Below are 115,343 nucleotides of genomic sequence, written 5' to 3' on the forward strand. Positions count from 1 at the left end.
AAGCTGTCCCAGGCCGCCCAGCAGATGGCAGACACGCCCTCGGCCCTGCAACTGCGGCTGCTGCAGACGGTGATGGCCGTCGCGGCGGAGAAGAACTCCACGCTGGTGCTGCCCATCCCGGTGGAGCTGCTGAGGTTCCTCGAGAGGGGCGGCCATGAGGGTGGTTCGCAGGCGGCCGTGGAGGACACCCTCGACCGCGCCGAGCAGGCCGGTCAGGCCCTGGAGGAGCTGCGGCGCTCCGTCGAGGGGTGACCCGCCCGGCCCGCGTGGTTCCCGCCGCCCGCACCAGGTGGTAGACACAGCGGGATCACAGTTCCTGTCCGCCAGCAGGAAGGTTTTCCCATGACCGAAACCGGTCGTTCCGCCACACGACGTCAGGTGCTCGCCGGGACGGGGGCCCTGGGTGTCGGGATCGCGTTCTCCGGCGCCCTCTCCGAACTCTTCGCCGGTACCGCCGCCGCCCAGACCCTCGGCCGCACCGGCTACGGCCCGCTCGTCCCCGACCCGAAGGACGTCCTCGATCTGCCGGAAGGTTTCCGCTACCGGATCCTCTCCCGCGAGGGGGACCGGCTCCGCTCCGGCGAGGGCGAGGTGCCCTCCAACCACGACGGCATGTCGGCCTTCGCCGGCCGGGGCGGCCGGGTCCACCTCGTCCGCAACCACGAGAACCGCGCCAACGGCAAGATCCCCGTCCCGACGGTCGAGGGCCTCACCTACGACCCGGCGGGCAAGGGCGGATGCACCGCGCTGACGCTGGACTCCCGCAACCACGTCCTGTCGGAGCGCGTCGCGATCGCCGGCACGGCCGTGAACTGCGCGGGCGGCCCCACCCCCTGGGACACCTGGCTGACCTGCGAGGAGACCGAGGACAAGGCCGGCACCAACGGCTACACCAAGGACCACGGCTTCATCTTCGAGGTCGACCCGGTCGATCCGCACCGCACCGGGGCCGTGCCGCTGACGGCGATGGGCCGCTTCCAGCACGAGGCGATCGCCGTCGACCCGCGCCGGGGCGTGGTCTACGAGACGGAGGACGCCTTCGAGAAGCCCTTCGGCCTCTTCTACCGCTTCCTGCCGAGAAAGCCGCTGGGCGGCCGCGGTTCGCTGCGCGCGGGCGGCCGGCTCCAGGCGATGCGGGTGCCGGGCGTGCCCGACCTGTCGACCGTCCAGGAGATCGGCGCCGAGTTCGACGGCATCGAGTGGGTGGACGTACCCGACCCGCTGGCCGCGCAGACGCCCATCCGGTTCCAGGACTTCGGCCGCGGGGGCATCACGCACGCGCAGAAGCTGGAGGGCTGCTACTGGGGCGGCCGGTCGGTGTACTTCGTGTCGTCCTTCGCGCACCGGTCGGACGGTTCGGCGGCCGACCACTACGGGCAGGTCTGGCGCTACGACCCGGAGCGCCGCCGGCTGACCCTGGTGATCGTCTTCGGCCCGGACACCGACGTGCAGATGCCGGGCGAGTCACCGGACAACATCTGTCTCGCGCCCAGCGGCGGCCTGATGGTCTGCGAGGACGGTGACGGCGCCCAGCACGTCTTCGGCGTGACCCGGCGCGGCCAGGTCTACCCGATGGCCCGCAACCGGCAGAACATCGGCACGCCCGGGGAGCCGGAGTGGGGGGAGTTCGCCGGTGTGACCTTCTCCCCCGACGGCGAGACGATGTACGTCAACTGCTACACGCCGGGAACGACGTTCGCGGTGACGGGGCCCTGGCGCCGCTGACCGGGGACCGCTTCGGTACGAGGGGCGCCGGGTGCCCGGCCCGGTGCCCCTCGTCCCGTCCGGGCGGCACTGACGCGGGCCGACCGGGGTACTCGATGGTCCATGAGCGAGAAGCAGCAGGTCAGGGGCTCGTACTGGCTCGAGACAGCACCGGAGGGTCACCACCCGGCGCTGGCGGAGGACCTCGACGTCGACGTGGCGGTGATCGGCGCCGGGATCGCGGGGCTGTGCACCGCGTGGGAACTGGCGCGGGCCGGGCGCAGCGTCGCGGTCCTGGAGGCCGGCCGGGTCGCCGCCGGGGTCACCGGGCACACCACCGCCAAGGTCACCGCCCAGCACTCGCTGGTCTACGACAGGCTGCGCCGCACCCGCGGCCCCGAGGGGGCGCGCCTGTACGCCCGCTCCCAGTCCGAGGCGATCGAGCACGCGGCCCGCGTGGCCGCCGAGTTGGGTGTCGACTGCGACTGGGAGACCCGCAGCGCCTACACCTACGCCAGTGACCCGCGCCGGGTGGAGGAGCTGCGGGCCGAGGCGCGCGCCGCGGCCGAGGCGGGGCTGCCGGCCTCGTTCGTCACGGAGACCGGGCTGCCCTTCGAGGTGGCCGGCGCGGTCCGGGTCACCGGGCAGGCGCAGTTCCATCCGCGCAAGTACCTCCTGGCCCTCGCCGCCGATCTCGCCGGGCACGGCGGGCGGATCTTCGAGGACACCACCGTCCTCGGCATGGAGGAGGGCGAACCGTGCCGGCTGTCGACCTCGACGGGGGCGGCCGTGCGCGCCCGGGACGTCGTCGTCGCGACGCACTACCCGATCTTCGACCGGGCGCTGCTGTTCACCCGGCTCACCCCGAAGCGGGAGCTGGTCGTCGCCGGGCCCCTCCCCGCCGGGCAGGACCCCGACGGCATGTACATCACCCCCGACGAGAACACCCGCTCGGTCCGCACGGCGCCGTACGACGGGGACGGGGACCGGCGGCTGCTCATCGTCACCGGGGAGCACTTCACGCCGGGCACGGGAGACACCCGGGACCGTTTCGAGCGCCTCACCTCCTGGGCCACCGGCCACTTCCCCGGCCTGCGGGTCACGCACCGCTGGGCGACGCAGGACAACACCCCGACCGACACCGTGCCGATGGTCGGCCCGCTGCACCCGGGCGCCCGGCACTCCTACGTGGCCACCGGCTTCGGCGGCTGGGGCATGACCGGCGGCATCATGGCGGGACGCCTGCTCGCCGCGCAGATCACCGGCGAGGAGTGCGAATGGAGCGGGCTGTACGACCCGCGCCGGGTGAAGCCGGCCGTGCGGGAGGCGCCGTCCTTCCTGAAGACCCAGGCCAAGGTGGCCGGGCACTTCGTGGGCGACCGGCTGCGGCCGTCGCCGCCGGTGGAGTCCCTGCCGCCCGGCGAGGGGGCCGTGGTCCGCGCGGGCGGTCACCGGGTCGCGGTCTACCGGGACGACGACGGAGCCCTGCACGCGGTGTCCGCGCGCTGCACCCACCTGGGCTGCCTGGTGGACTTCAACGCCGCCGAACGGGCCTGGGAGTGCCCCTGCCACGGCTCGCGCTTCGACACCGACGGCAAGGTGATCCAGGGCCCGGCGACCAAGCCGCTGGACAAGCGCGACATCTGACGGCCGGGTGACACCGGCGGCAGGCACGCATGGCGGGGCGCTCCCGGTCACATCTTCATACGGTGAGCGTCCCCCTGTGCCGCCCGGCTCTGCGCCGGGCCGCCGCCCTCTGCGCCCTGACCGCGACCCTCGCCGCCTGCGGAGCCGAGCGGCCACCGCGTCCCGCCTCCACCGCCGTGCAGGTCCCGGCCCCGGCGGCGAAGCCGCCGACCCTCGCGCCCGGCCCCGCGGGCCTGACCCCCGTCTTCGAGCACGGGCCCCGCACCGGCGGCGCGACGGTGGCGCTCACCTTCGACGCCGACATGACCGCCGGCCAGGGGCAGCGGGCGGCGGCGGGCGAGCGCTTCGACCATCCCCGGCTCATCGCGACCCTGCGGGCGCTGAGGGTCCCGGCCACCGTCTTCATGACGGGGCGGTGGGCCGAGGAGTACACCGGCCAGGCCCGCTCCATCGGCCGGGACCCGCTGTTCGAGGTCGCCAACCACTCCTACAGCCACCACGCCTTCACCGGCGACTGCTACGGACTGCCCGAGGTGGCGGCCTCGCGCATGCGGCCGGACGTGGAGCGCGCGTACGCCGCGTTCCGCACGGCGGGCGTGCCCGATGCGATGCCGTACTTCCGCTTCCCCGGCGGCTGCTACGACCGGCGGGCCCTGAAGGCGCTGGCCCCGGCCGGGGTGACCGCCGTGCAGTGGGACGTCGTCGGCGGCGACGCGTTCGAGACCGACCCGGAGGTGGTGGTCCGGCAGGTCCTGGACGGGGTGCGGCCGGGGTCCGTGGTGGTGCTGCACTGCACCCGCAGCGCCGCCCCGGCCACCGAGCGGGCGGTGCGCACGATCGTGCCCGAGCTGCGCCGCCGCGGCTACCGGTTCGTGAAGGTGTCCGATCTGATCCGGACCGCGGGTGCCCGCCGCTGACCGTCCTACGCTGGAGGCATGAGCGAGGAGAACGACTACTGCCTGATCGACGCGACCAGGCCGCCCCGGGCGGACGGGCCGCCGTACGCGATGGGGGTCCCCCCGCGCGAGCGCAGCCGAGAGCGGGGGAGTGTGCTGTGCCGGGAGCCGACGGAGTACCCGGAGTCGTACAAGGGCATCACGTACTGCCCCACCTGCGAGTGGCGCGAGGCCGAACGCACGTCCTGCTCGGGCTGAGCGCGCGTTCGTACGATCTTCCGGCTGGCAGACTGGGGGCGTGAGCGCAGATCCGACGCCCGTGAGCGACAGTCCCTTCCGGTCCGACCCCTCCGCGCGCGACGCGGCGCCGCAGTTCGTGCTGCCGCTGGTCGTGCGGATCGAGCGGGCGGACCCGCCGGCGCGCACCGACGCGCTGGAGACGGCCGCCCGGGCCGTGCTGACGATCCTGGCCGACGAGCGGTCGGAGGGCGACGGCGCCTGGGCCCGGGCCGTGCGCGACTGGCAGGACGCCCGGATCCGCAAGGTCGTGCGCCGGGCGCGGGGCGCCGAGTGGCGCCGGGCCGCGGCCCTGCCCGGGATCACGGTGACCGGCACGTCCGCCGAGGTGCGGGTCTTCCCGCCGGTCCCCCTGGACGGCTGGCCGAAGGACCTCGCGCGGCTCCAGGTCTCCGGCACCGACCTGGACGATCCGCAGGAGCCGGCCGGTGCCGACCCGGACGCCGTCGTGCTGTGGCTGAACCCGGAGCTCGGCATGTCGGCCGGCAAGGCGATGGCGCAGGCCGGCCACGGCGCGCAGCTGGCCTGGTGGGAGCTGTCCGGCCCCGAGCGGGCCGCGTGGCGGGACGCCGGCTTCCCGCTGGCCGTGCGCACGGCCGACCCCGCCCGCTGGTCCGCCCTGACCACCGCGGGGCTGCCCCTGGTCCGGGACGCCGGGTTCACGGAGATCGCTCCCGGCTCGTGCACGGTCGTCGCCGACCACCCGGCGCTGCGCCGGTAGCGGCACGCGGCGCGGCCGGCGGTCACCACCCGTTCGGAGCAGTCGCGGGAGCGCCGGACGCGGCCGGGTGCTCCAGTGGGGTTACGGACAACCCCGACCCAGGAGGCTGCCATGACCAGCGCCGCGCCCCCTCCCCCCGCCCCTCCCGCCGACGACCGGAAGCCGGGCGGCTCCGGCGGCTCCGGCGACCCGTGGGCGGCCGGCGGTCTCGCCCTCGGCGCCACCCTGATGATCGTCTACGGGTTCTTCGCGATCTTCCAGGGCATCGCGGCGATCGCCAACGACGAGGTGTACACGAGCTTCGGCGACTACGTCTTCGAGTTCGACCTCACCGCGTGGGGCTGGATCCACCTGATCGTCGGCCTGCTCGTGATGATCGCCGGGTTCGGCCTGTTCACCGGCGCGACCTGGGCGCGGGCCGTGAGCGCGGTCGTGGTCGGCCTGGCGCTGATCGCGAACTTCCTGTGGCTGCCGTACCAGCCGTTCTGGTCGATCATCATGATCGTGACCGGCCTGTTCGTCCTGTGGTCGGTGTTCAACTACCACTCCTCGCACCGGGTGTAGCCCCCCGCCGGGTCAGGGGGACGGTGGCCGCCGGGCGCGTCCGGCGGCCACCGCGTGCGCCGAACCTCAAATGTTGCTCTGAAGCCGCACCGGGGAGGGTTCGGGCGCGGGCGGCTGGGCCATACCCCCGTCACGTCCGGGGATCGGCCGGGTGGAGGAGGGGGAACGATGGAGCGACTGGGGACGGGCATCGGGTGGCGGCCGGAGATCGCGGACGCCGTGGAACGCATGCCGGGCATCGACTGGGTCGAGGCCGTGGCCGAGAACGTGTGCCCCGGGCATCTGCCCGAGTCGCTGCTGCGGCTGCGCGAGCGCGGCGTCACCGTGGTACCGCACGGTGTCTCGCTGGGCCTCGGGGGCGCCGACCGGCCCGACCCCGGCCGGCTGGCCGCGCTCGCCGAACGGGCCCACGTCCTGCGGTCCCCGCTGGTCACCGAGCACATCGCGTTCGTCCGGGCCGGCGGAGCGCTGACGGCGACGCCGCATCTGGAGGCCGGTCACCTGCTGCCCGTGCCGCGCACCCGTGACGCGCTGGACGCGCTGTGCGAGAACGTGCGGATCGCGCAGGACGCCCTGCCGGTGCCGCTGGCCGTCGAGAACATCGCCGCGCTGCTGGCCTGGCCGGGCGAGGAGATGACGGAGGGCCAGTTCCTGTACGAGCTCGCGGACCGTACGGGCGTGCGGCTCCTCATCGACGTGGCCAACCTGCACACCAACCACGTCAACCGCGGCGAGGACCCGGCCGAGGCCCTCGCCGAACTGCCCCTGGAGGCCATCGCCTACGTGCATGTCGCCGGCGGCTTCGAACGCGACGGCGTCTGGCACGACAGCCACGCCCACCCCGTCCCGCGGCCGGTCCTGGACATCCTGACCGACCTGGCCCGCCGGGTCCGTCCGCCGGGTGTCCTGCTGGAGCGCGACGAGAACTTCCCCGCCCCGGCGGAGCTGGAGGGCGAACTGGCCGCCGTCCGCCGGGCCGTGGAGGCGGGAGCGGTGCAGCGGGTGCCGGCCGGGGTGTGCGCCACGGCCGACGCGCCCGCCGTACCCGGCCCCGGCGAGTCGTCCCTGCCGTTGGGCGGCCGGGCCGGGGGGCGTCCGGCCGGGGCGTCGGGGGGCGCCTCCGGTCCGGGGGCCGCAGGCGAGGCGGACGAGGCGCGTGAGCGGCTCGGGCTCGCGCAGGCCGCGCTGCTGTCGGCGCTGGTCGCGGGGACGCCCGTGCCCGAGGGGTTCGACCGGGTGCGGATCGGTGTGCAGGCCCGGGCGCTCGCCGCGAAGCGGGCGGACGTCGTCGCGAAGGTCGCGCCCGAACTGCCGGAGATCCTCGGCCCGCGGTACCGCCCGGCGTTCCTCGGCTACGCGCAGGCCCGGCCGATGACCGGCGGCTACCGGCGCGACGCCCTGTCCTTCGCCGCGCACCTGCTCTCCGCCGGGCTGCCGGAGGACGGCGCGGCCCGGCGGGAGCTGCGCGCGTGGTGGCTGGACCGGTCGGGGCCGAAGCCGCGTTCGCGCCGCCCGGCGCACCGGCTGGCCCGCGCCACGCGCAGGGTGCTGCTGCGGCGCTAACGCCCGGCCTTCCGGCTCTCCCCGGGCACCGCGTCACCCGCGGGCGCGTCGCTGCGGCCGTAGTGGTGCGTGGTGAACATGTACAGCAGCCCCGTGCCCAGCACGACCGCGCCGCACAGCAGGACGATCCAGTTCTCCCACCACGGCTTCTCCGGGGTGCGGGCCCAGCAGATGTTGACGATGGCGAAGATGCCGTAGGCCAGCGCGCCGACGTTCACGGCCGTGCCCCAGCGGCCCAGGGTGAACTCCCCCGCCGGGCGCCAGCCCTTGAGCCGGGCGCGCAGGGCGGCCAGGACGACCATCTGGAACGAGGCGTAGATGCCGAGGATCGCGAAGGAGACGATGTTGGTCAGCGCGTCCTCGGACAGCAGTGAGGCGAACGCGATCAGCAGCGGGACGGCCGCGGACACCAGCAGCGCGTAGCCGGGCACCGCCCGGGCGTGGTCGAACCGGCGCAGCAGCCGGTGCCCGACGACCATCTCGTCGCGTGCGTACGAGTAGATGAGGCGCCCGGCGGCGGCCTGCAGGCTGATGGTGCAGGACAGGAAGGAGATCAGTACGACGGCCATGACGAGCCGCGCCCCGGTCTCGCCCATCGCGTCGTACAGCACGTCCACCACCGGGTCGGCCTGCTCGCCCGAGATGACCGCGTCGTAGTCGGTGACCGACAGCAGCAGCGACATGCAGGTGAACGTGGCCGCGGCCCCGCCGATGTAGATGGTGCGGCGCATCGCCTTGGGGATGACGCGGCCGGGGTGCTCGACCTCCTCGGCGGTGTCGCCGCACGCCTCGAAGCCGTAGTACTGGTAGAAGCCGATGATCGCGGCCGCCAGGAACACCGGGAGGTATGAGCCGTCGCCCTCGGTGCCGTAGGTGTCGAAGATGACGCCGAGGTTGTGGTGCCGGTGGGTGGCGAGCAGGTAGATGCCGACGACGAGGGCGCCGATGAGCTCACCGGCGAAGCCGATGACGGCGGCCGCCGACAGGGCCCTGGTGCCCAGGTAGTTGACGGCGATGGCCACGACGATGAGCACGGCCGTGCACAGCACGGTGGTGTGCACCGTCGGATCGAAGCCGAAGAGGATGGCGATGTAGGGCCCGGCGCCGTAGGCGACGGACGTGATGGTGACCAGCAGCGCCCACATGTAGACCCAGCCGGTCATCCATGCCCAGCGTGTGCCCCACAGCCGCCGCGCCCACGGGTAGACACCGCCCGCGATCGGGTACTGGGCGACGACCTCGCCGAAGACCAGCGCGACGAGGAACTGGCCGGCACCGGCCATGACGAAGGCCCAGATCATCGGCGGCCCGCCCTCGGCGAGCGCGGTGCCGAAGAGGGTGTAGGTGCTCACCACCGGGGAGAGGTACGTGAAGCCGAGGGCGAAGTTCGCCCAGGGGCCCATGTCCTTGCGGAACTCCGAGCCCCGCTCGCCCTCCGGGGCCGGTCCGGGGGCGGCGGCAGAAGGCTGTGTCACCGCGAGGCTCCCTGCTCGGCCGGGCCCGGGCGGCCGGTGACGAGGTCGGCGGCCCGTTCGGCGGCCAGCAGGACGGTCACCATGGGGTTGATGGTGGGCATCGTCGGGAACACCGACGCGTCGACGATCCGCACGCCCTCCGCGCCCAGCAGCCTCAGGTCGGGGTCGCAGACGGCCATCGGGTCGTCCGGCGAGCCCATGCGGCAGGTGCCGGCCGGGTGGTAGACGGTGTGCGCGGCGCGGCGGCCGTACTCGGACAGGTCGGCGTCCGAGACGACGTCCGGGCCGGGAGCGACCTCGCGGACCAGCCAGTCGCGCAGCGGGGCGGTCGCGGCCACCTCGCGGGCCACCTTCAGCCCGTCCACGATGGTGCGCTCGTCGTGGCCCTCCGGATCGGTGAAGTAGCGGAAGTCCAGCGCCGGATGCTCGGCGGGGTTGCTGCTGCGCAGCCACATCCGCCCGGTGGAGCGGGCGCGCGGCACGTTCGGCGTCATGCACACCCCGTACGGCGGCACGGGGTAGCCGAGGCGTTCGGTGTTGACGGTGAACGGCACCTGGTAGAAGTGGAACATCAGGTCGGGGCGCGGCTGCGCCGTGTCGCGGCGCAGGAACAGGCCCGCGTCGGAGTCCATCGCGGAGTTGGGCGGCAGCGGACCGTCGGTCTCCCAGACGATGACGGACTCGGGGTGGTCCAGCAGGTTCTCGCCGACGCCGGGCAGGTCCACGCGGACCTCGATGCCGAGCGCGCGCAGGTCGTCGGCCGGGCCGATGCCGGAGAGCATCAGCAGGCGCGGGGTGTCGATGGCGCCCGCGCACAGCAGCAGTTCGCGTTCGGCGCGCACGGTGGCGGGTTCGCCGTCGGCGCCCCGGACCGCGACGCGGGTCAGCCGTCCCGACGCGTCGGGGACGATGCGGTGGGCCCAGGTCTCCAGCAGCAGCGTGAGGTTGGGCCGGTGCAGCACCGGGTGCAGGTAGGCGACGGACGCGGAGGAGCGCAGGTTGCCCTCCGGCTGGTAGGCCAGGGAGAAGAAGCCGGCGCCGTCGGCGAAGGGTTCGGCGTTGAAGTCGTCGACGACGGGCACGCCGAGGGCGCGGGAGGCGGCGGTGACGAAGTCGGCGGCGATGGGATTGCGGTCGGCCTCGGCCACCGGGACGATCTCGGTCAGCAGCCGCTCCCGGTAGGGCAGGATCGTGGCCGGGTCCCAGCCGGCGCATCCGCGGCTCACCCAGTCGTCCAGGTCCTGCGGCAGCGGCAGGAAGCTGATCAGGGTGTTGTGCGAGGAGCAACCGCCGAGGACGCGGGCCCGGGAGTGCAGGATGTGGGAGTTGCCGCGGGGCTGCTCCACGGTGGTGTAGCCGTAGTCGAACTCCGAGCCGAGCAGGTTGATCCAGTTGCGCAGGCGCAGGATGCGCTCGTCGCCGACGTCGCTGGGGCCGCCCTCGATGACGCAGACGCGGCAGTCGGGGTCCTCGCTGAGCCGGGCGGCGAGCACACAGCCTGCGGTGCCGCCGCCGACGATGACGTAGTCGTAGGCGGACTCGGCGCCGTGCGCGGGAGGGGTGGCCATGCGGTGCCTTTCTCGGGGTGCGGTGCGTGGTGGCGGTGCCGGACGCGGGTCAGCCCTTGAACCAGCCGGAGGGTGCGGGGGCGAGGTTCTGGTAGATGTGCTTGGCCTCCTGGTACTCGCGCAGTCCCGTGGGGCCCAGTTCGCGCCCGACGCCGGAGCGGCCGAAGCCGCCCCACTCGGCCTGCGGCACGTACGGGTGGAAGTCGTTGATCCACACGGTGCCGTGGCGCAGCCGCTGGGCGACGCGCTGGGCGCGGCTCGCGTCGGAGGTCCACACGCCGCCGGCCAGTCCGTAGCGGGTGTCGTTGGCCAGACCGATCGCCTCGTCCTCGGTGGCGAAGCGCTCCACGGTGACGACCGGGCCGAAGACCTCCTCCTGGACGATCCGCATGGAGCGGTGGCAGTCGGCGAAGATCGTCGGCAGCAGGAAGAAGCCGCGGCTGAGGGCGGGGTCCTTCGGCCGGGTGCCCCCGGTCACCAGGCGGGCGCCCTCCTCCCGGCCGAGTGCGATGTAGCCCTCGACCTTCTCGCGGTGCTCGGCGGAGCTGAGCGGGCCGCTCTCGGTGCCGTCCTCCATGCCGTCGCCCAGGCGGATGGCCTGGGCGCGGCGGGCGAGGGCGTCGACGAACCGGTCGTGCAGCTCGTCCTGGACCAGCAGCCGGGAACCGGCGGAGCAGACCTGTCCGGAGTGCAGGAACGCGGCGTCGAGCGCGTAGTCGACGGCGGCGTCGAAGTCGGCGTCCGCGAACACGACGTTGGGGTTCTTGCCGCCCAGTTCCAGGGCGATGTTCTTCGGGCCGCCGGCGGCCGCGGCCATGATCCGGCGGCCGGTGGCGAGGCCGCCGGTGAAGGACACCAGGTCCACGTCGGGGTGGTCGGTCAGGGCGGCGCCGACGGTCGCGCCCGAGCCCAGCACGAGGTTGGCGACGCCGGCCGGGGCACCGGCCTCCTCGATGAGGCGCATCATCATGACCGTGGTCAGGGGGGTGGTCTCGCTGGGCTTGAGGACGAAGGTGTTGCCCGCGGCGAGCGCCGGTGCGACCTTCCAGGAGGCCTGGAGCAGCGGGTAGTTCCAGGGGGCGATGAGCGCGCACACGCCGACGGGCTGGTAGACGACGCGGCTGAGGACGCCCGGGCCGACGTCGACGACCCGGCCGCCGTCCTTCCCGGCGAGTTCGGCGAAGTAGCGGAAGGCGTTGGCCACGTCCTCGACGTCGATCCGCGCCTCGGTCAGCGTCTTGCCGGTGTCGAGGGTCTCGGTGCGGGCGATGTCCTCGCGGTCGCGCAGGAGCAGGTCGTGCACGCGCAGCAGCAGATCGGCCCGCCGGCGGGAGGGGGCCTCCGCCCAGTCGCCCTGGTCGAAGGCCCTGCGGGCGGCGGTCACGGCCCGGTCGACGTCGGTGGCGTCCGCCTCGTCGACGGTGGTGACGACGGAGGCGTCGTAGGGGTTGATCACGTCGCGGCGGCCGCCGGCCGCCGCCCGGGTCCACTCGCCGCCGATGTACAGCTCACCCACCGCGGGGCCTCCTTCGCTCTCGGCCATGAGCCGTTCGGCTCGACCGTCAGCAACATGGCCCATGGGAGGGGCGGCGGCCACGGGACGCACCGCCGCGGCGGGGCGCGGACGGCGGCAAAGGACCCGGGTGGGCTAGTGGCCGAACACCCCGTGCGGGCGCCCCGACCGGTACACGACGTCACATCCCGGCAACACTGCGTCCGTATCGTGGACGAGGCATGGTGTTCTCGCGACGGTGTCACATACAAACGACATATGCTCTGGGTCCTTCTCCTCCTGGCGGCCTGGGCCGTGGCCGGCACGGCGTGCACCCGCCTGTGCCTGGCGGCCGTGCGGGCCGCGGCCGGTGGCTCCGACACCGGCCGGGACCGTGAACTCACCTTGTACGAGGCGGCGTTCCTCTCCGGGGGACCCCGGCGGGTCGCCGACGTGACGCTGGTGGCGATGGCCCGGCAGCGCCGGCTGCTGCTGGCCCACACCGGCTGGGCCACGGTCGTCGACCCGCGTGGGCGGGACGACATGGAGCGCTCGGTGATAGGGGCCATCGGCCCCGAGGGGCAGTGCCGCATCGCGCCGGTGCGCACCACGGCCGCCGCGGCGGAAGCGGTGCGGGGCATCGCCGACGGGCTGGTCCGCGCGGGCCTCGCGGTGCCCGACAGCGCGCGTACGACGGTGGCTTCGGCGGTCCGTCAGGTGCGCCGGGCCGCCCTCGCCGTCCTCGGTCTCGGGCTCCTCGCGCTGCTGGTGCCCGTCCCGCCGGAGCTGCCGCGGCACCTGGTGGCGCTGTGGTTCGCGCTGCCGCTGGCCCTCGCCCTGAGCTGCCTGGCCCTCGCCCGGATCGAGGTGCACCCGTACGCGCGCTGGGCCTCCCCGGCCGGTCAGCGGCTGCTGGGCGCGCTGACCCGCACCGCGGACGGCGCCGCCGACGACCGTGCGTACCTCACGTCGGTGGCCGTGCGCGGCGTCCAGGCCGTCGGAGAACCGGAGTTGCGCGCGGCCTTCGCGCAGCGGCAGGCACGCGGCTGACGCGCCGGGCCCCGACGAGCCGCCCTCCTCCGCTCGGCAAGGACGGCTGCCGGGGCTGCGCGCCGCGTGCGCGGCCGGCCCCGGACGGCCCGGGACCGCCGCGCGGGCGGGCCGGTCAGGCCAGGCCGGCGACCAGGTCGGCGATGTCCTTGCGGCGGCCCGTGTAGAAGGGCACCTCCTCGCGGACGTGGCGGCGGGCCTCCGAGCCGCGCAGATGGCGCATGAGGTCGACGATGCGGTACAGCTCGTCGGCCTCGAAGGCGAGGATCCACTCGTAGTCGCCCAGGGAGAACGAGGCGACGGTGTTGGCGCGCACGTCCGGGTAGCCGCGGGCCATCTTGCCGTGGTCGGCGAGCATGCGGCGGCGGTCCTCGTCGGCCAGCAGGTACCACTCGTAGGAGCGCACGAAGGGGTAGACGCTGACGTAGTCGCGGGGCGTCTCGTCGGCGAGGAACGCCGGGATGTGCGAGCGGTTGAACTCGGCGGGGCGGTGCAGCGCCATGTTCGACCAGACGGGCTCCAGGGCGCGGCCCAGCTTCGTGCGGCGGAAGAGGTTGTACGCCTCCTGCAGGGCGTCGCTGGTCTCCGCGTGCCACCAGATCATGACGTCGGCGTCGGCGCGCAGGCCGGACACGTCGTAGGTGCCGCGGATCGTCACGTCCTTCGCGGCGAGCTGGTCGAACAGCTCCCGGACCTCGTCGGCGTACCCGGCGCGGTCCTCGGGCAGGACGTCCTTCAGCTTGAAGACGGACCAGAGCGTGTAGCGGATGACCTCGTTGAGGTCCTTGGCCAGCTTGCCCTTGTTCGGGATCCTGCCGGGTTCGGTGGTGGAGGCGTCGTCACTCATGTCCCTCATTCTCCCGCTCCGCCGTGCAGGCTCTGCACCGGGTGCGCGGTGAGCTGCTGCACACCGCTCAGGTCGCCGTGGACCTGGTCCACGGCGGCACTGGCGCTCGCGATGCAGGCCGGGATGCCCACGCCGTCGTACGGGGCGCCGCACACCGCGAGGCCGGGCAGTGCGGCGACGTGCTCGCGGATGCGCGCCACGCGCGCGTGGTGCCCGACCGGGTACTGGGGCAGACCGCCGTCCCACCGGGTGACCCGGGTGGCGACGGGCGCGGCGTCCAGCCCGGTCGCCTCCTTCAGGTCCCGGCGGGAGACCTCGACCAGCTCGGCGTCGTCGCGCTCGAGGATCTCCGTCTCGCCGTGGCGTCCGACGGAGGTGCGCACCAGGAGCAGGCCGGGGTTCTCCTCGGCGATCCAGCCCCACTTGTGCGAGGCGAAGGTGGACGCCTTGATGGTGCGTCCGTCCACCGGCGGCACCAGGAAGCCGCTGCCCTCGGGCAGGGCCGCCTCCTCGCGGCGGTAGGCCAGGGTGACCAGGGCCATGGAGGCGTACTCGACGGCGTCGAGCTCGGCGGCGGCCGCGGGGCTCTCCGCGCGCAGCAGCCGCGCCGCGGCCGGGGCGGGGACGGCGACGATCACGGCGTCCGCCCGCCAGGTGCGCTCGCCGGAGGCCACCTCCCAGTCGCCCTCGGTGGTGCGGCGCAACCGCGTCGCCGGCGTGCCGGTGAGGATCTCGCCCCCGCGGGCGCGGACGGACTCGGCGACCGCGAGCGGCAGGGTGCCCACACCGCCGCGCAGCCCGGTGAACACCGGGCCGGTCTGCCGGGCGGCGGCCGCCCGCTGCTGGATCTCCCGCACACCCTCCGTCAGGGAGGTGTGGGTCCGGGCGACCTGGAAGAGCTGGGGGACGGCCGAGCGCAGGGAGATGCGGTACGCGTCCCCCGCGTAGACACCGCCCAGCAGCGGTTCCACCAGCCGGTCCACGACCTCGCGTCCGAGGCGGGCCGCCACGTACGCGCCGACCGCGACGTCGTCGCCGACCTCGGTGCGGGGCAGTTCGGCGTCGCGTCCGATGCGGGCCAGCCCCTCCTCGGACAGCACGCCGGACAGGGCGGCGGCGGTGCCGGGAACGCCCATCACATGGCCCTTCGGCATGGGCCGCAGCGCGCCCCGGGTCCACAGGGCGGCCGTCGCGGTGGCGGGCGGCTGGAGGTGGTCCGTGAGCCCGACCTCACGGGCGAGCTCCACCGCCTCGGGGCGGCGGGCCAGCAGCGACTCGGCGCCGAGGTCCACGCGCGCGCCGGCGACCTCGCCGGGCAGCAGCTTGCCGCCGACCCGGCCGGAGGCCTCCAGCACCGTCACCCGCGCCCCGCGTTGCAGCAGCCGGTGCGCGGCGGCCAGCCCCGCGATGCCCGCCCCGACCACGACGACCCGATCCGTGCCCTCGCGGGCTTGCACTTCGCGCATGCCCCCAGCCTCTCAGACCCCGCCGGGTGTGCCGCCGCGCCCCGGTGTCCGTCCCGAGTCCCGGTCGTGACCGCATCGGAACCGTCCCGGGCCGAACGCCGGCCCCCGCCCGGGCGTCGAAGAGGCGTCAGGCGAATCGACCCCGGGGGCTGCCCGCATGCGCACACGACGACCCGTACGACACACCGTCCCGCCGCTGGCCGCCGTGCTGCTGGCCGCGGCCCTGGCACTCACCGGGTGCAGCGGCTCCGCCGACGACTCCGGCGGCAAGTCGGCCGCCGACCGCCCGGCCGCCGGGTCCCAGGCCGACGACAAGGCCTTCGGTGACGGGGCCGCCGGCGCCGAGGCCGGGGCGGGCGGCGCCGCGAGCGGTGCCCGGGCGACCGCTCCGCCGAAGCTCACCGGCAGCGCCGTCATCCGCACCGCCGAACTGACCGTGCGGGTCGAGGACGTCCCGAAGGCCCTGGACCGGGCACGCGCCCGCGTCGAGGAGGCGGGCGGCTACGTCGGCAACGAGACCACCACCCGCGACGGAAAGGGCCGTGAGCGCACCCGTGTGGTGCTGCGCGTGCCGGTGGAGGAGTACGAGGAGGTCCTCACCGACCTGGAGGGCTCGGGCAGACTCCTGGAGCGCAGGGCCAAGGCGCAGGACGTCACCGACCAGGTGGTGGACGTGGAGAGCCGCATCAGGACGCAGCGGGCGAGCGTGGCGCGCATCCGGGAGCTGATGGACCGGGCGACCAAGCTCAGCGACGTGGTCACCCTGGAGGGCGAACTGAGCACCCGCCAGGCCGACCTGGAGGCGCTGCTCGCCCGGCAGGCGTCCCTGAAGGACCGCACCAGCCTGGCCACCGTCACCCTGTCCCTGTCCCGCGCCCCGGTGGCGGAGGCGGCCGGGGACGACGACCCCGGCTTCCTCGACGCGCTCGCGGGCGGCTGGCACGCGTTCCTGACCGTGCTGCGCTGGCTGGCCGTCGCCCTCGGCGCGGTCCTGCCGTTCGCCGCGGCCGCGGCGGCCCTGCTGCTGCTGTGGCTGCGGGTCGTCCGCCCGCGCCTGCCGCGCCGCCCCGGGCCCGCTCCGGCGACGGGCACCCCGGGGGCGCTGCCCACGGCCCGCCCGGTGCCCGCGTCCGAGTCACGGCAGCCGGGTGGGCGGGACTGAAATGCCCTGCTCCCGTAGCGTGTTCGCATGAGCATGAGCCGTACGCGCAGGGAGCGACTGGTCGTCGTCGGGGGCGACGCCGCGGGCATGTCCGCGGCGTCGCAGGCCCGCCGTCTGAAGGGCCCCGACGAGCTGGAGATCGTGGCGTTCGAACGAGGGCACTTCACCTCGTACTCGGCGTGCGGCATCCCCTACTGGGTGGGCGGCGCCGTCACCGGCCGGGACCGGCTCATCGCCCGCACCCCCGAGGAGCACCGCGCCCGCGACATCGACCTGCGGCTGCGCACCGAGGTCACCGCCCTGGACGTCGAGGGCCGGCGGGTGCGCGCCCGCGACCTCGACTCGGGCGAGGAGACCTGGACGGCGTACGACCGGCTCGTGATCGCGACCGGCGCCCGCCCGATCCGGCCCGAGATGCCGGGGGCCGACGCGGAGGGCGTGCACGGCGTGCAGACGCTCGACGACGGCCAGGCCCTGATCGACACGCTGGAGCGCACCCCCGGGCGGCGGGCGGTGGTCGTCGGGGCCGGTTACATCGGCGTGGAGATGGCCGAGGCGCTCATCAACCGCGGTTACGAGGTGACGGTCGTCAACCGCGGCGCCGAGCCCATGTCGACCCTCGACCCGGACATGGGCCGCCTGGTGCACGAGGCGATGGTGGGCCTCGGCATCACGATGGTCGGCGACGCCGAGGTGACGAAGATCCTCACCCGTGAGGACGGCAGGGTGCGGGCGGTCACCACCCAGGACGCGGAGTTCCCCGCGGACGTCGTCGTGCTCGGCATCGGCGTGCGTCCGGAGACGTCCCTGGCCCGGCGGGCCGGGCTCCCGCTCGGCGCGCACGGCGGACTGCTCACGGACCGTTCGATGCGGGTGCGCGGTCACGAGGACGTCTGGGCGGGCGGCGACTGCGTGGAGGTGTTCGACCTGGTCTCCGGCCAGGAGCGGTACATCCCGCTCGGCACCCACGCCAACAAGCACGGCCAGATCATCGGCACCAACGCCGGCGGCGGCTACGCCACGTTCCCGGGCGTGGTCGGCACGGCGGTGAGCAAGGTGTGCGACCTGGAGATCGCGCGCACGGGCCTGCGCGAGAAGGACGCCCACCGGGCCGGGTTGCGCTTCGAGGCGGTGACCGTCGAGTCGACCAGCCGCGCCGGCTACTACCCCGGCGCCTCCCCCATGACCGTCAAGATGCTGGCGGAGGTGCGCACCGGCCGCCTCCTCGGGGTGCAGATCGTCGGCCGGGAGGGCGCGGGCAAGCGCGTCGACGTGGCCGCGGTGGCCCTGACCGCCGGGATGACGGTCGAGCAGATGACCGCCCTGGACCTCGGCTACGCTCCACCGTTCTCCCCCGTCTGGGACCCGGTCCTGGTGGCAGCCCGCAAGGCGTCCTCAAAAATCCACACCCCGTCCTGACACCGCCCCCGGGGGGCGCGGGGCGGTGCCAGGGGCGCGGGGAACTGCGCGAACAGCCCCCACGCGCCCGCACCCGGCAACGGACACACAGCTCCACGGCGAAGCCCTTACGGCGAAGCCCAACGGCGAAGCCCAACGGCGAAGCCCTACGCCGTGCCCGCCGTCCCGTTGATCCGGTCGATGGCCTGCCGCGCCTGCTCCGCCGGCGGCCGGGCCGGCAGGGAGGACACCGACCCCGACGAGGCCGACCCCGACGAGGCCATCACCGCCGCCGGCTGCTCCCCCGCCGGCTTCGCGTGCGCAGCCACCCGCGTCGAGCGCAACCGGTGGCTCACCGCCTCGTCCAGCGTCACGGGCCGCCGCATCTGGGTCGCCAGCCGCCCGGCCTCCTGGCCGAGCCGGGCCACGTCCTCCCAGGGCAGCCGCACCACCAGTGTCAGTTCCGCCTCGCCGTCGGGCAGGGCGTGCATCGGAGGAGTACCTCGGTCGTTCATCGCCTGTTCCTCACGTCGGCCCCGCGATGCGCCTTCCCCGCGCCGCGGGCGGTTGACGCTTCATACGCACGCCCGTGCGGCCGCGTTCACCGGACCGGCCGATCGACACCGACCCGCGCGCCGACCCCGCGCGCCGACCCCGCGCGTGACCCCGCGCGGACTCAGCGCGCGGTGTGCGTGTGCACGTGCTCCACCAGGCGCGTCAGGGCGTCCGGGTCGGTGGACGGCATGACCCCGTGGCCGAGGTTGAACACATGGCCCTCCAGGCCCTCGGCCGACTCCAAAACCTCGCGCGTCTTGGCCTCGACGGCCTCCGTGGGGGCGAACAGCACCGTCGGGTCGAGGTTGCCCTGGAGCGCCTTGCCGGGGCCGACGCGGCGGGCGGCCTCGTCGAGCGGGACGCGCCAGTCGACGCCGACGACGTCCGCGCCCGCCTCACCCATGAGGCCGAGCAGTTCGCCGGTGCCGACGCCGAAGTGGATGCGCGGCACGCCGTAGCCGGCGACCGCCTCGAACACCTTCGCCGACGCGGGCAGCACGGAACGCCGGTAGTCGACGGGGGCCAGGGCGCCCGCCCAGGAGTCGAAGAGCTGCACCGCCGAGGCGCCCGCCTCGATCTGCACCTTCAGGAACGCGGCGGTGATGTCCGCGAGGCGGTCCAGCAGGTCGGCCCACAGCTCCGGGTCGCCGTACATCATCGCCTTGGCGTTCTCGTACGTGCGGGACGGGCCGCCCTCGACCAGGTAGCTGGCGAGGGTGAAGGGGGCCCCGGCGAAGCCGATCAGGGGCGTGGCGCCGAGCTCCCGGGTCAGCAGGCCGATGGCCTCGGTGACGTAGGAGACGTCCTCGGGGGTCAGGTCGCGCAGCTGCGCGAGGTCGGCGCGGGTGCGGATCGGCCGCTCGACGACGGGGCCGACGCCGGGCTTGATGTCCAGGTCGATGCCGATGGCCTTCAGCGGGACGACGATGTCGCTGAAGTAGATCGCCGCGTCCACGCCGTGCCGGCGCACCGGCTGGAGCGTGATCTCGGTGACCAGCTCGGGCCGCATGCAGGACTCGAGCATCGGCACGCCCTCGCGGACCTTGCGGTACTCCGGCAGTGAGCGCCCGGCCTGCCGCATGAACCACACCGGGGTGTGGGGTACGGGCTCGCGCCGGCAGGCCTTGAGGAAGGCGGAGTCGTACGTGGCGGACGGCTGCGGGGCCCGGGGGGCGTCGTTGGCACTCACGGGGCAAGTTTCGCACGCGGCCGGACGGCGTGATCCAGCCCCTGGACGGGCGCGGGGTGTCTAGCCCCGCGCGGGGCTCCGGTCCCCGTAACCTTCCCGCATGGCTGCGGCTCAGGGACCCATGTCGGACGGCGCTGGCGGTATGGACGAAGCGAAGGACACCGGGAACGACCGGCGGGAGGCGGACTCCGCCCCGCTGCCCTTCCGGGCCGCCGTCGAGGCGCTGCGGGCGGCGCGCCTGCGGCCCCAGATCGAGGTGGAGCCGACGCCCGCCCCCAAGCGTCTCGCGCCCTGGGCCCACGCGCTGGAGGCCGCCGTCGTCGACGGCGACCAGGACCTGGCGGACGGCCGGCTGGTGCTGCTGCACGACCCGGCGGGGCACGACGCCTGGCGCGGCACGTTCCGCCTGGTGACGCTGGTGCGCGCGGAGCTGGAGCCGGAGATGGCGGCGGACCCGCTGCTGCCGGAGGTGTGCTGGTCCTGGCTGACCGGCGCGCTGCAGGCCCGCGGGCTGACCTGCGGGGAGCCGAGCGGCACGGTCACGCGTGCGAGCTCCCACTACTTCGGCGGGATGTCCGCCCGTCCCGCCGCCTCGCAGATCGAGATCCGCGCGTCGTGGACGCCGCGCGAGGGCCTGGGCGGCGTGCCGGACACGGCCGCGCACCTGGCCGCCTGGTGCGACCTGCTCGCCCAGGTCGGAGGGCTGCCGCCGGCCGTGCCCGGCGACGCCTCGGTGGTGACGCTGCCCCAGCGGCGCGGCCCCCGCTCGCACTGACCGAGCCGCACGGATCCCCTTCACCGACCCCGTACTGATCGAACCTGTACGGGGCGGTCAACCATGCCCTGCCGACGATCACACCTGAGTCCCCCTCTTGGCCGAATCACTTTGTCGATACGGCCACTTTCGACCGCGTACCGACGCAGACCGAAACCGTCCGGCCTTCGAATGATCGACCGCGTGTCCGAATTGCACGGATTGTTATCACTGGATCGTGATCTTTCTCTAAAGGCGGACGGGGTCGGTGCCGAAGACGACTGTGACCTTGAAAGCACGGTTCGTCCCGGCTTCACCCCCCACGAGCCGGCCCCGTCCCGCACCCCAGGAGGCCTGGTGTCCGTTCTCCTCGAGCAGCCCGCAAGCCTGGTCGCCTACCGCCCGAACAAGCCGACCGCCATGGTGGTCGTGGCCGACCCGCGCGTCCGCTCCACCGTCACCCGCCACCTGTGGGCGCTCGGTGTGCGCGATGTCATCGAGGCCTCGTCCATCGCGGAGGCTCGTCCCCGCATCGGCAACCCCCGCGACATCTGCGTCGCCGACGTCCACCTGCCGGATGGTTCCGGCCTCACCCTGCTCTCCGAGACCCGCGCCGCGGGCTGGCCCAACGGGCTCGCCCTGTCGGCGGCCGACGACATCGGCGCCGTGCGCAACGCGCTCGCCGGCGGTGTGAAGGGGTACGTCGTCACCGGCACCCGCACCAACGTCGGGCTCCCCACCCGTCCGGGCGCCGCCCCCATCGGCGCCGCCGCCGCCCGCCTGCACCGCCGCCCCCCGGGTGCCCCGAGCCACCCGGGCGGCTACCGCGAGCTCTCCGGCCGCGAGGTCGAGGTGCTGCGCCTGGTCGCCGAAGGCCAGTCGAACAAGGCGATCGGCGTCTCGATGGGCCTGTCCGCCCTGACCGTCAAGAGCCACCTCGCCCGTATCGCCCGCAAGCTCGGCACGGGCGACCGCGCCGGAATGGTCGCGGTGGCCCTGCGGACCGGGATCATCCACTGACCCCGGTCGCGTCACACACGGTTCGCGAACCCGCCTCTTCCCCGGCATGACTGGTTTGCGACCCCCGGGCGCCCGCCGACGGAACGTTCCGTCGGCGGGCGCTCTCCATCCATGGATACCCTTGACAGGTGACCGACGCCCACGACACCGCAGCAGACAGCTCACTGCGAACCACCGGAGGCGCTCCTCCGGACGACGGCGGATCTTCTGCTACGGAGGCGCCGATCCCCCTGCTGGAACCGCGTGAGGGCATCCCGCCCGTCGTCGCGGACGAGACCGCCCTGGCCCGGGTGGTCGCCGCCTTCGCCGCCGGCTCCGGGCCCGTCGCCGTCGACGCCGAACGGGCCTCCGGCTACCGCTACGGCCAGCGCGCCTACCTCGTGCAGCTGCGCCGCGAGGGCGCCGGGACGGCCCTGATCGACCCCGTGGCCTGCCCCGACCTCTCCGGCCTGGGCGAGGCCCTGTCCGGCGTCGAGTGGGTGCTGCACGCCGCCACCCAGGACCTGCCCTGCCTGCGCGAGATAGGCATGGTGCCCACCCGCCTGTTCGACACGGAGCTGGCCGGCCGGCTCGCCGGATTCCCTCGCGTCGGCCTCGGCGCGATGGTCGAGGGCGTCCTGGGCTTCGTGCTGGAGAAGGGCCACTCCGCCGTCGACTGGTCGACCCGGCCGCTGCCCGAGCCGTGGCTGCGCTACGCGGCGCTGGACGTCGAGCTGCTCGTCGACCTGCGGGACGCGCTGGAGAAGGAGCTGGACCGGCAGGGGAAGCTGGAGTGGGCCCGGCAGGAGTTCGACGCGATCGCCTCGGCGCCGCCGCCCGAGCCCCGCAAGGACCCCTGGCGGCGCACCTCGGGGATGCACAAGGTGCGCCGGCGGCGGCAGCTGGCCGTCGTGCGGGAGCTGTGGCAGACCCGGGACCGGATCGCGCAGCGGCGGGACGTCTCCCCCGGCAAGGTGCTCGGGGACGCGGCGATCGTCGAGGCGGCCCTGGCCCTGCCCGCCGACGTGCGCGCCCTGGCGGCGCTCCCCGGCTTCGGGCACCGGATGGGCAAGCGCCAGCTGGAGCAGTGGCAGGCGGCCGTGGACCGGGCGAAGGCGCTGAGCGAGGCCCAGCTCCCCCAGCCGGGGCAGCCCGTGGCCGGGCCCCCGCCGCCGCGCGCCTGGGCCGACAAGGACCCCGCCGCCGCGGCCCGGCTGTCCGCGGCCCGGGCGGGGGTGTCGGCGCTGGCCGAGCGGCTCACCATGCCCCAGGAGAACGTGATCACCCCGGACACCGTCCGGCGGGTGTGCTGGGAGCCGCCGAAGGAGGTCACCGCCGAGTCGGTCGCCCAGGCGCTGGCGGGACACGGCGCGCGCCCCTGGCAGGTCGAGCAGGTGACACCGGTGCTGGTGGAGGCGCTGTCCGCGCAGTCGCCGTGACGAGTGCTCCCGTCCGGGGTGGAGGCGGCGTCGAGATCACGCCAAGATCCTCGATGTCGCCGTCCCGCCTCCCCGCACGGTCCGCACCGCCAATGGTGTGACCTTCACCGCTCCGCCTGTCAGGGGTGTGCAGCTACGTTACTCATAAGTAGCATGGGGACTGAGCGCGCGCTCAGCGCACCGCAGCAGCACTGCAATCCTGACCCTGGAGGAGAGCCATCGTGCCTCGTACCGTCAGGGACGTCGTCTTCGTCGACGGCGTCCGCACCCCGTTCGGCAAGGCGGGCCCGAAGGGCATCTACCACGAGACCCGCGCCGACGACCTCGTCGTGAAGGCGATCCGGGAGCTGCTGCGCCGCAACCCCGGCCTCGACCCGAAGAAGATCGACGAGGTCGCCATCGCCGCGACCACGCAGATCGGTGACCAGGGCCTGACCATCGGCCGCACCGCGGGCATCCTGGCCGGCCTGCCGCAGTCCGTGCCCGGCTACTCCATCGACCGCATGTGCGCCGGCGCGCTGACCGCCGTCACCACGGTCGCCGGCTCCGTGGCCTTCGGCGCCTACGACATCGCCATCGCCGGCGGCGTCGAGCACATGGGCCGCCACCCCATGGGCGAGGGTGTCGACCCGAACCCGCGGTTCGTCTCCGAGAAGCTGGTCGACGAGTCGGCCCTGTTCATGGGCATGACCGCGGAGAACCTGCACGACCGCTACCCGCAGATCACCAAGCTGCGCGCCGACGAGTACGCCGTGCGCTCCCAGGAGAAGGCCGCCAAGGCGTACGCCAACGGCAAGATCCAGGCCGACCTGGTGCCGATCTCGGTCCGCCGCACCTCGCCCGAGGCCGGTGAGACGGGCTGGGGCCTGGTCACCGCCGACGAGCCGATGCGCCCGGGCACGACCCTGGACAACCTCCAGGGCCTGAAGACCCCGTTCCGTGTCCACGGCCGGGTCACCGCGGGCAACGCCGCCGGTCTGAACGACGGCGCCACCGCCTCCCTCATCGCCTCCGAGGACTTCGCCCGGGAGCACGACCTCCCGGTGAAGATGCGCCTGGTCTCCTACTCCTTCGCGGGCGTCGAGCCGGAGGTCATGGGCTACGGCCCGATCCCGGCCACGGAGAAGGCGCTGGCCCAGGCCGGTCTGTCGATCTCCGACATCGGCCTGTTCGAGATCAACGAGGCCTTCGCCGTCCAGGTCCTGGCCTTCCTCGACCACTACGGCATCGCCGACGACGACGAGCGCGTCAACCAGTACGGCGGCGCCATCGCGTTCGGCCACCCGCTGGCCTCCTCCGGCGTCCGCCTGATGACGCAGCTGGCCCGCCAGTTCGAGGAGCAGCCGCACGTCCGCTACGGCCTGACCACCATGTGCGTCGGCTTCGGCATGGGCGCGACGGTCATCTGGGAGAACCCGCACTTCGAGGGGGACAAGTGAGCACCACCGCCGAGCTTCTGAAGCAGGCTTCCGAGCTGTTCCCGGACGAGGTCGTCACGAGTGCGCACGTACGCCACTTCGACCTCCCCCTGGGTGCCGGGCGCTTCGCCCTGATCACCCTGGACAACGGCCACGACCACACCAAGCCGACCACCTTCGGCCCGGCCTCGCTGGCGAACCTGAACGCCGCGATCGACCAGGTCGAGAAGGAGGCGGCGGACGGCGGGATCGTCGGCGTCGGCATCACCGGCAAGCCGTTCATCTTCGCGGTCGGCGCCGACCTCAAGGGCGTGGAGATCCTCAAGGAGCACGAGCACGCGCTCGCCATCGGCAAGGGCGGCCACGAGGTCTTCAAGCGGCTCTCCGGGCTGGCCGTGCCGACCTTCGCCTACTACAACGGCGCCGCGATGGGCGGCGGTGTCGAGGTCGGTCTGCACTGCACCTACCGGACCGTCTCCGCGGCCGTGCCGGCGTTCTCCCTGCCCGAGGTCTTCCTGGGCCTCGTCCCGGGCTGGGGCGGCTGCACGATCCTGCCGAACCTGATCGGCCCCGAGAAGGCCGTCTCGGTGATCATCGAGAACAGCCTCAACCAGAACAAGCAGCTCAAGGGCAAGCAGGTCTACGAGCTCGGGATCGCCGACGCGATCTTCGAGGGCGCGGACTTCCTGGAGCAGTCGCTGATCTGGACCGCGTCCGTCCTCAAGGGCGAGCTGAAGATCGAGCGCCCGGTGATCGACCGCGGCGAGGGCTGGGACCAGGCCGTCGCCAAGGGCCGCTTCATCGCGGACTCCAAGGTGCACGGCGCCGCCCCGGCCGCCTACCGCGCCCTGGACATCATCGACGCCGCCAGGAACGGCGACCTCCAGCAGGGCTACGACGCCGAGGACCAGGCCCTCGCCGACCTCATCATGGGCGGTGAACTGCGCGCCGGCATCTACGCCTTCAACCTGGTGCAGAAGCGCGGCAAGCGCCCGGCCGGCGCCCCGGACAAGAACCTGGCCCGCCCGGTCACCAAGGTCGGCGTCGTCGGCGCCGGTCTGATGGCCAGCCAGCTCGCGCTGCTGTTCCTGCGCCGCCTCGAGGTGCCGGTCGTGCTGACCGACATCGACCAGGAGCGCGTCGACAAGGGCGTGGGCTACGTCCACGGCGAGATCGACAAGCTGCTCGGCAAGGGCCGCATCAACCAGGACAAGGCCAACCGCCTCAAGGCGCTGGTGTCCGGTGTGCTGGACAAGGCCGAGGGCTTCTCGGACGCCGACTTCATCATCGAAGCGGTCTTCGAGGAGATGGGCGTCAAGCAGAAGGTGTTCGCGGAGGTCGAGGCGGTCGCCCCGGCGCACGCGGTCCTCGCCACCAACACCTCCTCGCTGTCGGTGTCGGAGATGGCCTCGAAGCTCAAGCACCCCGAGCGGGTCGTGGGCTTCCACTTCTTCAACCCGGTCGCCGTGCTGCCGCTGCTGGAGATCGTCCGCGGCGAGCAGACCGACGACGCCTCCCTGGCCACCGCGTTCGGTGTCGCCAAGAAGCTGAAGAAGACCGCGGTGCTCACCAAGGACGCCCCGGCGTTCGTCGTGAACCGCATCCTGACCCGCTTCATGGGCGAGATCCAGAACGTCATCGACGAGGGCACCCCCGTCGAGGTCGCCGAGAAGGCCGTCGAGCCGCTCGGTCTGCCGATGTCGCCGCTGGTCCTCCTGGAGCTCGTCGGCCCGGCCATCGGTCTGCACGTCTCCGAGACGCTCAACCGGGCCTTCCCGGACCGCTTCACGGTCTCCCCGAACCTCAAGGCGGTCGTCGAGGCGGGCAAGCGCGGCTTCTACGTCTACGACTCCGGCAAGCCGGAGCTGGACCCCGAGGTCGCCGCGCTGCTGAAGCAGGGCGACACCGTCCTGACGGAGGAGCAGGTCCGCGACCGCGTGCTCGACGCGGTGGCGCAGGAGATCGGCATCATGCTCGACGAGGGCGTGGTCGCCGAGGCGCAGGACATCGACCTCTGCCTCATCACCGGCGCCGGCTGGCCCTTCCACCTGGGCGGCATCACGCCGTACCTGGACCGTGAGGGCGTCTCCGAGCGGGTGAACGGCAAGCGGTTCCTGGCGCAGGGCGTCGCGTCCGTCCCGGCGTGAACCGTGCGCTGAACTGACCGTCAGGAGGGCCTCTCGCGCCATGCGGAGGCCCTCCTGTCATGCCCGGGTGCCCTCCCGTGCGCCCGCGGGCGGGTGGCTCACAGTTCGCGCCAGGCGGTGAGCGCCAGGCCCGGCTCGTCCTTGCGGCGGGCGAGGAGGAGCGTGCCCATGGAGGGCGAGAACGTGGCGGCGACGACTTCCTCGTGCTCGTCCAGCGCCAGCGCCACCAGGGCGTCCGACGGCAGCTGCGGACCCGACTCGGTCCACCAGGCCCCGGCGGGCTCCTGCTCGGTCGGATAGGCGGCGAAGGCGACCCGGCCGCTCGCCGACCGCTGGGCGAGCACCGTGCAGTCGTGCCCTTCGATGACGCACCGCACGGCGCTGACCGGCCCGGGCCCCGCGGCCGCGACAAGGCTCACCGGCTTCCCACCGGGGCGCCAGGCGCACAGGTCCCCGGACCCGTCCGTGAAGAAGACACTGGTGTGCTCGGCCGAGGTGGCGAGCGCGCGCAGGGTTCCCGGCCGGACGTCGACCTCCACCGTGTCGGCCAGCACCGGCTTCTTCCCGTCGCCCTCCTGCACCCAGTGCAGGATCATTCCGGGCGCCGAGGCGTACAGCTCCATCCGGCCCGACTCCCCCGCCACGGGCGCCAGTTGCTCGCCGACGTCCTCGCCCCCGAGGTCGTGCCAGCCGCCCCAGCCGCCCCTGACCTTCTGGTTGCGCAGGCCCACCCCGCCGCGGGCGTTCCGCACGAAGACGTAGCCGCGCCCGGGGCCGTCGACGGCGACGGCCGGCGGGCCCGTGCGCTCACCCTGCTTGTCCGGGTGCCCGATCGGCACCCAGTCCAGGGGCGCCAGGCGGGGCCGGAAGTGCGTGGTGTGCACGAGGCCGGACTCCCCCGGCACGGTGGGCCGCCAGGCCGCCAGGTGGGCGTAGCGGTCGGCGCCCTGTCCGACGGCCCCGCCCGGGTGCAGCTTCTGGCTGCCGCCGACGGTGCGCGGGACGTCCTCCCAGGGGCCACCGGGGCCGCGCTCCGCGCGGCACAGGACGGCTTCGCCGGAGGGCAGGTAGACGGTGAGGCGGCCGTCGCGGCCGCGGATGAACCAGTCGCCGTTCACCCGTTCACCTTATGCGGGTCCGGTGACCCGGTGCGCGGCCCACCCCCGGTTACGGTGCCCGGCGCCGTGCGATCCTGGCCGGATGAACGCGCCCGAGCCGGTCCTCGTCGTCGTCGACGCCGCCAACGTCGTCGGATCCGTGCCGGACGGGTGGTGGCGGGACCGCAAGGGGGCGGCGGAGCGGCTGCGGGACCGGCTCGCGTCGGACGGGATCGCCGGGGTGCCCGGGCCCGTGGAGATCGTGCTCGTGGTGGAGGGGGCGGCGCGGGGAGTCGAGTCGGTGCCCGGGGTGCGGGTGTCGCCGGCACGGGGCAGCGGCGACGACCACATCGTGGAGGTGGTCGCGTCGGCGGGCGACCGCCGGGTCCTCGTGGTCACGGCGGACCGGGAGCTGCGCGCCCGGGTCGGTGCACTGGGGGCGGACGTGGCGGGCCCCCGGACGGCCCGTCCGTAGAGCGCCCCCGGCCACGGCGGGGCCGCGGCCGGGGCGCTGCTCACCGCGGGCTACCGCAGGTCCACCGGCTCCGCCGGCTCCTCCCCCTTGGCCAGGCGGCTGTGCGAACGGCCGTACAGGAAGTACACCAGGAACCCGGCGGCCATCCAGATGCCGAACCGGACCCACGTCTCGGCGGGCAGGTTGATCATCAGCCACAGCGAGGCGCACACCGACAGGATCGGGATGACCGGCACCCACGGGGTGCGGAAGGAGCGGGGCAGGTCCGGGCGCGTCCGGCGCAGGATGATCACGCCGATCGCCACGACCACGAAGGCGAACAGCGTGCCGATGTTCACCAGGGCCGCCAGCTCGGTCAGCGGCGTGAAGCCGGCCAGGACCGCGATGATCACGCCCAGCAGGATCGTCGGCCGGTGCGGGGTCTTGAAGCGCGGGTGCACGTGCGAGAAGAAGCGCGGCAGCAGCCCGTCCCGGCTCATCGCGAAGAACACCCGCGTCTGCCCGAGCAGCAGGATCATGCACACCGTCGTGAGGCCGACCGCGGCGCCGAAGCTGATGAAGCCCGCGAACCACGGGTGCCCGGTGGCCTTGAACGCGTCGGCGAGCGGCGCGTCGATGGACAGCTTGGTGTAGTTCTGCATACCGGTGACGACGATCGACACCAGGACGTAGAGCGTGGTGCAGATGATCAGGGAGCCGATGATGCCGCGCGGCATGTCCCGCTGCGGGTTGCGCGTCTCCTCGGCCGCCGTGGCCACGACGTCGAAGCCGATGAACGCGAAGAACACCACCGAGGCGGCGGTGAAGATGCCCATCACGCCGAAGTTGGAGGGCGCCCAGCCGAACATCAGCTGGATCAGCGGCGAGTCGAGACTGGACCCGGCGTCCACCGGCTTGGACTTCGGGACGAACGGGTCGTAGTTGTCGCCCTTGATGAGGAACGCGCCCGCGATGATCACGACCATGACGACCGTCACCTTGATGGCGACGACGACCGAGGTGACGCGCGCCGACAGCTTCATGCCGAGCACGAGGATGCCGGTGAGGACGAGGACGAGCGCGGCGGCGAGGATGTCGAAGCCGAACACGTCGGCGCCCTCGCGGCTGCCCAGGGCCGCGGGCATCGTCCAGCCCGCGTTCTCCATGAGCGACTGGATGTAGCCCGACCAGCCGACGGCCACCACCGCCGTCCCGAGCGCGAACTCCAGGACGAGGTCCCAGCCGATGATCCAGGCGGGCAGTTCGCCGAGCGACGCGTACGAGAACGTGTAGGCGGACCCGGCGACCGGAACGGTGGAGGCGAACTCGGCGTAGCAGAGCGCGGCGAGCGCGCACGCGATGCCGGCCGCGACGAACGCCAGGGCCACCGCGGGCCCGGCGTTGTTCTTGGCGACTGTGCCGGTGAGTACGAAGATGCCGGTACCGATGATCACACCGACGCCGAAGACGGTCAGATCCAGCGCGGACAAGGACTTCTTGAGCGCGTGCTCCGGCTCCTCGGTGTCACGGATGGACTGCTCGACCTTCTTCGTCCGGAAGAGGGTACTGCTCACGGGGTACCTCCCACGCTTGTCGTCCTCGACATGATCGAGAGGTGGCACCCTCCGTATGCCCCGGCACGGGCGCATTCACGCCAATGGGCCGGTTACACCACCCTCACGGTGGGGTAACCGACCCATTCCGGTCTGCCCGGTTGCGTCCGTCGTCGCGGGCGCCCTGCGGCGGTCAGTCGCGCGCGGACTCCACGGTCTCCGCGGCGCCGCGCTCGTACCGGCCGTCCAGCTTGGCGACCAGCCCGGTCACCTGGCGGGCGATGTCCGGCGCGGTCAGCCCGATCTCGGCCATGACCTCGGCGCGGGAGGCGTGGTCGAGGAAGCGCGGCGGGATGCCGAAGTCCCGCAGCGGCACGTCGACACCCGCGTCGCGCAGCGCCTGGGCGATCGCCGAGCCGACACCGCCTACCCGGCTGTTGTCCTCGACGGTGACGACCACCCGGTGCTGCTCGGCGAGCGGGGCCAGGGCCTCGTCGACGGGCTTGACCCAGCGCGGGTCGACGACGGTCGTGGAGATGCCCTGCCTGTCGAGCAGCCCGGCGATCTCCAGGCACATCGGCGCGAGCGCGCCGACGGAGACCAGGAGCACGTCCGGCCGGTCCGTGCCCGGCTCGCGCAGCACGTCCATGCCGCCCACGCGGCTCACGGCCGGCACGGCGGGGCCGACGGCGCCCTTGGAGAAGCGGACCACCGTCGGCGCGTCCTCCACGGCGACGGCCTCGCGCAGCTGGGCGCGCACCTGGTCGGCGTCGCGCGGGGCGGCCAGCCGCAGGCCGGGCACGACCTGGAGGATCGACATGTCCCACATGCCGTTGTGGGAGGCGCCGTCGGTGCCGGTGACCCCGGCGCGGTCGAGCACGAAGGTGACGCCGCACTTGTGCAGGGCCACGTCCATCAGCACCTGGTCGAAGGCGCGGTTGAGGAAGGTGGCGTACACGGCGAACACCGGGTGGACGCCGCCGGTGGCGAGACCGGCCGCGGAGACGGCGCCGTGCTGCTCGGCGATGCCGACGTCGTAGACCCGCTCGGGGAAGCGCTTGGCGAACTTGTCGAGGCCGACCGGCTGGAGCATGGCGGCCGTGATGGCGACGATGTCCTCGCGCTCCTCGCCGAGCTTGACCATCTCCTCGCCGAACACGGAGGTCCAGTCGGCGCCGGAGCTGGCGATCGGCAGGCCCGTGTCGGGGTGGATCTTGCCGACGGCGTGGAAGCGGTCGGCCTCGTCCTGGAGGGCGGGCTGGTAGCCGCGGCCCTTCTCGGTGAGGCAGTGCACGATGACCGGCCCGCCGAACCGCTTGGCCTTGGCGAGCGCCGACTCCAGGGCCTCGACGTCGTGCCCGTCGATGGGGCCGACGTACTTCAGGCCCAGGTCCTCGAACATGCCCTGGGGGGCGATGAAGTCCTTCAGGCCCTTCTTGGCGCCGTGCAGGGTGTCGAACAGCGGCTTCCCGACGACCGGGGTGCGGTCCAGGATGTCCTTGGTGCGGGCGAGGAAGCGCTCGTAGCCGTCGGTGGTGCGCAGCGTGGCCAGGTGGTTGGCGAGGCCGCCGATGGTGGGCGCGTAGGAGCGCTCGTTGTCGTTGACCACGATGACCAGCGGGCGGTCCTTGGCCTCGGCGATGTTGTTGAGCGCCTCCCAGGCCATGCCGCCGGTGAGGGCGCCGTCGCCGATGACGGCCACGACGTGGCTGTCGCGCCGGTGCAGCTCGTTGGCCTTGGCGATGCCGTCGGCCCAGCCGAGGACGGTCGAGGCGTGCGAGTTCTCGATGACGTCGTGCTCGGACTCCGCCTGCGAGGGGTAGCCGGACAGGCCGCCCTTCATCTTCAGCTTCGAGAAGTCCTGGCGGCCGGTGAGCAGCTTGTGCACGTAGGACTGGTGGCCGGTGTCCCAGAGCACCTTGTCCTTGGGCGAGTCGAAGACCCGGTGCAGGGCGATGGTGAGCTCCACCACGCCGAGGTTGGGGCCGAGGTGACCGCCGGTCTTGGAGACGGCTTCGACAAGGAAGGTCCGGATCTCCTCCGCCAGCTGGTTCAGCTCCTCCAGGTTGAGCCGGTCCAGATCGCGCGGTCCCCTGATACGGGTCAGCAGCGGCACCCGTGCCTCCTTGCAGTAGAGCTGTTGCCGGGCTTGTCGAGTCTAATGTTCCGCCCGGGCGGGCGGCGCCGTGGCTCCGGGCCGTACGTCACGCGTTCGGCTCTACCCATGATGCGCCCCGCCCACGACACACGAGTGCCCGGTACCGGGTGGTACCGGGCACAGGTGTGCGGTTCGGGGTTACGCGCGACCCGCGGTCTTCTGCGTCTTGCGCGTCACGGCGTCGATGACGACGGTGGCCAGGAGCACGCCACCGGTGATCATGTACTGGACCGGGGAGGCGATGCCCTCCAGGGCCAGCCCGTACTGGATCGACACGATGACCAGCACACCGAGCAGCGCGTTCCAGGTGCGTCCGCGGCCGCCGAAGAGCGACGTACCGCCGATCACCGCCGCGGCGATCGCGTTCATCAGCAGGTCACCGCCGCCGGCGCCCTGGTTGGCCGCGGCGATCTTGGAGGCGATGAACAGACCGCCCACCGCGGCGAAGGTGCCGGAGATCGCGAACACGGAGATGCGGACCATCTCCACGTTGATGCCGGCGCGGCGCGAGGCCTCGACGCTGCCGCCGAGGGCGAACACCTTGCGGCCGTACGCGGTCCGGCGCAGGACGAAGTCCGTCACCAGCAGCACCGCGATGAAGATCACCACGGCCAGCGGCAGGCCCTTGTACTGGTTGAAGACGATCGCCACGGCGAACGCCAGGACCGCCAGCAGCACGGTCCGCACGATGGTCTCGCTCAGCGGCCGGGACGGCACACCCGCGGCCTCGCGGCGGCGGTTGCCCAGGAAGGAGCTGAGGAAGTACCCGGCGGTCACCACCGCGGCCAGCGCGTACGCGGCGGCCACGTCGGAGAAGTAGTAGCTGGTCAGCTGGGCCACGACCCCGTCCGGGTCGAGGTTGATGGTGCCGTTGTCGCCCAGGATCTGGAGCATGAAGCCGTTCCAGAACAGCAGACCGGCCAGGGTGACGGCGAAGGCGGGGACGCCGATCTTCGCGAAGAAGAAGCCGTGCAGCACGCCGGCGACCGTGCCGGTGAGGATGGCCAGCACGAAGGCGAGCCACTCGTTCATGCCGTTGGTGACGTTCAGCACCGCGAAGCTGGCGCCGGCGACACCGGACACGGAGCCGACCGACAGGTCGATCTCGCCGAGCAGCAGCACGAACACGATGCCGACGGCGATCATGCCGGTGCCGACCATCGCGACGGACATGTCGGAGAGGTTGCCGGCGGTGAGGAAGTTGGAGTTCAGGCTCGCGAAGATGATCCAGATGATCGCCAGGCCGATGACGACCGGGAGGGACCCCAGGTCACCGGACTTCATCTTGCGCTTGAACTCGCTGACGTAGCCCTTGAGTCCCTGCTCGCGCACCAGCAGCCGGGGGTCGACCACCGTGACGGCGGCCTTGGCCGCCTCGGGGTTCTCCACGACGTGGTCTTCCGGAGCCGCGGAGGTCTTGTCGATGCTCACTTGGATACCTCCCCGTTCGTGCGCGCCGCACGGCGGGTCACGGCGTTGTCGGTGGCGCCGGTGATGGCGGAGATGATCTCCTCCTGCGAGGTCGACTTGACCTCGAAGACGCCGTTGTTGCGGCCCAGGCGCAGCACGGCGACCTTGTCCGCGACGGCCTTCACGTCGGCCATGTTGTGGCTGATGAGGATGACGGCGTGGCCGCGCTCGCGCAGCCGCTCGACGAGGTCGAGGACCTGCGCGGTCTGCTCCACGCCGAGGGCGGCGGTGGGCTCGTCGAGGATGACCAGCTTCGGCTCGCCGAGCATGGACCGGGCGATGGCCACGGTCTGGCGCTGACCGCCGGACAGCGAGGCGATCGGGATGCGCACGCTGGGAATGCGGATCGACAGCGTGTCGAGCAGCTCGCGGGAGCGGCGCTCCATCTCCACCTCGTCCAGGACGCCGCGCTTGCGGATCTCCCGGCCCAGGTAGAGGTTGCCGACGACGTCGATGTTGTCGCAGAGCGCGAGGTCCTGGTAGACGGTCGCGATGCCCAGGTTCTGGGCGTCGTGCGGCTTGGTGATCTGGACGGGCCTGCCGTCCCACTCGATGACGCCTTCATCGATGGGGTGCACGCCGGCGATCGTCTTGACCAGCGTGGACTTTCCGGCGCCGTTGTCGCCGACCAGGGCGACCACCTCACCGGCGTGGATCTCGAGCTCTACGTCGGTGAGCGCCTGGACGGCACCGAATCGCTTGGAGACCCCGCGCAACGCCAGCACGGGCGTAGCGGACACGTGAACCATCTCCTTCGCCGCCTGACCCGGCGGGAGGTTGTGCAGAAGTGTGGGAGGAGTGATCACTCCGGCGCCCCGCATAGCTTGCGGGGCTGGTGTGGCGGGGCGCCGGAGGAACTCGGGGCAGCCGGTCCCCTGGTGGGCGCGGGAGTCCGGGGGCGGACTCCCGTGTCCCGGGGACGGGAGGGCTGCTTACTTGAGACCGATCTTGTCGCAGGCGGCCTTGTACTTGCCCGTGCAGATGTCGTTCACGGTGTAGATGCCGTCCTTGATGACGGTGTCCTTGATGTTGTCCTGGGTCAGGGAGACGACCGGGACCAGGACGGACGGGACGGCCTTGGTGGTCGGGCTGTCGACCTTGTCCTTGGCGACCGAGTCGAGCGACTTGCCCTGGGCGAGGGCGACGGCCATCTCGGCCGCGACGTCCGCCTCCTGCGGGTAGGGCTTGTAGACGCTCATGTACTGCTCACCGGTGACGATGCGCTGCACACCGGCGAGTTCGGCGTCCTGGCCGGTGACCGGGATGTCGTCGATGCCGGCGGCCTTCAGGGCCGTGATGATGCCGCCCGCCATGCCGTCGTTGGCGGAGTAGACGCCGACGATCTTGTTCTTGCCGAGGGCGGAGATGGCGCCCTCCATGTTGGCGTTGGCGTTCTCCGGCTTCCACTCCTTGGTGTCGTACTCGCGGCCGATCTTGACCTTGCCGTCGAGCACGGAGTGCGCGCCCTTCTTGAACTGGGCGGCGTTGGGGTCGGTGGAGGAGCCGTTCATCATGACGATCTGGCCGTCCTTGGCCTTGTCGCCCAGCGCCTTCAGCAGGGCCTCGCCCTGGGTCTTGCCGACCGTCTCGTTGTCGAACGAGGTGTAGGCGTCGATCGGGCCCTCGGCCAGGCGGTCGTAGGCGACGACGGGGATGCCCGCGTCCTTGGCCTTCTTCACCGAGCCGGCGATCGCCTTGGAGTCCACCGCGTCCACGATCAGCACGTCGACCTTGTTGGTCACCATCGTGTCGACCTGCTGGTTCTGCGTGCTGGCGTCCTGCTTGGCGTTGGCGTAGACGACCTCGCCCTTGCCGTTGGTGAGCTCCTTGACCTTCTTCTCGATGAGCGGACGGTCGAACTTCTCGTAACGGGCGGTCGCGTTCTCGGGAAGGAGCAGACCGACCTTGATGTCGTCGCCCTTCTTGGCGGACCCGGAGGAGTCGGCCTTGTCACCGGACTCCTTGGCGCTGCCACAAGCGGCGAGCGAAACAGCCATGGCACCGGCGGCAATCGCAACGGCGGCGCGACGCATACGCGTGTTCACTTCAGAAACCTCCCTGACGAGGCCGCGACATTGCGGCCGAGGTGGCTGGAAGTCAACTCGGCCGCGCGTGCGACGTCAAGAAGTAAATCCTTAACGAGATGGCAACGGTGCCATCCGTTCTCTAAGTGAAGGCAGGGGTGACCGCCTGCCGGGGTGCCCCGGCAGTCCCGTCCAGAAGGGTCGAATCGCCCATTTCACTGAGGGCCAGAGCGAGGGCCCCGAGCACCTCCGCGCGGCCCCCGAGGGCGCCGGGAAGGACGGTCAACTGCCGTGCGGCGCTGGGGATCGCGTAGCGTCCGACGGACTCCCGTATGGGCCCGAGCACCAGCTCGCCGGCCTCGGCGAGATCACCGCCGAGCACCACGCGGCTCGGGTTCAGCAGGTTGCACAGGTTGGCCACTCCGCTGCCGATGTGGCGGCCGACGTCGGCGATCACCCGACGGCAGCCCGGGTCTCCGTCCCGCGCCAGCCGCACGACGCCCTCCATGGTCAAGTCGGTGCCGTGGCTGGACTGGAGGAGCGGGAGCACGTAGCGCGCGGCCGTGAAGGTCTCCAGGCAGCCGCGGTTGCCGCAGCGGCAGACGGGGCCTGATTCGTCGAGTGTAATATGCCCGATTTCTCCGGCTGTGCCGCCGGGACCGCGGTAGATCTTCCCGCTGATCACGAGCCCGGCGCCGACACCACTGGCGACCTTGATGTACGCCAGGTCGCGCACGCCCCGGCCGCTGCCCCAGACCATCTCGCCCAGGGCGCCGAGGTTGGCGTCGTTGTCCACGTGGACGGGGACCCCGAGGCGGCCGTGGAGCTCCTCGGCGGGGTTGGTGCCGGTCCAGCCCGGGAGGATGGCGGTGGAGCCGAGGGTGCCGGACTCCACGTCGATGGGGCCGGGGACGCCGAGACCGATGCCGGCGATCTTGGAGCGGTCGACGCCGGTCGCCTTGATCAGGCGACTGACCAGCTGTTCCGCGCGGTCGAAGCCCTGGGCGGACGAGGCGTCGACGTCCAGCGGCTCGGACTCCTCCGCCAGCACCTGGTGGGCGAGGTTGCCGACGGCGACGCGCAGGTGGGTGTGGCCGAAGTCGACGCCGATGACGATGCCGGCGTCGCCGCTGAGGGACACGCTGCGCGCCCTGCGGCCGCCGGCGGAGGTCGGGGTGACCTCGACGGTGCCGCCGTCCTTCAACTCCCGGACGATGTTGGAGACCGTCGCCGCGGACAGACCCGTCGTCCGGGCGATCTCGGCCTGGGTGAGGGAGCCCGCCAGGCGCACGGCTCGTACGACACGCTCCAGGTTGGCTCGGTGCAGCGACGACTGCGACCCCGGAGTCTCCACGACGACCTCCTGCGCACGGGGCCGCATCGGTGAGGCCCCGTCTATGTCCAACTAGTGAACTCTAAGCTGAGCCGTTCGGGTCGCCTCCCGTCAAGAGGTTGAACCGATTCCAGGGTGTGTGCGTCTCGTCGCGGACGGCTATGCGGGGGTACGCGCTTTCCGCCTGCGGCGGCCTGTGCGGGTGCTCGGGGGTGTGCGTTTCGCCTGCCGGCGGGTGGGGGGTCGGGGCCGCGCCGTGTGGTGTCCGTCCTCGGAACGGCGCGATCGACGTGCGTGCCGACTGACTGTCCGTTGACGCGCCAACCAGCTGCGGGCGGACACCCCCCGGCACGACCCCTTCTCGCCGTACGCGGGTGCGGACCGCCCCAACTGCGGGCATGCGTGCCGCTAGGGGCGGCACGGGTGGGCGCAGCGGCACCCCGCCACGCCGGGTTGCGGAGCCACCCGCGCCTCAGCGGCACCGCCGAGCATCTAGGAGCGCCCTCGGGGGTGAACCCCCGGTTCCTACTTCAGCGCACCCGCCGTCAGCCCCTGGACCACCTGCCGCTGGAAGACGATGTACGCGGCCAGGACCGGCAGCATCGCCATCACCAGGCCCGCGAAGAGGCCCGACCAGTCGCCCTTGTAGCCCTGGCTGACCGCCAGCTGGACCAGGCCCTGGGTGAGGACCCTCTTGTCGGGGTCGGTGTTGAGGACCGTGGGAAGCATGTACTGGTTCCACTGGCCCAGGAAGTTGAAGATGCCCACGCTGATCAGGCCCGGCTTGGCCATGGGCAGCATGATCTGGAAGAACGTGCGGCTGTGTGAGGCGCCGTCGACGAAGGCCGCTTCGGCGATCGACGTCGGGAGGGTACGGAAGAACGCCGTGAGGAAGAACACCGTGAACGGCAGCGAGTAGGCGATGTAGACCAGGATCAGGCCGTGGATGGTGTTCAGCAGCCCCATGTTGTTCACGACGTAGAACAGCGGGACCAGGGCCAGCATGATCGGGAAGCTCATGCCGCCGATGAACAGGAAGTAGATGAAGCGGTTGCCCGGGAAGTCGAAGCGGGCCAGGACGTAGGCCGCCATGGAGCCCAGGACCAGGGTGCCGATGAGCGATCCGCCGACCACGAGGACCGTGTTCAGGAAGTAGTCGCTCATGTTGGCCTCGGTCCACGCCCGCGACCAGTTGTCGAAGTGCAGCGAGTCCGGGAGGGACCAGGGCGAGCTGAAGATGGAGCGGTCGTCCTTGAAGGACGTCATGACCGCCCAGAGCAGCGGCATGACCACCATGATCGCCCAGATGACCAGCACGCCGTGCGAGAAGACGTTGAGGACCGTGCCCTCTTTCCTCGCCCTGGGCGGTGCGGCCGGCGGCAGGTCCTCCTTGGTGAGGACGGCACCGGACTCGGCCGGGAGCGGAGCGGGGGTTTCGGTGGTCTTCATCAGTACTCCAGCCGCTCGCGGCGGCCCAGCCGCATCACGACGGCGGCGAAGGCCAGCGTGACGACGAGCAGGGCGACACCGATGGTCGTGGCGTAGGCGGCCTGCCCGTCCCGGAACGCCTTCTGGTACACGTACAGGACCATGACGGTGGTCGAGTAGTCGGGACCGCCCGGCCCGGTCGTCATGATCTGCACGACCGCGAACGACTCGGCGCCCAGGGCGAGGATGCCCATGTAGACCCAGCCGGACTGCACCGTGTCCCACAGGAGGGGCAGAGTGATCCGGAAGAACGTGGTGACGCGGTTCGCGCCGTCCAGCAGGGCCGCCTCGTACATGTCCGAGGGGATGGAGGCCATGCCCGCGGAGAAGAGGACCACGAAGAAGCCGACCGTGGACCAGACGAGGACCCCCATCACCGCCCAGAGGGCCAGATCGGGGTCGCCCAGCCAGAGGGGCTGGACGTCGTCCAGGCCGATGCCGCGCAGGAGCGAGTTGATCGCGCCGCTGTCCGGGTTGTACGCGAACGCGAACAGCAGCGCGACGATGGCGATCGAGAGGACCTGCGGGAAGAAGTAGACGATCTTGTAGAAGGAGGAACCGCGGACGCCGGTGACCACCGGGCCGTTCCTCCTCTTCCGGCCGCCCACGTTGATCATGAAGGCGAAGAACAGCGCGAGGCCGATCGTCACCACCGGCAGCAGGAGGGCGAACAGCAGGCTGTGCTGCAACGACTTCCAGAAGATGTCGTCGTCGAGCATCCGGCTGTAGTTGTCGAAACCGACCATCTTGAATTCGGGGCTCAGGCCGGTCCAGTCCGTGAACGAGTAGTAGATGGACTGGATGAACGGCCATACCACGAAGAGGGCGTACAGTCCCAGGGGCAGCGCGAGGAAGCCCACGATGAACCGGTACTTGCCGTGCTGCATCGCCACTCCGGTGCCGTTGCGGAAATTGGTTTTCCGGTGCCGTTACTGGTGCTTGTAGTGCTTGATGGAGTCGTCCTTGGCGGCCTCGTCGGCGAAGCCCTGGATCTTCTTGATGGCTTCGGCCGGGGTGAGGCGGCCGGCCATCATCTCGCCGAGGCCGGACACCCCGATCTTCTCCTTCTGCAACTGCACGTACCAGTCCTGCAGACGGGGATTCACCACGTTCTCGCCCGCCTTGTCCAGCGCAGCGACGCCGGACTTGAGGCCGGGGGTGAGGGGGATGCCGTCGGTGCCGCCGTTGTAGGCGGTCAGCGACTTCACCTTGCCGGTGAAGTTCTTCGACGACGCCTCGCTGAGCATGATGCGCAGCTGCTCCATGCCGCCGGCGGCGTTCTTCGCCTTGGCCGGGACGATGAAGGGCTCGCCGCCGGAGGCCCAGATGGTGCCGAACGGCATCTTGTCGGAGGAGTCGAGGCCGGTGGGCGCGGAGACCGCGAGGTCGAAGTCCTCCGGGATGACGTTCGCCGACTCGTTCTCCACCCAGGAGCCGTTCGGGAGGAACAGCGCCTTGCCCTCGGCCCACGCCGTCTGCGACTGGATGTGGTCCAGACCCGGGGTGCCCTTGAGGACGTATCCCTTCTTGTAGAGCTCGTAGTAGGCCTCGAAGCAGGCCTTGACGGCCGGGTGCTTCCAGGCGTTCGGCTCCAGGTTGTCGATGGCGTCGAGGACTTCGCGGCCGCCGACCTTGCCGATCATCGGGTAGAGCGAGAAGGGGATGTAGTAGGGGTACTTGCCCGCGTACGTCCAGCCCGCCATGCCCTTCTTCTTGGCCTTGGCGCAGACCGCGAGCATCTGGTCCCAGGTCTCCGGGTACTGCTCGTCGAGCGAGTCCAGGGCCTTCTGCGAGTACCACACGCCGTAGACGGTGTAGGCGTAGTACAGGATCCAGACCTTCTCGCCGTCGAACTGGCCCATCTCCACGATGCCGGGGCGCAGCGTGTCGCGGACCTTCTTGGCCGGGTCGTCGTAGGAGGGCGCGTCCAGCAGCGGGGTGAGGTCGGTGAGCTGGTTCTTGCCGACGAGGACGCCCATGTCCATCTGCTCGGCGCCGGAGTTGTCGATGAGGTCCGGCGGGGTGCCCTGGTTGAAGCGGGGCTGGAGCGTGGACTGGATCTTCTGGGTGGCGGAGAACTTCACCGACGCCTTGGGGAAGTTCTTCTCGTAGATCTTCACGGCGTCCTCGGCGTACTCCTTGCCGAAACCACCGTCGAACAGGACGAATTCCATGCCCGCCGTGTCATTGACGGCGAGCGGGTTCTTCGCGGTCTTCTTGCCGGCCTTGGCCTTGTCCCCGCTGTCGTCCCCGCCGCTGCTCGCGCAGGCGGACAGGAAACTCATGGTGGGGACGGAGATCAGCCCGAGCGCGGCGGACCTTTTGATCAGATCACGGCGGCCGACACCCTCGGTGCCGTGGTGCTCGGCGGAAGTGGATCCCATGCTCAAGTCCTCGCCTTCTCCAGGACTCAGGCGGTGAACCGGATCCTTGCCGGCACCGCGATCGGGTCAAGCTGGGTCGTGCAGGAAAGTGCGGTTGGTGACGTGCGGATCGTGTGAATCGCCCGACAGGTATAGTCCACTTCCCGCCAACGGATCAAGATCGAACACAAGGTTCCTCGCGGGTCTTATCCGAGTTGAGACCTCGCGGAAGTATGAGCGGCCTGTACGTTTCCCGGTGGAAAAATCCCGGTCGCGGCCCTCGAATGCCACAGACAACACCCTTGACACATCGCGGCACTTGGGCAACTACTGGTCCTTGCGCATTGAAGCTGACAACGTTGTCCACTGCGCAGGGAGGGTACCCGTTGATGCAGCGGAAAGCTCGGCACAGATGGGGTTCGGCGGTCGTGTCGGCGACCGCCTTCGCCATGGCCTTGGGTTCGCAGGGAGTTGCGGTCGCACTGCCCCAGGCCCCGGCGAAACCCGATCGGGGATTCGCGTCCTCCTTCGAGGCGGACGACCCGCTTCCGGACTGGACGAACACGGTCGACACCGGCCCCGGCGGCGCCAAGCGCGCCTCGGGCGTCGACGGCGGATACAGCAGCGGCATACCGGGCAACGTGACCGAGCGGGTCACCGACGTCCGGGCGAGCGCCGAGAACACCGGCGGCGGCGAGGTGAAGGAGAACCTCGTCGACGGCGAGCCGAGCACGAAGTGGCTGGCCTTCGAGCCCACCGGCTGGGTGGAGTTCGACCTGGACAAACCGGTCGAGCTCAAGCGTTACGCGCTGACGTCCGCCAACGACGCCGAGGGGCGCGACCCGCAGGACTGGACCCTGAAGGGCTCCACCGACGGCAAGGAGTGGACGACGCTCGACACCCGCTCCGGGCAGTCCTTCGCGGAGCGGTTCCAGACCAGGACGTACGACCTGGCCGAGCCCGGCACCTACGCGCACTTCCGGCTGGAGGTGACGCGGAACAACGGCGCCGACATCCTTCAGCTCGCCGACCTCCAGCTCTCCACGGGCGGCAGCGACGACCCGATCCCGAAGGACATGCTCTCGCTGGTCGACCGGGGTCCGAGCGGCTCCCCCACCGCCAAGGCCGGTGCCGGGTTCACCGGCAAGCGGGCGCTGCGCTACGCCGGCCGGCACACCGCCGAGGGCCGGGCGTACTCGTACAACAAGGTCTTCGACGTGAACGTGGCCGTCGGCCGGAACACGCAGCTGTCGTACCGGATCTTCCCGTCCATGGCGGACGGCGACCTCGACTACGACGCCACGAACGTCTCGGTCGACCTGGCCTTCACCGACGGCACCCATCTGAGCGAGCTGCGCGCCACGGACCAGCACGGCTTCCCGCTGACCCCGCAGGGGCAGGGCGCGTCGAAGGTCCTCTACGTCAACCAGTGGAACAACGTGGCCGCGCGGATCGGCTCGGTCGCGGCCGGGAAGACCGTGGACCGGATCCTGGTGGCGTACGACTCCCCCAAGGGTCCCGCCAAGTTCCGCGGCTGGGTGGACGACGTGAGCATCGCCTCCGTCACGCCCGAGCGGCCGAAGGCGCACCTGTCGGACTACGCGGTGACCACCCGCGGCACCAACTCCAGCGGCGGCTTCTCCCGGGGCAACAACTTCCCGGCGACGGCCGTCCCGCACGGCTTCAACTTCTGGACGCCGGTGACCAACGCCGGTTCGCTGAGCTGGCTGTACGACTACGCGCGATCGAACAACGCGGACAACCTGCCCACCATCCAGGCGTTCAGCGCGAGCCACGAGCCGAGCCCCTGGATGGGCGACCGGCAGACGTTCCAGGTGATGCCGTCCGTCGCGTCCGGCGCCCCCGAACTGGGCCGCGAGGCACGGGAGCTGGCCTTCCGGCACGAGAACGAGACGGCGCGACCGTACTACTACGGCGTGCGGTTCGAGAACGGGCTGAAGGCCGAGATGGCGCCGACCGACCACGCGGCGGCCCTGCGCTTCACCTACCCGGGCGACGACGCGAGCGTCGTGTTCGACAACGTGACCGACCAGGCCGGTCTGACCCTCGACAAGGACAACGGCGTCGTCACCGGCTACTCGGACGTCAAGTCCGGGCTGTCGACGGGCGCGACACGGCTGTTCGTCTACGGCGAGTTCGACCAGCCGGTGACCGGGGGCGACTCCAGCGGCGTCAAGGGTTACCTGCGCTTCGACGCCGACGACCGGACGGTCACCCTGCGCCTGGCGACCTCGCTCATCAGCATCGACCAGGCGAAGGACAACCTGCGCCAGGAGATCCCGCGGGACCGGTCCTTCGAAGCGGTGAAGAAGAGTGCCCAGCGGCAGTGGGACCGGCTGCTCGGCAAGGTCGAGGTCGAGGGCGCGACCCCCGACCAGCTGACGACCCTGTACTCCAGCCTGTACCGGCTGTACCTGTACCCGAACTCCGGGCACGAGAAGGTCGATGGCGAGTACAAGTACGCCTCGCCGTTCTCCCGCATGCCGGAGCCGGACTCCCCGACGGACACCGGCGCCAAGATCGTCGACGGCAAGGTGTACGTCAACAACGGCTTCTGGGACACCTACCGCACGACCTGGCCCGCCTACTCGTTCCTGACCCCGTCCCAGGCCGGTGAGCTGGTCGACGGGTTCGTGCAGCACTACAAGGACGGCGGCTGGACCTCCCGCTGGTCCTCGCCCGGCTACGCGGACCTGATGACGGGCACCTCCTCGGACGTGGCGTTCGCGGACGCCTACGTCAAGGGTGTGGACTTCGACGCGAAGGCGGCGTACGACGCGGCCGTGAAGAACGCGACGGTCGTGCCGCCGAGTCCGGGCGTCGGCCGCAAGGGCATGGCCACCTCCCCGTTCCTCGGCTACACGAGCACCGAGACCCACGAGGGCCTGTCCTGGGCGCTGGAGGGCTACCTCAACGACTACGGCATCTCCCGCATGGGCCGCAGGCTCTACGAGGAGACCGGCGAGAAGCGCTACCAGGAGGAGTCGGAGTACTTCCTGAACCGCGCGCAGGACTACGTGAAGCTCTTCGACGGCAAGGCCGGGTTCTTCCAGGGCCGTGACGCGAAGGGCGACTGGCGGGTCGAGTCCTCGGCGTACGACCCGCGGGTGTGGGGCCACGACTACACCGAGACCAACGGGTGGGGTTACGCCTTCACCGCCCCGCAGGACAGCCGGGGTCTGGCCAACCTGTACGGCGGGCGCAAGGGCCTCGCCGACAAGCTGGACGAGTACCTCTCCACCCCCGAGACGGCCTCCCCCGAGTTCGTCGGCTCCTACGGCGGTGTCATCCACGAGATGACCGAGGCACGGGACGTGCGGATGGGCATGTACGGCCACTCCAACCAGGTGGCCCACCACGCCCTGTACATGTACGACGCGGCCGGGCAGCCCTGGAAGACGCAGAAGAACGTCCGCGAGGTGCTGTCCCGCCTGTACACGGGCAGCGAGATCGGCCAGGGCTACCACGGGGACGAGGACAACGGCGAGCAGTCGGCCTGGTACCTGTTCTCCGCGCTCGGCTTCTACCCGCTGGTGATGGGCAGCGGCGAGTACGCGATCGGCTCGCCCCTGTTCGAGAAGGCGACCGTGCACCTGGAGAACGGGCGCGAGCTGGTGGTGAAGGCGCCGCGCAACAGCGCGAGGAACGTCTACGTGCAGGGGCTGAAGGTCAACGGCCGTACCTGGTCGAAGACGTCCCTGCCGCACTCGGTGGTCGCCCGGGGCGGTGTCCTGGAGTTCGACATGGGGCCGCGGCCGTCGTCCTGGGGCACCGGCAAGGACGCGGCGCCGGTGTCGATCACCGAGGACGACGAGGTGCCGGAGCCCCGGGTGGACGCGCTGAAGGGCGACGGCGCCCTGTTCGACGACACCTCGGCGACGGATGCCCAGGTGACGTCCGTGGACCTGCCGGCCGCAGCGGGCACCGAGGCCGTGCAGTACACGCTGACGTCGTCGAAGGACCGCACGAAGGCACCGGCCGCGTGGACCCTCCAGGGCTCCGCGGACGGTGAGACCTGGCGGACGCTGGACCGGCGCTCCGGGGAGTCCTTCGCCTGGGACCGGCAGACCCGGGCGTTCTCGGTGAAGTCGCCGGGCGCGTACGCGAAGTACCGCCTGGTCCTCGACGGCGAGGCGACGCTGGCGGAGGTGGAACTGCTGGGCTGAACCGACGACGTCGAGGGCGTCGACCGGCCGCAATCGGGCCGGGTCGCGCGGAACCGCCGGACGGCGGCGCGCGGCCCGGCCCTGCCGCCTTCGGCGGCTCCGAGCAGCGCCGCGGCGGACCGGCGGCGGCCGGGGAGGTGCTTCATCCCGCGCGAACGCGGAACCCGGGTGGTGTCAGGCCGCAGGCGCCGCCGGCGAGCTCGAACGCGGGGAAGGACCACATGAGCACGCATCCCGAAGCCCGTTCCGTCCGGGGAACGGCCGTCGTGACCGGGGCTTCCTCCGGTATCGGGGCGGCCTACGCGCGCCGGCTCGCCGCCGGGGGGCACGGGCTGGTGCTGGTGGCGCGTCGCGCGGAGCGCCTGCGCGCGCTGGCCGAGGAGCTGACCGGGCGGCACGGCGTACCGGTGGAGACCGTCGTCGCCGATCTGGGGGACGCCCGCGACCTGGACCGGGTCGCGCGGCGGACCGCCGGGGACGACGTCGAGCTGCTGGTGAACAACGCGGGCATCAACGGCTACGGCGCCTTCGCCGAGACCGACGCGGCGCTGCTGGAGAAGGTGCTGGCCGTGAACGTGGTGGCTCTCACGCGCCTCGCTCGCGCGGCCGTGCCGGGCATGCTGGCACGGGGGCGCGGTGCCGTGGTGAACGTGGCGTCCACCCTCGCCTTCGCCGGTTCGCTCCCGCCGGACCCGCTGCCGTCGCGGGCGGTGTACGGCGGCACCAAGGGGTACGTCGTCACCTTCAGCCGGACCCTCGCCGCGGAGCTCGAGGGAGCGCCGGTTCGTGTGCAGGTGCTGTGCCCCGGACTGACCGCCACCGAGTTCCACCTCACGCAGGGGAAGGACTCCGTGGCCGGTGACGCGCCCCGTGTGCACGACGACGGGGGCATGCCAGCCGACGACGTGGTGACCGCCTCTCTCTGGGCCCTGGAGACCGGCGAGGTCGTGTGCGTGCCCGGGCTGGTCGACGGCGAGGCGGTGGACCGCATCGTCGCGGCGGAGCTCGGCCTCCGCTCCTCGGCGACCGGCACACTCGCGCCCCGCTACCAGGGCCCCGCCCGGCACTGAGCCCCGGCCGGCACCGAGCCCCGGCCGGCGCGTAGTCCCGCCCGGCGCTGAGTCCCGGCCACGCCGCGATGAGCCACCTCGCCCCATATGTCGGTGTTCTTCAGGTATGCGATTCTGAGGTGTGGGTGCCCTGCCGCTCATGCGCGGCGTGGATCCGTCGTGGGAGGCGCGGTCCGGCGCCGCCGGTCCCGGTCCCGTGTCGCGTCCGCGTCGGCTCCGCCGGAGTCCCGGGACTCCCACCCGCCGGTGGCCGCGGCACGGACGGGAGGTGGCGGCGCACATGCCCCAGGACGGCGACGCCCGCTCCGCGCACCCCGGCGGACAGCCGCCGGGCGACGGCGGGACCGGCACGCCCCGCCCCTCGGCAGACGGTGGCGGCGGCCCGTCCGGCCACCCCCGCCCGTCCGGTCCGGCATGCGGGTCGGCCGCCGGAGGACGGGTCCGGGCGTTCGCCGGAGTGACCCTGACGGCCGTGTTCGTGCGCACGGGGAGCGGGGCCGGGCTCCGGGCGGTGGAGTGGGCCGGGGGTGAGCCGGACCGGTACGGGATCGCGCGTGACGTGCGGCTTCCCGATCAGCCGCGGGGGTCGCCCGGCGGGGGCCGGGGCGGGGCGAGCGGGCCGGGGGCGCGTGCGCCGGAAGCCCTGGTCGTCGACGCCTGTCTGCGCGGGCGGCCCCTGTGGCGTGAGGGGGCGGGGGGCGTGGAGGAGGGCGGAGGCCCCTCCCCGCCCCTCGGGGCGCTGCCGCTGGGGGCGGCGGGCGGGGGGCTGGGGTGTCTGCTGCTGGTGGGTGAGACCGGGGAGGGGTTCGGGGCCGAGCAGCGCGAGTTCCTGGAGCGGTACGCCGAGGCGGTCGCCGGGCGGTTGCGGGGCGAGGCCGACCGGTCGGCGCCCAGCCCCCTGCTGGACTCGGCGCTGCGTGCGATGGGCGTGGGGTCGTTCGCGCTGACGCCCGGCACGGGGCTGGTCGAGACGGACCCGGCCCTGCTCGAACTGCTCGGCATCCCGGACGGCGCGTTCGACGGCAAGAGCGACACCCTGCTCGCGTGCAGCGTCCCGGAGGACGTCCCCGCCCTGCTGTCGGTCATCGAACCGTCGGCGCAGGCGCCGGGCCGCCGTGAGCTGGAGTTCCGTATCCGCCGGCCCACCGGCGAACTGTGCTGGCTGCGGCTGGAGTGCCGGGTGCGCAAGGGGGCCGAGGGCGTCCCGGAGCGGGTGCTGGGGGTGGTGAGCGCGGCGCCCGTGCTGCGTCGGGGCGCCGGCGACGTGGCCCGGCTCCAGTGGCTGACGGCCGCGCTCGACGACGCGACGACCGTGCGGGACGTCAGCCGTGTCGTCGTCGCCGCGCTGCGCGAGCCGCTGGGCGCCGATCGCATCGCGCTCGCCGAGCTGCTGGAGGACCGGCTCGCCGTCACCGTCCTCGATCCGCCGGGGCCCGCTGCCTGGCCGCAGCTGTGGCGCACCGAGTGGCGCTCGGAGTGGCCGGACGCGCCCGTCGGTGCCCTGCCCACGCTCCAGGCGGCGCTGCGCGACGGGCGGATGAGCCTGTGGCCGGCCGGCGCGGCGCTGGAACCGGGGCTCACGGGCATCGGCCCGGGCGGTCTCGCGGTGCTGCCGCTGCCGGCCCGCAACCGGGTGGCGGGTGTGTGCCTCGTCGGCTGGGACGCACCGCACGAGTTCGCCCCCGACGAGCGGGCCCTGCTCACCGCCACGGCGGGGCTGGTCGGGCAGGCCCTGAAACGCGCCCACGCCTACGACGCCGAGCAGGAGCTGGCGACGATGCTCCAGCGCAGCCTGCTGCCCCGCCGCCTCCCCCGGCTGCCCGGCGGCGTCGCCGTGGCCCGCTACCTGCCCGCCCGGCGGGGGTTGCAGGTGGGCGGCGACTGGTACGACGTGATCGCCCTGTCGGAGGCGAAGGTGGCCCTGGTCATCGGAGACGTGCAGGGCCACAGCGCCGCGGCCGCGACCATCATGGGCCAGATGCGCACCGCGGTCCGCGCCTACGCCGTCGAGGGCCATCCGCCGGACGTGGTCGTCGCGCACGCGAACCGGCTGCTCGTCGGCATGGAGACCGACCTGTTCGCCACGTGCTGCTACGTCGAGCTGGATCTGGAGGAGGGCGACGCGCTGTTCGTGCGGGCCGGGCACCTGGCCCCCCTCGTGCGGCATCCCGACGGCGGCACCGAGGAGATCGCGGTCGAGGGCGGGCTCCCGCTGGGCGTCCTCGCCGACGCGGACTTCCCGCTCACCGCGCGGGCGCTGGCCCCGGGGTCGGTGCTCGCGCTGGTGACGGACGGCCTGGTGGAGTCGGCCGACCTCCAGGTGGACGAGGGCATGCGGCTCGTGCGCGAGACGCTCGCCGCGGCCGATCCGGGCGACCCGGGGCGGATGGCCGACGAACTGCTCGGTGAGGAGGGCCGCCGCGAGGACGACGTGGCGTTGCTGCTCCTGCGCTACGACGGCATGCGCGTGCGCCCGGTGCGGGCGGGGTGGGTGGTGTGGCGGCTGCCGGACGCGGTGATGCACGCCCGCCGGTTCAGCGCGCGCACCCTGCGCTCGTGGGGCGTGGTCGAGGAGGCCGACACCGTGCTGCTGGTGGTGTCGGAACTGGTGACCAACGCGCTGGTGCACACGCAGGGCGCCGTCCGCGTGGACCTGACCCTGGCGGCGGACCGGCTGCGGGTGACGGTGAGCGACTCCTCGCCGCGCGCACCGGCCAAGCCGGTCGTCGTGGACTGGGAGTCGACGGGCGGCCGGGGCCTGTTCCTCGTCGAGGCAGTGTCGGCGGCCTGGGGCTCGGTGCCGGTCGGCGGCGGCAAGCAGGTGTGGAGCGAGCTGGTGGTCGACCGGGCCGAGCCGGATCCGGAACCCGGTGCGGACGAGGAGCCGGAGGCCGGGCCGCGGGAGGGGGCGGACGGGGGCCGCGGGCGGGGCTGGGGCATGGGCCGCGCCCGGAACCGGGGGCGGGGCCGGGACGCCGGGCGGGCGCGGCTGCGCAGGCCGGGGCGGGAGGAGCGGGGGCCCGGTGAGGCGGGCCCGTGGTGAGGGGGCGTGCGTGGCGTGCGGCCGTCGCCCTGCTGGCGGCGCTGCTGGCGGTGTCCCTCGCCGGGTGCTCGGAGAACGGGGGCGGCGGCGAGGGACTCTCCGTCGGGGTGCTGCTGCCGAGCCGGGCGGTGCCGCGCTGGGAGCACGCCGACAAGCCGTTGCTCGAGAAGCGGCTCAAGGAGCTGTGCCCCGACTGCACGGTGATGCACGCCAACGCCGAGAACGACGCGGCCAGGCAGCGGCAGCAGATGGCCGCCATGCTCACTCGGGGTGTCTCGGTGCTGATCCTGGACGTCGTCGACCCGGGCGCCCTGCGCTCGTCGGTCCGTCAGGCGCGGCGCGAGGGCGTCCCCGTGGTCGCCTACGACCGGCTCGCGGAGGGCCCCGTTTCCGGCTTCGTCAGCTTCGACGGCGGCACGGTCGGCCGGCTCCAGGGCGAGGCGCTGTTGCAGGGCATGGGCGCACGGGGCGTCGGCGGCGGTGTCGTGATGATGAACGGCGATCCCTCCAGCCCCAACGCCGCCTGGTACGAGGCGGGCGCCTCGGCCGTGCTGCGGGACCGGGTCCGCGTCCTCGGGTCGTACGACATCCTGGGCTGGCGTGCGGAGAACGCGCACGACCGGATGTCGGCCGCCGTCAGTGCCCTGGGCCCGGACCGGATCGACGGGGTGCTCGCGGCCAACGACTCCATCGCCGCCGGTGTCGTCTCCGCTCTCAAGAGCGCCCGCGTCACACCGCTGCCGCCGGTCACCGGCCAGGACGCCGACCTGGACGCGGTGCGGCGCATCGTGCGGGGTGAGCAGTACATGACCGTCTACAAGCCGTTCCGCAAGGAGACCGAGGCGGCCGCCGCCATGGCCGTGGCCCTGGCACGCGGCAACGACCTGGACGCCCTCGTGAGGACGAGCGTGGACAGTCCCACGACGAAGGACGTCCCGGCCCTGCTGCTCCGGCCGGTGCCGGTGACGCGGGAGAACATCGGCCGGACCCTCGTCCGGGACGGTGTGTACACCGTCGACCAGGTCTGCACCGCGGAACTCCGGTCCGCCTGTGCCCGGATCGGGCTCACCGAGTGAGGGAGGTGGTCCCCGTGGCTCGTCCCCCGGTGCTGGTGCTGCGCGGCGTCTGCAAGCGGTTCGGCGGCGTGCAGGCGCTGGTGGACGTGGACCTCAGGGTCCGGGCCGGCGAGGTCGTGGCGCTCGCGGGCGACAACGGCGCGGGCAAGTCCACGCTGGTCAAGGTGGTCTCCGGGGTCGGTCCGGCCGACCGGGGCGTGATCGAGTGGGAGGGGCGCCCGGTGCAGATCAGACGCCCCCACGACGCCCACGCCCTGGGCATCGCGACCGTCTACCAGGACCTGGCCATGTGCGACAACCTGGACGTGGTGGGCAATCTCTTCCTCGGCCGGGAGATCTCCCGGGCGGGCATCCTCGACGAGGTGGAGATGGAGCGCCGGGCCCGTGATCTGATGCGCGCGCTGTCGATCCGCGTCCCCGACGTACGGGCGCCCGTGGCGACGCTGTCGGCCGGGCAGCGCCAGGCGGTCGCGATCTCCCGCTCGCTCATGGGCTCGCCCAGGGTGCTGCTGCTCGACGAGCCGACCGCGGCGCTCGGGATGGAGCAGACGAGCCATCTGCTGGACCTCGTCGAGGAGGTCCGGGACCGCGGGCTCGGGATCATCCTGATCAGTCACAACATGGGCGACATCAAGGCCGTCGCCGACCGCGTGGCGGTGCTCCGGCTGGGCCGCAACAACGGCCTGTTCGACGTGAGCACCGTGACGCAGGAGCAGATCATCTCCTCGGTGACCGGCGCCGCGGACAACGCCGTCGCCCACCGTGCGAAGGGCGGCGGGGAGGCGTGGCCGTGAGCCGGGACGGCCCGTCCCCGGGGCCGGTCACCACCGGTCCGCGGCCGGCGGCGCGCGCCCGGCGGGACGGTCTGCGGGCGTACGCCGCCCGGGTGCTGGGCGGTGTGCGGGACGGCGAGCGGGGGCCGCTGCTGGTCGTCGCCGGGCTGATCGTGATCTGTACCGTGTTCCAGGCGCTGGACGACAAGTTCCTCTCGCCGCGCAACCTGTCCAACATCGGCGTGGACGTCGTCGGGACGGGTCTGGTGGCCGTGGGCATCGTGTTCGTGCTGCTGATCCGCGAGATCGATCTGTCGGTGGGGTCGGTCAGCGGGCTGGCGGGGGCCGCGTTCGCCGTGCTGAACGTGAACCAGGGTGTGCCGGAGTGGCTGGCCGTGGTGGTGGCGGTGGCCGTGGGCACGGCCGTGGGTGCCTTCCACGGCGCGTTCTTCGCCTGGGTCGGCGTGCCCGCGTTCGTGGTGACGCTGGCGGGGCTGCTGGTGTGGAACGGGCTCACGCTGTACCTGCTGGGCGCGAGCGGCACGATCACCATCGACGAGGAAGGGCTGGTCGCCTCGCTGACCGGCAGGCACTTCGGCAACGACCTGGCGGCGTACGCGGTCGCGGCGCTCGGCACGGCCGGGTACCTGCTGGCCGCGGGCCGCAGGCGCAGCCGGCACCGGGCCGCCGGGATGCCGTACCGGCCGTGGGGCGGTGTCTGGCTGCGGACGGCGCTGCTGGCCGTGGTGTCCTTCGCCGCGGCCCACACGCTCAACCGCTTCCAGGGGCTGCCGCTGGCGCTGCTGATCTTCCTGGTGGTCCTGGTGGTGTCGGACTACGTGCTGCGCCGCACCCGCTGGGGACGCCGGGTGTACGCGCTGGGGGGCGGTGTGGAGGCGGCGCGCCGGGCGGGCGTCGGGGTGGACCGGGTGCGGATCGCGATGTTCATGGTGTCGGGAACGCTGGCCGCGGTGGGCGGGCTGTTCGTGGCGTCGGGCCTGACCTCGGCGAGTCCGACGACCGCGCGTGCCGCCGGTTCCGGGGTGCTGCTGGTCAACGCGATCGCGGCGGCCGTGATCGGTGGGACCAGCCTGTTCGGCGGGCGGGGATCGCCCTGGTCGGTGCTGCTGGGCGTCCTGGTCATCCAGTCCCTCGCCTCGGGGATGGCGCTGCTGGGGGTCGAGGACGCGGTGCAGTTCATGATCACGGGCGGGGTGCTGCTGGCCGCCGTGGCGGTGGACGCCCTGTCCCGGCGCTCCCGGGCCCGGGACCATCCCTGACCGTCCGCGGCGCACCCCGTGACTTTCCGGCGCCGCACCCCGGGTAACGGCGAGGGCCGCGCCCCCGGTCACCCGGGGACGCGGCCCTGCGCCGCACTGCGGTGCGGCCTACTTGCGGATCAGGCTGCGCAGCACGTACTGCATGATGCCGCCGTTGCGGTAGTAGTCCGCCTCACCCGGGGTGTCGATGCGGACGACCGCGTCGAACTCGACGCCGGTGTCGGTGGTGACCTTCACCGTGCGCGGGGTGGTGCCGTCGTTCAGCTCGGTGACGCCGGTGATGGAGAAGGTCTCCTCGCCGGTCAGGCCGAGGGACTCGGCGGTCTGCCCCTCGGGGAACTGCAGCGGCAGCACGCCCATGCCGATGAGGTTCGAGCGGTGGATGCGCTCGTACGACTCGGCGATGACGGCCTTGACGCCGAGGAGCGCGGTGCCCTTGGCCGCCCAGTCGCGGGACGAGCCGGAGCCGTACTCCTTGCCGGCCAGGACGACCAGCGGGATGCCGGCGGCCTGGTAGTTCTGCGAGGCGTCGTAGATGAACGACACCGGCGCGTCGGCCTGCGTGAAGTCGCGGGTGTAGCCGCCCTCGGTGCCCGGCGCGATCTGGTTGCGCAGGCGGATGTTGGCGAACGTGCCGCGGATCATGACCTCGTGGTTGCCGCGGCGCGAGCCGTAGCTGTTGAAGTCGCGGCGCTCGACGCCGTGCTCCGTGAGGTACTTGCCGGCCGGGGTGTCGGCCTTGATGGCACCGGCCGGGGAGATGTGGTCGGTGGTGACCGAGTCGCCCAGCTTGGCGAGCACCCGGGCGCCGGAGATGTCGGAGACCGGGGTGGTCTCCATCGTCATGCCCTCGAAGTACGGGGGCTTGCGCACGTAGGTGGACTCGCCGTCCCACTCGAAGGTGTCGCCGGTCGGGATCGGCAGCGCCTGCCACTGGGCGTCGCCCGCGAAGACGTCCGCGTAGGACTTGGCGAACATGTCCTCGCCGATGGCGTTGGCGACGACGTCGTTCACCTCGGCCTCGGAGGGCCAGATGTCCTTCAGGAAGACCGGGTTGCCGTCCTGGTCGGTGCCCAGGGCGTCCTTGGTGATGTCCACCTTCATGGAGCCGGCGAGCGCGTAGGCGACGACCAGCGGCGGGGACGCCAGGTAGTTCATCTTGACGTCGGGGTTGATGCGGCCCTCGAAGTTCCGGTTGCCGGAGAGGACCGAGGTGACGGCGAGGTCGTTGTCGTTGACGGCCTTGGAGACCTCCTCCGGCAGCGGGCCGGAGTTGCCGATGCAGGTGGTGCAGCCGTAGCCGACGAGGTTGAAGCCGACCTTGTCGAGGTAGGGGGTCAGGCCCGCCTTCTCGAAGTAGTCGGTGACGACCTTGGAGCCCGGGGCGAGGGTGGTCTTGACCCAGGGCTTGCGGGTCAGGCCCTTCTCCACCGCCTTCTTGGCCACCAGAGCGGCGGCGACCATGACGTACGGGTTGGAGGTGTTGGTGCAGGAGGTGATGGCCGCGACCGTCACCGCGCCGTGGTCCAGCTCGTAGGAGGAGCCGTCGGGGGCCGTGACGCGCACCGGGTTGGACGGGCCGGAGTCGGCGACGACGGCGGAGTGCTGCGGGGCACCGGCGCCGTTGTCGTCGCTGCCGTAGGCCGGGGCGTCGGAGGCCGGGAAGGACTCGGCGGACGCCTCGTCGACCGGGGACTGCACGCCGTGCGGCTGCTCCTGCTGCGGGACGCCCGCCTTGCGGTCGTCGCCGCCCGTGACGCCGGCGTCGACGTAGTTGAGCACGTCGGCGCCGAACTGCTCGGCCGCGCGGGACAGCTCGATGCGGTCCTGCGGGCGCTTGGGGCCGGCGATGGAGGGGACGACCGTGGACAGGTCGAGCTCCAGCTTCTCGGAGAAGTCCGGCTCGGCCTTCGGGTCCAGCCAGAGGCCCTGCTCCTTGGCGTACGCCTCGACGAGCGCGACCTGCTGCTCGGAACGGCCGGTGAGCTTCAGGTAGTTCAGGGTCTCGTCGTCGATCGGGAAGATCGCGGCGGTGGAGCCGAACTCCGGCGACATGTTGCCGATGGTGGCGCGGTTGGCCAGGGAGGTCGCGGCCACGCCCTCGCCGTAGAACTCGACGAACTTGCCGACCACGCCGTGCTTGCGCAGCATCTCGGTGATGGTGAGCACCAGGTCGGTGGCGGTGGTGCCGGGCTGGAGCTCACCGGTGAGCTTGAAGCCGACGACGCGCGGGATGAGCATGGAGACCGGCTGGCCGAGCATGGCGGCCTCGGCCTCGATGCCGCCGACGCCCCAGCCGAGCACGCCGAGGCCGTTGACCATGGTGGTGTGCGAGTCGGTGCCGACCAGGGTGTCCGGGTAGGCCTTGCCGTCGCGGACCATCACGACGCGGGCCAGGTGCTCGATGTTCACCTGGTGCACGATGCCGGTGCCCGGCGGGACGACCTTGAACTCGTCGAAGGCGGTCTGGCCCCAGCGCAGGAACTGGTAGCGCTCCTTGTTGCGGCCGTACTCCAGGTCGACGTTCACCTTGAACGCGTCGTTGGTGCCGAACTTGTCGGCGATGACGGAGTGGTCGATGACCAGCTCGGCCGGGGCCAGCGGGTTGATCTTCGCCGGGTCGCCGCCCAGCTCCTTGACGGCCTCACGCATGGTGGCGAGGTCAACGACACAGGGCACGCCGGTGAAGTCCTGCATGATCACGCGGGCCGGCGTGAACTGGATCTCCTGGCTGGGCTGGGCCTGCGAGTCCCATCCGCCGAGAGCGCGGATGTGGTCGGCGGTGATGTTCGCGCCGTCCTCGGTGCGGAGCAGGTTCTCCAGCAGGACCTTGAGGCTGTAGGGAAGGCGGGCCGAGCCCTCCACCTTGTCCAGCCGGAAGATCTCGTACGACTCGTCGCCCACCTGCAGCGTGCTGCGGGCGTCGAAGCTGTTCGCCGACACGACAGTCTCCTTCATTGATGTGCGCGTACCACCACGATCCTGCCGCCACGGCATCTCGACCGATCCGCTAAGGTAAGGCTAAGTTAGGTAACCCTTACCGAGTGGCGGCGTGCGGTGCTTCTCGGCAGATATCTCGATGTCGAGATAACTCTAGTACACGAGGGCCGGAGCGTCATGCCCGGACTCCATGAGATGTGCCGCGGACTCCATGCGATGCGCGGCGGACTCCATGCGATGTGCGGCGAGGTCCGATCCCGCCTGCCATCCATCCGGGAACCCGGGGTAAGCGAACGGAACCGGGAAGGGCCCGGTGAACACCGGAAGGAGGCCCTGAATGCCCCTCACGTTCCGCAAGAGTTTCCGGATTCTTCCGGGGGTGCGGCTGAACATCAACAAGCGCTCCTGGTCCATCACCACCGGCGGCGGCAAGAACGGCCCGCGCTACACCCGCAGCAGCACGGGACGCCGCACGACGTCGATGGATCTGCCCGGACCCTTCGGATGGCGGCGCACCACCCGCACGTCGCGACGCTGAGGCTGCCGGGCGGGGTTGACGGTTCATCACCCGAACGGCCCCCCGGGCGGGCGCCATCTCATATCTGAGATAACCTCAACCCCATGGCAGACGACTACCTCGTACGCATCGGCAAGCTCATCCGTGACGCCCGGCAGCACCGGGGCTGGACCCAGTCGCAGCTGGCGGAGGCGCTCGGCACCAGCCAGAGCGCGGTCAACCGGATCGAGCGCGGCAATCAGAACATCAGCCTTGAGATGATCGCGCGGATCGGGGAAGCCCTCGACAGCGAGATCGTGTCCCTCGGCTACGCCGGTCCGATGCATCTGCGGGTCGTCGGCGGGCGGCGCCTGTCCGGTGCCATCGACGTGAAGACGAGCAAGAACGCGTGCGTGGCGCTGTTGTGCGCCTCCCTGCTCAACCAGGGGCGCACGGTGCTGCGCCGCGTCGCCCGCATCGAGGAGGTCTACCGCCTGCTGGAGGTGCTGGCGTCCATCGGCGTGCGCGCCCGCTGGATCAACGACGGCGTCGACCTGGAGATCGTGCCGCCGGCCGAGCTGAACCTCGCGTCGATCGACGCGGACGCCGCCCGCCGCACGCGCTCGATCATCATGTTCCTCGGCCCGCTGCTGCACCGCGCGGACCACTTCAAGCTGCCCTACGCCGGCGGCTGCGACCTCGGCACCCGCACGATCGAGCCGCACATGATCGCACTGCGCCGCTTCGGCCTGGACATCGCCGCGACCGAGGGGCAGTACCACGCGCAGGTGGACCGCTCGACCGTCCCGGACCGGCCCATCGTGCTGACCGAGCGCGGCGACACGGTGACCGAGAACGCGCTGCTGGCGGCCGCCCGGCACGACGGCACCACCGTCATCCGCAACGCCTCCTCCAACTACATGGTCCAGGACCTGTGCTTCTTCCTGGAGGCGCTGGGCGTCAAGGTCGACGGCATCGGCACCACCACGCTCACCGTGCACGGCGTGCCCACCATCGACGTCGACGTGGACTACTCCCCCTCCGAGGACCCGGTCGAGGCGATGAGCCTGGTGGCCGCGGCCGTCGTGACGGAGTCGGAGCTGACGGTGCGCCGCGTGCCCATCGAGTTCCTGGAGATCGAGCTGGCGGTCCTGGAGGAAATGGGGCTCGACCACGACCGCACGCCGGAGTACTTCGCCGACAACGGCCGCACCCGGCTGGTGGACCTCACCGTCCGGCCCTCCAAGCTGGAGGCGCCGATCGACAAGATCCACCCCATGCCGTTCCCCGGCCTGAACATCGACAACGTCCCGTTCTTCGCGGCCATCGCCGCGGTCGCCCAGGGCAAGACCCTCATCCACGACTGGGTCTACGACAACCGCGCGATCTACCTCACCGACCTGAACCGCCTCGGCGGCCGGCTGCAGCTGCTGGACCCCCACCGTGTCCTGGTCGAGGGCCCGACCCGCTGGCGCGCCGCCGAGATGATGTGCCCGCCGGCCCTGCGCCCCGCAGTGGTCGTCCTGCTGGCGATGATGGCGGCCGAGGGCACGTCGGTGCTGCGCAACGTGTACGTCATCAACCGGGGGTACGAGGACCTGGCGGAGCGGCTGAACTCGATCGGGGCGCAGATCGAGACGTTCCGGGACATCTGACCGGACAGAACCGCGGCACCTTCTCGCACCCTGCGCGCACGCCCGCGGGCAGGGGGCGAGAAGCGGTGCTTTCAGACATCCGCGGCACCTCCGACCGGACGGCGGACGCTCACCCGGAACCGCACCCCCCTCCCACCGCACCACCGGTGCCTCCCACCGCGCCACCGGTGTCACGGACTGCGCGAACGACTTCGGTGGTCCAGCGAATTCAGCCACCGAGCGCAGCACCCGGGGCACGTCCCGCCTTCCTCAGGACATTGCCGACCGCCATCCGCAACCCCTGTCGAGCAATTGACCGAAAGGCATCGGACAGCCCTCTGCCTGGCGACGTGATCGCGCCATCCGGCAGAGAGGGAAACGGAAGCGGAACTTCGCCACCGAACAGTTACGGAACACTGTCGGCAAAGCGAATATCTCCCGTCGCCAACCGACTGTTCCAGCAGGTGGGAGGCCTGTACTGGTCGGCCGTCGGCGGATCCCACCAGAACCCCTGGGTCGGCCGACGGGCCTGTGCTAACCTCGCCGACGGCTAGTGGGAAGAACGATCTGAAACGGGGGATGATCGTGACACGGGGGCGTGTGCTGGTCATTGGGGACAGCATCCGATTAGTGTCAAAGGCGAAGTCTGCGGGCGTGGATGTCGCCTATCTGCAAAAGCCTTCACAATTCGACCCGGAACTGATTCCGCACTGCGAGCAGCTCGCCCTGGTGGATTACCAGGACGTGCCCAGCGCCGTCGCGATGGCCACCGCGCTGCACCGGATCGCGCCGATCACACGGATCATCACGCAGACCGAGGCGGCCCAGCTGGTCGCCGGTCATCTCACCGACACCCTGGGCATCGCGGGCACTTCGGAACGATGTGCGCGGCTGCTGCACGACAAGGCCGCGATGCGGGCGCTGCTGAACGAGCGGGGCATCGGTCCCGTTCCCTACGCGGTCGATCCCACGCAGGCGGAACTCCGGGCGTTCGTCGCCTCCCACGGGGCGTCCATCGTCAAGCCGACCAAGGGTTCGGGCAGCCTCGGAGTGCGCCGGATCGAGACCGCCGAGGACGTCGACGCGGTGTGGGCCTGGTGCCAGGAGTTCGAACTCGGCGAGTTCCAGGTCGAGAAACTTCTGGTCGGGCCCGAACTGAGCGTGGAGGCCTTCTCCGAGGCGGGGCGGCACACGATCATCGCGGTGACCGCCAAGGAGACCGACAGCGGCACGGTGGAGCTGGGACACGTCACCCCGGCGCCCCTGGAGGGGGATCAGCTCGACCGGATCCGCGAGCTGACGGTACGGCTCCTCGACGCCGTCGGCCTGGAGGACGGCCCGTCGCACACGGAGATCATCCTCACCGACGAGGGGCCGCGGATCGTCGAGTCCCACACCCGTCGTGGAGGGGACCGGATCAACGACCTCGTCAGGATGGTGTACGGGGTCGACATGGAGGAGGCGACCTACCGCCTCGTCGGCGACGGTGCGCCCCTGGACGGTCGGCTGCACCCCGCGCGCGGCGCGGCCGCCATCCGTTTCCTCACCGCGACCCCGGGGGTCGTCACCTCCGTCACCGGCCTGGAGGCGGCGCGCGCCGTCGACGGGGTGGTCGAGGTGTCCGTGAGCGTGGAGACCGGCGACACCGTGCCCGAACTCCGCTGGTCGGACGATCGTTGCGGGCACGTCGTCGTCCATGCCGACGACGCCGGCGCCGCCGTGCGTCTGGCGCGCACGGCCGCCGCACACATCTCGATCGAGACCGAGCCCTTCAAGGGCGACTGTCCGGGCTCCGACGCGCCGGACACGCTCAGCTCGATCCTGCGTCCCTACGACGAGGTCTTCGACCCGTTCCACAAGGGCGTCACCGCATCCTGACCGCGCGGTCCGGGATCCGGCCCTCCGGCCGGGTCCCGCCGCAGCGGCCCCGCTGCGCCGGTCAGGCCGGCCCGGTCGTCGTGCCCGGACACGGACGGCGGCACTCCGCCCGTCCCCCGGACGGCACCGCACCGAGCACGCGTCCGGAACGCAGCGCGCCGGGCCCCGTGCGGCAGGGAGCGGATCCCTTGCATCCACATCACTCGTCACGTCGACGAGCCCACCATCGTTCTGAGTTTGGAGTGCGGTATGGCCGGGGAACCGGACACAGGCACAAGCATGCTCTCGTACACCCAGGAAAGCCTCTGGCTCTTTCAGCAGCTCGCCGGCTCCGACGAGCCCGCGTACAACGAGTCGGTGGCCTTCGAGACGTCCGGTGACCTCGATCCGGACGCGTTCTGCCGCGCGGTCCACGCCACCGTCCTGCGGCACGACGCCCTCCGTACGTCGTTCCACGAGACCCCCGGCGGGCCGCGGGCCCGCGTCCACCTCGCCGACGGGAACGCCCCGGCGGACACCACGGCCGTGGTCGACCTGCGGGACCTGTCCGGCGCCGAGGCCCGGTCCCGGGCGGAGGAGCTCCTCGCCGAGCACCACCGGCGGCCGTTCGACCTGGGCTCGGCACCCCTGCTGCGGGCGGTCGTGGTGGCGCTGCCGGGCAGCACCTGGCTGCTCGGCCTGACGGCCCATCACATCGTCGTCGACGACTGGAGCATCCGCCTGGTCCTCGACGAGATCGCGGAGAACTACCGGGCCCTGGTGGACGACGGACGCCTGCCCCGACGGCCCGTGTCCGGTGCCGCGTTCCGCGCCTTCGTCGCGGAGAGCCGGTCGGCGGACGCGGACGGGGGGCGGTCCGCCGCGGTCGAGCGCTGGCGCCGGTCGCTGGCCGACGCCCCGGACCTGCTCGGCATGCCGCTGGATCGTCCGCGCCCGGCCAGGCAGACGTTCCGCGGCGACAGCCTGACCCTCCGCATGCCCGGTGCGGACGTCGAACCGCTGCTGAAGGAGTGCGCCCGCACCTGCCGCAGCACCGCCTTCCCGGTGTTTCTCGCCGCGTACGCGCTGCTGCTGCACCGCTACACCCGGCAGGAAGGCTTCGCCATCGGCACCACGGTGCTGAACAGGCCGAACCCCGAGGACCTGGAACAGGTCGGGTGCTACGTCAACACCCTGCCCCTGTACGTGCCGGTGGACCCGGACGACACCTTCCGCACCCTGCTGTCCCACGCCCGGGAAGCCGCCGAGCGGCTGCTGGACGACGGCGACGCGCCCCTGCCGAAGGTGCTCGACGCGCTCGGTGCCCAGCGGGCCCGCAACCACAACCCCGTCTTCCAGACCATGCTCACGCTGCTCGACGGCCGTCCCTCCCTCGACCTCGGCCCCGGGTCGGCCTCCGTCCACCACCCCGTACGCCGCACCGCCGCCAAGTTCGACCTGATGCTGTACGTCAGCCGGGCGGACGACGCGTACGAGTTCGAGCTCGAGTTCAACACGGACCTGTTCACGCGGGACACCGCCGAGCGGCTCCTGCGCAACTACCTCCGGCTGCTGACCTCGCTGGCCGACGCCGGCGTCGACGCGCCGGTGGGCACCGTGTCGATGACGCGCGACGAAGAACGCGACCTGATTCTCGGCGACTGGAACGACACCCGCGTCGCCCACCCGCAGGGCACGGTCGCCGACGTCATCGAGGAACAGGTCCGGCGGAGTCCCGGCAGCCTGGCCGTCGAGTTCGACGGCGAGAGGTACACGTACGAGGAGCTGAACCGGCGGGCCAACCAGGTGGCGCACCGCATCCGCAGCACCCTCGGCACGACCGGGTCCGGCCCCTTCGTCGGGGTCTTCATGGAGCGCTCGGCGGAGATGGTCGTCGCGCTGCTCGCGATCGTCAAGGCGGGCTGCGCGTACGTCCCCATCGACCCCGAATACCCGGCCGCCCGCATCGAGTTCATGATCCAGGACGCCGGCGTCCCGCTGATCCTCACCCAGGAGCGCCACCGCGCCGCGCTCGGCGGCGCCGCCGCCCGGGTCCTCGTCCTGCCGGACGCGTCCCTGGACGGAGAGGACGACACCGATCCCGTCCGGGACCTCGGCCCCGACTCGCCCGTGTACATGATCTACACCTCGGGCTCCACCGGGCAGCCCAAGGGTGTGATCAACCGCCATGAGGCGCTGGCCAACCGGCTCCACTGGATGCAGTCGGCCTTCCCCTTGGCCGGCGGCGCCGCGGCGGACCGGGTGCTGCAGAAGACCCCGTACAGCTTCGACGTCTCGGTGTGGGAGTTCTTCTGGCCGCTGATGACCGGGGCCGCCATCGTCGTGGCCCGGCCCGGCGGGCACCGCGACCCCGACTACCTCAAGGAACTCATCCGGTCCCGGGGCGTGACGACCGTGCACTTCGTCCCCTCGATGCTGAACGTGTTCCTCGAGGCGGAGGAACTGGCCCGGTACTGCGGTCCGCTCAAGCGGGTCGTCTGCAGCGGCGAGGCGCTCCCGCGCAAGACCATCGAGGTCTTCGCCGCCACGCTCCCCTCCTGCGAACTGCACAACCTCTACGGCCCGACCGAGGCCGCGATCGACGTCTCGCACTGGCCCTGCCGGACCGACTACCCGGGAGAGCTCGTCCCGATCGGCAAGCCCATCGACAACGTGCGGCTCTACGTCCTGGACCGGGATCTGCGGCTCCAGCCGATCGGTGTTCCGGGCGAGCTGTGCATCGGCGGTGTCGCCGTGGCGACCGGGTACCACCGGCGCGACGACCTCAACGCGCGGATGTTCGTCCCCGACCCCTACGGAACGGAACCGGGCGCCCGCCTCTACCGCACCGGCGACCTGGCCCGGTTCCTGCCGGACGGTCAGATCCAGTACCTGGGACGCATCGACAACCAGGTCAAGCTGCGCGGTCTGCGGGTCGAGCCGGACGAGATCGCCGCGGTCATGCGCGACCTGCCCGCCGTCCAGGACGCGGCCGTGATCGTGGACACCTCGGGTCCCACGCAGGCACTGGCGGCCTACGTCGTGAGCTCCGCGTTCGACCCCGAGGACCTGCGGGCCCGGCTGCGCACGCTGCTGCCCGAGTTCCTCGTGCCGCACTACCTCGTCGAGGTCCCGCGGCTGCCCACCACACCCAACGGCAAGCTGGACCGGCGTGCGCTGCCGGCGCCGACGGCCCACCCGGCACCGGCCGGCCAGGCCGTGCGGCCGCTCACCACCACCGCCGAACAGGACGTGGCCCGAGCCTGGACGGAGGTCCTCGGACTACGGGCACCGGTCGGCGCGGACAGCAACTTCTTCGCCCTCGGCGGAGACTCGATCACGGCCTTGCGCGTCAGTTCCCGGCTGCGTGCGGCAGGGTACGAGGTCAACCTGCGCGAGGTGTTCGCGCACACCACGATCGCGGAACTCGCCGCCTCGCTGCCCCGCCGGGACCCGGCGTCACCGGAACCGGCGGTCACCGAGGCGTTCGGGCTGCTGTCGGAGGACGACAGGCGGGCGCTCCCGGCGGCGGTGGAGGACGCCTGGCCGCTGACGAAGCTCCAGTCGGGCATGATCTACCACTCGCTGCTCGACGAGACCTCGCCCGTCTACCACGACATCTTCGACTACGAGTTGGCCGGCGTGGCCGATCCGGCCGGACTGACCCGTGCCGTGCGGGAGACCGTGGCCCGCCATCCCCAACTGCGGTCGCTCTTCGATCTGGAGCACTACGACGAACCGCTCCAGGTGGTGCTCCGCCCGGACGCGGCCGTGGCCGTACCGTCCGTGGAGGTCGTGGATCTCACCGGACTGCCCGTCACCGCGCAGGACGGGGTGATCGAGGGGTGGATCGAGGACGAGAAGCACCGCCCGCTGGACCTCGGCAGGCCGCCCCTGCGCTTCCGCGTCCACCTGCGGGGAGAGGGCCGGGTCAATCTGGCCTTCTCGTTCCACCACCTGATCCTGGACGGGTGGAGCGTCGCCCTCGTCGTCGAGGAGATCCGGCGCCGCTGCGCCGGGCTCCCCGCAGGCCCGGCGGCCGGGGACACCCCGGATCCCGGCTACGGCACCTACGTGGCGCTGGAGCGTGCGAGCGCACGGCGTCCGGCGGACCGGGACGCCTGGCACGGCATGCTCGACGGCTTCTCCGCCACCCTGCTGGCCGGCGACCTCGGCTCCGCGGCGCCGTCGGCGATCGAGACGGCCGTGCTGGAGCGGGCCGTTCCCTCCGAGCTGGAGGAGCGGCTGCGCGGGAGCGCCGCGGCCCGCGGTCTGCCGCTCAAGTCGCTGTACCTGGCAGCGCACTGCGCCGCTCTGGCGAGTCTGACCGGCCGTTCGCGCCTGATCACCGGGCTGGTCGGCAACGGTCGTCCGGAGGTGCCCGGCGGTAGCGAGATGGTCGGCCTGTTCCTCAACACCCTTCCGCTGCCCGTCGAGGTGGGCGAGCCGGACGACGCGGGCCTGCCGGCCTCGGTCTTCGAGCGGGAGCGGGCGCTCGTCCCGCTCCAGCGGTTCCCCCTCGCCGACATCGAGCGGCAGCACGGGGGAGCGCTCTTCGACGTGGTCTTCAACTACACCGACTTCCGCTCCTACGCGCCGGCCGGCGACCAGGGGGAGGCGGTGTCGATCGAGAGCGCCCGGTACTTCGAGCTCACCAGCTTCCCGATGACGGTCCATGTGCACCGCGACCACTTCGCCGGAGGGACGGAGCTGGCCGTGTCCCACGACGCGGCGCGGATCAAGACCTCGACGGCGGAGCAGTACGCAGGCGAGTTCCTCGCCGCTCTGGAACGGTACGCGGGGCAGGAGCCGGCCGACGGTGCCGCGCTCGCCGCGGAGCGTGCCGTCTGCGCGATCATCGCGAAGGTGGTCGGCAGCGAGACGATCGGGGTGGAGGAGAACTACCTCGACGCGGGAGTGGACTCGATCAGCTCCATCCGCATCCTCGCCAAGCTGCGCCGGAGCCACCCCGGTGCCGAACTGCGGGACGTCATGGAGGCGCGCACGGTACGGGCCCTCGTCCGCAGGCTGGCGGCGTCCGGGCCCGGGACCACGGGGACGGCGGGCGGCACCCAGGACACCTCGGGCGCGTCGCGGGACGGGCTCGCCCCGGGAGTGGTCGACGCCTATCCGCTCACCACCACCCAGCTGCGGATGATCAGGGCGACGCGGCGGGATCCCGCGCAGTCCGCCTACCACGACGTGTTCGCCTACTCCGTGGCGCTGCCCCTGGACGCCGGGCTGCTGCGGGCCGGGTTGCGGCGGATGATGGAGTCCTGCGAGACCCTGCGAGCCGCCGTCGACCTGGCGGCGCCCGTTCCCCGGCAGCTCGTGTACGCCTCGGTCGAACCCGATCTCACCGTGGTCGACGCCGTGGACGACCCCTCGGCGCCCGACGAGTGGTTCGCGAGGGAACGCGGTTCGGGCTTCCAGTGGGAGCGTCCCGGTCTCATACGTTTCGCGGCACACCGCACGGCGCCGGACGGCTTCGTGCTGTCGATGAGCTTCCACCACGCGGTCGTCGACGGCTGGAGCCTCTCCCTGCTCGTGCGGGACCTCCTTCTCTCCTACGCCTCCCGGGCCGGGGGCGCCGGAGCGGTGTCCGGGGACGGGCCCGTCCGGTCCGGCGGAGCGGCCGGCTCGTTCCGCGCCTACGCCCTGGCCGAGGCCGCGGCCCGCACCTCCGCCGAGTCGCGCGCGTTCTGGCGCGACGTGCTCGCGGGCCACCCGGGAGCACGGCTGCCCCAGCACCCGTCCGACGGCGGATCCCGCTGGGCCGAGGCGACCGTCGTCCTGCCGGCCGAGCGGGAGGGCAGGCTGCGCGAGATCGCGCGCGGAACGGGCCACCCGCTCAAGTACCTGCTGCTGGCGGCACATGTGAAGGTGCTGGCCCTGGCCACGGGCGAACCGGACGTCCTGACGGGGGTGTTCACGCACGGTCGCCCCGAGACCGACGACGCGCAGGACCTGGTCGGGATGTTCCTCAACTTCCAGCCGCACCGGGTCCGGGTCGGGAACCAGACGTGGCCGGAGCTCATCGACCAGGTGTTCGCGTTCGAGATGCGCGCCCTCGCCCACCGCCGCTGCGCCGCGAGCGGCGACAGCCCCGACGACTGGCCCCGCTACTCCGCGCTGTTCAACTACACGGACTTCCCGGCGTACACGGACGCCCACGGCGGTGGGCACCTCACCGGTGTCCGGTGGTTCGAGCACACGGACGCGCCGTACCTCGCCACCGTGGGCCGCGACCCGGACGGTGGCGCGCTGGAGATCACCCTCAACGCCGACGGCCGGCTCCTCCCGCAGCGCGTGGTCGACGGACTGGGGCGGCTGTACGAGGCGGTCCTGACGCAGATCGCCGACGACCCCGGCGGCTCCGTCGGCGACACCACCGACCTGATCGAGACGTGTGTGGACGGCGTCGGCGCGCGCCGCCAGCCGTCCGCCTGAAAGGGAACCGAGGCAACACCGTGAACACCTTCCGAAACCCCCAGGGGATCGCGGCGCCACTCGCCGCGTACTCGCACCAGGCCGAGATCACCGGGCCGGTCCGGTGGCTCGTGATCTCCGGCCAGATCGGCATGACCCCCGCCGGAGAGCTGCCCGACGACCCGGTCGAGCAGCTCGGCGTCGCACTGGACAACGTCACGGCCAACCTCCGGGCGGCGGGCATGCGCCACGAGGACCTGGTCAAGCTGACGTTCTACTTCGCCGGCGAGATCGACCTGGAGCGCCGGCGCCGCCGGATGGGTGAGTGGCTGGGCGACCTGCGCCCCTGCATGACCGTCATGACGGTGGCCGCACTGGCCACGCCCGCGCTGCGCGTCGAGGTCGAGGCGCTCGCGTGCACCGAGGACACCACGGCGACACAGAGGAGCGAACAGCAGTGATCACGCAGACGACTCTGGAAGGCGTCCACACCTTCGAGCAGCCGGACGGGGACGTCACGCACTACCGGCGGTGGGGCTCCGAGACCGCTGCCGACCTCGTGGTGATGCTCCACGGGGGCATGAGCCACGCGGGTTGGCAGGCGCCGCTCGGGGCCGGACTGGCCCGGCTCGGCCACGATGTCGCCTTCCTCGCCGTCGACCTGCGCGGTTCGGGGCTCAACGCCCTGCGCGGGCACATCCCGGACGGCGACCTGGCCGTGCGGGACATCGAGCTGCTGCTCGGCAGCCTCAAGGAGGCCCGCCCCGCGACCCGCCTCCACCTGGCCGGCTGGTGCTTCGGCGCCCAGGTCGCGACGGTCGCCGCGGCCGGGCTCGCGGACCGCGACGTGCTCGCGAGCCTGCTCATGGTCTGCCCCGGCTTCTTCTTCAACGACCGCTACTCCGACGTCCTGGACCGCTCGATCGACGCCGCCCTGGACGTCGTCGAGGAGCTCGGCATCACCGTCGAGGCGACGCGCCCGTTCATCAGGGTGCCGCTGCGGCCGTCCGACTTCACCGATCGGGCGGAGTGGCTGGCGGCCATCGAGGACGACAAGCTGAAGCTCTCGCACGTGACGGCCGGCACGATCGACGCCTGGGAGGCCATCGCCGTCAAGTCCGAGACGGAGTACGGGCGCATCGGGCGGCTGCCGGTGCGGGCGGTGTTCGGCACCCGGGACAAGCTGGTCGACAACGGCCGCGTGCGCGACTTCCTGCGCAGTCACCCCGATCTGCAGACGCGCGACCTCGACGCCGGCCATGCCGTCCACTTCGAGGAGACGGAGGCCCTCACGCGCCTGGTCGCGGGCTTCGTGGCCGAGCTGAAGCGATGAGCACGGGAGTCGCGCGCTACCGCACGGTCCTGGCGACCCCGGGGGCGTGGGGGTTCTTCCTGCCCGGCATGCTCGCCCGGTTCCCGCTGGGGATGACCGGCATCAGCATCCTGCTGTTCGTCTCGGCCACGCGGGGCAACTACGGCACCGCGGGGGCGCTGTCGGCCGTCTCCGCGGTCGGGTACGCGGTGGCCGCGCCGCAACTGGCCCGGGTGGCCGACCGGGTGGGGCAGCGGAAGGTGCTGCTCTCCTGCGCGGTGCTGTGCGCGGTCAGCGGTGGCGCGTTCGTGGTGAGCACGCTGAGGGACGGGACCCCGCTGTGGGTCCTGTTCGTCACGGCGGCGCTGACGGGTGCGGCGACTCCCGCCTTCGGTTCGATGGTCCGGGCACGCTGGAGCGCCCTGCTGGAGGGCTCGTCGTTGAAGGGGACGGCCTTCGCGCTGGAGTCCCTGGTCGACGAGCTGGTCTTCATCGTCGGCCCGGTGATCGCCACCTCGCTCGCCGTCGGGGTGAGCCCGGCGGCGGGTCTCGTCAGCGCGCTCGTCCTGGTGTGCGGTGGCAGTGTCCTGCTCGCGCTCAGCCGGCGCACGGAGCCGCAGCGCAAGCCCGGGCCGCGGGCCGGCAGGAGCGCCCTGTTCCTGGGGCCGGTCGCTCTCGTGGCGGCACTGAACCTGTGTTTCGGCGGCATGTGGGGCTCAATCGACATCGCCACCGTCGCGTTCTCCGACGAGAAGCACCAGCCGTTCATGACGGGCATCCTGCTGGGGATCTACGCGATCGGCAGCTCGGTGGCGGGAGTGGTCTACGGCGCGCGCGAGTGGTCGGCCCCGCTGCCGCGGATCCTGTGGGTCTCGACGTTGGTCATGGCGGTCGGGATCCTGCCGATGCTCGTGGTCGACAACTTCGCCGGGGCCGGCGTCGTGCTCCTGCTGGCCGGATCGAGCTCCTGCCCGGCCATGATCGTCGCCATGATGCTGGTCGTGGACGGTGTGCCCGCCTCGCACCGCACGGAGGCGCTGGCCTGGCAGTCCACGGCCCTCTGGCTGGGGGTGTCCATCGGCTCGTCGGTGAGCGGCCACGTCGCCGATTCCCGCGGTGCGCAGGCCGCCTACGCCTTCGCGGCCCTGTGCGGGGGGATCGGCTTCCTGGTCGCCCTGTCCGCCGGCCGCCGGCTGCGGCCCGCGCACGCCGAGCCCGAGGACGCCCCGGCCGCCGACGACCGTCCGAACCTTCCCACCGAGTCAGGTGTCCGATGACCTCCATCAGCATCATCCGTCCTGCCGTCTCCACCGCCGCCTCCCCGCCGGTGGCCGACCGGATCGCCGCGAGGGCCGGGCACCCCGACCCGGCCGTCCGCGAGCGTGTCGCCCTGCGGACCGCCGACACGGCGGTCACCTACGCCGAGCTGGCGGATCGCGCGCGGACGTCCGCCGCCGAGCTGGCGTCGCTCGGCGTGGGCGCCGGCGACGTCGTCGGGCTGTGCCTGCCCTCCGGCCCGGGGACGATCGTCGCCATGCTGGCCTGCTGGCATCTCGGCGCCGCCTTCCTGCCCATGGACGCCGCGGCCCCGGACGCCTACCGGGACCGGCTGCTCGGCCGTTCGGGAGCCAGGGCCGTGGTCGACGCCGGCGGCCCCCGCGCCCTCGTGGGCACGGCTTCTCCCCCGCGTCCGGCGATCGGCCCGTCCGGTGACCGGGCGGCCTACGTCATCTACACCTCCGGATCGACCGGCACCCCCAAGGGCGTGCTCGTCGGCCAGGACGCCCTCGCCGAGCACGCCACCGGCATCGGCGACCTTCTGCGACTGCGCGGCGACGACACCGTGCTGCAGTTCGCCGGACTCGGCTTCGACGTCGCCCAGGAGGAGATCTGGCCGACGCTCGCCGTCGGAGGCACGGTGGCCTTCCTGAACACCCCGGACCGTGCCCTGAGCCCGGCGGAGCTCGCCCGCCGGGTGCGGGACCTGGGCGTGACCGTGCTCCAGCTGCCCACCGCGTACTGGCGCCTGCTCTGCGCCCAGATGCAGGGGCGGGACGGCACCGGCCCCTCCTTCGAGGGCGTGCGCACCGTCGTCATCGGCGGCGAGGCGGCGGTCACGACGGACGTGCGGGCGCACCGCGACGGACCGCTGGGCCACAGCACGCTGGTCAACGGCTACGGCCCGACCGAGACGGTGGTGACCTGCACGGCGTTCGTCCTGCGGCCGGAGGAGCCGGTCCCGGCGACGACCGGGCTGCCCATCGGCGGGCCGGTGGGCGCCCGCCGGCTGTACGTCCTGGACGCCGACGGGCGCCCCTGTGAGGACGGCAGCCCCGGTGAGCTGTGGGTCGGCGGGAGTCCGCTCGCCCACGGGTACCTCGACGACCCGACGCGCACGGCGGAGCGCTTCCGTCCCGACCCGTTCGCCGCGGTGGCCGACGCGCGGATGTACCGCACCGGGGACCAGGTCGTACGCCACGCCGAGGGTGCCCTGGAGTTCCTCGGCCGTCTGGACAACCAGGTCAAGGTCCGGGGCTACCGGATCGAACTCGACGACGTGGACCGGCACTTGACCGCCACTCCGGGCGTCACCGGCGCCGCCGCCGTGGCGCTCGACGACGGGACCGGGACCGGCGGGCGCGTCCTGGCCGCCGCGCTCTCGGTGACCACGGGCGGCCCGACGGCCGAGCAGATACGCGAGGACCTGCGCGGACGCCTGCCCTCCCACCTGGTCCCGGGTCTGATACGGGTCCACGACCGGCTCCCGCTGACCGGCTCCGGCAAGATCGACCGCCGCGCCGTGGCGGCGCTCCTCACGCAGGAGTACGCGGCGCCCGTGCCGCAGACGACCACCGCGTCCGGTGCGGCCCGGGACGGCTCTGCGGAGCAGGACGACCAACTCGCCCTGCTGCTGGACCTGGTGCGGGCCCAGCTCCGCATCCCCGCCTTCGGGCCCGACGACGACTTCCTGGCCCAGGGCGGCGACTCGCTCGCCGCCCTGCGGGTGAGCTCCGCGATGCGGGAACGCGGGTGGCGCCTGCGGCCGTCGGACCTGCTGACGGCGCGCGACGCACGCTCCGCCGCGGCCAGTGTCGTGCGGTGCTGAGGAGGAGGCGGTGCCGGTCGACGAGCGGCAGCCGCACGAGCGCCTCGGCACACCCCGGCAGATCACAGCCCGGCACACCAGAGCGCGGCGCAGAAGAGCACGTTGACCGACACACCGAGGGAGAGGTTCGATGACAGCCGTGTCCGTCCATGACCAGTTGGCGGCCTGGATAGAGAGCGAGGAGTTCTCCTGCCTGGGGGCGAAGTCGGCCCTGCGCCGCGGGAGCCTGCGTCAGGTCCAGGTGGGTGCCATGGGCACCGGGAGTGCGACGACGGCGCTCCACGACGCCCTCACGGAGTTCGTTTCGCGCGACCTGGCCCCCGAGCAGAACTTCGCCACCGTCGTCGCGGTCTTCGACGGGCCGCTGGGGCTCACGGAGCCGGACTTCCACACCCTGCTGTGGCGGCAGCTGACCGAGCTGCACGCCGTGGACGCCGAGCGCGGTTTCGCCTGGGCGGAGGGTGCGGATCCGGATCCCGCCTCCCCGCGGTTCGGTTTCAGCGTGGCAGGACACCCGTTCTTCATCGTGGGCCTGCACGAGAACGCGTCGCGGGTCACCCGCCGCTTCCCGTTCCCCGCGATGGCGTTCAACTCCCACCACCAGTTCAAGCGCCTGGTGGACAACGGCGTCTACCAGGGCCTGCAGCACCGCATCCGTGAGCGCGACATGCGCCTGCAGGGTTCCATCAACCCGAACCTCGCCGAGTTCGGCGAGGCCTCCGAGGCGCGTCAGTACTCCGGTATGCGCACGGACGCGCACTGGCGCTGCCCGTTCGCCCCCGAGTCCGGTGCGGCCGCGGGCGCGCAGCCGGTCACGCGGCGGCCCGACGCGTGAGCGGTGCGCACGGCTCCGTGCTCAGCGTCAACGTCGGCCGGGCCCGCGCGGTGGCCTTCACGGACGCTCCGGGCGGCGCGACCGGAATCGACAAACGGCCGGTCGACGGGCCGGTCCGGGTGGCCCCCGCGGGGCCACCCGGCCTCGCGGGCGGCGGGGTCCGTGGTGACACGGTCTGCGACCTGCGCTTCCACGGCGGTGCCGATCGCGCCGTGTACGCCTTCGCCCGCGAGGATCTGGACGGCTGGCAGCGGGAGCTGGGACGGGTCCTGGGCAACGGTTCCTTCGGCGAGAACCTGACGGTCCTCGGCATGGACCTGCGCGACGCGCTGGTCGGGGAACGGTGGCGGGTCGGTCCCTCCACCGTCCTGGAGGTGACCGGCGGACGCATCCCCTGCCGTACTTTCGCCGGCTGGCTCGGCGAGAAGGGCTGGGTGCGCCGATTCACGCAGGCGGCGTCGCCGGGCGCCATGCTCCGCGTCATCGAGGCAGGCGACATCCGCGCGGGCGACCGCATCGCCGTCGTGCACCGCCCGGACCACGACGTCACCGTCTCCCGTCTGTTCCGCGCGGTGACGCTGGAGCGGGCCCTGCTGCCGGACGTACTGGTCGCCGCCCCCTGGATGGAGCGCGAGCAACGGGAGATCGCTCAGCGGTACACCGGCAAGTACCGCGCCGGCAAGGGCCGGTGACCCGCCGCCGGTCAGCGGCCTCGCCCGCCCGGACGACCGCCCCGGGACCCGTCCGGCGAGGGCGACCGGCTGCACGGGGTGCCCCTCCGGGCGGTGGGGGCGCGTAGTGGGCGCCCGGCGCGCGCCGCCCCCGGGCGTCGTGATCCGCTTCGCACCGGCCGCGGGAGGGGCCCCGGCCTTGCAGGGCGTAAAGCGACCGGGGAATGGATAGGGGTCATACGGCGACACACGGGGAGTGTCCGACGTGCCCGGACATCGGGCCCAGCGGCTTCAGGGGAGGGAGCGCGCATGGACGGCCGGCCGTTGTACGTCGAACCACCGCCGGAGCCCTTGTACCTCGCACCACGGCTGGAGCCGCGGCTCCGGTCGCTCATGGCGGCGCACGGGACGCTGCACACGCTCGCCGACGCGTTCGGCTCGCCCCTGCACGTCGTGGTGCCCGACCAGATCGCGGAGAACGTGGAGGGCTTCCGGTCGGTGTACCGGACGCACCGGCTGCCGGGGCAGATCTTCTACGCCCACAAGGCCAGCCGCTCCAGCGCCCTGCTGCGGCGGCTCGCGGCGACGGACGCGGGCGTGGACGTGGCCTCGCTCGGCGAGCTGCAGCACGCGCTCGGGGCCGGTTTCGACGCGCGGCGGATCACGGCCACGGGCCCCAAGAACCCCGAGTTCCTGTGGCTGGCGGCCCGTACGGGCGTCACCGTCAGCGCCGACTCCGCCGCGGAGCTGGAGCAGGTGGCGGCGCTGGTGCGCAAGCACGCCCTGCCAACGGTGCCCGTGCTGCTGAGACTGTCGGGGTTCGAGGCTCCGGGGGTGCGGGTGCTGAGCCGCCGCAGTCGTTTCGGTACGCCCGTCCGGGAGTTGGCGCTGCTGCTGGAGACGGTCGAGCGGCACGGCGACGCGATGGAGGCGACCGGGGTGGCCTTCCACCTCGACACCACGAGCGTCGCGGAGAAGGCCGTCGCCCTGGAGGGGTGCCTGGTGGCGCTGGAGGCGTTCCGCAGCCGGGGGCTGCGGCCCCGCGCGGTCGACATCGGCGGCGGGTTCGGCGTCAGCTACCTCGCCGAGCGGGAGCAGTGGGAGGCGTACACGACGGAGCTCACCGCGGCCGTCCTGGGCCGCCGCCCGCCGCTGGCCTGGGGCGGTCACGGGTACGGGCTGCGCGAGGAGTCCGGCACCCTGCGCGGCACGCTCGGTCTGTACCCGGCGTACCGGCCCGTCGCGGGCGCGGCCTACCTCGACGAACTGCTCGGCCGGCCCGCCGCCGCGCTGGGCGGCCGGCCGCTGGCCTCGCTGCTGCTGGAGCACCTGTACGACCTGCACACCGAGCCCGGCCGGGCCCTGCTCGACCAGTGCGGGCTGACGCTGGCGCGCGTGCTGGAGGTGCGCGCCCAGGACGGCGGCGGCCCGCTGCTCGTCCGGCTGGCCGCGAAGGCGGACGACATCGCCCTGGAGGACCACGGCGTGCTGGTGGACCCGGTCGTCGTCCCCCGGGGCGCCGCCGGAGCCGCCGAGGAGCGGCCCGTCGCCGTCCATCTCTTCGGGAGTCTGTGCCTGGAGTCGGATTTGATCACCCGGCGCACGGTCTTCCTGCCGCGCCGTCCCGAGCCGGGTGACCTGCTGGCCTTCGCCAACACCGCCGGATACGCGATGGACTTCCACGCCACCGGCGCCCAACTGCAGCCCACCGCACGGAAGGTCGCCGCCTGGCAGGACGGCGACCACTGGCGGTGGTGTCTCGACGAGCAGTTCTGGCCGACCACGCCCTCGGGGGGAGTCCTGTGAGGTACGACAGCATCACCGAGGCGATAGGCAACACGCCGCTGGTGCGGATCGACCCTGCCGTGCACGGGCTGCGCCACATCGACCTGTACGCCAAGCTCGAGATGCTCAACCCCTTCGGCTCGGTGAAGGACCGGGCCGCCTGGAGCATGGCGGAGCCGCTGCTGGCCGAGGCGGCCGCACGGGGCAGCCAGGTGGTGGAGTTGTCCAGCGGCAACACGGCGAAGGCCCTGGCGGTCATCGCGGGCATGCACGGGCTGGGTTTCCGGAGCGTGACCAACCGCATGCGGGTGCCGGAGATCAGGGACCTCCTGCTGCTGCTCGGGGCGCGGATCGAGGAACTGCCCGGCCAGAGCGAGTGCCTGGACCCGACCGCCGCGGACGACCCGCTGACGCAGTTCCACCGGACCCTGTCCGCCTCGGGCGACTCGTACCTGCACACCGACCAGTACTTCAACGCGCGCAACACCGAGGCGCATCTCACCGGCACCGGCCCCGAGATCGTGAAGGACCTGGACGGCAGGGTCCCGGACTGGTTCGTCGCCTGCGTGGGCACGGCGGGCTCGTCCACGGGCGTCGCCCGGGCGCTGCGCGCGGAGGACCCGTCGGTGCGCGTGGTCGGCCTGGTCGCGGCCAAGTCCGACTTCATCCCCGGCATCCGCACCATCGACGAGGTGCAGGAGGTCGGCCTGTTCGACCCGGACACCTACGACACGATGGACTCGGTGACGGCGGACGAGGCCATCGAGGGGATGCTCACGCTCAACCGCCGCTGCGGCATCCTGGGCGGCCCGACCGGTGGCGCGGCCTACTTCGGCGCCGTCCGCCACCTGCGCGCCCTGGACGACGAGCAGGCCGGGCGGCGGACCGCGGTGTTCATCGTCTGCGACCGGGTGGAGAGCTACGTCGGCTACGTCCGGGAGCGCCGGCCGGACCTGCTGGGCCGGCCGGCCCGGAGGAACGCGGCGGAGGACCTGACCGAGGCCGAGGTCGCCGGGGCGGCGACGGTCACCGTGGACGAGGCGCGGCGCTGGATCGGGACCGGTGCGCCGCTCGTCGTGGACCTGCGCAGCCCCTTCGCCTACGCGGCGCTGCACATCGACGGATCGGTGAACATCGTCGACGAGCTGTTCGCCGAACTCGCCCGCGGCGGCCTGCCGTTCAGCCGCAGCCGCCCGGTCCTGCTGGCCTGTCCGGTCGGTGAGCGGTCCGCCCGGTACGCGGCGCTGCTGACCCGCATGGGCCACCCGGACGTGCGCAGCCTGGCCGGCGGCATCATCGCCTGGCGGGACGCGGGCGCGCCCCTGGTGCGGGACTGACCATGACGGCACCCACCACCTGCGAGGACCTGCACGCGTGGCAGCGGGAGCTGCGTGCCCAGTTCCCCCTCGTCGCCGGGCACCCGGAGCTGGCGTACCTGGACAGCGCGGCCACCTCGCAGAAGCCGCGGGCCGTGCTGGACGCGGTGCAGACGTACCTGACCACGTCGAACGCCAACGCCGCGCGCGGCACCTACACCTGGGCCAACCGGACGACGGACCTGGTGGAGCGCACCCGGGAACGGGTCGGGCGGTTCCTCGGGGACACCCGTCCGGGGCGTCCCGGCGTGCACTTCACCAGCGGCACGACCGAGGGGCTGCGCACGATCGCACGGGACTGGCTGCCCGGATTCCTGCGCGACGGGGACGAGATCGTCGTGCCCGGGGCCGACCACCGGGCCAACATCGAGCCCTGGCTGGAGGCCCGGCGGCAACTGGCCCGCGAAGGAGTACGGGTGCGGGTCGTGCCGATGCCGTACCAGAGCGGCTCGTGGGACTACGACCACCGCGCGCTGGCCGAACGGGTGGGGCCGCGCACCCGGTTCGTCGCGGCCACCCACGTGCACCACGTGTACGGCGGCGACATGAACGTGCAGCGCATCCGCCGGGCGGTCGGCCCGGAGGCGGTGATCTGCCTCGACGCGGCCCAGGCGGTGGGCCATGTGCCGCTGTCCGTGGACGACCTGGACGTGGACTTCGTGGTCTTCTCCGGGCACAAGACGCTGGCGCTGCCGGGTACCGGGGCGGTGTGGGCGCGGCAGGAGCGCGGGCCGCGGTTCACGCCCGGCGGGTGGGGCGGCACGCCGAACACGGTGGGCATCGCCTCCCTGGAGGCGGCCCTGGACTGGCTGGACGCCGCAGGGGTGGAGCGCGTCGAGCGCTGGACGGTCGGTCTGGCCGCCCGGCTCACCGAGGGCCTGCGCGGCCTGGACGCCTACGAGGTGCTGGGCTGCCCGCTGAGTCTGGCCGCGGACTCGGCGGTGCAGCGACGGCGGGGCATCGTGACCCTGCGGCACCGGGGTGTCGACTCGGGCGACCTGGGCTTCGTCCTGTTCAGCCACGGCTTCATGGTCCGCTCCGACCACCTCTGCCAGGGCGACGCCGGCGAGCGGACCGGTTCGGTCCGGGTGAGTCTGCACGTGTACAACACCGTGGAGGAGATCGACCGGTTGCTGTCCGTTCTCGCCTCACTCGCCTGACGGCGGCGGCAGTGCGTAATGGTAACCGTTTCCACCTGTAGGCTCGGGTCCGCAAGGGTCGGGTGCGAGGCGGCTAGGTGGCGCGAGGCGGATGGGGCTGAGTCTGGCGACGGCACAGCGGTGGGTGGAGCGGTGGGAGCTCCAGCAGCAGCGCTACGCCGTCGACCGCGAGGAGCGGTTCACCGTGATCTCCGACGTCGTCGAGCACGCGACGGCGGGCCGGACGGCCCGGCCCCTGGTCGTCGACCTGGGCTGCGGCCCGGGGTCGCTGGCCGCACGGCTGGTCCGGCGGCTGCCGACGGCCGAGGTGGTGGCCGTGGACCGCGATCCGCTGCTGCTGGAGCTGGGCCGCACCCACCACCCGGACGCGGCCCGCTACGTGGACACGGAGATCGGCGCGCCCGGCTGGCTCCGGGCTCTGGAGCTGGACCGGCCCCTGGACGCGGCCGTGTCGACCACGGCCCTGCACTACCTGGACCGGGACACCCTGTCCGCCGTGTACCGGCAGCTCGCCGCGGCGCTGCGGCCCGGGGGCGTCCTGGTCAACGGCGACCACCTGCCCCAGGGCGCGGGGGCCCCGGCCGCGATCGCCGCGCACGTCGGGCGATGCCGTGCCGTGCGCGAGCGGGTGTTCGCCCAGGAGGACTGGGACTCCTGGTGGGCCGCCGCCGCCCGCGACCCGGAGCTGACGGACCTGCTGGCCGACCGCGCCCGAAGCGAGGGGTCGGCCGGCACCGGCGACCCCGCCGGGCTCTCGCTCCCCGACCACCTGGACCTGCTGCGGCAGGCCGGTTTCGGCACGGTGGGCGTGGTCTGGCAGTACGGCGACAGCTGCGTGGTCGTGGCGGTGCGCTGACCGCGCCGGCCCGGTCACCCGTCCGCGCTCCCCCGCACCCCGGTCACCCGTCCGCACTCCCCCGAACGGTGCACGGCGGCCCGCCGCCGGGACAATCGAGACGGAAGCCGCTATAGGTCGATGTCGCCGAAGAGCCCCCGCGTCCGCCGGGTCCGGCCCGGCGCACAGGCAAGGAGCACCGCCATGACCACCGCTGAGCACCGCACCCACCAGGACCACGCCCATGCCCACGGCGACGACTGCGGTCACCTCGCGTTCCCGCACGGCGATCACACCGACTACGCCCACGACGGCCACATCCACCGGATGCACGAAGGCCACGCCGACGAGTGCGGCGCCGACGGCCACACCGTGCACCACAACCACGACCACCAGCACGGCGACCGCTGCGGCCACCAGGCCGTACGGCACGGCGACCACACCGACTACGTGCACGACGGCCACCGGCACGCCGCCCACGAAGGCCACTGGGACGACCACTGACGGGCCGGCGGCCGTCCCGGCGGCGCGCGCGAGCGCGCCGCCGCTCAGCCCAGGTCGTCCCAGTGGACCGTACGGTCGCACCAGCGCCGCAGCAGCGTGCGGTCGTGTCCCACCGCCAGCAGGGCGGCACCGGTCGCGGACCGGTACTCCTCGACCGCGGCGACCAGGGCGGCGGCCGTGGACGCGTCGAGCATCGCCGTCATCTCGTCGCAGACCAGCAGGCGCGGGCGCAGGGCCAGCGCCCGCGCCAGGCACGCCCGTTGCAGCTGCCCGTCGCTGACCTCGTGCGGCCGGCGGGTCAGCAGGTCGTCGGTGAGGCCGACGGCCGGGGCCAGCTCGGCGACCCGCCGCGCCGCCTGCCCGCCCCGGCCGGTGGCCCGCAGGGGCTCGGCGATCAGGTCGGCCAGCGGCAGCCGCGGGTCGGCGGAGAGCCTGGCCTGCTGGAAGACGACCCCGAAGGCGGTACGCGACTCGCGCGGGGCGCGGTGGCGCCAGCGCCGGACGGGCGTGCCGTCGAGCAGGAGGGTGCCCGAGTCGGGGCGGTGCAGCAGCGCGGCGACCCGGGCGAGGGTGGACTTGCCGCAGCCGCTCGGCCCGAGCAGGCCGACGGACTCCCCGGCCGCCACGGTCAGCGAGACGCCCCGGACCACCGGGGCGTGCCGGTCGTATCCGGCGGTGACGGAACGCAGTTCAAGCACGGACGTCCTCCGGCACGTACGGGTGGTGGCAGGCGACCGTGCCGGGCGGTGGAGTGCCGGTGGTGCAGGTGCCGGTGGCCCGGTCGCAGCGGGCGGCGAAGGCGCAGCCCGCGGGGAGGTCGCCGAGTTCGGGCGGCATGCCGGGGATCGGGGTGAAGTCCCGCTCCGGCAGGGCCCGCAGGAGGCCGCGGCTGTAGGGGTGGCGGGGGCCGGGCGATCCGAAGAAGTCGCGGGCGTCGGCCAGTTCGACGATCCGGCCGGCGTACATGACGGCGACCCGGTCGGCGATCCGCTCGGCGGCGGACAGGTCGTGGGTGATCATCAGCAGGGCGCGTCCGCCGCCGTCGGTCCCCGTGGGGTCGTCGACGTGCCGGCGCAGCTCGTCGACCGTACGGTCCACGAGGTCGCGGTCGAGTCCCGTGGTGGGTTCGTCGGCGAGCAGCAGGGGCGCGCCGCCCACCAGGGCGAGGGCGGTGGCGGCCCGCTGGGCCAGGCCGCCGGAGAGCTGGTGGGGGTGGCGGTCGAGGTGGCCGGCGGGGAAGGCGGCCCGTTCGGCGGCGGCCTCGGCGGCGGCGCGCAGGGCGGACCGGCCCCGGGTGGCGGTGAGGGCCGCGACCGTCTCCTCCAGCTGGGAGCGGACGGTGCGTACGGGGGTGAGGTGCGCGGCCGGGCTCTGCGGGACCAGGCCGATGAGCCGGCCGCGCACCCTGCGGGCCAGGACGCGTTCGCCGGCCGTGAGCAGGTCGAGGTCGCCCAGCAGGGCGGACCCGGCGGTCTGCGCGTTGCCGGGGAGCAGCCCGAGCAGCGCGGACGCCAGCACGGACTTGCCGCAGCCGCTCTCCCCGATGAGGGCCAGGCACTCCCCCGCGGCCACGTCGAACCGGGCGTCGGTGACGGCGGCGACCCGGCGCCCGCCGGGCATCAGGAACCGTACGGACAGCCCCCGCACGGACAGCACGGGAGCCCGCCCGGCCCCGGAGTCCCGTCCGGCGGCGTCGGTCTCGGTGCTCACAGCATCAGCTCCGATCGGTGGCGGGGGTTGATCCGCTCCCGCCAGGCCCCGGCGAGACCGGCGACGGCGAGGGTCGGGACGATGAGGAAGAGACCCGGAAAAAGGGTGGGCCACCACTGGCCGGCGAGCAGCGAGCCGCGGGCGGTCTGGATCAGGGTGCCGAGGCTCGCGGTGTGGGTCGGCAGTCCCAGTCCGAGGAACGACAGGGCCGACTCGTGCCACATGGCGTGCGGCACCATCAGCACGGCGGCGAGGGCGGCCTGCGGCAGCACCGCCGGCAGCAGGTGCCGCACGGCCACCCGCCATCTCGACGCCCCGCCGGAGACGGCCGCGTCGATGTACGGCCGGGACCGCAGGGACAGCACCTCGGCGCGGACGATCCGGGCGGTGGACAGCCAGTGGGTGAGCGCCACGGAGATCACCACCGGCCACACCCCGGGCCGGAACATGGCCACCACGAAGATGCCGAGGAGCAGGTGCGGCACGGACGAGAACGTGTCGACCAGCCGCATCAGCGCCCGGTCGGCCCAGCCGCCCAGCGCCCCGGCGGCCGCGCCGACGGCCGTGCCGACGACGGTCGCCGTCAGGGCGGCCGCCACGCCGACGAGCAGGGAGACTCGCAGCCCGTACACGCAGCGCAGCAGCAGGTCCCGGCCGACGTCGTCGGTGCCGAAGGGGTGCGCCCACGACGGCGGTTGCAGTTTGGCGGCCAGGTCGACGGCCTGCTGGTCGAGCTGGACCAGCGGCGGGACGAGCAGCACGGCCAGCACGGTGAGGGCCACCAGCGCGGCGGAGGTGCGCACCCGCAGGGCGCGGGTGGAGCGGCGGCGCGGGCCGGACGACCGCCACTCGGTCCGCTCCACGGTGCCTGCGGGCGCGGGCGCGTCACATGTCACTGAGCTTCACCCTCGGGTCGAACAGTCCGTACAGCAGGTCGGCGAGCAGGTTCCCGGCGAGCACGGCGGCGGTGGCCAGGGTCGTCAGGGCGGCGAGCAGCGGGAAGTCGACCGCGGTGGCCGCCTCGACGGTGGCGGCGGCGATGCCGGGCCAGCTGAAGACGCTCTCCACGAGCAGGGCGCCGGTGATGAGTTCGGGCACGCGGGAGCCGATGAGCGTGAGCACCGGCAGCAGCCCGGAGCGCAGGGCGTGACCGAGCAGGACGGTGCGTTCGCTCAGGCCGCGGGCGCGGGCGCCGCGCACGGGGTCCTCGGCCAGGGCGTCGCCGACGCCCTGGCGCACGTACAGCGTGAACCAGGGCAGCTGCGACACCGCCAGGACCCCTGCGGGCAGGACGAGATGGCTCGCGACCTGGCCGAACGTGACCTGTTCGCTGCCGGTGTCGGTGAGTCCGCCGGCCGGCAGGACGTCCCACTGCAGGGCGAACAGCCAGACGGCCAGCAGGGCGATCCAGAAGACCGGGGCCGCCTCCAGGGTGTAGGCGAGGGAGGTGACGACCCGGTCGACCGCCGAGCCGGGGCGGCGGGCGGCGAGCACACCGAGGACCGTGCCGGCGAGCACGGCGACGGCGAACGCGGCCGCGCACAGCAGCGCGGACCACACGAGCCGTTCGCCGATGACCTGGGTGACGGGCTGGCGCATGACGGTGGAGTGGCCGAGGTCGCCGCCGAGGGCGGAGGTCAGCCAGTGCCACCAGCGGGCGGCGAACGGCTCGTCCACGCCGAGGTTCTCGCGCAGCCGGTCCAGGGTCTGCCGGTCGGCGCCGAGCGCGGCGGTCCCGGCGTAGGCCTTGACGGGGTCGAACGGGGAGGCGGCGGCGATGGCGAAGACGCCGAAGGTGACGACGAGCAGGACGGGACCGGCGAACAGGGCCCGCCGCCCCGCCAGCCGCGCCATCGCGGCCCAGGGCGGGCGGGTCACTGCTCGGGCTGCCAGTCCTCGATGTTCCACCAGGGGCCGCTGGCGAAGCCGTGCTCGTGCGGCTCCAGCTGGGTGCTCAACCCGTCCCAGCGGTCGGCCAGCACGTAGAGGTGGTCGATGTGGGTGAGGAACGTGTAGCCGGGGTCGCGCACCAGCGCGCGCTGGAGCGTGTCGTAGGCGGCCTTGCGCTCGGCCGGGTCCTGGCTGCGGCGGCCGTCGTCGAGGGCGCGGTCCACGACCGGGTTGTCGTAGCGGGCCATGTTGTTGAAGCCGTCGCCGGCGAGGGAGGAGTGCAGCAGGGTGTAGAGGCCGAAGTCGGGGTCGCCGGTGCTGCCGAAGCCCGCGAGGACGGCGGTGTCCTTCATGCGCGGTTCGATGACCTCCCAGGTGGCACTCTCGGCCGTCACCTCGATCCCCGCCTCCTTGGCGTCGGAGGCGTAGGCGAGGGCGTGGTCCTGGCGGACCTTGTCGCCGGAGGGGTAGAGCAGGGTGAAGGCGGCGCGCCGGCCGTCCTTGGCGCGCACGCCGCCCCTGCCGGGCTTCCAGCCGGCCTCGTCGAGGATCCTGCGGGCCTTGTCCAGGTCCCGGGTGCGCTCGATGTCCCGGGTGAAGGCGGGGTCGTCGACGGGCAGCGGCCCGTAGGCGGGCCGGCCCGCGCCGTCGAGGATCCTGTCGACCATGGCCTTGCGGTCGACGGCGGCGTCGAGGGCCTGCCGGACGGCGCGGTCGCCGGTGACCGGGTTGGCGGTGGGGAGGGTGACGGCGCGGAAGTCGTAGGACCGGGCCCGGTGGGTGCGCTTGCCGTCGTCGTTCTTGAAGGTGGCGGCGAGGTTCGGCGGCAGGACGGCGCCGTCGAGGTCTCCGGAGCGCAGCCGGGTGGCGCGCACGTTGTCGTCGCCGATGACGGCCATGGTGAAGGAGGTGACCTTCGGCTTGCCGCCCCAGTAGCGGGGGTTGGCCTTGAAGGTGAGCTTCTCGCCCTTGCTCCACCTGCTGAGGACGTACGGGCCGGTGCCTATGGGCCTGGTGTTGAAGGTGCCGGTGTTGGGGTCCTGCTTCGCCGCGACGTGCTCGGGGACGATGGGCAGGACGGTGCGGGCGGCGAAGGGCGCGTAGGGGTACTTCAGGGTGAAGACGACCTTGTCGTCGCCGTCGGCCCGGACCTCCCGCACGGCGTCCAGCTCGCTCTTGAAGGTGTTGTTGGTCTTGGCGTCCAGCGCGGTCCGGTAGGTGTAGACGACGTCGGCGGAGGTGAGCGGCTCGCCGTCGCTGAACTCGACGCCGTCGCGCAGGGTGTACGTGTACGTCCGGCCGCCGTCGGTGATCTCGGGCAGCTTCGCCGCGAGGGCGGGCTTCAGCTTCAGCTCGGCGTCGCGCGCGAGGAGCCCGTCGAAGATCTTGGAGTTGCCGTCCTTGCCGTAGCCGAGCAGCGGGTTGAGGGTGTCGGGCTCGGTGGCCACGCCGATGACGACCGATGCCGCGGACCCGGCGCCGTCGGCTGCGCCACCGCCGGGAGCGGAGCAGGCGGTGACCGCCGCGGCCAGCGCCGCCGTGGCGGCGGCCCCTCGTATCCGACGGGTCGACATTGTGACCTCACACCCTTGTTGCTTTGGTCTGGCTTTTGCACAGACCTCGCAATTAAACAGTCAAGGGGGGCTCGGGCGCACCACCCCCCCCCCGGCAGGAAGCCGTCGGCCGACCGCGCACGACGGACCGGCGGCGCCCGCGTGTGCGGCTCGCGCGCCGGTCCGTCGGGGCTGCCGGCCTCAGCCCTGGGTCAGGGTGACCGCCTGGCCCGAGGTGGCGTGGGCGCTGGGCAGGGGCAGGCCGCCGAGGAGGCGCAGTTCCATCAGCGTCGCCTCGACCCGGGCCGCGCCGGGCACGAGGGAGCCGGGCATGGGGCGGCCCGTGTTCGCCCAGCGGTGCTCGGCGCCGTCGCACACGGCCCGGGTGCCGCCGATGCCGTGACGGGTCGTGGACACGCCCTGGCTCACGGAGGAACTGACGAAGACCGGGCCACTGGCGCTCGCGCAGCGGTAGGTGCCGGTCAGGGTGACGGTGCCGTCGGCGGCGATCCGGCCGATGGCGTCGACGGTGACGCTGTCCGCCACGGCAGCGGACGCGGTGCCGGGCGTGGCGGTGGACGCGGTGGCGGGGGCCGCGCCCGCACCGGTCAGCAGGAGCAGCGCGGCACCGGCCGCCGCGCCGAGAAGGGAACGTGAACCCATGAGGGAAACCTCCAGAATAAGGTGAAATGTCCGTCTCCCACTCGTACCGGCCCCCGGGGCCGGGGCCCGTGACCCTCACCCCTTCGGTGGCGAGTCCGCACCGGCCGTCGTGGAACGGTCGCGGCGATGTCCTGGACTCGTCACGCTTGCCGGCGCTCCGTTCCCCCGCGGTCGAGACGGGAGGATCGTCTGTCCGTAAGAGGTAGGGGAAAGCTTCACACGGCCCAATCGACGTGGAGGTGCGCCATGTGTGCCCACCGGACCCAGTGCCCCGCGACCGACTCGTCCGCCGCGCACGTCGTCGCCGCCCACCCCGAGCAGGGGTGGAGCCTGCTGTGCGACGGCGCGATCGTCTTCGACGACACCGGCGAACTCCTACCGGACGGCCGGGTGGTGGAGCCCCACCGGGGCACGGCGCAGGGCCTGGCCGTCGCCGCCTGACGCCCCGGGGCCGCGGCCCCGCCCGCACGGCGCCGCTAGGGAAGGACGGCGAAGCCGTCCAGTTCCACCAAAGCCTGCGCGTCCCACAGGCGGACGACCTGGACGACCGCCATCGCCGGATAGTCGCGTCCGGCCGCCTCGCGCCAGATCGCGCCCAGCCGGGGAGCGTGCGCGCGGTAGTCCTCGACGTCGGTGGCGTAGACGGTGACCCGCGCGAGGTCGGACGGGGTGCCGCCCGCGGCCGCCAGCGCGGCGAGCAGGTTGGCGAGGGCCCGTTCGAACTGCTCGGGCAGGGTCGCACCGGCCACCTTGCCGTCGCCGTCGAGCGCGGTCTGGCCGGCCAGGAAGACCACGCGCGAGCCGGAGGCCACCACGGCGTGGGAGAAGCCGGCCGGCGGGGCCAGCCGGGACGGGTTGACGCGCTCGACGGTCACCGCTGGTCCTCCAGGTGGGCGTACAACTCCTTGGCGATGATGCCGCGTTGCACCTCGCTGGCCCCTTCGTAGATGCGCGGCGCGCGCACCTCGCGGTAGAGGTGTTCGAGCAGGTGGCCGCGTTGCAGCGCGCGGGCGCCGTGCAACTGGACGGCCGTGTCGACGACGTACTGGGCGGTCTCGGTGGCGAGCAGCTTCGCCATGGCCGCACGCCGGGGCACGCCCGGGGCGCCGTCGTCGTACGCGGTGGCCGCCGCGTAGACCATCAGCCGGGCGGCCTCCGTGCGCAGGGCCATCTCGGCGACCTGGTGGGAGACGGCCTGCAGGTCGCGCAGGGTGCCGCCGAAGGCGTCCCGGCCGGCGGTGTGGGCCAGGGTGGCGTCGAGGGCCGCCTGGGCCATGCCGACCGCGAAGGCGCCGACGCTGGGCCGGAACAGGTTCAGGGTGCCCATGGCGACGCGGAAACCGGAGCCCACCTCCCCGAGCACGTCGGCGGCGGTGACCGGTACGGCGTCGAAGTCCAGTGCGCCGATGGGGTGCGGGGAGAGCATGTCCAGTGCGCGGCCGGTCAGCCCCGGGCGGTCGGCGGGCACCAGGAAGGCCGTGACGCCGCGGGCCCCGGCGTCCGGGCCGGTCCGGGCGAACACCGTGTGGAAGTCGGCCTCGGGGGCGTTGGAGATCCAGCACTTCTCGCCGGTCAGACGCCAGCGGGCGGAACCGTCGGGGACCGCGCGGAGGGCGAGGGCGGCCGCGTCGGAGCCCGCTCCGGGCTCGCTCAGCGCGAAGGCGGCGATCGCGCTGCCGTCGGCCACCCCGGGCAGCCAGCGCTCCCGCTGCTCCGGGGTGCCGTGCAGGTGGACGGGGTGGGCGCCGAGGCCCTGGAGCGCCAGGGCCGTCTCGGCCTCGGTGCAGCCGTGGGCGAGGGACTCGCGCATCAGGCACAGGTCGAGCGCGCCGGAGGTGAACAGCCGGCCGAGCAGCCCCGCCCGGCCCAGTTCGGCGACCAGGGGGCGGTTCACCCGGCCGGGTTCGCCCTTCTCGGCGTACGGGCGCAGCCGCTCCACGGCGAGGGCGCGCAGTTCGGCGCACCAGGCGAGTTGTGCAGGTTCGAGCGAGAATGCGGTCATCGCCGGTCCCTTCTCCGCCACCCTGCGTTCCGGCCGGGTCACTCCGAGGCTATCGCGAACCGTTGACTGTCGTCACCAACACGATACGCTCCAGGAGCGAGCCACCCACGCCAAGGGGGCGAACCGTATGGATGCACGGCGCACGGCCCACGTCGACACCTTCGCGCGCGACCATCTGCCTCCCCCGGACCAGTGGCCCGAGCTCCGCTTCGACCTGCCGGAGCTGCGCTACCCCGACCGCCTCAACTGCGCCGCGGAGCTGCTGAGCGGCCCGCCGGACGACCGCCCCGCGTTCCTCACCCCGGCCGGCGAGCGGTGGACCTACGGTGAGCTGCGCGCCCGCGTGGACCGGATCGCCCACCTGCTCACCGGCGAACTCGGCGTCGTCCCCGGCAACCGCGTGCTGCTGCGCGGCCCCACCACGCCCCGGCTCGCCGCCTGCTGGCTGGCGGTGCTGAAGGCGGGGGCCGTGGCGGTCACGGTGCTCGCGCAGCAGCGGCCGCACGAGCTGAGCACCATGTGCGAGATCGCCCGGGTCCGGCACGCGCTGTGCGACGTGCGGGCCGTCGACGACCTCGTCAAGGCCGAGGTCCCCGGTCTGCGCATCGCGACCTACGGCGGCGACGGCCCGGACGACCTCTTCGCCCGCCCCGCGCCCGGCACCCCCTACGAGGCCGTCGGCACCGCGGCCGACGACGTGGCGCTGATCGCCTTCACCTCGGGCACCACCGGCCGCCCCAAGGGCTGCATGCACTTCCACCGGGACGTCCTGGCGATCGCCGACACCTTCTCCCGGCACGTCCTGCGGCCGGGCCCCGACGACGTCTTCACCGGCAGCCCCCCGCTGGGCTTCACCTTCGGCCTCGGCGGCCTGGTGGTCTTCCCGCTGCGGACCGGGGCGAGCGCGCTGCTGCTGGAGCAGGCCGGGCCGCGGCAGCTGCTGCCGGCGATCGCCCGGCACCGGGTGTCGGTGCTGTTCACGGCCCCGACGGCCTACCGCGCGATGCTCGCCGACCTGGACGGCCACGACGTGTCGTCCCTGCGCCGCTGCGTCTCGGCCGGTGAGAACCTGCCCGCGGCCACCTGGCGGGCGTGGCGGGAGCGGACGGGGCTGCGCATCATCAACGGCATCGGCGCCACCGAGCTGCTGCACATCTTCATCTCCGCGGCCGGCGACCGGATCCGGCCGGGGACCACCGGGACGGCCGTCCCGGGCTGGCAGGCGCGCGTGCAGGACCCGGACGGCAACCCGGTGCCCGACGGAGAGCCCGGACTGCTGGCCGTGCGCGGCCCGGTCGGCTGCCGCTACCTGGCCGACCCGCGGCAGCGGGAGTACGTCCGCGGCGGCTGGAACATCACGGGCGACACCTACGTCCGCGAGCCCGACGGCTGGTTCCGCTACGTCGCCCGCGCCGACGACATGATCATCTCGGCCGGGTACAACATCGCGGGCCCCGAGGTGGAGGACGCGCTGCTGCGGCACCCGGACGTGGTCGAGGCCGCGGTCGTGGGCCGCCCCGACGAGGCGCGCGGGCAGGTCGTGGTGGCGTTCGCCGTCCTCAAGGAGGGCGCCGCACGGGACGCCGAGGCGCTGCGCGCCTTCGTCAAGGCCGAGCTGGCGCCCTACAAGTGCCCCCGGGAGATCGCCTTCCTCGACGCCCTGCCCCGCACCGCCACGGGCAAGCTCCAGCGTTTCCGGCTGCGCACGGCGGGGACCGGGGACGGATCGGCGGAAGAGGACCGGCACTGATCCGTACGACCTAAGATGATCAATGTGTCCGACCAGCATGCACCACGGTCTCTCATCGTCACGCTCTACGGCGCGTACGGGCGCTTCGCGCCGGGCCCCGTGCCCGTCGCCGAGCTGATCCGGCTCCTGGCCGCGGTCGGCGTGGACGCCCCGTCCGTGCGCTCCTCGGTGTCGCGGCTGAAGAGACGCGGGCTGCTGGTGCCCGCCCGCACCGCGCAGGGCGCCGCCGGGTACGCCCTGTCCCCCGACGCCCGCCAGCTCCTCGACGACGGTGACCGGCGCGTGTACGCCACCGCCCCGCCCGAGGACGAGGGCTGGGTGCTCGCGGTGTTCTCGGTGCCCGAGTCGGAGCGGCAGAAGCGGCACGTGCTGCGCTCCCGGCTGGCCGGCCTCGGCTTCGGCACCGCGGCCCCGGGCGTGTGGATCGCGCCCGCGCGGCTGTACGAGGAGACCCGGCACACCCTGGAGCGGCTGCGGCTGGACGCGTACGTGGACTTCTTCCGGGGCGATCACCTGGGCTTCGCGCCGACCGCCGAGGCCGTGGCCCGCTGGTGGGACCTGGCCGCCATCGCCAAGGAGCACGAGGCCTTCCTCGACCGCCACGAGCGGGTGCTGCGCGACTGGGAGGAGCGCGACGGCACCCCCGAGGAGGAGGCGTACCGCGACTACCTCCTCGCCCTGGACTCCTGGCGGCACCTGCCCTACACCGATCCGGGGCTGCCCGCGGCGCTGCTGCCCGGGGACTGGCCCGGGGTGCGCTCGGCGGAGGTGTTCCGGGGGCTGCACGAGCGGCTGCGGGACGCGGGGGCCCGGTTCGTGGGGCTGTGACCTGCCCGTACGGCGTTGTTAGTCTCCTCGGCCCCCCGGGTACCCGGCGCGTCCCCGTACCCCACGCTGCACATCGGGAGACGCGACCATGGAAGAACAGTCGGGGCCGAAGCGGCCGGCACTGATCGTGGTCGACATGATCAACACGTACGACCACGAGGACGCGGAACTGCTGCTGCCCTCCGTCGGGAAGGTCGTGCCGGTCATCGCGGACCTGATCGGCCGGGCCCGCGAGGCCGACGTGCCGGTCATCTACGCCAACGACAACTTCGGGCGGTGGCGCTCGCACCACGGAGAGCTGGTGGAGAACGCCCTCGCCCGGCCGCACGCGGACCTCATCGAGCCGATCCGGCCCGACGACGAGTCCCTCTTCGTGATGAAGGCCCGCCACTCCGTCTTCTACGAGACGCCCCTGGCCTACCTGCTGTGGAGCCTGGGGGTCGGTCACGTGGTGCTGACGGGCCAGGTCACCGAGCAGTGCGTGCTCTACTCCGCCCTGGACGCGCACATCCGGCACCTTCAGGTCACGGTGCCGAGGGACGCCGTCGCCTCCATCCACCCCCATCTGGCCTCCGCCGCCCTGGAGATGATGGAGCTCAACATGGGCGCCCGCATCATCACGGCCGAGGAGACGGACTTCACCGAGGGCGCCGCGTGAGGACCGCCGCTCACAGGCTCAGGCGGGGCTTCGGGGCGTCCGTGCGGCCCGTCCGGGGAGGGCGGCTGCCCGCGCGGTAGGGCGCCGGCCACACCGCCGCCTCGCCCGTGTAGCCCTGTTCGGCCGCGGCGTGCAGGGTCCAGTGCGGGTCGTACAGATGGGGCCGGGCCAGGGCGCACAGGTCGGTGCGGCCCGCCAGGATCAGGGAGTTGACGTCGTCCCAGGAGGAGATGGCGCCCACGGCGATCACGGGCACGCCGGTGGCGTGGCGGATCCGGTCGGCGAACGGCGTCTGGTACGAGCGTCCGAAGTCGGGCCGTTCGTCGGCCACGACCTGGCCCGTGGAGACGTCGACGGCGTCGGCGCCGTGCGCGGCGAAGGCCCGGGCGATCTCGACGGCCTCCTCGGCCGTGGTGCCGCCCTCCGCCCAGTCGGTCGCGGAGATGCGCACCGTCATGGGCCGCTCCCCCGGCCACACCGCGCGCACCGCGTCGAAGACCTCCAGCGGGAAGCGCAGCCGCCTGTCCGGTGAGCCGCCGTAGGCGTCGGTGCGGCGGTTGGTGAGCGGGGAGAGGAACCCGGAGAGCAGATAGCCGTGCGCGCAGTGCAGTTCGAGCAGGTCGAACCCGGCCCGGGCGGCCCGGCAGGCGGCGGCCGCGAACTGCTCGCGGAGGTCCGTGAGCTGGGCCCGCGACAGCTCCCGCGGGGTCCGTCCGTCCGGCTTGTAGGGCAGCGCGGAGGCGGCCACGAGCGGCCAGTTGCCGTCGTCGAGCGGCTCGTCCATGCCCTCCCACATGCGTTTCGTGGAGCCCTTGCGGCCGCTGTGGCCGAGCTGCACGCCGATGGCGGTGCCCGGTGCCTGCTCGTGCACGAAGTTCGTGATCCGCTTCCACGCCTCGGCCTGCCGGCCGGTGTACAGGCCGGCGCAGCCGGGCGTGATGCGGCCCTCCTCGCTGACGCACACCATCTCCGTCATCACCAGCCCCGCCCCGCCCAGCGCCCGGGCGCCCAGGTGGACCAGGTGGAAGTCGCCGGGGACGCCGTCGGTGGCCGAGTACATGTCCATCGGCGAGACGACGACCCGGTTGCGCAGGGTCAGGCCGCGCAGCCGGAACGGGGTGAACATCGGGGGCGTGCCGGGCGGGCAGCCGAACTCGCGCTCCACCGCCTCCGTGAAGCGGGCGTCCCGCAGCCGCAGGTTGCCGTGGGTGACGCGGCGGCTGCGGGTGAGCAGGTTGAAGGCGAACTGGTGCGGCGGCTGGTCGAGGTAGAGGGAGAGGTTCTCGAACCATTCCAGGCTGGCCCGGGCGGCACGCTGGGTGGAGGCGACGACGGGGCGCCGCTCCGCCTCGTACGCGGTGAGGGCCTCGGGCAGCGTGTCGTGCTCGCTCAGGCAGGCGGCCAGGGCGAGGGCGTCCTCGACGGCGAGCTTGGTGCCGGAGCCGATGGAGAAGTGGGCCGTGTGGGCGGCGTCGCCCAGGAGGACGACGTTGCCATGCGACCAGTGGTCGTTGACGACCGTGCGGAACGTGGTCCACGCCGAGTTGTTCGACTTCAGGGGGCGGCCGTCCAGGGCGTCGGCGAAGATCTTGGCGCAGCGTTCGACGGACTCGTCCCGGCCGAGCTCGTCGAGGCCGGCCGCCTGCCAGACCTCCTCGCGCATCTCGATGATCACCGTCGAGGCGTGCGGGGAGTAGGGGTAGCCGTGCAGCTGCATCACGCCGTGCTCGGTCTCGGCGATCTCGAAGCGGAAGGAGTCGAAGGCGAAGTCGGCGGCGAGCCAGATGTAGCGGCAGCGGTGGGGGGTGATCCGCGGCCGGAAGACGTCCGCGTGCCGCTCGCGCGTGGCGCTGTGGACGCCGTCGGCCGCGACGACCAGGTCGTGGGTCCGCGCGAGGTCCTGCGGGGCCTCGGTGGAGAAGCGCAGGCGCACGCCGAGGTCGCGGCAGCGGGCGTGCAGGATCTCCAGCAGGCGCCGGCGGCCCAGTGCGGCGAATCCGTGTCCGCCGGAGGTGTGGCGGGTGCCGCGGTGGACGATGTCGATGTCGTCCCAGCGGACGAAGTCCCTGCGCAGGGCCTCGTAGACCTCCGGGTCGGCGTGCTCGATGCCGCCGAGGGTCTCGTCGGAGAGGACGACGCCGAAGCCGAAGGTGGTGTCCGCGGCGTTGCGTTCCCAGACGGTGATCTCGCGCGACGGGTCCAGGCGCTTGAGGAGGGCGGCGGCGTAGAGACCGCCGGGGCCGCCGCCGACGACCGCCACGCGCCGGGCCCGGCCGGGGCCCGGGTGCGGGTGCCGCTCGTCCGCGGCCCGTCGCGCGGTTCCGCGCGTCCCGGAGGGCGTGCCCGTCACCGTCCGCTCCATTTGGGAGGGCGCTTCTCGGTGAACGCCGCGTGGAACTCGGCGTAGTCCGCGCCGTTCATCAGGAGCGCCTGGGTCGACGCGTCCAGTTCCACCGACGCCGCCAGGGGCATGTCCAGCTCCGCCGTCAGCAGCGCCTTGGTCTGGGCGTACGCCAGGGCGGGGCCCTGTGCCAGGCGCTGGGCGAGCTGCCCGGCTGCCTCGTCGGCCCGGCCCTCCTCCGTCAGCTCGCTGATCAGGCCGATGCGCTCCGCCTCGGTGGCGCGGACCGGGTCGCCGAGCATGAGCAGCCGGGTGGCGTGGCCCAGCCCGACGACGCGGGGCAGCAGGTAGGCCGCGCCCATGTCGCCGCCGGACAGGCCGACGCGGGTGAAGAGGAAGGCGAAGCGGGCGGTGGGGTCGGCGATCCGGAAGTCGCAGGCCAGGGCCAGCACCGCACCGGCGCCGGCCGCCACGCCGTGCAGGGCGGCGATCACCGGGAAGGGGCACTCGCGGATCGCGCGGACCACCTGCCCGGTCATCCGGTTGAAGTCCAGGAGCTGGGCGGTGTCCATGGCCAGGGTGGCGCCGATGATCTCGTCGACGTCGCCGCCGGAGCAGAAGCCGCGGCCCTCACCGGCCAGCGTCAGCGCCCGCACGGACCGCTCCCGGGACAGCTCGGCGAGCAGGTCGCGCAGGTCGGCGTATGCGCCGAAGGTGAGCGCGTTGAGTTTCTCGGGGCGGGCGAGCGTGACGGTGGCGACGCCGTCGGAGACCTCGACGCGCAGATGCTCCCAGCGCGGGGTGCGGGCGGCGGAGCCGGTGAAGGGACTCATGACGTGCGGCCTCCTCGGGCGGGCACTGCCTCACTGAGCTCTACCCCCCGAAGCTATCACTCATTCGTGACTGCCGTCAGGAGTACGCGATACGCCGCAGGGGCAGGAACGGAGTGAGGGGCCCGGACGCGACCCGGGCCGGTTACATCCGTCACAGGTCGTCCACACCGGCGTAACGGCGGGAGCGGCGGTGCGCAACGCCGCCTTCACCTGGGTAGGCCGTCCGGCGAGGGGGCGACGGCGCCTCCTCGCGGTGCCCCTCGGACGTCCTCCGGAGGCGGCGCCGTACCATTCATCAGGTTGAAAGCAGGATGTCCTGCTCCATGAACGGACCCGCCTTGTACGAACTCCCCTCAGCCCCCGCCTCCTGGCGCGTCGCGCTGCCGCACACCGCCGCCGCGGTGCCCGTGGCCCGCGCCCTGGTCCGCACGGCGCTGGCCGAGCTGGAGCACGGGGCGGACTGCGACACCGCGGAGCTGCTCACGGCCGAGCTGGTGGCGAACGCCGTGGAGCACACCACCGGCGAGAAGCCGATAGAGCTGGTCGTGGAGCTGATGCCGTCGGGCTGCCGGGTCGAGGTGCACGACACCGACCCGGCCCCGCCCGGCGATCTCACCCGCCCGGCCGGCGGACCGCCCGACCCCTGGCAGGAGCACGGGCGCGGACTGCTCCTGATCCGCGCCCTGAGCTCCTCCTGCGGGCACCGGCCGACCGAGTCGGGCAAGGCGGTCTGGTTCAGACTGCCTGCGGTACCCGCTCCTCGGCGTCCGGCGCAGTGACGCGGGCCAGCCGGGAGTTGCGGCGCCCGTAGAGCAGGTACAGGGCCGCCCCGACCGCCAGGAACACGGCGAACTGGATCCAGGTCGTCACGCCCGTCTCGTACATCAGGTACAGGCAGAAGCCGACGCCGAGCAGCGGGGTGACGGGGTACAGCGGCACGCGGAAGGTGCGGTCGAGCTCCGGCTCGCGGCGGCGCAGGGCGATGACCGCGAGGTTGACCGCGGCCATGACGGCCAGAGTGCCGATGGTGCACAGGTTCACCACGGCGTCCAGCGGCGCGAAGGCGGCGGGCACGGCGAAGACGACGGCCACGATCAGCGTGCCGGCGACCGGTGTGGCGGTGCGCGGCGAGACCTTCTCGAAGACCCGCGGGACCAGTCCGTCGCGGGACATGGACAGCAGGATCCGGGTCTGGCCGTACATCACGGCGAGCACCACCGAGGCGATGGCGACGACCGCGCCGAAGGCGATCACACCGCCGCCGACCGTGGACCCGGTGACCTGGTTGACCACGTAGGAGAGGGCGGCGGGACGACCGCCGACGGCGTCGCCGCCGATGGCGCCGATCGCGGCGAGGGCGACCGCGCAGTACAGCAGCGTGACCAGGCCGATGCAGACGAGGATCGCCACCGGGATGTCCCGGCGCGGGTTCTTCGCCTCCTCGCCGGCCGTGGTGATCGCGTCGAAGCCGATGTACGAGAAGAAGGCGGCGGTGGTGCCCGCGCCGATGCCGGCCAGGCCCTCCGGCGAGAACGGCGTGAGGTTGCCGTCCTCGAAGGCGGTGAAGCCGATCGCGACGAAGGCCACGAGGACGGCCAGCTTCAGCACGGCCATCGCGGCCGTGGCCCGGGCGCTCTCGCGCACCCCGCGCACCAGCAGCACGGCCGCCATGGCGATGACGAGGACGGCCGGCAGGTTCACGACCCCGCCCTCGGCCGGACCCGCCGACAGCGCGGCGGGCAGGTGCAGCCCGACGAGGCTGTCGAGCAGCTCGTTGACGTACTGGCTCCACCCGACCGCCACCGCGGACACCGACACGCCGTACTCCAGCAGCAGGCACCAGCCGACGAGGAAGGCCGTGCCCTCGCCGAGCCCGGCGTAGGCGAAGGAGTACGAGGAGCCGGACACCGGGATCGCGCCGCCCAGTTCGGCGAAGGCGAACGCGGTGAAGACGCAGGTGATCGCCGCGAGGACGAAGGAGACGACGACGGCCGGACCGGCCTGGGCGACGGAGTCGGACAGACCGACGAAGATGCCGGTGCCGACGATGGCACCGACGCCGAAGCAGACGAGCTGGAAGAGGCCCATCGTGCGCTTGAGGCCGTGGCCTTCGCGGTCGGCGCCGGATTCGGCCACCAGCAGATGGGGCGACTTGTAGCGGGGCATGCGGGTGGTGCTCGTTTCTGGTGGTGCGGAGTGCGACGGGTGTGTCGCGCGGGCGGCCGCGGAGGAGGGGTGGTTCCGGGCCGCCGGTCAGCATAGGGCCTGTTCAGGCCAGCGTGGCCACCATGACCGCCTTGATGGTGTGCATCCGGTTCTCCGCCTCGTCGAAGACGACCGAGTGGGCGGACTCGAAGACCTCGTCGGAGACCTCAAGGTACTCCCGGCCGTGCGCGGCGTGGACGTCCCGGCCGACCTGGGTGCCCAGGTCGTGGAAGGCGGGCAGGCAGTGCAGGAACCTCACGTCCGGGTTGCCGGTGGCGCGCAGCACGTCCATGGTCACCGCGTACGGGGCGAGGGCGGCGATGCGCTCGGCCCAGACCTCCTTCGGCTCGCCCATGGAGACCCAGACGTCCGTGGCGACGAAGTCGGCACCGCGGACGCCCTCGTCCCGCGTCTCGGTGAGCGTGATGCGCGCCCCGCTGTGCTCGGCGAGCGCCCGGGCCCGCTCGACGACCTCCTCGGCGGGCCAGTAGGCCTTCGGCGCGACAAGGCGCACGTCCATGCCGAGCAGGGCGCCGGTGACCAGGTAGGAGTTGCCCATGTTGAAGCGGGCGTCGCCGAGGTAGGCGAGGGAGATCTCCGTGAGCGGCTTGGCGCAGTGCTCGGTCATGGTCAGCACGTCGGCGAGCATCTGGGTGGGGTGCCAGTCGTCGGTGAGCCCGTTGTAGACGGGCACCCCGGCGTACGCGGCCAGCTCCTCCACCTTCTGCTGGCTGTCGCCCCGGTACTCGATCGCGTCGTACATCCGCCCCAGCACCCGCGCGGTGTCCCTGACGGACTCCTTGTGCCCGATCTGGGAGCCGGAGGGGTCGAGGTAGGTGGTCGAGGCGCCCTGGTCGGCGGCCGCGACCTCGAACGCGCACCGGGTGCGCGTGGAGGTCTTCTCGAAGATCAGGGCGATGTTCCGGCCCCGCAGGTACCGGGTCTCCGCCCCGGCCCGCTTGGCGGCCTTCAGCTCCGCGGCCAGCTCGACCAGGGCGCGGAACTCCTCCCCCGTGAAGTCCAGCTCCTTGAGGAAGTGGCGGCCGGCGAGGGCGGTCGGGACAGTCGCCATGGGGGCGCTCCAGGGATACGGGGACACGGACGATTGGAATACTATACGAGAGTCAGCATGTCTATACGGCCGCAGTCGCTGGGAGCGCCCTGGAGCGCCTCGGGCCGCGCCTACACCGGGTCGCGCTCCACCGGGCAGCTCATGCAGCGCGGGCCGCCCCTGCCCCGCCCCAGCTCGCTGCCCGGGATCTCTATCACCTCGATGCCCTGCTTGCGCAGGTGGGTGTTGGTGGTGGCGTTGCGTTCGTAGGCGACGACGACCCCGGGCTCGACGGCCAGCACGTTGCAGCCGTCGTCCCACTGCTCGCGCTCGGCCGCATGGACGTCCTGGGTGGCGGTGAGCACCCGGATCTCGTTCAGGCCCAGCGCGGCGGCGATCGCCCGGTGCATGTGCTCCGGCGGGTGGTCGGTCACCTTCAGCTCCTTCTCCCCCACCCCCGGCTCGATGGTGTAGGAGCGGAGCATGCCCAGACCCGCGTACTGGGTGAAGGTGTCGCCGTCGACCATCGTCATCACGGTGTCGAGGTGCATGAACGCACGCCGCTTGGGCATGTCCAGCGCCACGATCGTCTCGGCGGAACCGGCGGCGAACAGCTTGTGCGCGAGCATCTCGACGGCCTGCGGGGTGGTGCGCTCGCTCATGCCGATGAGGACGGCCCCGTTGCCGATGACGAGCACGTCCCCGCCCTCGATGGTCGACGGGTAGTCGCTCTGCCCCTCGGACCACACGCGGAAGGACTCGTCGCGGAACAGCGGGTGGTGCCGGTAGATCGCCTCGAAGTGCACGGTCTCGCGCTGCCGGGCCGGCCAGCGCATGGCGTTGATGGACACGCCGTCGTAGATCCAGGCCGAGGTGTCGCGGGTGAACAGGTGGTTGGGCAGCGGGCCGATGAGGAAGTCGTCCAGTTCCATGACGTGGAAGCGCACGGAGGTCGGCTCCGGGTGCGCGTCCAGGAACTCACGCTTGGTCATGCCGCCGACCAGCACCTCGGCCAGTTCCCGGCCGGGCATGGCCTCGAAGGCGGCTCTGAGGTGGTCGGTGGCCAGCGGGCCGTACTCCTTCTCGTCGAAGACCCGGTCCAGGACGAGGGTCCGGGCCGCCGGGACCTCGAGCGTCTCGGCCAGCAGGTCGCCGAAGAGGTGGACGTCGACACCGCGGTCGCGCAGCACGTCGGCGAAACCGTCGTGCTCGGCGCGGGCCCGGCGCACCCACAGCACGTCGTCGAAGAGCAGCGAGGTCTTGTTGCTGGGGGTGAGCCTTTTGAGCTCCAGATCGGGCCGGTGCAGGATGACGCGGCGCAGCCGCCCGGCCTCGGAGTGGACGTGGTATGCCATGCCTCCATCCTGACCACGGAAGCCCGCCTTGACGCGCTCCTCGCGCGTTTCCGTCCCCGGTTGTTCGTTTCCGGGCAACGGCAAGGGGCCGACGGCACGGCTACTGCGACGACGGCGACGCCGGGCCGGGCACCTGCCTCGGTGCCCGGCCCGGCCGCCGTCACAGCCTCGGGTCCACCGGCTCGGACTCCAGGGCCAGCACCCCGAACACCGCCTCGTGCACCCGCCACAGCGGTTCGCCCCCGGCCAGACGGTCCAGGGCCTCCAGGCCCAGGGCGTACTCGCGGATCGCCAGGGACCGCTTGTGGTTGAGGAACCGCGAGCGCAGCCGCGCCAGGTTCTCCGGGCGCGTGTACTCCGGGCCGTAGATGATCCGCAGGTACTCGCGGCCGCGGCACTTGATGCCGGGCTGCACCAGCCGGCCCTGGCCGTCCCGGACCACCGCGCCCACGGGCTTGACGACCATGCCCTCGCCGCCGCGGCCGGTCATCTCCAGCCACCAGTCGACACCGGCCTGCACCGACACGGGGTCGGCGGTGTCGACGCAGAGCCGCCGGGTGGTCTGCAGCAGGCCGCTTGCGTCGTGCTCGACGAGCCGGTCGAGCAGGGCGAGCTGCTCGTCGTGCGGCAGCGCGGCCAGGCTCCGGCCCTGGACGGCGAGCAGCTGGAACGGGGCCAGGCGGACCCCGTCCAGACCGTCGGTGGTCCAGCAGTAGCGGCGGTAGGCCGCGGTGAACGCGGCGGCGTCGGCCGCCCGGTCACCGGTGCGCTCCAGCAGGCCGGAGACGTCCACGCCCCGGCCGGCCGCACCCCGCAGCGCGTCCAGCGCCCGCGGGAGCACCGCACCGGACGCGGCACCCACGGCCGCGTACTGCGAGCGCAGCAGCCCGGACGCCTTCAACGACCAGGGCATCAGCTCGGCGTCCAGCAGCAGCCAGTCCGTCTCCAGCTCGTCCCACAGCCCGGCCTCGCCGGCCGCCGCGCGCACCCGGCCGAGGATCTCCTCGGTGAGCGCCTCGTCGTCGAGGAAGGGACGGCCGGTCCGGGTGTAGAGCGACCCGGTGGGGCCCTCCACCCCGAAGCGCCGGCGGGCCGCCTCGGCGTCGCGGCACACCAGGACCACCGCGCGGGAGCCCATGTGCTTCTCCTCGCACACCACGCGCGCGACGCCGTCCTCCCGGTACTGGGCGAACGCCTCGGCCGGGTGCTCCAGGTAGCCCTCGACGCTGCTGGTGGCCGTCGGGGCCATCGTCGGCGGCAGGTACGGCAGCAGCCGCGGGTCCACCGCGAAACGGCTCATGACCTCCAGGGCTGCCGCCGCGTTCTCCTCGCGGATCGCGACGCGGCCCTGGTGCCGGGTCTCCACGACCCGGCGGCCCCGCACGTCGGCCAGGTCCAGCGGCCGGCCGTCCTGGCCGCCGGGCGCCTCGGTGCGCAGCGGCTTCGCCGGCTCGTACCAGACCCGCTCGGCGGGTACCTCGGCCAGTTCGCGCTCCGGCCAGCGCAGCGCGGTGAGCTTGCCGCCGAAGACGGCACCGGTGTCCAGGCAGATCGTGTTGTTGAGCCAGGTGGCCTCGGGGACGGGCGTGTGCCCGTAGACGACGGCCGCCCGGCCCCGGTAGTCCTCCGCCCACGGGTAGCGCACCGGCAGGCCGAACTCGTCGGTCTCCCCGGTGGTGTCGCCGTACAGCGCGTGGCTGCGGACCCGGCCGGAGGTGCGGCCGTGGTACTTCTCGGGCAGACCGGCGTGGCAGACCACGAGCCGGCCGCCGTCGAGGACGTAGTGGCTGACGAGGCCGTCGAGGAAGCGGCGCACCTCGGCGACGAACTCCTCGCTCTCGCCCGCCATCTGCTCGATGGTCTCCGCGAGCCCGTGCGTGTGCTGGACGTTGCGGCCGCGCAGGTAGCGGCCGTACTTGTTCTCGTGGTTGCCGGGCACGCACAGGGCGTTGCCGGACTTCACCATCGCCATCACGCGGCGCAGCACGCCCGGGCTGTCCGGGCCGCGGTCGACCAGGTCGCCGACGAAGACGGCCGTGCGGCCCTCGGGGTGCACCCCGTCGACGTAGCCCAGCTTGCCCAGCAGGGCCTCCAGTTCGGCGGAGCAGCCGTGGATGTCGCCGATGATGTCGAAGGGGCCGGTGAGGTGGGTCAGGTCGTTGAAGCGCTTCTCGGTGACGACGGTGGCCTGCTCGACCTCCTCGACACCGCGCAGCACGTGCACCTTGCGGAAGCCCTCGCGCTCCAGGTGGCGCAGGGAGCGCCGCAGTTCGCGGGTGTGGCGGTGGACGACCCGGCGGGGCATGTCGGCGCGGTCGGTGCGTGCCGCGTTGCGCTCGGCGCAGACCTCCTCGGGCACGTCGAGGACGATGGCGACGGGCAGCACGTCGTACTGCTTGGCCAGGTCGATCAACTGGCGGCGGGCGTCGGACTGCACGCTGGTCGCGTCCACGACCGTGCGGCGGCCGGCGGCCAGGCGCTTGCCGGCGATGTAGTGCAGGACGTCGAAGGCGTCCTTGGTGGCGCTCTGGTCGTTCTCGTCGTCGGAGACGAGACCGCGGCAGAAGTCGGAGGAGATCACCTCGGTGGGCTTGAAGTGCCTGCGGGCGAAGGTGGACTTGCCGGAGCCGGAGGCCCCGATCAGCACCACCAGGGACAGGTCGGTGACGGGCAGCACGCGCCCCTGCGTCTCGTCGGTCATGCCGCCTTCGCCTCCTTCGGGGTGGTCATCGTGAACACGGCCATCTGCGTGGGCGGCCCGACCTCGGGGTCGTCCGGGCCGACGGGGACGAACTCGACGCCGTAGCCGTGCCGTGCGGCCACCGCGTCCGCCCAGGCGCGGAACTCGGCGCGGGTCCACTCGAAGCGGTGGTCGCCGTGCCGGACGTGACCGGCCGGGAGGCTCTCCCAGCGGACGTTGTACTCGACGTTGGGGGTCGTCACCAGGACCGTGCGCGGCCGGGCCGAGCCGAACACGGAGTACTCCAGGGCGGGCAGCCGGGGCAGGTCCAGGTGCTCGATCACCTCGCTGAGCACGGCCGCGTCGTAGCCCTTGAGCCGGACGTCGGTGTAGGCGAGGGAGCCCTGGAACAGCGTGACGCGGGACGCCTGGCGCTCGCCCATGCGGTCCAGCTTCAGGCGGCGGGAGGCGATGGTGAGCGCGCGCATCGACACGTCGACGCCGACGATCTCGGTGAACGCCGGGTCCTTGAGGAGGGCCTGCACCAACTGGCCCTGGCCGCAGCCGAGGTCGAGCACCCGGGCGGCGCCGGACCGCCGCAGCGCGGTGACGATCGCCTCGCGGCGCTGCACCGCCAGCGGGGTCGGCTTCTCCTCCGTCTCGGTCTCCGCCGCGACCGCGTTGTCGATGTCCTCGACCTCGCTGTCGTCGGCCTCGGCCAGCCGCACCAGCTCCAGGCGCTCGGCCGCCGCACGGGTCAGCGACCAGCGGCGCGTCAGGTAGCGGCTGGTGATGAGCCTCTGCTGCGGGTGGCCGGGCAGCCAGCCCTCACCGGCGCGCAGCAGTTTGTCGACCTCGTCGGGGGCGACCCAGTAGTGCTTGGCGTCGTCGAGGACCGGCAGCAGCACGTACAGGTGGCGCAGGGCCTCGGCGAGGGTGAGTGTGTCCGACTCCAGGACCAGACGCACGTACCGCGAGTCGCCCCACTCGGGGAACTCGCCGTCCAGCGGCACCGGTTCGGCCGCGACCCGCCAGCCCAGCGGCTCGAACAACCCGGCCACGAGAGCCGGGCCGCCGCGGGCGGGCAGGGCCGGCACCTCCACGCGCAGCGGCCTCACCTGCCCGGGCAGCTCCGGGCGGGCGTTGCAGACGCCCTTCATGGCGCTGGAGAAGACGCTGCTCAACGCGACGGCGAGCAGCGAGGAGGCCGCGTAGGGGCGGTCGTTGACGTACTGCGCGAGGGCCGCGTCCGGGGCGCCGCCGCGGCCCTTGCCCCTGCCCTTCCTGACGAGGGCCACCGTGTCGACCTCCAGCAGCAGGGCCGCCGTGCAGCGCCGGTCGTCCGCCTCGGGGTAGAGGACGTGGGCCGTGCCGTGGGAGGTGGAGAACGTCTGCGCCTTGTCGGGATGCTTGTGCAGCAGGTAGCCGAGGTCGGTCGCGGGGCGTTCGGGTGTGCCGGTGGTGGTGATCGTCAGGAACATGCGGAGGGCCTCTCCGGCCGGGTGGACGTCTGGGGTGCCGTGCACGGAGGAGCCCCCAGGAGTGGTGATCCTGGGGGCTCGGCAGGACGACGCCCACAGCTTCGCACACGCGTGCCCACCAGCGCCTTCGGTTATCCGGGCGGCCGGTGGGTCCCGGCGGGCCCCGGCGGGCCCCGGCCTGTTGCGGGCCGGTCAGGACAGCTGCGACTGCACCTGCGCGGAGATCAGCTCCAGATGGTCCAGGTCGTGCAGGTCGAGGACCTGGAGGTAGATACGGCTCGATCCGGCCTCGGCGTAGCGGCCGATCTTGTCGACGACCTCGGCCGGGGAGCCCGCCAGGCCGTTGAGCTTCAGCTCGTCGACCTCGCGGCCGATCGCCGCGGCCCGCCGGGCGACCTCCTGGTCGTCCCGTCCGACGCAGACGACCAGGGCGTTGGAGTAGGTCAGGGCGTCACCGCCGCGGCCTGCCTCCTCGGCGGCGGCGCGGACGCGGGCGAACTGGCGCTCGCTGTCCTCGACGGAGGCGAAGGGCATGTTGAACTCGTCGGCGTACCGCGCGGCGAGCCGGGGGGTGCGGGTCGGGCCGTGGCCGCCCACGAGCACGGGGATCTTGCGCTGTGCGGGCTTGGGCAGCGCGGGGGACTCCGTCAGGTCGTAGTACGTGCCGTGGAAGTCGAAGGTCTTGCCGGCCTCCGTCGCCCACAGGCCGGTGACGATCGCCAGCTGCTCCTCGAGACGGGCGAACTTCTCCCTGGGGAACGGGATGCCGTACGCCTTGTGCTCCTCCTCGAACCAGCCCGCGCCGAGGCCGAGTTCGATGCGGCCGCCGGACATCTGGTCGACCTGGGCCACCTGGATCGCCAGCACGCCGGGCAGCCGGAAGGTGCCGGCAGTCATCAGGGTGCCGAGACGAATGCGCTTGGTCTCGCGGGCGAGTCCGGCCAGGGTGATCCAGGCGTCGGTGGGGCCGGGCAGGCCGTCGACGTTGCCCATGCGCAGGTAGTGGTCGGAACGGAAGAAGGCGTCGAAGCCGAGGTCCTCGGTGGCCTTGGCGACGGCGAGCAGCGTGTCATAGGTGGCCCCCTGCTGGGGCTCGGTGAAGATGCGCAGGTCCATACCTCCATCCTGCACGCCGGGGTGGGCGATCTCGCGGCCGGACCCTCACCCGGGCGGTCCCCGGTCGGGTGAAATTACGTCCATACCGCGGCCCGTGCCCGGTCCGGCCAGTGACCGGCCCCGCCGAAGATCGTTGGCTCGGGCGGAGCCGAGCACCCGGCTTCCGCACCGGCCGGTGAGCGCCGGGGCGTCAACGTGTCGGCCTCCGGCTGGGGGCCAGGGGCCGGGGAGGCCGTCATGTCCGAGGGAACCGTGCCGCAGCCGAAGGGGCTGTTGCAGCAGATGGAGGAGCTGATGGCGGCGCTGGACGCGGACCTGTCGGCGCTCGACGCGGACCTCCAGTCGGCGGGTGGGGCGGACCGCGGACCGCAGGTCCGCGGGACGGACCACGCGACGGCGCAGGAGGGCGGGCAGGCGTAGGCGCTGGGCCCGGGGCACGCTGAGGATTGAGGCGTGCCGCCCCGTTGGGCACTCGGCCTGCCCGGGGTGCGCCGCGAGCAGGAACCTGCGCCGCGGCTCCGCGGGGTCACGGGCCGCGCCGCGCCAGACCCCAGGCTTCGCGCCGCGAGCAGCCCCACACGCGGCTGCGCCGCATCCACGACACCGGCCACACCCGTCCCGGGCCCACCGAGGGCCCAGGCGTGCCCGCAGCCGGGCACGGGGCATGCGCCCGGGGGGGGTGCACCGCGAACAGGAACCTCCGCCGGTGCTCCGCGACGCGAGGGGCCCCGCCGCGCAGGACCCCGAGCTTCGCGCCGCGAGCGACCACACCCGCTGCGCCGCACCCTTGACACGGGCCCCACGTGTCCCGGGCCCACCGAGGGCCCAGGCGTGCCCGCAGCCGGGCACGGGGCATGCGCCCGGGGGGGGTGCACCGCGAACAGGAACCTCCGCCGGTGCTCCGCGACGCGAGGGGCCCCGCCGCGCAGGACCCCGAGCTTCGCGCCGCGAGCGACCACACCCGCTGCGCCGCACCCTTGACACGGGCCCCACGTGTCCCGGGCCCACCGAGGGCCCAGGCGTGCCCGGGGGTGCGCCGCGAGCAGGAACCCCTGCCGGGGCTCCGTGGCGCACGGGACCCAGCTGCACCCCCGGGCCCGGGCCGTCCCGTCTGCGCCAGCGCTCCTTGCGCGATCTGCCTCGTCTCCTCCCCGGAGAGGGCCCCGTTCGAGGGCTAGCCCGCTTCCCTCTCCGGGAGGGCCTGTTCGCGGTCGGCGAGTCTGCGGAGCATTTCCAGGACGCGGTCGCGGGACTCGTCCGCCGCGTCGATGGCCTCCATGCACTGCCAGTACGTGCCCTCGTCGTCCGCGGCGCAGGCCAGGGCGACCAGCGCGATGCCGACCTCGCCGAGGAGACCGCCCAGGTACATCAGCGTGTGGCGGGCGTCGCCCAACTCCGTGAGCTGGCCCGCCCGCAGCTCGCCGGGGGCCAGCTCGGGCGTGTCCAGAACACCGCAGCCGCGGCCCGCCAGCTCCGTCAACCCCAGGGCTTCGCCGCGCAGTTCGGGCGGTCCGGCGACCGCGAGGCGGCTGCCGATCGCCTGCGCGAGGGCCTGCGCCTGCCACACCTCGGCCAGGATCTCCCGGACCTCGCCGCCCGCGGCCAGGGACCGTTTGCTCGTCACGATGAGCCGCACCGCTTCCATGCGCTGCCCCCGTCTGTCCCGACGCGCCGCGCGCGTCCGCTGCCCGAACTCCCTTGTTCACTACCCAGAGTGAGGTGCCCTGAGACGAAAAGCCAGAGGAAGACGGAAATTAACGGACAACAATTCAGATTCGGACCGCCGTTCAACTACGCAGAGTACAAACGGACTGCGCGACTCCTGTCGTTCACCCGGGCGTCACTCGACCGGGAACCTCCGTTCGTTGCGGTCGATCTTCGCGGCCAGCGCTGCCAGCGGGTCGACTCCGAGCACCTCGCACAGCTGCAACAGGTACGCGAGCACGTCGGCGACCTCGTCCCTCACGCGGTGCGCGGTGTCCGGGTCGTCCATGACCCGGGCCGACTCCTCGGGGGTCGACCACTGGAAGATCTCGACCAGTTCGGACGCCTCGACGCTCAGCGCGGAGACCAGGTTCTTCGGCGTGTGGTACGGCTGCCAGTTGCGCGCTGCGGCGAATTCGGCCAGGCGGCGCTGGAGGGCCGCCAGGTCCGGGCGTTCGTCGTGCGGGGCGGGGGACGGATCAGTCACGGTCCAGGTCTACCACCGTCACGCCCTCCGTCCCCGCGGCCCACGAGGCGTCGCTGACCGCCCCGACGAGCCTGATGTGCCCCCGCTCGCACATCCGCACCGCCAGCTCCAGCAGTTCCCGCCGCTGCCGCGGGTCCAGCCCCCGGTCGAAACCGTCGGCCAGGACGGTGAGCGTCTGCAGCGCCGCGGGCACCTCGCCGGCCGGGTCGACCTCCAGGACTCCGGGGCCGGTGAGCAGGACCAGCGCCAGGGCGAGGTAGCGGAGCTCGCCGTGCCCGAGCCGGGCGAGGTCCGTGCGCACGCCGGCGCCGCGGTCCAGCAGGGCGCGGACCGAGGCGAGATCGTCCGAGCGGGCGGAGGGAACCGCCCGGGGCACGGCGGTGAGCGTGCCGGTGGAGTGCCCGGCGTGGACGGGAGCCGACCGCTCGGCGCACACGTCCTCCACCGGCCCGGCGCAGCCGACCCGTACCGCCGCCACGAACAGCGCGTGCCGGCGGCCGCACTCGGTCCGGGTGCGCCACAGGACATCGGCGAGGTTGGCGCAGTCGCCGAGGAGCCTGCCGGAACCGGCCGGGACCCGCCCGCGCATGCGGGAGGGCTCGGGGTCGCAGGAGTAGGCGGAGCGCAGGGCGACGACCATCTGCTCGGCGGCGGCGAGCACCCGCCGCTGCCCGGGGGTCCGGCCCGCCACGCGCAGCGGGAGCAGCGCGGTGCCGAGCCGGTCGTCGGGCAGCGGGCCGCGGGTCACCGGGGCCGGCCCCGCCGTGTGCCAGGCGGCCTGCACGGTGCGTTTGCGCGGGTCGCGCAGGGCGGTCTCCAGCAGCACCGTCCCGTCCGCCGACAGCCGTTCGCCCACGATGCGCAGGTCCGGTTCGGCCTGCACGGCGAGGTCGAGACGCACGGGGCCGGCCGGGCCGTCGGCCGTGCAGCCGATGCGGAAGCCGCGCCGGTGCTGGGCGTCCGGCCGGGCCCCTTCGGGCACGCAGGCGGCCGGATCCGGGAACACCTCGCCCAGTTCGGCGCCGCCCCCGAGCCGGGCGAGCGCCTCGTACGCCCGGAGCGCGCTCGTCTTCCCCGCTCCGCTGCGGCCGGCGAGGAGGGTGAGCGGCCCGAGCGGGAACGCGGCACGGCGGTGGCCGGCGAAGGCGGCCAGGCGCAGCTCGGTGACACGGGGGCGGTGGGGAAGCGGGGGGTGGGTCATGCCCGGACGGTAGGGCCGCGGGAGCGGGCCGAACCGTTCCGTCTCCGGCCGGTTCCTACGAACGGGCGACCCGCCGGGGGCGGGAGCCGCCGGGGCTCACGCCTCGGGGACGCCGATGCCCTCCATCAGTCCCGTCACCTCGGTCCCGGCGGGCGTCAGCAGGAACACGTTGCGGTCGACGCGGTGCATCCCGCTCGCCAGGCCGAAGACCACCCCGGTGCTGAAGTCCAGCACCCGCTTGGCGACGTCCGTCTCGGCGCTGGTGAGGTCGAGCAGGACCGGCACGCCCGCCATCAGCGTCTCGGCGACGTCGCGGGCGTCGGCGAAGACGTTCACCCGCAGCACGACGAAGCGGCGCCGGGCCTCCGTCATGGCCTCGGGCACCGAGCGGTGGCCGACGGAGGAGGGCCAGGCGTCCCTTCCTCGCAGCGGCACGACCTGGGCGAGCCCCTCCCACTGTTCGTCGGTGACATCGTGGCTGTTCACCGGCATGCTCCGTCCTGGCTGGCACTCGCTGTCTGCATCGGCCAATTGTTGCGCACCGTCACCCGTTCGGCCCAATGCGACACGCTCCGCGATGTCAATGCGGCGCGCAACGGGTTTTCGGGAGCACCCCCGCGGCCTCGCCCGGGCGCTGTCATCTACACGGCCGTAGAATCCGGGAACACCGGGGCGGCGGCAGACGTTGAACCGGAGACAGACCGCACTTAAGGAGCACGTTCTTGTCCGCCAGACCGACGGACCCTCCGGGGCACAGTCCCCGACCATCCCGCCACGGCATCACTGATCGCGGCACACGGCGGGGTGGTGTTCGATGAGTGCCGCCGACGCCCTGCTGGGCCTGCTCGCCGTGTTCGTGCTGACCGCCGGCACCGGCTACTTCGTGGCCCAGGAGTTCGCCTACGTCTCCGCCGACCGGCTCACCCTGGCCCGTGAGGCCGAGGCCGGCGACCGCCGGGCCGCCCGCGCCCTGAAGGTGCTGGAGCGGCTGTCGTTCATGCTGTCGGGCGCGCAGCTCGGCATCACCGTCACCGGACTGGTCGTCGGCTTCATCGCCGAGCCGTCGGTGTCCGCCCTGCTCCGGCCCGCCCTGTCCGGCCTCGGCCTGCCCGACGCCGCCGTCGGCGGCGTCTCCGTGGTGCTCGCGTTCGTGCTGGCCACCGTCGTGCAGATGGTGCTGGGCGAGCTGGCCCCGAAGAACCTCGCGATCGCCGTGCCCGAGCGGCTGGCGAAGGCGCTGGCGCCTTCCACGCTGGGCTACCTCAAGGTGGTCGGCCCCCTCGTCCACGTCTTCGACTCCGCGGCGAACAAGCTGCTGCGCAGGGTGGGCATCGAGCCGGTGGAGGAGCTGCACCACGGCGCCACGCTGGAGGAGCTGGGCCACCTGATCGGCGAGTCGCACGAGCAGGGCGCGCTGCCCAAGGACACGGCCGCGCTGCTGGACCACGCCCTGGAGTTCTCCGAGCGCACCCTGGACGAGGTGATGGTGCCGCGCGCCGACGCCGTCTTCGTCCGCCGGGACGCCGTCGCCGGTGAGGCCATCGGCCTGATCGCCCGGCACGGCCACTCCAACTACCCGGTCCTCGGCGACCACCCGGACGACGTCTCCGGCGTGCTGGGCGTGCGCGAGCTGATGGCCCTGCCCGCCTCCCGCGTCGACGGCGCGACGGCGGGCGAGCTGGCCCGGCGGCCGCTGCTGCTGCCCGACACCCTGGCCCTGCCCGACGCGGTCGCACGGATGCGGGAGCACGACGACGAGTTCGCCGTCGTCCTGGACGAGCACGGCGGCGTCGCCGGCATCGTCACCTACGAGGACATCGCCGAGGAGCTGGTCGGCGACATCGCCGACGAGTCGGACACGGTCACGGCGGTCGCCGTCGCCGACGGCGACGGCTGGCTGGTGGACGCCGGCCGCCGGCTCGACGAGGTGGCCGAGGCCACCGGCGTCCGGCTGCCGGAGGACGACGACTACGACACCGTGGCCGGTCTGGTCGTGGACCGGCTCGGCCGCTTCCCGACCGTGGGCGACCGGGTCACGGCCGAACTGCCCGGCGGCGGGAGCGCGCTGATCGAGGTGCGCACGCTGGACCGGCACGTGGCCGACCGGGTGCGGATCGGTCCGCCGGCGGCGGCGGAGGAAGCCGCGGAAGCCGAGGAGATGGCGTGAGTTTCCCGATGGCGGTCTTCGTGACCGTGCTGCTGCTGATCGGCAGCGGCTTCTTCGTGGCGGCCGAGTTCGCACTGGTCGCCGCCAAGCGGCACCGCATGGAGAAGGCGGCGGCCGAGGGCCGGCGCGGCGCCGGGGCGGCCCTGGCCGGGATGCGGGAGCTGTCGCTGATGCTGGCCGGTGCCCAATTGGGCATCACCGTGTGCACGCTCGGCCTGGGCTCGGTGTCCAAGCCCGCGATCTCCCACGAGCTCGACCCGCTGCTGCACGCCCTGGGCCTGCCCAGCGCGGTCAGCTACGGCGTGGCCTTCGCCGTCGCCATGATCGTCGTGGTGTTCCTGCACATGGTGGTCGGCGAGATGGCGCCCAAGTCCTGGGCCATCGCCCACCCCGAGCGCTCCGCCATGCTGCTCTCCCCGCCGTTCCGTGCGGTGGTGCGGGCCGTGCGCCCGCTGATCCGGCTGCTGAACCGGGTGAGCAACGGCCTGGTACAGCTGTGCCGGGTCGCCCCGCGCGACGAACTGGCCCCGGTCCACGACCGGGAGCAGTTGACGCACCTCGTGGAGGAGTCCGAGCGGCTGGGCCTGATCAGCACGACCGATTCGGAGCTGCTGACCCGCTCCCTGACCGAGCCGGAGACGCCGGTGGCGGCGCTGCGCGTCCCGGCCGCCGACATCACCTGGGTCGAGGGCGGCGCGGACGTCGAGGCGCTGCTGCGGCTGGCCGCCGAGCACGACCGGACACGGCTGCTGGTGCGGGAGCGGGGTGCGGTCCTGGGGTCCGTGCACGCCCGGGACGCCCTGGTCGCCCGGGCCCGGGGCCGCGCCACGTCCGCGCGGGAACTGGCCCGGCCGGTTCCGGAGCTGACCGAGGCCACCACGGTCGCCGACGCCATCGAGGTGCTGCGCCGCCGCCGGGCCTCCCTGGCGGTGGTCCGGGACGACGCGGGCCGGCTGACCGGCCTGGTCACCCTGGACGACCTCCTGGCCCGCCTGATGCAGCCCGCCGCGGCGGCGTGACGCCGCGGCGGGCCGTTCCGCGAGGCGGCCCGCCCGATCGCCCCACCCGGGGCGCCGGGACCGTTCGGCGGACCGGGCCCCGGCGCCCGGATCTCCCGCGGATCTGCACACCGCCCGCCCGGGGGCGGCGGCCCGCCCGGGTCGCCGTCGCCCGGCACGCGCGGAGCGAAAATGCGGCACCGAATGGCCCGCTTCGTCATTCCGGGCGCAACCCTTCGGTGCGCCGCGGGCCGCCGGACTTCGTGAATGAGTGGGGTTTTCCTGTGACCCCGCGGTCACAGCGGTGAAAACCGTCGGGGATCGACACGTCGAACTGCCCGTCACCGACTGGCCGTTCCGCTTCGGCGGTGTTTTGATCCTGCGACATTCACGCGAAGGGAATTCCCATGCATCTCACCGACCCGGCCCACAGCATCGAGCTCCCCGACGCCGAGCTGGAGAACGTCTGCGGCGGCAACGCCGGCGTGGGCGCCTCCGCGAGCCTCGTCGGCGGTCTGTCCACCGGCCTGGTCACGCCGCTGACCGCCGGTGCCTGCGCCGACCTCCAGGCCGTGCTGACGCCGCAGGGCGCCGCGGCGGGCGCGCACACGGGCGGGCACACCACCTCGCTCTGAGCGACCGCGCGCAGAAGGCCCCGGGACGACTCCCGGGGCCTTCTGCGTGCCGGCAGGGCGAGCATCGCGCCGTACCCCTGTTGCAGCGGGTCACACATGTGGGGATTGTGCGAAACCCGTGACGGAAATCTGCACGGGACGGGGGTGGGTAAGGCGCCGGAAAGGCGTGTCGCAGACTTACCCGGTCCCTTCAGACCCCGCCCGACACAGCGATAGGAAAACACGGTGACGACCGACACGACCCGGATCGAAGAACTGCCGATCTACGAAAGCCTCATACGTGAACGCGGCGATGTCGTCGAGGAGGCCCGGGCGGTCTCCGAGGAGACCCAGCACCGGATGACCCAGGCGCTCGCCGGGCACCCCGTACCCGCGCAGGAGGAGCCCGCCGAGCACTGAGCCCGGGCCGTCACGCCTGCCGCCGTGCCGTGCGCAGGGCCAGCGGGGGGCGCGGGCTGTTCCTCCCGTCGCCGCTGGACCGGGCCGTCACCCGTCGAGCGGGTCGTGACCCCAGTTCATCAGCGAGTAACGCCACTTCGTGTCCCGCACGTCCCCGGAGGGGCGCTGGGCCAGGTGGCGGCGGACGTACCCGACGACCTTGCGCATGTGCTGGTAGTCGTCGTCCGTGAGGTCGCCCTTCCCGGCCCGCAGGATCTCCACGATCCGGCGCCCGGAGGCGTGCCCGGTGGACTCACCGCCGTCCTTGTGCTGACCGGCGCTCTGCGAGTCGTCGGACTCCAGCCACTTCTCCAGTTCGGCCGGTGACATGTTCACCAGCTCACGGAACTCTTTCCAGGTCTCCTCGCGCTGCCCGTCGTCCACGCCGCCTCACTTCTTCTTCTTGAGCGCGGACGGCTTGTGCACGGCGGTCCGGCCGGACTTGTCGCTGCGCACCTCGTACTGGGGGTCGTCGGGCGAGGCGTCGACGGTCCGGCCCGCCGCCTCCGTCCGTTCGGTGATCTTCCGCTCGACCTCGCCCTCGGCGGTGCTGCCGTGGCTGCTCCAGGTGACCTTGTCGCCCTTCTTCGGCCGGTCGCCTTCGCTGCGGTTCTTGGCCATGCCGGTTCTCCCTCGGGGTGACGTGCCGTCCCTCCAGCCTGCGGGTGCGCTCCGCACACCGCAGCTCGGCGGGCGTCAACCGGGTACCCGCGCAGGAGAGCCGCTCACGGCCGCTCCCTACGGCTCCTCCCACACCAGCGCCGTCAGCACCGCGCTCGCGACGGTGACCGGGACGGCGGCCTGGTTCAGCAGCCGCACCCGCATCCCGCGCCCGGAGGCCAGCCGCTTCGTCAGCGGCACGACGGCGAAGGTGCCGCCGACGGTCCCGACGATCTCGTGCAGGGGGTGGTCGGACCGCAGCTCGTCGCCCTGGTACTCCGACATGCGCGCCTGGACGACGGCGCCCGCCGGCAGGCCCTCCAGGTGCAGGCTGACGGTGCCCGTGAAGCGGGCGGGCCCCCGCACGAAGACGCTGCCGCCGGAGGCGTGGTCGCCGGACTCGTCGGCCCACTCGGTGGCGAACTCCACCGAGTCCCAGGCGCCGGGCCGCAGCGGGTACGGCCGGGTCACTCCGAGGTTGACGTACTCGGGCATGGGGTCCTCTCCTTTCCAGCGGCCCGCGGGCAGGGCCAGGGCGTCGGCGACGTCGCGCCGGAAGTCGGCCATGTCGAACCCGCGCGGATCGACCTTCCAGTCGCTCCACTCCAGATGGCCGATCGTGCTCTTGCGGCCCCAGCCGTGGGCGCGGCAGACCGCCGCGGTGGCCTTGACCATCGCGAGGTACTGGGCGGGCGGCCAGGGGTCCTTGCCGTCGCCCTTGTTCTCGCACTCCCAGCCGTAGAAGCGGGCGTTGCCGTCGACCGAGCCGGCGGATCCGTCGTGTTCGTGCGTGGCGGGCGGGTAGGTGCCGTACGACTCGCCGATGACGGCGTTCAGCACGTCGCGGTCGCCGCCCCCGGCGTGGTTGGCCCGGCCGTTGCCGGTCAGGTGGACCACGCCGTCCTTGGTGATGCAGCCGGTGGCGAGAGGGCCGGGCAGGGCGCTGTGGCCGCGGTAGATCAGGCCGACGACGTCCGTGCCCGGGCCGGTGACGGTGTGATGGATCATCACCCCGTGCACGGGCCCCCAAGGGCCCACGTGGTTGCGGTTGTTGGTGCGCCATCCGGCCACCTCGTGGACGGCGCAGCCCTCGGCCTTCAGCGCGGCGACGAGCCGGGCGGCGGTGAGCGGGGTGGCCATGACTGGGTCCTCCGTTCCGGCGTGGGGTACCGGTCTGAAGACGGTGCGAACACACCTGGGGAGCGCGTCGGCTGGGGGACGCGGTGGTCGACTTTCCTGTACATACGTGCGGTTGGGGGGAAACGTTGAACGGGCCGGGCGCCGTCTCACGGAGCCTGCGCGGTGCGGTCCCGTGCAGAGGCCCGGGATGCGGTTATTCCCGCGGCTCACCCCCCTGCTCACCTTCACCGGACCGCGACTGCGAATTCGGCGCGAATACGACGCTGTCGACCGCCGCGCCGCCTGCGCGCGACAGCCTCCGAGGGGCGGCGGCAGGAACCGCCGCCCCGCGGAGGCTGTTCGAACGTGCCCGGCGGGTCAGGCGCCGAGGCGGGTCACGGAGGCGTCCAGGCGAGCGGCGATCTCCTCCAGCTCGTGGCCTGACGGGACCTCACCGTCCAGCCCGGTGAGGAGGTCCTTCCGGGAGGCGATCTCCAGGGCCCCTCGGTAGTCGTCCGTCTCCAGGGCCGACGCGGGGACGACCGCGGCGGCACCCGACACCACGACGAGGACCGGGTCGTCGGCGTCGGACTCCAGCAGGTCCTTGATCTGCTCAGGGGTGATCATGACAGTGGCTTCCTCCGTGTTCGTGATGCGTGACTCCGCCCGGCGCGGACGGCCAGCCCGGTGCCGACGAGGAGCAGCACCAGCGCGGCGATGTTCCAGGCCCAGTCGTACGGCGTGACGTCGACGCCGTAGCGGATCTGGTGCAGGCGCAGCAGCTTGTGGTCGACGATGCCGTCGAACAGCTGGAAGGCGCCCAGTCCCAGGAAGAAGCCCGCCCAGGCGTGGGCCCGGTCGAGCGAGCGCCGGCGGCGAAGGTCGGCGAAGAGAAAGAATCCGGCCACCAGGCCCAGCAGTTCGGCACTGTGCAGCAGACCGTCCGACAGCAGACCCACGCTGGTGGTGGACCGGTCGTAGAAGTGGTGCCAGCCGAGGATCTGGTGGAAGACGATCTCGTCGACCGCCGCCATCACGGCGGCCCCGATCAGCGCGCAGACGGCCGTCGTCCGCCGTGGCTCGGGCCGGGCGACCGCCGGGGTGCCCGGCCGGGCCGCTCGCGTCATGGACATCCGCCTCCGTCCGTGCGTTCCGCCTGCCGTCCACTCCGCGGCGGCCCGCACCGGGTACCCACATCGCCGCGCTTGTCGCACCCCCGTCCCCGCCGCCGCCCGCTCCCCGGCGGACGGTGCCAGACTGGAGGGCGTGGCGCAGACGGATCGGCAGCTCGAGAAGCGGCTGGAGCGGGCCATCATGGCCCTGCTGGAGCAGCGGGCGGCCACGTCCTCCATCTGCCCGTCGGACGCCGCGCGGGCGGCCTACGACGGTGACGACGACGGCTGGCGGGCGCTGATGGACCCGGCCCGCCGGGCGGCCTGGCGCCTGGTGGCGGCCGGGGAGGTCGAGGTGACCCAGGCCGGCCGCCCCGTGTCGGAGGAGGCCCGCGGCCCCCTCCGCATCCGCCGCGCAACACCCCGCCGTCCGGATTCCGGGTGACTGCCCCGCCCCCGTCCGGCCGAAGTCACCGGCCGATGGCTCCCTTTCCTGCGCCGCTCCGCCGGTGATGTCCGGGGCCGGCCGCGGGGTCGCGGGCCAGGCGACCGCGGCTCACTGGGGCGGGGCGCCCAGTGGGTTCGCGGCCAGCGCACGCGCGGTCCCGTGCAGGTTGGCCGCCATCGCGCGCCCGGTCTTGTGGGCCCAGTCGTGGCCGCGCCGGTCGTCGAGGTAGTCCGGGCCGGGCCCGGGGCCCAGATGCCAGTAGGTCCACGACTGTCCGGGGACGGTGTAGCCGATGTCGCACAGGGCGCCGTTGATCTCGCTGATCACGTGGTGCGCCCCGTCCTCGTTGCCGGTGACGACGACTCCCGCGACGCGGTTGTAGGCGACGGGGCGCTCCTCGTCGTCCGTCTCGGACAGCATGGCGTCCATGCGCTCCAGGACCCGCTGGGCGACCGAGGACGGCCGGCCGAGCCAGGTCGGGGACGCGATGACGAGGATCTGCGCCTCCAGCAGCTTGGCGTGCACCGCGGGCCAGTCGTCACCGGCGGCGACGGCTTCGCTGACCACGCCGGGATGGATGTCGAGGTCCACGGCCCGGACGTACTCGACCTCGACGCCGGCGTTCTCGGCCAGCCAGTCGCCGACGACCTCGGCCAGCGCGGCGGTGTTGGACGGCTCGGGGGACTTCTTGAGCGTGCAGTTGATCACGAGTGCCTTCATGAGACAGCCGTACCCCGCTGCGGGCCGAGGACCCGGCCCTGCACCCGACCGGGCCAAGCCGGCGGCCACCCGCGGCCGGGCCTCGGACGACCGGGCGGACTCCCTGACCCCGGCGTTTCGCCCGTAACCGCTCGGTTACCCCTGAAGAGTCGTCTCCTCGCGCGCCCCGTGCACGGTCCGGACGCCGGGGACAGTGGTTCACCGACGGGATCGGAACGGAGCTTGCATGGCCAGCACCAAGGTGTCCGACTACATCCTCCAGCGGCTGCGCGAGTGGGATGTCGACCACGTCTTCGCCTACGCGGGCGACGGCATCAACGGTCTGCTGGCGGCCTGGGGGCGGGCGGACAACCAGCCGAAGTTCGTCCAGGCACGGCATGAGGAGATGGCCGCGTTCCAGGCCGTCGGCTATGCGAAGTTCTCCGGCAAGGTAGGAGTGTGCGCGGCCACCTCCGGCCCCGGCGCCATCCACCTGCTGAACGGGCTCTACGACGCCAAGCTCGACCACGTTCCCGTCGTGGCGCTGGTGGGCCAGACCAACCGCAGCGCCATGGGCGGCTCCTACCAGCAGGAAGTGGATCTCGCGAGCCTCTACAAGGACGTCGCCTCCGACTTCTGCGAGACGGCGACGGTGCCCGAGCAGCTTCCGAACCTGATCGACCGCGCGTTCCGCACCGCCTACGCCAAGCGCACCGTGACGGCGATCATCCTGCCCGCAGACGTGCAGGAGCTGGACTACAGCCCGCCCACGCACGCCTTCAAGATGGTGCCCTCCAGCCTGGGGCTGGGACGCTACGCGCCGGTCCCGGCCGACGAGGACCTCCAGCGCGCCGCCGACGTGCTGAACGCCGGCGAGAAGGTCGCGGTGCTCATCGGGCAGGGGGCCCGCGGCGCCCGCGAGGAGGTCGAGCGGCTGGCGGACGTGCTCGGCGCCGGCGTGGCCAAGGCCCTGCTCGGCAAGGACGCCCTGCCCGACGACCTGCCCTACGTGACCGGCTCCATCGGACTGCTGGGCACCCGCCCCTCCTACGAGCTGATGCAGGACTGCGACACCCTGCTGATGATCGGCTCCAGCTTCCCGTACACGCAGTTCATGCCGGAACTGGACCAGGCGCGTGCCGTGCAGATCGACATCGACCCGTTCATGATCGGTCTGCGCTACCCGAACGAGGTCAACCTCGTCGGCGACGCCCGGGAGACGCTCCGGCGGCTGCTGCCCCGGCTGCACCGCAAGCAGGACCGGACCTGGCGAAAGAAGATCGAGAAGGACGTCGCCCGCTGGTGGGAGGTCATGCAGCGCCGCGCCGCCGTCAGCGCCGACCCCGTCAACCCGGAGTACGTCGTCCACGCCCTGGACGGCAAGCTGCCCGACGACGCGATCCTGAGCGCGGACTCCGGCTCGGCCGCCAACTGGTACGCCCGTCACCTGCGGCTGCGCGGCCGCATGCGCGGCTCCCTGTCCGGGACCCTGGCCACCATGGGCCCCGGCGTGCCGTACGCGATCGGGGCCAAGTTCGCCCACCCCGACCGGCCCGCCATCGCCCTGGTCGGCGACGGCGCCATGCAGATGAACGGCATGATGGAGATGGTCACCGCCGCGAAGTACTACCGCGAGTGGTCCGACCCGCGGCTGATCGTGGCCGTGCTGAACAACGGCGACCTCAACCAGGTCACCTGGGAGATGCGCGCCATGTCCGGGGCTCCCCAGTTCGAGGAGTCGCAAGCCATCCCCGACCTGCCCTACGCCGACATCGCCCAGCGCATGGGGCTGGACGGGGTGCGGGTGGAGAAGCCCAAGCAGGTCGAGGCCGCCTGGGACCGGGCCCTGGCCGCGGACCGGCCGTTCGTCATCGACTTCCGTACCGACCCGGCCGTGCCGCCGATCCCGCCGCACGCCTCGCTGGACCAGATCGAGGCGGCGGCCACCGCGATCCTCAAGGGCGACAGCGACCGCGGCTCCATGGTGAAGCAGGGGCTGAAGGCCAAGGTGCAGGAGATGCTCCCCGGCAGCCGGCACCGCGCCGACCGCCCCGGCGCCGGCAAGCACGACAGCACCGGAGAGGACACGTGACCCGTGGGGCGCCCAAGGCGGTGACGCCACCCTGGCCTGGGACGCGACGACCCTGGTGCTGGTCGAGGCCACGGCGGCGGATGTGACGGGGCTCGGCTCCACCTGCCCGCCAGGCCCTGCCTGTGACGCCGATCCGGTGCCGAGCCGACGGCGAGATTGGTGTTCGGGCCTGTGGCCGATCTAGGCTGCGGCGGTTCATGCCGTCCCCAGCGGCAGCCCATCGACGGAGAGGAAAGCCGATGATGCAGCAGGCATCGGCCACCGACCCGGCTCCCGGGCGCCGCCCCGAGCTGGTTCCCGACCCCGATGTGGAGTCGGCCCGTATAGCGGCGGTGCGGCGCTACGACATCCTCGACACTCCCCCCGACGGGGCGTTCGACCGAGTGGCGGCACTGGCCGCCCGGCTCTTCGACGTGCCGGTGGCGACCGTCACGATCGTGGACACCGATCGCATCTGGTTCAAGGCCGCCCACGGCCTGGAGGGTGTCGCGGAGATCGGTCGTGATCCGGGCCTGTGCGGCTCGGCGATCCTGCGCGACGACGCGATGGTCATCCCCGACACGCTCAAGGACCCCGTCGCGGCGGACAATCCGCTGGTCGCCGGGGAGATGGGGGTGCGCTTCTACGCCGCCGCACCGATCGTCACCCCCGAGGGGCACCGGCTGGGCACCGTCAACGTCCTCGACACCCGGCCGCGCTCGATCACCGAGGAGGACACCGCCACCCTGGCCGATCTCGCCGCGATCGTGCTGGACGAGATGGAGCTGCGGCTGTCGGCGCTGCGCGCCCTGCGCGACGAGCAGGCCC

95 protein-coding genes (2 of these 95 only partly in view) are annotated in these 115,343 nt (G+C 72.8%); 51 read left to right on the forward strand and 44 right to left on the reverse strand.

Translation table 11 applies throughout. The features are described from left to right. The 8 genes from ACH4C6_RS18930 to ACH4C6_RS18965 form a co-directional block, all read left to right on the forward strand. Window positions 1-252 carry the 3' portion of a slipin family protein gene (locus ACH4C6_RS18930; protein WP_398109709.1) on the forward strand. It extends 603 nt beyond the left edge of the window, so only the last 252 of its 855 coding nucleotides appear in the window; its start codon lies off the left edge, out of view; its stop codon occupies window positions 250-252. Window positions 253-342: 90 nt separating this feature from the next. Then, window positions 343-1,725 (forward strand): PhoX family protein, encoded by a 1,383-nt coding sequence (locus ACH4C6_RS18935; RefSeq protein ID WP_398109710.1) that lies wholly within the window; start codon window positions 343-345, stop codon window positions 1,723-1,725. Between the two features lie 102 nt (window positions 1,726-1,827). After that, window positions 1,828-3,351, forward strand: coding sequence for an FAD-dependent oxidoreductase (locus tag ACH4C6_RS18940; RefSeq protein WP_398109711.1), 1,524 nt, complete (start codon window positions 1,828-1,830; stop codon window positions 3,349-3,351). 62 nt (window positions 3,352-3,413) lie between these two features. After that, complete coding sequence (locus ACH4C6_RS18945; RefSeq protein ID WP_398109712.1) at window positions 3,414-4,268, forward strand: polysaccharide deacetylase family protein; 855 nt, start codon at window positions 3,414-3,416, stop codon at window positions 4,266-4,268. Window positions 4,269-4,286: 18 nt separating this feature from the next. Continuing rightward, window positions 4,287-4,505, forward strand: coding sequence for a hypothetical protein (locus ACH4C6_RS18950; RefSeq protein WP_398109713.1), 219 nt, complete (start codon window positions 4,287-4,289; stop codon window positions 4,503-4,505). A 40-nt stretch (window positions 4,506-4,545) separates the two neighbouring features. Continuing rightward, window positions 4,546-5,265 carry an aminoacyl-tRNA hydrolase gene (locus ACH4C6_RS18955; protein ID WP_398109714.1) on the forward strand — a complete coding sequence of 240 codons (720 nt, stop codon included), beginning with the start codon at window positions 4,546-4,548 and terminating at the stop codon, window positions 5,263-5,265. 111 nt (window positions 5,266-5,376) lie between these two features. Beyond that, window positions 5,377-5,829 carry a hypothetical protein gene (locus ACH4C6_RS18960; protein ID WP_398109715.1) on the forward strand — a complete coding sequence of 151 codons (453 nt, stop codon included), beginning with the start codon at window positions 5,377-5,379 and terminating at the stop codon, window positions 5,827-5,829. A 168-nt stretch (window positions 5,830-5,997) separates the two neighbouring features. Next, complete coding sequence (locus ACH4C6_RS18965; RefSeq protein WP_398109716.1) at window positions 5,998-7,392, forward strand: DUF692 domain-containing protein; 1,395 nt, start codon at window positions 5,998-6,000, stop codon at window positions 7,390-7,392. On the opposite strand, the gene ACH4C6_RS18970 is transcribed toward ACH4C6_RS18965, so the two are convergent. From ACH4C6_RS18970 to ACH4C6_RS18980, 3 genes are read right to left on the reverse strand one after another with little or no spacing between them, the layout of a single operon-like run. Further along, entirely contained in the window at window positions 7,389-8,867 is a 1,479-nt protein-coding gene (locus tag ACH4C6_RS18970) for an APC family permease (protein ID WP_398109717.1), read from the reverse strand. The two genes, ACH4C6_RS18965 and ACH4C6_RS18970, sit on opposite strands and share 4 nt — an antisense overlap. Continuing rightward, window positions 8,864-10,435, reverse strand: coding sequence for a GMC family oxidoreductase (locus ACH4C6_RS18975; RefSeq protein WP_398109718.1), 1,572 nt, complete (start codon window positions 10,433-10,435; stop codon window positions 8,864-8,866). The genes ACH4C6_RS18970 and ACH4C6_RS18975 overlap by 4 nt, the downstream gene beginning before the upstream one ends. Window positions 10,436-10,484: 49 nt before the next feature. Then, window positions 10,485-11,951: an aldehyde dehydrogenase family protein gene (locus ACH4C6_RS18980; RefSeq protein ID WP_398109719.1), complete on the reverse strand. Its 1,467-nt coding sequence runs from the start codon at window positions 11,949-11,951 to the stop codon at window positions 10,485-10,487. 255 nt (window positions 11,952-12,206) lie between these two features. Here ACH4C6_RS18980 and ACH4C6_RS18985 point away from each other — a divergent pair, with 255 nt between their 5' ends. Then, window positions 12,207-12,977, forward strand: coding sequence for a TIGR04222 domain-containing membrane protein (locus ACH4C6_RS18985; protein ID WP_398109720.1), 771 nt, complete (start codon window positions 12,207-12,209; stop codon window positions 12,975-12,977). 115 nt (window positions 12,978-13,092) lie between these two features. Here the strand turns inward: ACH4C6_RS18985 and hemQ are convergent, their stop codons facing one another. Continuing rightward, a complete protein-coding gene (gene hemQ, locus ACH4C6_RS18990) occupies window positions 13,093-13,824 on the reverse strand; it encodes a hydrogen peroxide-dependent heme synthase (RefSeq protein WP_398109721.1) in 732 nt (243 codons plus the stop codon). Between the two features lie 5 nt (window positions 13,825-13,829). After that, window positions 13,830-15,290: a protoporphyrinogen oxidase gene (gene hemG, locus ACH4C6_RS18995; RefSeq protein WP_398109722.1), complete on the reverse strand. Its 1,461-nt coding sequence runs from the start codon at window positions 15,288-15,290 to the stop codon at window positions 13,830-13,832. 157 nt (window positions 15,291-15,447) lie between these two features. On the opposite strand from hemG, the gene ACH4C6_RS19000 reads away from it, so the two are divergent. Beyond that, a complete protein-coding gene (locus ACH4C6_RS19000) occupies window positions 15,448-16,452 on the forward strand; it encodes a DUF4349 domain-containing protein (protein WP_398109723.1) in 1,005 nt (334 codons plus the stop codon). A 27-nt stretch (window positions 16,453-16,479) separates the two neighbouring features. After that, complete coding sequence (locus ACH4C6_RS19005) at window positions 16,480-17,871, forward strand: FAD-dependent oxidoreductase (RefSeq protein WP_398109724.1); 1,392 nt, start codon at window positions 16,480-16,482, stop codon at window positions 17,869-17,871. A 146-nt stretch (window positions 17,872-18,017) separates the two neighbouring features. On the opposite strand, the gene ACH4C6_RS19010 is transcribed toward ACH4C6_RS19005, so the two are convergent. Further along, a complete protein-coding gene (locus ACH4C6_RS19010; protein WP_398109725.1) occupies window positions 18,018-18,365 on the reverse strand; it encodes a hypothetical protein in 348 nt (115 codons plus the stop codon). 161 nt (window positions 18,366-18,526) lie between these two features. Beyond that, window positions 18,527-19,594: a uroporphyrinogen decarboxylase gene (hemE, locus tag ACH4C6_RS19015; RefSeq protein WP_398109726.1), complete on the reverse strand. Its 1,068-nt coding sequence runs from the start codon at window positions 19,592-19,594 to the stop codon at window positions 18,527-18,529. A 100-nt stretch (window positions 19,595-19,694) separates the two neighbouring features. Between hemE and ACH4C6_RS19020 the strand changes: the two genes are divergently transcribed. The 5 genes from ACH4C6_RS19020 (at window position 19,695) to ACH4C6_RS19040 (ending at window position 26,351) form a co-directional block, all read left to right on the forward strand. Then, window positions 19,695-20,369 (forward strand): DUF3000 domain-containing protein, encoded by a 675-nt coding sequence (locus tag ACH4C6_RS19020; protein ID WP_398109727.1) that lies wholly within the window; start codon window positions 19,695-19,697, stop codon window positions 20,367-20,369. A gap of 336 nt (window positions 20,370-20,705) precedes the next feature. Next, window positions 20,706-21,368 carry a response regulator transcription factor gene (locus tag ACH4C6_RS19025; RefSeq protein WP_003993737.1) on the forward strand — a complete coding sequence of 221 codons (663 nt, stop codon included), beginning with the start codon at window positions 20,706-20,708 and terminating at the stop codon, window positions 21,366-21,368. Window positions 21,369-21,496: 128 nt separating this feature from the next. Then, complete coding sequence (locus tag ACH4C6_RS19030; RefSeq protein ID WP_398109728.1) at window positions 21,497-22,786, forward strand: ribonuclease D; 1,290 nt, start codon at window positions 21,497-21,499, stop codon at window positions 22,784-22,786. Between the two features lie 221 nt (window positions 22,787-23,007). Further along, entirely contained in the window at window positions 23,008-24,225 is a 1,218-nt protein-coding gene (locus ACH4C6_RS19035) for a thiolase family protein (protein ID WP_398109729.1), read from the forward strand. Further along, window positions 24,222-26,351 (forward strand): 3-hydroxyacyl-CoA dehydrogenase NAD-binding domain-containing protein, encoded by a 2,130-nt coding sequence (locus ACH4C6_RS19040; protein ID WP_398109730.1) that lies wholly within the window; start codon window positions 24,222-24,224, stop codon window positions 26,349-26,351. Before ACH4C6_RS19035 ends, ACH4C6_RS19040 begins: the two co-directional genes overlap by 4 nt. A gap of 98 nt (window positions 26,352-26,449) precedes the next feature. On the opposite strand, the gene ACH4C6_RS19045 is transcribed toward ACH4C6_RS19040, so the two are convergent. Further along, window positions 26,450-27,469: a hypothetical protein gene (locus ACH4C6_RS19045; protein ID WP_398109731.1), complete on the reverse strand. Its 1,020-nt coding sequence runs from the start codon at window positions 27,467-27,469 to the stop codon at window positions 26,450-26,452. Window positions 27,470-27,551: 82 nt separating this feature from the next. Here ACH4C6_RS19045 and ACH4C6_RS19050 point away from each other — a divergent pair, with 82 nt between their 5' ends. Next, the gene (locus tag ACH4C6_RS19050) at window positions 27,552-27,923 is read left to right on the forward strand and encodes an NTP pyrophosphohydrolase (RefSeq protein ID WP_398109732.1); all 372 of its coding nucleotides are present in this window, start codon (window positions 27,552-27,554) and stop codon (window positions 27,921-27,923) included. A gap of 50 nt (window positions 27,924-27,973) precedes the next feature. Here ACH4C6_RS19050 and ACH4C6_RS19055 read toward each other — a convergent pair whose 3' ends face one another. The 9 genes from ACH4C6_RS19055 to ngcE all read right to left on the reverse strand — a co-directional run bounded on the left by ACH4C6_RS19055 (window position 27,974) and on the right by ngcE (window position 40,312). Continuing rightward, entirely contained in the window at window positions 27,974-29,476 is a 1,503-nt protein-coding gene (locus ACH4C6_RS19055; protein ID WP_398109733.1) for an amino acid permease, read from the reverse strand. Window positions 29,477-29,648: 172 nt separating this feature from the next. Then, the gene (gene dxs, locus ACH4C6_RS19060) at window positions 29,649-31,571 is read right to left on the reverse strand and encodes a 1-deoxy-D-xylulose-5-phosphate synthase (protein WP_398109734.1); all 1,923 of its coding nucleotides are present in this window, start codon (window positions 31,569-31,571) and stop codon (window positions 29,649-29,651) included. A gap of 180 nt (window positions 31,572-31,751) precedes the next feature. Beyond that, a complete protein-coding gene (locus tag ACH4C6_RS19065) occupies window positions 31,752-33,044 on the reverse strand; it encodes a sugar ABC transporter permease (RefSeq protein WP_398109735.1) in 1,293 nt (430 codons plus the stop codon). Next, window positions 33,041-33,832 (reverse strand): ATP-binding cassette domain-containing protein, encoded by a 792-nt coding sequence (locus ACH4C6_RS19070; RefSeq protein ID WP_398109736.1) that lies wholly within the window; start codon window positions 33,830-33,832, stop codon window positions 33,041-33,043. The genes ACH4C6_RS19065 and ACH4C6_RS19070 overlap by 4 nt, the downstream gene beginning before the upstream one ends. A 183-nt stretch (window positions 33,833-34,015) precedes the next feature. Then, the gene (locus ACH4C6_RS19075) at window positions 34,016-35,116 is read right to left on the reverse strand and encodes a sugar ABC transporter substrate-binding protein (protein ID WP_398109934.1); all 1,101 of its coding nucleotides are present in this window, start codon (window positions 35,114-35,116) and stop codon (window positions 34,016-34,018) included. A gap of 133 nt (window positions 35,117-35,249) precedes the next feature. Continuing rightward, a complete protein-coding gene (locus tag ACH4C6_RS19080) occupies window positions 35,250-36,461 on the reverse strand; it encodes an ROK family protein (RefSeq protein ID WP_398109737.1) in 1,212 nt (403 codons plus the stop codon). 504 nt (window positions 36,462-36,965) lie between these two features. Further along, window positions 36,966-37,889, reverse strand: coding sequence for a carbohydrate ABC transporter permease (locus tag ACH4C6_RS19085; protein ID WP_398109738.1), 924 nt, complete (start codon window positions 37,887-37,889; stop codon window positions 36,966-36,968). Continuing rightward, window positions 37,889-38,815 (reverse strand): carbohydrate ABC transporter permease, encoded by a 927-nt coding sequence (locus ACH4C6_RS19090; RefSeq protein ID WP_398109739.1) that lies wholly within the window; start codon window positions 38,813-38,815, stop codon window positions 37,889-37,891. The genes ACH4C6_RS19085 and ACH4C6_RS19090 overlap by 1 nt, the downstream gene beginning before the upstream one ends. A gap of 42 nt (window positions 38,816-38,857) precedes the next feature. Then, window positions 38,858-40,312 carry an N-acetylglucosamine/diacetylchitobiose ABC transporter substrate-binding protein gene (ngcE, locus tag ACH4C6_RS19095; protein ID WP_398109740.1) on the reverse strand — a complete coding sequence of 485 codons (1,455 nt, stop codon included), beginning with the start codon at window positions 40,310-40,312 and terminating at the stop codon, window positions 38,858-38,860. A gap of 368 nt (window positions 40,313-40,680) precedes the next feature. On the opposite strand from ngcE, the gene ACH4C6_RS19100 reads away from it, so the two are divergent. The 6 genes from ACH4C6_RS19100 (at window position 40,681) to ACH4C6_RS19125 (ending at window position 51,720) form a co-directional block, all read left to right on the forward strand. Then, window positions 40,681-44,478 (forward strand): GH92 family glycosyl hydrolase, encoded by a 3,798-nt coding sequence (locus tag ACH4C6_RS19100; RefSeq protein ID WP_398109741.1) that lies wholly within the window; start codon window positions 40,681-40,683, stop codon window positions 44,476-44,478. Window positions 44,479-44,699: 221 nt separating this feature from the next. Further along, the gene (locus ACH4C6_RS19105; protein ID WP_398109742.1) at window positions 44,700-45,548 is read left to right on the forward strand and encodes an SDR family NAD(P)-dependent oxidoreductase; all 849 of its coding nucleotides are present in this window, start codon (window positions 44,700-44,702) and stop codon (window positions 45,546-45,548) included. Window positions 45,549-45,828: 280 nt separating this feature from the next. Then, complete coding sequence (locus ACH4C6_RS19110) at window positions 45,829-48,591, forward strand: SpoIIE family protein phosphatase (RefSeq protein ID WP_398109743.1); 2,763 nt, start codon at window positions 45,829-45,831, stop codon at window positions 48,589-48,591. Further along, window positions 48,588-49,667, forward strand: a complete 1,080-nt coding sequence (locus ACH4C6_RS19115) for a sugar ABC transporter substrate-binding protein (protein ID WP_398109744.1) — start codon at window positions 48,588-48,590, stop codon at window positions 49,665-49,667. The genes ACH4C6_RS19110 and ACH4C6_RS19115 overlap by 4 nt, the downstream gene beginning before the upstream one ends. 14 nt (window positions 49,668-49,681) lie before the next feature. Then, a complete protein-coding gene (locus tag ACH4C6_RS19120; protein WP_398109746.1) occupies window positions 49,682-50,461 on the forward strand; it encodes an ATP-binding cassette domain-containing protein in 780 nt (259 codons plus the stop codon). Next, window positions 50,452-51,720: a sugar ABC transporter permease gene (locus tag ACH4C6_RS19125; RefSeq protein ID WP_398109747.1), complete on the forward strand. Its 1,269-nt coding sequence runs from the start codon at window positions 50,452-50,454 to the stop codon at window positions 51,718-51,720. Before ACH4C6_RS19120 ends, ACH4C6_RS19125 begins: the two co-directional genes overlap by 10 nt. 108 nt (window positions 51,721-51,828) lie before the next feature. On the opposite strand, the gene ACH4C6_RS19130 is transcribed toward ACH4C6_RS19125, so the two are convergent. Further along, window positions 51,829-54,678: an aconitate hydratase gene (locus ACH4C6_RS19130; protein ID WP_398109748.1), complete on the reverse strand. Its 2,850-nt coding sequence runs from the start codon at window positions 54,676-54,678 to the stop codon at window positions 51,829-51,831. A gap of 319 nt (window positions 54,679-54,997) precedes the next feature. Between ACH4C6_RS19130 and ACH4C6_RS19135 the strand changes: the two genes are divergently transcribed. The 15 genes from ACH4C6_RS19135 to ACH4C6_RS19205 all read left to right on the forward strand — a co-directional run bounded on the left by ACH4C6_RS19135 (window position 54,998) and on the right by ACH4C6_RS19205 (window position 76,660). After that, window positions 54,998-55,198 carry a DUF4236 domain-containing protein gene (locus ACH4C6_RS19135; protein ID WP_398109749.1) on the forward strand — a complete coding sequence of 67 codons (201 nt, stop codon included), beginning with the start codon at window positions 54,998-55,000 and terminating at the stop codon, window positions 55,196-55,198. An 83-nt stretch (window positions 55,199-55,281) separates the two neighbouring features. Then, complete coding sequence (locus tag ACH4C6_RS19140) at window positions 55,282-56,811, forward strand: helix-turn-helix domain-containing protein (RefSeq protein ID WP_398109750.1); 1,530 nt, start codon at window positions 55,282-55,284, stop codon at window positions 56,809-56,811. A 609-nt stretch (window positions 56,812-57,420) separates the two neighbouring features. Further along, window positions 57,421-58,668 (forward strand): ATP-grasp domain-containing protein, encoded by a 1,248-nt coding sequence (locus ACH4C6_RS19145; RefSeq protein WP_398109751.1) that lies wholly within the window; start codon window positions 57,421-57,423, stop codon window positions 58,666-58,668. A 279-nt stretch (window positions 58,669-58,947) separates the two neighbouring features. Then, a complete protein-coding gene (locus tag ACH4C6_RS19150) occupies window positions 58,948-65,097 on the forward strand; it encodes an amino acid adenylation domain-containing protein (protein ID WP_398109752.1) in 6,150 nt (2,049 codons plus the stop codon). 20 nt (window positions 65,098-65,117) lie between these two features. Next, a complete protein-coding gene (locus tag ACH4C6_RS19155) occupies window positions 65,118-65,537 on the forward strand; it encodes a RidA family protein (protein WP_398109753.1) in 420 nt (139 codons plus the stop codon). Next, entirely contained in the window at window positions 65,534-66,409 is an 876-nt protein-coding gene (locus tag ACH4C6_RS19160; RefSeq protein ID WP_398109754.1) for an alpha/beta hydrolase, read from the forward strand. Before ACH4C6_RS19155 ends, ACH4C6_RS19160 begins: the two co-directional genes overlap by 4 nt. Continuing rightward, window positions 66,406-67,665: an MFS transporter gene (locus ACH4C6_RS19165; RefSeq protein WP_398109755.1), complete on the forward strand. Its 1,260-nt coding sequence runs from the start codon at window positions 66,406-66,408 to the stop codon at window positions 67,663-67,665. The genes ACH4C6_RS19160 and ACH4C6_RS19165 overlap by 4 nt, the downstream gene beginning before the upstream one ends. Further along, window positions 67,662-69,494, forward strand: coding sequence for a non-ribosomal peptide synthetase (locus ACH4C6_RS19170; RefSeq protein WP_398109756.1), 1,833 nt, complete (start codon window positions 67,662-67,664; stop codon window positions 69,492-69,494). The genes ACH4C6_RS19165 and ACH4C6_RS19170 overlap by 4 nt, the downstream gene beginning before the upstream one ends. Window positions 69,495-69,624: 130 nt before the next feature. Continuing rightward, a complete protein-coding gene (gntA, locus tag ACH4C6_RS19175) occupies window positions 69,625-70,329 on the forward strand; it encodes a guanitoxin biosynthesis heme-dependent pre-guanitoxin N-hydroxylase GntA (RefSeq protein ID WP_398109757.1) in 705 nt (234 codons plus the stop codon). Then, window positions 70,326-71,021, forward strand: a complete 696-nt coding sequence (locus ACH4C6_RS19180) for an MOSC domain-containing protein (RefSeq protein ID WP_398109758.1) — start codon at window positions 70,326-70,328, stop codon at window positions 71,019-71,021. The genes gntA and ACH4C6_RS19180 overlap by 4 nt, the downstream gene beginning before the upstream one ends. Before the next feature lie 288 nt (window positions 71,022-71,309). Continuing rightward, complete coding sequence (locus ACH4C6_RS19185; protein ID WP_398109759.1) at window positions 71,310-72,806, forward strand: Y4yA family PLP-dependent enzyme; 1,497 nt, start codon at window positions 71,310-71,312, stop codon at window positions 72,804-72,806. Continuing rightward, entirely contained in the window at window positions 72,803-74,122 is a 1,320-nt protein-coding gene (locus ACH4C6_RS19190) for a pyridoxal-phosphate dependent enzyme (RefSeq protein WP_398109760.1), read from the forward strand. Before ACH4C6_RS19185 ends, ACH4C6_RS19190 begins: the two co-directional genes overlap by 4 nt. 2 nt (window positions 74,123-74,124) lie before the next feature. After that, on the forward strand, window positions 74,125-75,321 hold the full coding sequence (locus ACH4C6_RS19195; protein ID WP_398109761.1) for an aminotransferase class V-fold PLP-dependent enzyme: 1,197 nt from the start codon (window positions 74,125-74,127) through the stop codon (window positions 75,319-75,321). A 91-nt stretch (window positions 75,322-75,412) separates the two neighbouring features. Next, window positions 75,413-76,177: a class I SAM-dependent methyltransferase gene (locus tag ACH4C6_RS19200; RefSeq protein ID WP_398109762.1), complete on the forward strand. Its 765-nt coding sequence runs from the start codon at window positions 75,413-75,415 to the stop codon at window positions 76,175-76,177. A 183-nt stretch (window positions 76,178-76,360) separates the two neighbouring features. Continuing rightward, complete coding sequence (locus ACH4C6_RS19205) at window positions 76,361-76,660, forward strand: hypothetical protein (RefSeq protein ID WP_398109764.1); 300 nt, start codon at window positions 76,361-76,363, stop codon at window positions 76,658-76,660. A 44-nt stretch (window positions 76,661-76,704) separates the two neighbouring features. Here the strand turns inward: ACH4C6_RS19205 and ACH4C6_RS19210 are convergent, their stop codons facing one another. From ACH4C6_RS19210 to ACH4C6_RS19235, 6 genes are all read right to left on the reverse strand, one after another. After that, window positions 76,705-77,358, reverse strand: coding sequence for an ABC transporter ATP-binding protein (locus ACH4C6_RS19210; RefSeq protein WP_398109765.1), 654 nt, complete (start codon window positions 77,356-77,358; stop codon window positions 76,705-76,707). Continuing rightward, window positions 77,351-78,280, reverse strand: coding sequence for an ABC transporter ATP-binding protein (locus ACH4C6_RS19215; protein ID WP_398109935.1), 930 nt, complete (start codon window positions 78,278-78,280; stop codon window positions 77,351-77,353). The genes ACH4C6_RS19210 and ACH4C6_RS19215 overlap by 8 nt, the downstream gene beginning before the upstream one ends. An 86-nt stretch (window positions 78,281-78,366) precedes the next feature. Further along, window positions 78,367-79,266 carry an ABC transporter permease gene (locus ACH4C6_RS19220; RefSeq protein WP_398109766.1) on the reverse strand — a complete coding sequence of 300 codons (900 nt, stop codon included), beginning with the start codon at window positions 79,264-79,266 and terminating at the stop codon, window positions 78,367-78,369. After that, the gene (locus ACH4C6_RS19225; RefSeq protein WP_398109936.1) at window positions 79,256-80,224 is read right to left on the reverse strand and encodes an ABC transporter permease; all 969 of its coding nucleotides are present in this window, start codon (window positions 80,222-80,224) and stop codon (window positions 79,256-79,258) included. Before ACH4C6_RS19225 ends, ACH4C6_RS19220 begins: the two co-directional genes overlap by 11 nt. A gap of 20 nt (window positions 80,225-80,244) precedes the next feature. Then, entirely contained in the window at window positions 80,245-81,834 is a 1,590-nt protein-coding gene (locus ACH4C6_RS19230; protein ID WP_398109767.1) for an ABC transporter substrate-binding protein, read from the reverse strand. Window positions 81,835-82,014: 180 nt separating this feature from the next. Next, window positions 82,015-82,476, reverse strand: a complete 462-nt coding sequence (locus ACH4C6_RS19235; RefSeq protein ID WP_398109768.1) for a DUF6299 family protein — start codon at window positions 82,474-82,476, stop codon at window positions 82,015-82,017. A 246-nt stretch (window positions 82,477-82,722) separates the two neighbouring features. Here ACH4C6_RS19235 and ACH4C6_RS19240 point away from each other — a divergent pair, with 246 nt between their 5' ends. Next, the gene (locus ACH4C6_RS19240) at window positions 82,723-82,917 is read left to right on the forward strand and encodes a DUF5999 family protein (protein ID WP_398109770.1); all 195 of its coding nucleotides are present in this window, start codon (window positions 82,723-82,725) and stop codon (window positions 82,915-82,917) included. A gap of 35 nt (window positions 82,918-82,952) precedes the next feature. Here the strand turns inward: ACH4C6_RS19240 and ACH4C6_RS19245 are convergent, their stop codons facing one another. After that, entirely contained in the window at window positions 82,953-83,351 is a 399-nt protein-coding gene (locus tag ACH4C6_RS19245) for a RidA family protein (protein WP_398109771.1), read from the reverse strand. Then, window positions 83,348-84,478, reverse strand: coding sequence for an acyl-CoA dehydrogenase family protein (locus tag ACH4C6_RS19250; protein WP_398109772.1), 1,131 nt, complete (start codon window positions 84,476-84,478; stop codon window positions 83,348-83,350). Before ACH4C6_RS19250 ends, ACH4C6_RS19245 begins: the two co-directional genes overlap by 4 nt. A gap of 127 nt (window positions 84,479-84,605) precedes the next feature. Here ACH4C6_RS19250 and ACH4C6_RS19255 point away from each other — a divergent pair, with 127 nt between their 5' ends. From ACH4C6_RS19255 to ACH4C6_RS19265, 3 genes are all read left to right on the forward strand, one after another. After that, entirely contained in the window at window positions 84,606-86,228 is a 1,623-nt protein-coding gene (locus ACH4C6_RS19255; RefSeq protein WP_398109773.1) for an AMP-binding protein, read from the forward strand. A 15-nt stretch (window positions 86,229-86,243) separates the two neighbouring features. Next, window positions 86,244-87,056 carry a PaaX family transcriptional regulator C-terminal domain-containing protein gene (locus ACH4C6_RS19260; RefSeq protein ID WP_398109774.1) on the forward strand — a complete coding sequence of 271 codons (813 nt, stop codon included), beginning with the start codon at window positions 86,244-86,246 and terminating at the stop codon, window positions 87,054-87,056. 88 nt (window positions 87,057-87,144) lie between these two features. Further along, entirely contained in the window at window positions 87,145-87,714 is a 570-nt protein-coding gene (locus tag ACH4C6_RS19265) for a cysteine hydrolase family protein (protein WP_398109775.1), read from the forward strand. A 10-nt stretch (window positions 87,715-87,724) separates the two neighbouring features. Here ACH4C6_RS19265 and ACH4C6_RS19270 read toward each other — a convergent pair whose 3' ends face one another. Together ACH4C6_RS19270 and ACH4C6_RS19275 are read right to left on the reverse strand one after the other, a co-directional pair. Beyond that, window positions 87,725-90,076, reverse strand: a complete 2,352-nt coding sequence (locus ACH4C6_RS19270) for a bifunctional salicylyl-CoA 5-hydroxylase/oxidoreductase (RefSeq protein WP_398109776.1) — start codon at window positions 90,074-90,076, stop codon at window positions 87,725-87,727. After that, the gene (locus tag ACH4C6_RS19275) at window positions 90,061-90,888 is read right to left on the reverse strand and encodes an enoyl-CoA hydratase family protein (protein ID WP_398109777.1); all 828 of its coding nucleotides are present in this window, start codon (window positions 90,886-90,888) and stop codon (window positions 90,061-90,063) included. The genes ACH4C6_RS19270 and ACH4C6_RS19275 overlap by 16 nt, the downstream gene beginning before the upstream one ends. A gap of 311 nt (window positions 90,889-91,199) precedes the next feature. Here ACH4C6_RS19275 and ACH4C6_RS19280 point away from each other — a divergent pair, with 311 nt between their 5' ends. Beyond that, complete coding sequence (locus tag ACH4C6_RS19280) at window positions 91,200-91,667, forward strand: ATP-binding protein (RefSeq protein WP_398109778.1); 468 nt, start codon at window positions 91,200-91,202, stop codon at window positions 91,665-91,667. Here the strand turns inward: ACH4C6_RS19280 and ACH4C6_RS19285 are convergent. The 6 genes from ACH4C6_RS19285 to ACH4C6_RS19310 form a co-directional block, all read right to left on the reverse strand. Next, a complete protein-coding gene (locus tag ACH4C6_RS19285) occupies window positions 91,624-93,054 on the reverse strand; it encodes an amino acid permease (protein WP_398109779.1) in 1,431 nt (476 codons plus the stop codon). The two genes, ACH4C6_RS19280 and ACH4C6_RS19285, sit on opposite strands and share 44 nt — an antisense overlap. A 103-nt stretch (window positions 93,055-93,157) precedes the next feature. Continuing rightward, complete coding sequence (gene argF / locus ACH4C6_RS19290; RefSeq protein ID WP_398109780.1) at window positions 93,158-94,165, reverse strand: ornithine carbamoyltransferase; 1,008 nt, start codon at window positions 94,163-94,165, stop codon at window positions 93,158-93,160. Between the two features lie 110 nt (window positions 94,166-94,275). Further along, window positions 94,276-95,499 carry an arginine deiminase gene (locus tag ACH4C6_RS19295; RefSeq protein ID WP_398109781.1) on the reverse strand — a complete coding sequence of 408 codons (1,224 nt, stop codon included), beginning with the start codon at window positions 95,497-95,499 and terminating at the stop codon, window positions 94,276-94,278. 160 nt (window positions 95,500-95,659) lie between these two features. Then, complete coding sequence (locus ACH4C6_RS19300) at window positions 95,660-98,200, reverse strand: polynucleotide kinase-phosphatase (protein WP_398109782.1); 2,541 nt, start codon at window positions 98,198-98,200, stop codon at window positions 95,660-95,662. Beyond that, window positions 98,197-99,660: a 3' terminal RNA ribose 2'-O-methyltransferase Hen1 gene (locus ACH4C6_RS19305; protein WP_398109783.1), complete on the reverse strand. Its 1,464-nt coding sequence runs from the start codon at window positions 99,658-99,660 to the stop codon at window positions 98,197-98,199. Before ACH4C6_RS19305 ends, ACH4C6_RS19300 begins: the two co-directional genes overlap by 4 nt. A 192-nt stretch (window positions 99,661-99,852) precedes the next feature. Beyond that, on the reverse strand, window positions 99,853-100,776 hold the full coding sequence (locus tag ACH4C6_RS19310) for an LLM class F420-dependent oxidoreductase (protein WP_398109784.1): 924 nt from the start codon (window positions 100,774-100,776) through the stop codon (window positions 99,853-99,855). Between the two features lie 237 nt (window positions 100,777-101,013). On the opposite strand from ACH4C6_RS19310, the gene ACH4C6_RS19315 reads away from it, so the two are divergent. Then, entirely contained in the window at window positions 101,014-101,196 is a 183-nt protein-coding gene (locus ACH4C6_RS19315; protein WP_398109785.1) for a hypothetical protein, read from the forward strand. A 754-nt stretch (window positions 101,197-101,950) separates the two neighbouring features. Here the strand turns inward: ACH4C6_RS19315 and ACH4C6_RS19320 are convergent. The 4 genes from ACH4C6_RS19320 to ACH4C6_RS19335 form a co-directional block, all read right to left on the reverse strand. Continuing rightward, window positions 101,951-102,421, reverse strand: a complete 471-nt coding sequence (locus ACH4C6_RS19320) for a DUF6099 family protein (protein WP_398109786.1) — start codon at window positions 102,419-102,421, stop codon at window positions 101,951-101,953. Between the two features lie 195 nt (window positions 102,422-102,616). After that, entirely contained in the window at window positions 102,617-102,967 is a 351-nt protein-coding gene (locus ACH4C6_RS19325) for a nucleotide pyrophosphohydrolase (RefSeq protein WP_398109787.1), read from the reverse strand. Beyond that, complete coding sequence (locus ACH4C6_RS19330) at window positions 102,960-104,168, reverse strand: ATP-binding protein (RefSeq protein WP_398109788.1); 1,209 nt, start codon at window positions 104,166-104,168, stop codon at window positions 102,960-102,962. Before ACH4C6_RS19330 ends, ACH4C6_RS19325 begins: the two co-directional genes overlap by 8 nt. 96 nt (window positions 104,169-104,264) lie before the next feature. Further along, window positions 104,265-104,660, reverse strand: a complete 396-nt coding sequence (locus ACH4C6_RS19335) for a cell division protein SepF (protein ID WP_398109789.1) — start codon at window positions 104,658-104,660, stop codon at window positions 104,265-104,267. Between the two features lie 322 nt (window positions 104,661-104,982). Here ACH4C6_RS19335 and ACH4C6_RS19340 point away from each other — a divergent pair, with 322 nt between their 5' ends. The 4 genes from ACH4C6_RS19340 (at window position 104,983) to ACH4C6_RS19355 (ending at window position 108,367) form a co-directional block, all read left to right on the forward strand. Further along, window positions 104,983-106,335: a hemolysin family protein gene (locus ACH4C6_RS19340; protein WP_398109790.1), complete on the forward strand. Its 1,353-nt coding sequence runs from the start codon at window positions 104,983-104,985 to the stop codon at window positions 106,333-106,335. Beyond that, window positions 106,332-107,354: a hemolysin family protein gene (locus ACH4C6_RS19345; RefSeq protein ID WP_398109791.1), complete on the forward strand. Its 1,023-nt coding sequence runs from the start codon at window positions 106,332-106,334 to the stop codon at window positions 107,352-107,354. Before ACH4C6_RS19340 ends, ACH4C6_RS19345 begins: the two co-directional genes overlap by 4 nt. 386 nt (window positions 107,355-107,740) lie before the next feature. Continuing rightward, window positions 107,741-107,968 carry a hypothetical protein gene (locus tag ACH4C6_RS19350; RefSeq protein WP_398109792.1) on the forward strand — a complete coding sequence of 76 codons (228 nt, stop codon included), beginning with the start codon at window positions 107,741-107,743 and terminating at the stop codon, window positions 107,966-107,968. Between the two features lie 225 nt (window positions 107,969-108,193). Continuing rightward, complete coding sequence (locus ACH4C6_RS19355; protein WP_398109793.1) at window positions 108,194-108,367, forward strand: hypothetical protein; 174 nt, start codon at window positions 108,194-108,196, stop codon at window positions 108,365-108,367. A gap of 87 nt (window positions 108,368-108,454) precedes the next feature. Here ACH4C6_RS19355 and ACH4C6_RS19360 read toward each other — a convergent pair whose 3' ends face one another. The 5 genes from ACH4C6_RS19360 to ACH4C6_RS19380 form a co-directional block, all read right to left on the reverse strand. After that, window positions 108,455-108,790 carry a DUF3140 domain-containing protein gene (locus ACH4C6_RS19360; RefSeq protein WP_398109794.1) on the reverse strand — a complete coding sequence of 112 codons (336 nt, stop codon included), beginning with the start codon at window positions 108,788-108,790 and terminating at the stop codon, window positions 108,455-108,457. 6 nt (window positions 108,791-108,796) lie between these two features. Then, the gene (locus ACH4C6_RS19365; protein WP_398109795.1) at window positions 108,797-109,027 is read right to left on the reverse strand and encodes a DUF2945 domain-containing protein; all 231 of its coding nucleotides are present in this window, start codon (window positions 109,025-109,027) and stop codon (window positions 108,797-108,799) included. A 117-nt stretch (window positions 109,028-109,144) separates the two neighbouring features. Then, window positions 109,145-110,206, reverse strand: coding sequence for an N-acetylmuramoyl-L-alanine amidase (locus ACH4C6_RS19370; RefSeq protein ID WP_398109797.1), 1,062 nt, complete (start codon window positions 110,204-110,206; stop codon window positions 109,145-109,147). Window positions 110,207-110,563: 357 nt separating this feature from the next. After that, a complete protein-coding gene (locus ACH4C6_RS19375) occupies window positions 110,564-110,812 on the reverse strand; it encodes a hypothetical protein (RefSeq protein WP_398109798.1) in 249 nt (82 codons plus the stop codon). Further along, window positions 110,809-111,312, reverse strand: coding sequence for a DUF2243 domain-containing protein (locus ACH4C6_RS19380; RefSeq protein ID WP_398109937.1), 504 nt, complete (start codon window positions 111,310-111,312; stop codon window positions 110,809-110,811). Before ACH4C6_RS19380 ends, ACH4C6_RS19375 begins: the two co-directional genes overlap by 4 nt. Window positions 111,313-111,451: 139 nt before the next feature. On the opposite strand from ACH4C6_RS19380, the gene ACH4C6_RS19385 reads away from it, so the two are divergent. After that, complete coding sequence (locus ACH4C6_RS19385; RefSeq protein ID WP_398109799.1) at window positions 111,452-111,742, forward strand: DUF3253 domain-containing protein; 291 nt, start codon at window positions 111,452-111,454, stop codon at window positions 111,740-111,742. A gap of 111 nt (window positions 111,743-111,853) precedes the next feature. Here ACH4C6_RS19385 and ACH4C6_RS19390 read toward each other — a convergent pair whose 3' ends face one another. Next, window positions 111,854-112,465: a flavodoxin family protein gene (locus ACH4C6_RS19390; RefSeq protein ID WP_398109800.1), complete on the reverse strand. Its 612-nt coding sequence runs from the start codon at window positions 112,463-112,465 to the stop codon at window positions 111,854-111,856. A 226-nt stretch (window positions 112,466-112,691) separates the two neighbouring features. On the opposite strand from ACH4C6_RS19390, the gene ACH4C6_RS19395 reads away from it, so the two are divergent. Next, window positions 112,692-114,536, forward strand: coding sequence for a thiamine pyrophosphate-requiring protein (locus tag ACH4C6_RS19395; RefSeq protein WP_398109801.1), 1,845 nt, complete (start codon window positions 112,692-112,694; stop codon window positions 114,534-114,536). 239 nt (window positions 114,537-114,775) lie between these two features. Then, window positions 114,776-115,343, forward strand: partial view of a PP2C family protein-serine/threonine phosphatase gene (locus tag ACH4C6_RS19400; protein WP_398109802.1) — the start only. The gene runs 938 nt beyond the window's last position; the window shows 568 of its 1,506 coding nt (coding positions 1-568); its start codon is at window positions 114,776-114,778; its stop codon lies beyond the right edge, outside the window.

This window comes from Streptomyces sp. NPDC017943 (assembly GCF_044328425.1).
GTDB classification, from domain to species: domain Bacteria; phylum Actinomycetota; class Actinomycetes; order Streptomycetales; family Streptomycetaceae; genus Streptomyces; species Streptomyces djakartensis_A.

Bases quoted from the DNA above. Each gene is read 5' to 3' on its own strand.
- ACH4C6_RS19365 (WP_398109795.1), bottom strand. From the start codon at position 109,027: ATGGCCAAGAACCGCAGCGAAGGCGACCGGCCGAAGAAGGGCGACAAG.
- ACH4C6_RS19130 (WP_398109748.1), bottom strand. From the start codon at position 54,678: ATGAAGGAGACTGTCGTGTCGGCGAACAGCTTCGACGCCCGCAGCACG.
- ACH4C6_RS19205 (WP_398109764.1), top strand. From the start codon at position 76,361: ATGACCACCGCTGAGCACCGCACCCACCAGGACCACGCCCATGCCCAC.
- ACH4C6_RS19335 (WP_398109789.1), bottom strand. From the start codon at position 104,660: ATGCCGGTGAACAGCCACGATGTCACCGACGAACAGTGGGAGGGGCTC.
- ACH4C6_RS19200 (WP_398109762.1), top strand. From the start codon at position 75,413: ATGGGGCTGAGTCTGGCGACGGCACAGCGGTGGGTGGAGCGGTGGGAG.
- ACH4C6_RS19235 (WP_398109768.1), bottom strand. From the start codon at position 82,476: ATGGGTTCACGTTCCCTTCTCGGCGCGGCGGCCGGTGCCGCGCTGCTC.
- hemQ (WP_398109721.1), bottom strand. From the start codon at position 13,824: ATGAGTGACGACGCCTCCACCACCGAACCCGGCAGGATCCCGAACAAG.
- ACH4C6_RS19140 (WP_398109750.1), top strand. From the start codon at position 55,282: ATGGCAGACGACTACCTCGTACGCATCGGCAAGCTCATCCGTGACGCC.
- ACH4C6_RS19320 (WP_398109786.1), bottom strand. From the start codon at position 102,421: ATGGAAGCGGTGCGGCTCATCGTGACGAGCAAACGGTCCCTGGCCGCG.
- ACH4C6_RS18975 (WP_398109718.1), bottom strand. From the start codon at position 10,435: ATGGCCACCCCTCCCGCGCACGGCGCCGAGTCCGCCTACGACTACGTC.
- ACH4C6_RS19370 (WP_398109797.1), bottom strand. From the start codon at position 110,206: ATGGCCACCCCGCTCACCGCCGCCCGGCTCGTCGCCGCGCTGAAGGCC.
- ACH4C6_RS19250 (WP_398109772.1), bottom strand. From the start codon at position 84,478: ATGACCGCATTCTCGCTCGAACCTGCACAACTCGCCTGGTGCGCCGAA.
- ACH4C6_RS19100 (WP_398109741.1), top strand. From the start codon at position 40,681: ATGCAGCGGAAAGCTCGGCACAGATGGGGTTCGGCGGTCGTGTCGGCG.
- hemG (WP_398109722.1), bottom strand. From the start codon at position 15,290: ATGCGCGAAGTGCAAGCCCGCGAGGGCACGGATCGGGTCGTCGTGGTC.
- ACH4C6_RS19375 (WP_398109798.1), bottom strand. From the start codon at position 110,812: ATGATCACCCCTGAGCAGATCAAGGACCTGCTGGAGTCCGACGCCGAC.
- ACH4C6_RS19295 (WP_398109781.1), bottom strand. From the start codon at position 95,499: ATGGCATACCACGTCCACTCCGAGGCCGGGCGGCTGCGCCGCGTCATC.
- ACH4C6_RS19265 (WP_398109775.1), top strand. From the start codon at position 87,145: ATGGAAGAACAGTCGGGGCCGAAGCGGCCGGCACTGATCGTGGTCGAC.
- ACH4C6_RS19225 (WP_398109936.1), bottom strand. From the start codon at position 80,224: ATGGCGCGGCTGGCGGGGCGGCGGGCCCTGTTCGCCGGTCCCGTCCTG.
- ACH4C6_RS19270 (WP_398109776.1), bottom strand. From the start codon at position 90,076: ATGGAGCGGACGGTGACGGGCACGCCCTCCGGGACGCGCGGAACCGCG.
- ACH4C6_RS19285 (WP_398109779.1), bottom strand. From the start codon at position 93,054: ATGCCCCGCTACAAGTCGCCCCATCTGCTGGTGGCCGAATCCGGCGCC.
- ACH4C6_RS19150 (WP_398109752.1), top strand. From the start codon at position 58,948: ATGCTCTCGTACACCCAGGAAAGCCTCTGGCTCTTTCAGCAGCTCGCC.
- ACH4C6_RS19010 (WP_398109725.1), bottom strand. From the start codon at position 18,365: ATGAACGACCGAGGTACTCCTCCGATGCACGCCCTGCCCGACGGCGAG.
- ACH4C6_RS19260 (WP_398109774.1), top strand. From the start codon at position 86,244: ATGATCAATGTGTCCGACCAGCATGCACCACGGTCTCTCATCGTCACG.
- ACH4C6_RS19340 (WP_398109790.1), top strand. From the start codon at position 104,983: ATGAGTGCCGCCGACGCCCTGCTGGGCCTGCTCGCCGTGTTCGTGCTG.
- ACH4C6_RS19350 (WP_398109792.1), top strand. From the start codon at position 107,741: ATGCATCTCACCGACCCGGCCCACAGCATCGAGCTCCCCGACGCCGAG.
- ACH4C6_RS18960 (WP_398109715.1), top strand. From the start codon at position 5,377: ATGACCAGCGCCGCGCCCCCTCCCCCCGCCCCTCCCGCCGACGACCGG.
- ACH4C6_RS19005 (WP_398109724.1), top strand. From the start codon at position 16,480: ATGAGCATGAGCCGTACGCGCAGGGAGCGACTGGTCGTCGTCGGGGGC.
- ACH4C6_RS18965 (WP_398109716.1), top strand. From the start codon at position 5,998: ATGGAGCGACTGGGGACGGGCATCGGGTGGCGGCCGGAGATCGCGGAC.
- ACH4C6_RS19310 (WP_398109784.1), bottom strand. From the start codon at position 100,776: ATGGACCTGCGCATCTTCACCGAGCCCCAGCAGGGGGCCACCTATGAC.
- ACH4C6_RS19395 (WP_398109801.1), top strand. From the start codon at position 112,692: ATGGCCAGCACCAAGGTGTCCGACTACATCCTCCAGCGGCTGCGCGAG.
- ACH4C6_RS18985 (WP_398109720.1), top strand. From the start codon at position 12,207: ATGCTCTGGGTCCTTCTCCTCCTGGCGGCCTGGGCCGTGGCCGGCACG.
- ACH4C6_RS19330 (WP_398109788.1), bottom strand. From the start codon at position 104,168: ATGACCCACCCCCCGCTTCCCCACCGCCCCCGTGTCACCGAGCTGCGC.
- ACH4C6_RS19195 (WP_398109761.1), top strand. From the start codon at position 74,125: ATGACGGCACCCACCACCTGCGAGGACCTGCACGCGTGGCAGCGGGAG.
- ACH4C6_RS19170 (WP_398109756.1), top strand. From the start codon at position 67,662: ATGACCTCCATCAGCATCATCCGTCCTGCCGTCTCCACCGCCGCCTCC.
- ACH4C6_RS19135 (WP_398109749.1), top strand. From the start codon at position 54,998: ATGCCCCTCACGTTCCGCAAGAGTTTCCGGATTCTTCCGGGGGTGCGG.
- ACH4C6_RS19165 (WP_398109755.1), top strand. From the start codon at position 66,406: ATGAGCACGGGAGTCGCGCGCTACCGCACGGTCCTGGCGACCCCGGGG.
- ACH4C6_RS19050 (WP_398109732.1), top strand. From the start codon at position 27,552: ATGAACGCGCCCGAGCCGGTCCTCGTCGTCGTCGACGCCGCCAACGTC.
- gntA (WP_398109757.1), top strand. From the start codon at position 69,625: ATGACAGCCGTGTCCGTCCATGACCAGTTGGCGGCCTGGATAGAGAGC.
- ngcE (WP_398109740.1), bottom strand. From the start codon at position 40,312: ATGGGATCCACTTCCGCCGAGCACCACGGCACCGAGGGTGTCGGCCGC.
- ACH4C6_RS19070 (WP_398109736.1), bottom strand. From the start codon at position 33,832: ATGGTTCACGTGTCCGCTACGCCCGTGCTGGCGTTGCGCGGGGTCTCC.
- ACH4C6_RS19305 (WP_398109783.1), bottom strand. From the start codon at position 99,660: ATGTTCCTGACGATCACCACCACCGGCACACCCGAACGCCCCGCGACC.
- ACH4C6_RS18950 (WP_398109713.1), top strand. From the start codon at position 4,287: ATGAGCGAGGAGAACGACTACTGCCTGATCGACGCGACCAGGCCGCCC.
- ACH4C6_RS18940 (WP_398109711.1), top strand. From the start codon at position 1,828: ATGAGCGAGAAGCAGCAGGTCAGGGGCTCGTACTGGCTCGAGACAGCA.
- ACH4C6_RS19090 (WP_398109739.1), bottom strand. From the start codon at position 38,815: ATGCAGCACGGCAAGTACCGGTTCATCGTGGGCTTCCTCGCGCTGCCC.
- ACH4C6_RS19110 (WP_398109743.1), top strand. From the start codon at position 45,829: ATGCCCCAGGACGGCGACGCCCGCTCCGCGCACCCCGGCGGACAGCCG.
- ACH4C6_RS19105 (WP_398109742.1), top strand. From the start codon at position 44,700: ATGAGCACGCATCCCGAAGCCCGTTCCGTCCGGGGAACGGCCGTCGTG.
- ACH4C6_RS19230 (WP_398109767.1), bottom strand. From the start codon at position 81,834: ATGTCGACCCGTCGGATACGAGGGGCCGCCGCCACGGCGGCGCTGGCC.
- ACH4C6_RS19280 (WP_398109778.1), top strand. From the start codon at position 91,200: ATGTCCTGCTCCATGAACGGACCCGCCTTGTACGAACTCCCCTCAGCC.
- ACH4C6_RS19390 (WP_398109800.1), bottom strand. From the start codon at position 112,465: ATGAAGGCACTCGTGATCAACTGCACGCTCAAGAAGTCCCCCGAGCCG.
- ACH4C6_RS19380 (WP_398109937.1), bottom strand. From the start codon at position 111,312: ATGACGCGAGCGGCCCGGCCGGGCACCCCGGCGGTCGCCCGGCCCGAG.
- ACH4C6_RS18935 (WP_398109710.1), top strand. From the start codon at position 343: ATGACCGAAACCGGTCGTTCCGCCACACGACGTCAGGTGCTCGCCGGG.
- ACH4C6_RS19240 (WP_398109770.1), top strand. From the start codon at position 82,723: ATGTGTGCCCACCGGACCCAGTGCCCCGCGACCGACTCGTCCGCCGCG.
- ACH4C6_RS19000 (WP_398109723.1), top strand. From the start codon at position 15,448: ATGCGCACACGACGACCCGTACGACACACCGTCCCGCCGCTGGCCGCC.
- ACH4C6_RS19075 (WP_398109934.1), bottom strand. From the start codon at position 35,116: ATGCGTCGCGCCGCCGTTGCGATTGCCGCCGGTGCCATGGCTGTTTCG.
- ACH4C6_RS19255 (WP_398109773.1), top strand. From the start codon at position 84,606: ATGGATGCACGGCGCACGGCCCACGTCGACACCTTCGCGCGCGACCAT.
- argF (WP_398109780.1), bottom strand. From the start codon at position 94,165: ATGGCGACTGTCCCGACCGCCCTCGCCGGCCGCCACTTCCTCAAGGAG.
- ACH4C6_RS19185 (WP_398109759.1), top strand. From the start codon at position 71,310: ATGGACGGCCGGCCGTTGTACGTCGAACCACCGCCGGAGCCCTTGTAC.
- ACH4C6_RS19315 (WP_398109785.1), top strand. From the start codon at position 101,014: ATGTCCGAGGGAACCGTGCCGCAGCCGAAGGGGCTGTTGCAGCAGATG.
- ACH4C6_RS19085 (WP_398109738.1), bottom strand. From the start codon at position 37,889: ATGAAGACCACCGAAACCCCCGCTCCGCTCCCGGCCGAGTCCGGTGCC.
- ACH4C6_RS19300 (WP_398109782.1), bottom strand. From the start codon at position 98,200: ATGACCGACGAGACGCAGGGGCGCGTGCTGCCCGTCACCGACCTGTCC.
- ACH4C6_RS19275 (WP_398109777.1), bottom strand. From the start codon at position 90,888: ATGAGTCCCTTCACCGGCTCCGCCGCCCGCACCCCGCGCTGGGAGCAT.
- ACH4C6_RS19215 (WP_398109935.1), bottom strand. From the start codon at position 78,280: ATGCCCGGCGGGCGCCGGGTCGCCGCCGTCACCGACGCCCGGTTCGAC.
- ACH4C6_RS19020 (WP_398109727.1), top strand. From the start codon at position 19,695: ATGGCTGCGGCTCAGGGACCCATGTCGGACGGCGCTGGCGGTATGGAC.